101 protein-coding genes, 1 tRNA gene and 5 pseudogenes (1 of these 107 cut by a window edge) are annotated in these 115,343 nt (G+C 62.6%); 39 read left to right on the top strand and 68 right to left on the bottom strand.

What is annotated here, in order from left to right; genetic code table 11:
- Positions 1-13: 13 nt before the first annotated feature.
- The 8 genes and pseudogenes from CIT37_RS36795 to CIT37_RS36830 form a co-directional block, all read right to left on the bottom strand.
- Entirely contained in the window at positions 14-1,066 is a 1,053-nt protein-coding gene (locus tag CIT37_RS36795; protein ID WP_038952045.1) for a 2,5-dihydroxypyridine 5,6-dioxygenase NicX family protein, read from the bottom strand.
- Positions 1,047-1,937 (bottom strand): annotated as a pseudogene (locus CIT37_RS36800) (alpha/beta fold hydrolase). The gene CIT37_RS36795 and the pseudogene CIT37_RS36800 overlap by 20 nt, the downstream one beginning before the upstream one ends.
- On the bottom strand, positions 1,934-2,620 hold the full coding sequence (locus CIT37_RS36805; RefSeq protein ID WP_244429188.1) for an isochorismatase family protein: 687 nt from the start codon (positions 2,618-2,620) through the stop codon (positions 1,934-1,936). The pseudogene CIT37_RS36800 and the gene CIT37_RS36805 overlap by 4 nt, the downstream one beginning before the upstream one ends.
- 63 nt (positions 2,621-2,683) lie before the next feature.
- The gene (locus tag CIT37_RS36810; protein WP_038950123.1) at positions 2,684-3,895 is read right to left on the bottom strand and encodes an FAD-dependent monooxygenase; all 1,212 of its coding nucleotides are present in this window, start codon (positions 3,893-3,895) and stop codon (positions 2,684-2,686) included.
- 37 nt (positions 3,896-3,932) lie between these two features.
- Positions 3,933-4,421 carry a (2Fe-2S)-binding protein gene (locus CIT37_RS36815; protein WP_038950124.1) on the bottom strand — a complete coding sequence of 163 codons (489 nt, stop codon included), beginning with the start codon at positions 4,419-4,421 and terminating at the stop codon, positions 3,933-3,935.
- A 1-nt stretch (position 4,422) separates the two neighbouring features.
- Positions 4,423-5,292 (bottom strand): FAD binding domain-containing protein, encoded by an 870-nt coding sequence (locus CIT37_RS36820; protein ID WP_038944659.1) that lies wholly within the window; start codon positions 5,290-5,292, stop codon positions 4,423-4,425.
- Positions 5,293-5,294: 2 nt separating this feature from the next.
- On the bottom strand, positions 5,295-5,747 hold the full coding sequence (locus CIT37_RS36825) for an SRPBCC family protein (protein WP_334262658.1): 453 nt from the start codon (positions 5,745-5,747) through the stop codon (positions 5,295-5,297).
- Positions 5,748-8,006 (bottom strand): xanthine dehydrogenase family protein molybdopterin-binding subunit, encoded by a 2,259-nt coding sequence (locus CIT37_RS36830; RefSeq protein ID WP_095424643.1) that lies wholly within the window; start codon positions 8,004-8,006, stop codon positions 5,748-5,750. It lies immediately after the preceding gene.
- Between the two features lie 422 nt (positions 8,007-8,428).
- On the opposite strand from CIT37_RS36830, the gene CIT37_RS36835 reads away from it, so the two are divergent.
- A complete protein-coding gene (locus CIT37_RS36835; protein WP_038944656.1) occupies positions 8,429-8,899 on the top strand; it encodes a MarR family winged helix-turn-helix transcriptional regulator in 471 nt (156 codons plus the stop codon).
- A gap of 879 nt (positions 8,900-9,778) precedes the next feature.
- On the opposite strand, the gene CIT37_RS36840 is transcribed toward CIT37_RS36835, so the two are convergent.
- The 8 genes from CIT37_RS36840 to mdeB form a co-directional block, all read right to left on the bottom strand.
- On the bottom strand, positions 9,779-10,318 hold the full coding sequence (locus CIT37_RS36840) for an oxidoreductase dimerization domain-containing protein (RefSeq protein WP_028148929.1): 540 nt from the start codon (positions 10,316-10,318) through the stop codon (positions 9,779-9,781).
- A 158-nt stretch (positions 10,319-10,476) separates the two neighbouring features.
- Entirely contained in the window at positions 10,477-12,651 is a 2,175-nt protein-coding gene (gene scpA / locus CIT37_RS36845) for a methylmalonyl-CoA mutase (protein WP_109866619.1), read from the bottom strand.
- A 34-nt stretch (positions 12,652-12,685) separates the two neighbouring features.
- Positions 12,686-14,563 carry a methylmalonyl-CoA mutase family protein gene (locus CIT37_RS36850; RefSeq protein ID WP_095426899.1) on the bottom strand — a complete coding sequence of 626 codons (1,878 nt, stop codon included), beginning with the start codon at positions 14,561-14,563 and terminating at the stop codon, positions 12,686-12,688.
- Positions 14,564-14,673: 110 nt separating this feature from the next.
- Positions 14,674-16,689 carry an acetyl-CoA carboxylase biotin carboxylase subunit gene (locus CIT37_RS36855; RefSeq protein WP_095426886.1) on the bottom strand — a complete coding sequence of 672 codons (2,016 nt, stop codon included), beginning with the start codon at positions 16,687-16,689 and terminating at the stop codon, positions 14,674-14,676.
- An 8-nt stretch (positions 16,690-16,697) separates the two neighbouring features.
- On the bottom strand, positions 16,698-18,227 hold the full coding sequence (locus tag CIT37_RS36860) for an acyl-CoA carboxylase subunit beta (RefSeq protein WP_028140588.1): 1,530 nt from the start codon (positions 18,225-18,227) through the stop codon (positions 16,698-16,700).
- Positions 18,228-18,244: 17 nt separating this feature from the next.
- Positions 18,245-19,957, bottom strand: a complete 1,713-nt coding sequence (gene lpdA, locus CIT37_RS36865) for a dihydrolipoyl dehydrogenase (protein ID WP_028140589.1) — start codon at positions 19,955-19,957, stop codon at positions 18,245-18,247.
- Positions 19,958-19,965: 8 nt separating this feature from the next.
- Positions 19,966-21,246 carry a 2-oxo acid dehydrogenase subunit E2 gene (locus tag CIT37_RS36870; RefSeq protein ID WP_028140590.1) on the bottom strand — a complete coding sequence of 427 codons (1,281 nt, stop codon included), beginning with the start codon at positions 21,244-21,246 and terminating at the stop codon, positions 19,966-19,968.
- Positions 21,247-21,263: 17 nt separating this feature from the next.
- Positions 21,264-23,942, bottom strand: coding sequence for an alpha-ketoglutarate dehydrogenase (mdeB, locus tag CIT37_RS36875; protein ID WP_038974831.1), 2,679 nt, complete (start codon positions 23,940-23,942; stop codon positions 21,264-21,266).
- A 371-nt stretch (positions 23,943-24,313) separates the two neighbouring features.
- Here mdeB and CIT37_RS36880 point away from each other — a divergent pair, with 371 nt between their 5' ends.
- Positions 24,314-25,174, top strand: a complete 861-nt coding sequence (locus CIT37_RS36880) for an AraC family transcriptional regulator (RefSeq protein ID WP_173015766.1) — start codon at positions 24,314-24,316, stop codon at positions 25,172-25,174.
- Between the two features lie 72 nt (positions 25,175-25,246).
- Here CIT37_RS36880 and CIT37_RS36885 read toward each other — a convergent pair whose 3' ends face one another.
- The 10 genes from CIT37_RS36885 to CIT37_RS36930 form a co-directional block, all read right to left on the bottom strand.
- A complete protein-coding gene (locus CIT37_RS36885; RefSeq protein WP_244611331.1) occupies positions 25,247-26,350 on the bottom strand; it encodes an ABC transporter substrate-binding protein in 1,104 nt (367 codons plus the stop codon).
- Positions 26,351-26,547: 197 nt separating this feature from the next.
- Positions 26,548-28,413, bottom strand: a complete 1,866-nt coding sequence (locus CIT37_RS36890) for an AMP-dependent synthetase/ligase (protein WP_028149222.1) — start codon at positions 28,411-28,413, stop codon at positions 26,548-26,550.
- Between the two features lies 1 nt (position 28,414).
- Entirely contained in the window at positions 28,415-29,194 is a 780-nt protein-coding gene (locus tag CIT37_RS36895) for an enoyl-CoA hydratase/isomerase family protein (RefSeq protein ID WP_095426884.1), read from the bottom strand.
- A gap of 16 nt (positions 29,195-29,210) precedes the next feature.
- A complete protein-coding gene (locus tag CIT37_RS36900) occupies positions 29,211-30,344 on the bottom strand; it encodes an LLM class flavin-dependent oxidoreductase (protein ID WP_007594451.1) in 1,134 nt (377 codons plus the stop codon).
- Positions 30,345-30,511: 167 nt separating this feature from the next.
- Positions 30,512-31,303: a creatininase family protein gene (locus tag CIT37_RS36905; RefSeq protein WP_028140596.1), complete on the bottom strand. Its 792-nt coding sequence runs from the start codon at positions 31,301-31,303 to the stop codon at positions 30,512-30,514.
- Positions 31,304-31,307: 4 nt separating this feature from the next.
- The gene (locus CIT37_RS36910; RefSeq protein WP_028140597.1) at positions 31,308-32,072 is read right to left on the bottom strand and encodes an enoyl-CoA hydratase/isomerase family protein; all 765 of its coding nucleotides are present in this window, start codon (positions 32,070-32,072) and stop codon (positions 31,308-31,310) included.
- Between the two features lie 105 nt (positions 32,073-32,177).
- Positions 32,178-32,897: an ABC transporter ATP-binding protein gene (locus tag CIT37_RS36915; RefSeq protein ID WP_028140598.1), complete on the bottom strand. Its 720-nt coding sequence runs from the start codon at positions 32,895-32,897 to the stop codon at positions 32,178-32,180.
- Entirely contained in the window at positions 32,890-33,546 is a 657-nt protein-coding gene (locus tag CIT37_RS36920) for an ABC transporter ATP-binding protein (RefSeq protein WP_244611384.1), read from the bottom strand. Before CIT37_RS36920 ends, CIT37_RS36915 begins: the two co-directional genes overlap by 8 nt.
- A gap of 57 nt (positions 33,547-33,603) precedes the next feature.
- The gene (locus tag CIT37_RS36925) at positions 33,604-34,635 is read right to left on the bottom strand and encodes a branched-chain amino acid ABC transporter permease (protein WP_240536500.1); all 1,032 of its coding nucleotides are present in this window, start codon (positions 34,633-34,635) and stop codon (positions 33,604-33,606) included.
- Positions 34,619-35,452 (bottom strand): branched-chain amino acid ABC transporter permease, encoded by an 834-nt coding sequence (locus CIT37_RS36930; RefSeq protein WP_244611385.1) that lies wholly within the window; start codon positions 35,450-35,452, stop codon positions 34,619-34,621. Before CIT37_RS36930 ends, CIT37_RS36925 begins: the two co-directional genes overlap by 17 nt.
- Here CIT37_RS36930 and CIT37_RS36935 point away from each other — a divergent pair.
- Complete coding sequence (locus CIT37_RS36935) at positions 35,369-35,578, top strand: hypothetical protein (RefSeq protein WP_240536504.1); 210 nt, start codon at positions 35,369-35,371, stop codon at positions 35,576-35,578. The genes CIT37_RS36930 and CIT37_RS36935 overlap by 84 nt on opposite strands.
- Before the next feature lie 24 nt (positions 35,579-35,602).
- On the opposite strand, the gene CIT37_RS36940 is transcribed toward CIT37_RS36935, so the two are convergent.
- Together CIT37_RS36940 and CIT37_RS36945 are read right to left on the bottom strand one after the other, a co-directional pair.
- The gene (locus CIT37_RS36940; RefSeq protein WP_018316668.1) at positions 35,603-36,127 is read right to left on the bottom strand and encodes a flavin reductase family protein; all 525 of its coding nucleotides are present in this window, start codon (positions 36,125-36,127) and stop codon (positions 35,603-35,605) included.
- Between the two features lie 90 nt (positions 36,128-36,217).
- The gene (locus tag CIT37_RS36945) at positions 36,218-36,571 is read right to left on the bottom strand and encodes a VOC family protein (protein WP_028140602.1); all 354 of its coding nucleotides are present in this window, start codon (positions 36,569-36,571) and stop codon (positions 36,218-36,220) included.
- A gap of 675 nt (positions 36,572-37,246) precedes the next feature.
- On the opposite strand from CIT37_RS36945, the gene CIT37_RS36950 reads away from it, so the two are divergent.
- Positions 37,247-37,804: an Lrp/AsnC family transcriptional regulator gene (locus CIT37_RS36950; protein WP_240536499.1), complete on the top strand. Its 558-nt coding sequence runs from the start codon at positions 37,247-37,249 to the stop codon at positions 37,802-37,804.
- A gap of 142 nt (positions 37,805-37,946) precedes the next feature.
- On the top strand, positions 37,947-39,023 hold the full coding sequence (ribB, locus tag CIT37_RS36955; RefSeq protein ID WP_028140605.1) for a 3,4-dihydroxy-2-butanone-4-phosphate synthase: 1,077 nt from the start codon (positions 37,947-37,949) through the stop codon (positions 39,021-39,023).
- Here the strand turns inward: ribB and CIT37_RS36960 are convergent.
- Complete coding sequence (locus tag CIT37_RS36960; RefSeq protein WP_028140606.1) at positions 38,982-39,920, bottom strand: AraC family transcriptional regulator; 939 nt, start codon at positions 39,918-39,920, stop codon at positions 38,982-38,984. The genes ribB and CIT37_RS36960 overlap by 42 nt on opposite strands.
- A gap of 189 nt (positions 39,921-40,109) precedes the next feature.
- Here CIT37_RS36960 and CIT37_RS36965 point away from each other — a divergent pair.
- A pseudogene (locus CIT37_RS36965) lies at positions 40,110-40,568 on the top strand (FUSC family protein); the annotation flags it as partial.
- Between the two features lie 69 nt (positions 40,569-40,637).
- Here CIT37_RS36965 and CIT37_RS36970 read toward each other — a convergent pair.
- Positions 40,638-41,621: pseudogene (locus tag CIT37_RS36970) on the bottom strand (DUF3363 domain-containing protein); the annotation flags it as partial.
- A gap of 357 nt (positions 41,622-41,978) precedes the next feature.
- Here CIT37_RS36970 and CIT37_RS36975 point away from each other — a divergent pair.
- Positions 41,979-42,518 (top strand): annotated as a pseudogene (locus CIT37_RS36975) (transposase); the annotation flags it as partial.
- Between the two features lie 231 nt (positions 42,519-42,749).
- Here the strand turns inward: CIT37_RS36975 and CIT37_RS36980 are convergent.
- The 4 genes and pseudogenes from CIT37_RS36980 to CIT37_RS36990 all read right to left on the bottom strand — a co-directional run.
- Positions 42,750-43,252, bottom strand: a pseudogene (locus CIT37_RS36980) (IS110 family transposase); the annotation flags it as partial.
- A 481-nt stretch (positions 43,253-43,733) separates the two neighbouring features.
- Positions 43,734-44,042: a transposase gene (locus tag CIT37_RS40255; RefSeq protein ID WP_212481214.1), complete on the bottom strand. Its 309-nt coding sequence runs from the start codon at positions 44,040-44,042 to the stop codon at positions 43,734-43,736.
- A gap of 131 nt (positions 44,043-44,173) precedes the next feature.
- Positions 44,174-44,479: a hypothetical protein gene (locus tag CIT37_RS36985; protein ID WP_244611332.1), complete on the bottom strand. Its 306-nt coding sequence runs from the start codon at positions 44,477-44,479 to the stop codon at positions 44,174-44,176.
- A 1,623-nt stretch (positions 44,480-46,102) separates the two neighbouring features.
- A complete protein-coding gene (locus CIT37_RS36990) occupies positions 46,103-46,447 on the bottom strand; it encodes a DUF1488 family protein (RefSeq protein WP_049801955.1) in 345 nt (114 codons plus the stop codon).
- Between the two features lie 496 nt (positions 46,448-46,943).
- Here CIT37_RS36990 and CIT37_RS36995 point away from each other — a divergent pair, with 496 nt between their 5' ends.
- The 3 genes from CIT37_RS36995 to CIT37_RS37005 all read left to right on the top strand — a co-directional run bounded on the left by CIT37_RS36995 (position 46,944) and on the right by CIT37_RS37005 (position 49,232).
- Positions 46,944-47,327, top strand: a complete 384-nt coding sequence (locus CIT37_RS36995) for a response regulator (protein WP_095426880.1) — start codon at positions 46,944-46,946, stop codon at positions 47,325-47,327.
- A gap of 77 nt (positions 47,328-47,404) precedes the next feature.
- A complete protein-coding gene (locus tag CIT37_RS37000) occupies positions 47,405-48,289 on the top strand; it encodes a transglutaminase family protein (protein ID WP_028140610.1) in 885 nt (294 codons plus the stop codon).
- A gap of 130 nt (positions 48,290-48,419) precedes the next feature.
- Positions 48,420-49,232 (top strand): transglutaminase-like domain-containing protein, encoded by an 813-nt coding sequence (locus CIT37_RS37005; RefSeq protein ID WP_028140611.1) that lies wholly within the window; start codon positions 48,420-48,422, stop codon positions 49,230-49,232.
- Between the two features lie 222 nt (positions 49,233-49,454).
- Here the strand turns inward: CIT37_RS37005 and CIT37_RS37010 are convergent, their stop codons facing one another.
- On the bottom strand, positions 49,455-50,132 hold the full coding sequence (locus CIT37_RS37010; protein ID WP_028149228.1) for a Crp/Fnr family transcriptional regulator: 678 nt from the start codon (positions 50,130-50,132) through the stop codon (positions 49,455-49,457).
- 502 nt (positions 50,133-50,634) lie between these two features.
- Between CIT37_RS37010 and CIT37_RS37015 the strand changes: the two genes are divergently transcribed.
- The 3 genes from CIT37_RS37015 to CIT37_RS37025 all read left to right on the top strand — a co-directional run bounded on the left by CIT37_RS37015 (position 50,635) and on the right by CIT37_RS37025 (position 53,482).
- Positions 50,635-51,006: a hypothetical protein gene (locus tag CIT37_RS37015; protein ID WP_028149229.1), complete on the top strand. Its 372-nt coding sequence runs from the start codon at positions 50,635-50,637 to the stop codon at positions 51,004-51,006.
- 563 nt (positions 51,007-51,569) lie between these two features.
- Positions 51,570-52,364 (top strand): alpha/beta fold hydrolase, encoded by a 795-nt coding sequence (locus CIT37_RS37020; RefSeq protein ID WP_028140614.1) that lies wholly within the window; start codon positions 51,570-51,572, stop codon positions 52,362-52,364.
- Positions 52,361-53,482, top strand: a complete 1,122-nt coding sequence (locus tag CIT37_RS37025) for a PAS domain-containing sensor histidine kinase (RefSeq protein WP_028140615.1) — start codon at positions 52,361-52,363, stop codon at positions 53,480-53,482. The genes CIT37_RS37020 and CIT37_RS37025 overlap by 4 nt, the downstream gene beginning before the upstream one ends.
- 67 nt (positions 53,483-53,549) lie before the next feature.
- Here the strand turns inward: CIT37_RS37025 and CIT37_RS37030 are convergent, their stop codons facing one another.
- Together CIT37_RS37030 and CIT37_RS37035 are read right to left on the bottom strand one after the other, a co-directional pair.
- Positions 53,550-54,722 (bottom strand): AI-2E family transporter, encoded by a 1,173-nt coding sequence (locus tag CIT37_RS37030; protein WP_038944704.1) that lies wholly within the window; start codon positions 54,720-54,722, stop codon positions 53,550-53,552.
- 178 nt (positions 54,723-54,900) lie between these two features.
- Positions 54,901-55,938, bottom strand: coding sequence for an alpha/beta fold hydrolase (locus tag CIT37_RS37035; RefSeq protein ID WP_095426879.1), 1,038 nt, complete (start codon positions 55,936-55,938; stop codon positions 54,901-54,903).
- A gap of 174 nt (positions 55,939-56,112) precedes the next feature.
- Here CIT37_RS37035 and CIT37_RS37040 point away from each other — a divergent pair, with 174 nt between their 5' ends.
- Both CIT37_RS37040 and CIT37_RS37045 read left to right on the top strand, forming a co-directional pair.
- Positions 56,113-56,349: a hypothetical protein gene (locus CIT37_RS37040; protein ID WP_049810602.1), complete on the top strand. Its 237-nt coding sequence runs from the start codon at positions 56,113-56,115 to the stop codon at positions 56,347-56,349.
- A gap of 351 nt (positions 56,350-56,700) precedes the next feature.
- Positions 56,701-56,925 carry a hypothetical protein gene (locus tag CIT37_RS37045; RefSeq protein ID WP_028149231.1) on the top strand — a complete coding sequence of 75 codons (225 nt, stop codon included), beginning with the start codon at positions 56,701-56,703 and terminating at the stop codon, positions 56,923-56,925.
- A 660-nt stretch (positions 56,926-57,585) separates the two neighbouring features.
- On the opposite strand, the gene CIT37_RS37050 is transcribed toward CIT37_RS37045, so the two are convergent.
- Complete coding sequence (locus CIT37_RS37050) at positions 57,586-57,795, bottom strand: cold-shock protein (protein WP_014493181.1); 210 nt, start codon at positions 57,793-57,795, stop codon at positions 57,586-57,588.
- A gap of 1,038 nt (positions 57,796-58,833) precedes the next feature.
- Here CIT37_RS37050 and CIT37_RS37055 point away from each other — a divergent pair.
- Entirely contained in the window at positions 58,834-58,977 is a 144-nt protein-coding gene (locus tag CIT37_RS37055) for a hypothetical protein (protein WP_240536492.1), read from the top strand.
- 113 nt (positions 58,978-59,090) lie between these two features.
- Here the strand turns inward: CIT37_RS37055 and CIT37_RS37060 are convergent, their stop codons facing one another.
- The 4 genes from CIT37_RS37060 to CIT37_RS37075 all read right to left on the bottom strand — a co-directional run bounded on the left by CIT37_RS37060 (position 59,091) and on the right by CIT37_RS37075 (position 61,887).
- Complete coding sequence (locus tag CIT37_RS37060; RefSeq protein WP_080670088.1) at positions 59,091-59,288, bottom strand: hypothetical protein; 198 nt, start codon at positions 59,286-59,288, stop codon at positions 59,091-59,093.
- 188 nt (positions 59,289-59,476) lie between these two features.
- Entirely contained in the window at positions 59,477-59,794 is a 318-nt protein-coding gene (locus CIT37_RS37065) for a response regulator (RefSeq protein ID WP_240536497.1), read from the bottom strand.
- A gap of 352 nt (positions 59,795-60,146) precedes the next feature.
- Positions 60,147-61,307: a sensor histidine kinase gene (locus CIT37_RS37070; RefSeq protein ID WP_028140621.1), complete on the bottom strand. Its 1,161-nt coding sequence runs from the start codon at positions 61,305-61,307 to the stop codon at positions 60,147-60,149.
- A gap of 343 nt (positions 61,308-61,650) precedes the next feature.
- Positions 61,651-61,887 (bottom strand): DUF6894 family protein, encoded by a 237-nt coding sequence (locus CIT37_RS37075; protein ID WP_028140622.1) that lies wholly within the window; start codon positions 61,885-61,887, stop codon positions 61,651-61,653.
- A gap of 858 nt (positions 61,888-62,745) precedes the next feature.
- Here CIT37_RS37075 and CIT37_RS37080 point away from each other — a divergent pair.
- On the top strand, positions 62,746-62,937 hold the full coding sequence (locus CIT37_RS37080) for a hypothetical protein (protein WP_028140624.1): 192 nt from the start codon (positions 62,746-62,748) through the stop codon (positions 62,935-62,937).
- Between the two features lie 292 nt (positions 62,938-63,229).
- Positions 63,230-63,601, top strand: a complete 372-nt coding sequence (locus CIT37_RS37085) for a hypothetical protein (protein ID WP_049801952.1) — start codon at positions 63,230-63,232, stop codon at positions 63,599-63,601.
- A 435-nt stretch (positions 63,602-64,036) separates the two neighbouring features.
- On the opposite strand, the gene CIT37_RS37090 is transcribed toward CIT37_RS37085, so the two are convergent.
- Positions 64,037-64,267 (bottom strand): DUF6894 family protein, encoded by a 231-nt coding sequence (locus CIT37_RS37090; RefSeq protein WP_038973165.1) that lies wholly within the window; start codon positions 64,265-64,267, stop codon positions 64,037-64,039.
- Between the two features lie 977 nt (positions 64,268-65,244).
- Here CIT37_RS37090 and CIT37_RS37095 point away from each other — a divergent pair.
- A complete protein-coding gene (locus tag CIT37_RS37095) occupies positions 65,245-66,099 on the top strand; it encodes a recombinase family protein (RefSeq protein WP_244611333.1) in 855 nt (284 codons plus the stop codon).
- 38 nt (positions 66,100-66,137) lie between these two features.
- On the top strand, positions 66,138-66,944 hold the full coding sequence (locus CIT37_RS37100) for a recombinase zinc ribbon domain-containing protein (RefSeq protein ID WP_334262659.1): 807 nt from the start codon (positions 66,138-66,140) through the stop codon (positions 66,942-66,944).
- On the opposite strand, the gene CIT37_RS37105 is transcribed toward CIT37_RS37100, so the two are convergent.
- A tRNA-Met gene (locus CIT37_RS37105) sits at positions 66,901-66,977 on the bottom strand. The two genes, CIT37_RS37100 and CIT37_RS37105, sit on opposite strands and share 44 nt — an antisense overlap.
- A gap of 368 nt (positions 66,978-67,345) precedes the next feature.
- Here CIT37_RS37105 and CIT37_RS37110 point away from each other — a divergent pair.
- Both CIT37_RS37110 and CIT37_RS37115 read left to right on the top strand, forming a co-directional pair.
- Positions 67,346-68,722, top strand: a complete 1,377-nt coding sequence (locus CIT37_RS37110; RefSeq protein WP_414645292.1) for a coniferyl aldehyde dehydrogenase — start codon at positions 67,346-67,348, stop codon at positions 68,720-68,722.
- Between the two features lie 128 nt (positions 68,723-68,850).
- On the top strand, positions 68,851-70,449 hold the full coding sequence (locus CIT37_RS37115; protein WP_038973161.1) for a GMC family oxidoreductase: 1,599 nt from the start codon (positions 68,851-68,853) through the stop codon (positions 70,447-70,449).
- A 175-nt stretch (positions 70,450-70,624) separates the two neighbouring features.
- Here CIT37_RS37115 and CIT37_RS37120 read toward each other — a convergent pair whose 3' ends face one another.
- Positions 70,625-71,386, bottom strand: coding sequence for an SDR family oxidoreductase (locus CIT37_RS37120; protein ID WP_028140629.1), 762 nt, complete (start codon positions 71,384-71,386; stop codon positions 70,625-70,627).
- A gap of 111 nt (positions 71,387-71,497) precedes the next feature.
- Here CIT37_RS37120 and CIT37_RS37125 point away from each other — a divergent pair, with 111 nt between their 5' ends.
- Both CIT37_RS37125 and CIT37_RS37130 read left to right on the top strand, forming a co-directional pair.
- On the top strand, positions 71,498-72,010 hold the full coding sequence (locus CIT37_RS37125; RefSeq protein WP_095426898.1) for a CvpA family protein: 513 nt from the start codon (positions 71,498-71,500) through the stop codon (positions 72,008-72,010).
- Positions 72,011-72,139: 129 nt separating this feature from the next.
- Positions 72,140-72,922: an SDR family oxidoreductase gene (locus CIT37_RS37130; protein WP_095426877.1), complete on the top strand. Its 783-nt coding sequence runs from the start codon at positions 72,140-72,142 to the stop codon at positions 72,920-72,922.
- A gap of 177 nt (positions 72,923-73,099) precedes the next feature.
- Here the strand turns inward: CIT37_RS37130 and CIT37_RS37135 are convergent, their stop codons facing one another.
- Positions 73,100-73,576: a DUF3775 domain-containing protein gene (locus tag CIT37_RS37135; protein ID WP_038973160.1), complete on the bottom strand. Its 477-nt coding sequence runs from the start codon at positions 73,574-73,576 to the stop codon at positions 73,100-73,102.
- 127 nt (positions 73,577-73,703) lie between these two features.
- On the opposite strand from CIT37_RS37135, the gene CIT37_RS37140 reads away from it, so the two are divergent.
- The 9 genes from CIT37_RS37140 to CIT37_RS37180 all read left to right on the top strand — a co-directional run bounded on the left by CIT37_RS37140 (position 73,704) and on the right by CIT37_RS37180 (position 83,570).
- Positions 73,704-74,552, top strand: coding sequence for an MBL fold metallo-hydrolase (locus tag CIT37_RS37140; protein ID WP_038948816.1), 849 nt, complete (start codon positions 73,704-73,706; stop codon positions 74,550-74,552).
- A 240-nt stretch (positions 74,553-74,792) separates the two neighbouring features.
- Positions 74,793-75,635 carry a fumarylacetoacetate hydrolase family protein gene (locus CIT37_RS37145; protein ID WP_038973158.1) on the top strand — a complete coding sequence of 281 codons (843 nt, stop codon included), beginning with the start codon at positions 74,793-74,795 and terminating at the stop codon, positions 75,633-75,635.
- A gap of 183 nt (positions 75,636-75,818) precedes the next feature.
- Positions 75,819-76,430, top strand: coding sequence for a glutathione S-transferase family protein (locus tag CIT37_RS37150; RefSeq protein WP_028140635.1), 612 nt, complete (start codon positions 75,819-75,821; stop codon positions 76,428-76,430).
- A gap of 123 nt (positions 76,431-76,553) precedes the next feature.
- Complete coding sequence (locus CIT37_RS37155) at positions 76,554-77,420, top strand: MBL fold metallo-hydrolase (RefSeq protein WP_095426876.1); 867 nt, start codon at positions 76,554-76,556, stop codon at positions 77,418-77,420.
- Positions 77,421-77,548: 128 nt separating this feature from the next.
- The gene (locus tag CIT37_RS37160) at positions 77,549-78,697 is read left to right on the top strand and encodes an alpha/beta hydrolase (RefSeq protein WP_095426875.1); all 1,149 of its coding nucleotides are present in this window, start codon (positions 77,549-77,551) and stop codon (positions 78,695-78,697) included.
- A gap of 67 nt (positions 78,698-78,764) precedes the next feature.
- The gene (mbfA, locus tag CIT37_RS37165; RefSeq protein WP_028140637.1) at positions 78,765-79,736 is read left to right on the top strand and encodes an iron exporter MbfA; all 972 of its coding nucleotides are present in this window, start codon (positions 78,765-78,767) and stop codon (positions 79,734-79,736) included.
- Between the two features lie 183 nt (positions 79,737-79,919).
- On the top strand, positions 79,920-81,392 hold the full coding sequence (locus CIT37_RS37170) for an amidase (protein WP_095426874.1): 1,473 nt from the start codon (positions 79,920-79,922) through the stop codon (positions 81,390-81,392).
- Positions 81,393-81,581: 189 nt separating this feature from the next.
- Positions 81,582-81,935, top strand: a complete 354-nt coding sequence (locus tag CIT37_RS37175; RefSeq protein WP_038948820.1) for a nuclear transport factor 2 family protein — start codon at positions 81,582-81,584, stop codon at positions 81,933-81,935.
- A 384-nt stretch (positions 81,936-82,319) separates the two neighbouring features.
- Positions 82,320-83,570 (top strand): putative hexosyltransferase, encoded by a 1,251-nt coding sequence (locus CIT37_RS37180; RefSeq protein ID WP_244611334.1) that lies wholly within the window; start codon positions 82,320-82,322, stop codon positions 83,568-83,570.
- Between the two features lie 34 nt (positions 83,571-83,604).
- On the opposite strand, the gene CIT37_RS37185 is transcribed toward CIT37_RS37180, so the two are convergent.
- Both CIT37_RS37185 and CIT37_RS37190 read right to left on the bottom strand, forming a co-directional pair.
- Positions 83,605-84,693, bottom strand: a complete 1,089-nt coding sequence (locus CIT37_RS37185) for a Zn-dependent alcohol dehydrogenase (protein WP_028140641.1) — start codon at positions 84,691-84,693, stop codon at positions 83,605-83,607.
- Positions 84,694-84,738: 45 nt separating this feature from the next.
- The gene (locus tag CIT37_RS37190) at positions 84,739-86,523 is read right to left on the bottom strand and encodes an acyl-CoA dehydrogenase family protein (protein ID WP_038948822.1); all 1,785 of its coding nucleotides are present in this window, start codon (positions 86,521-86,523) and stop codon (positions 84,739-84,741) included.
- A 231-nt stretch (positions 86,524-86,754) separates the two neighbouring features.
- Here CIT37_RS37190 and CIT37_RS37195 point away from each other — a divergent pair, with 231 nt between their 5' ends.
- Positions 86,755-87,456 (top strand): SDR family oxidoreductase, encoded by a 702-nt coding sequence (locus tag CIT37_RS37195; protein ID WP_038948823.1) that lies wholly within the window; start codon positions 86,755-86,757, stop codon positions 87,454-87,456.
- 141 nt (positions 87,457-87,597) lie between these two features.
- The gene (locus tag CIT37_RS37200) at positions 87,598-88,428 is read left to right on the top strand and encodes an enoyl-CoA hydratase (protein ID WP_028140644.1); all 831 of its coding nucleotides are present in this window, start codon (positions 87,598-87,600) and stop codon (positions 88,426-88,428) included.
- 229 nt (positions 88,429-88,657) lie between these two features.
- Here the strand turns inward: CIT37_RS37200 and CIT37_RS37205 are convergent, their stop codons facing one another.
- Positions 88,658-89,281: a GNAT family N-acetyltransferase gene (locus CIT37_RS37205; protein WP_038948824.1), complete on the bottom strand. Its 624-nt coding sequence runs from the start codon at positions 89,279-89,281 to the stop codon at positions 88,658-88,660.
- A 68-nt stretch (positions 89,282-89,349) separates the two neighbouring features.
- Positions 89,350-89,553, bottom strand: coding sequence for a DUF1127 domain-containing protein (locus CIT37_RS37210; RefSeq protein WP_095426872.1), 204 nt, complete (start codon positions 89,551-89,553; stop codon positions 89,350-89,352).
- Positions 89,554-89,663: 110 nt separating this feature from the next.
- Between CIT37_RS37210 and CIT37_RS37215 the strand changes: the two genes are divergently transcribed.
- Positions 89,664-90,563: a transcriptional regulator GcvA gene (locus CIT37_RS37215; RefSeq protein ID WP_095426871.1), complete on the top strand. Its 900-nt coding sequence runs from the start codon at positions 89,664-89,666 to the stop codon at positions 90,561-90,563.
- A 142-nt stretch (positions 90,564-90,705) separates the two neighbouring features.
- Positions 90,706-92,037: an MFS transporter gene (locus tag CIT37_RS37220; RefSeq protein ID WP_095426870.1), complete on the top strand. Its 1,332-nt coding sequence runs from the start codon at positions 90,706-90,708 to the stop codon at positions 92,035-92,037.
- A gap of 112 nt (positions 92,038-92,149) precedes the next feature.
- Here the strand turns inward: CIT37_RS37220 and CIT37_RS37225 are convergent, their stop codons facing one another.
- Genes CIT37_RS37225 through CIT37_RS37235 form a run of 3 tightly spaced genes read right to left on the bottom strand, consistent with a single transcriptional unit; the run spans position 92,150 to position 94,756 of the window.
- The gene (locus tag CIT37_RS37225; RefSeq protein ID WP_028140649.1) at positions 92,150-92,563 is read right to left on the bottom strand and encodes a Rieske (2Fe-2S) protein; all 414 of its coding nucleotides are present in this window, start codon (positions 92,561-92,563) and stop codon (positions 92,150-92,152) included.
- Positions 92,563-93,672 carry an amidohydrolase family protein gene (locus CIT37_RS37230; RefSeq protein WP_028140650.1) on the bottom strand — a complete coding sequence of 370 codons (1,110 nt, stop codon included), beginning with the start codon at positions 93,670-93,672 and terminating at the stop codon, positions 92,563-92,565. The genes CIT37_RS37225 and CIT37_RS37230 overlap by 1 nt, the downstream gene beginning before the upstream one ends.
- Positions 93,673-93,697: 25 nt before the next feature.
- On the bottom strand, positions 93,698-94,756 hold the full coding sequence (locus CIT37_RS37235) for an amidohydrolase family protein (protein ID WP_038948826.1): 1,059 nt from the start codon (positions 94,754-94,756) through the stop codon (positions 93,698-93,700).
- Positions 94,757-94,900: 144 nt separating this feature from the next.
- Between CIT37_RS37235 and CIT37_RS37240 the strand changes: the two genes are divergently transcribed.
- A complete protein-coding gene (locus CIT37_RS37240; RefSeq protein WP_028140652.1) occupies positions 94,901-95,383 on the top strand; it encodes a CinA family protein in 483 nt (160 codons plus the stop codon).
- Between the two features lie 163 nt (positions 95,384-95,546).
- Here the strand turns inward: CIT37_RS37240 and CIT37_RS37245 are convergent, their stop codons facing one another.
- The 13 genes from CIT37_RS37245 to CIT37_RS37305 all read right to left on the bottom strand — a co-directional run bounded on the left by CIT37_RS37245 (position 95,547) and on the right by CIT37_RS37305 (position 109,800).
- Positions 95,547-95,822, bottom strand: a complete 276-nt coding sequence (locus CIT37_RS37245; RefSeq protein ID WP_020508771.1) for a DUF1488 family protein — start codon at positions 95,820-95,822, stop codon at positions 95,547-95,549.
- A 132-nt stretch (positions 95,823-95,954) separates the two neighbouring features.
- Positions 95,955-96,569, bottom strand: coding sequence for a tetratricopeptide repeat protein (locus CIT37_RS37250; protein WP_028140654.1), 615 nt, complete (start codon positions 96,567-96,569; stop codon positions 95,955-95,957).
- A gap of 120 nt (positions 96,570-96,689) precedes the next feature.
- Positions 96,690-98,159, bottom strand: a complete 1,470-nt coding sequence (locus CIT37_RS37255; RefSeq protein ID WP_095426869.1) for an AMP nucleosidase — start codon at positions 98,157-98,159, stop codon at positions 96,690-96,692.
- A 281-nt stretch (positions 98,160-98,440) separates the two neighbouring features.
- Positions 98,441-99,775, bottom strand: coding sequence for an HlyD family type I secretion periplasmic adaptor subunit (locus CIT37_RS37260; protein WP_028140656.1), 1,335 nt, complete (start codon positions 99,773-99,775; stop codon positions 98,441-98,443).
- A gap of 10 nt (positions 99,776-99,785) precedes the next feature.
- Complete coding sequence (locus CIT37_RS37265; RefSeq protein ID WP_095426868.1) at positions 99,786-101,534, bottom strand: type I secretion system permease/ATPase; 1,749 nt, start codon at positions 101,532-101,534, stop codon at positions 99,786-99,788.
- A gap of 261 nt (positions 101,535-101,795) precedes the next feature.
- Positions 101,796-102,065 (bottom strand): GlsB/YeaQ/YmgE family stress response membrane protein, encoded by a 270-nt coding sequence (locus CIT37_RS37270; protein ID WP_028140658.1) that lies wholly within the window; start codon positions 102,063-102,065, stop codon positions 101,796-101,798.
- A 218-nt stretch (positions 102,066-102,283) separates the two neighbouring features.
- On the bottom strand, positions 102,284-103,261 hold the full coding sequence (locus tag CIT37_RS37275) for an ABC transporter ATP-binding protein (protein WP_028140659.1): 978 nt from the start codon (positions 103,259-103,261) through the stop codon (positions 102,284-102,286).
- A complete protein-coding gene (locus tag CIT37_RS37280) occupies positions 103,258-104,673 on the bottom strand; it encodes an amidase (protein WP_095426867.1) in 1,416 nt (471 codons plus the stop codon). Before CIT37_RS37280 ends, CIT37_RS37275 begins: the two co-directional genes overlap by 4 nt.
- Positions 104,670-104,867: a hypothetical protein gene (locus CIT37_RS37285; protein ID WP_095426866.1), complete on the bottom strand. Its 198-nt coding sequence runs from the start codon at positions 104,865-104,867 to the stop codon at positions 104,670-104,672. Before CIT37_RS37285 ends, CIT37_RS37280 begins: the two co-directional genes overlap by 4 nt.
- Positions 104,864-105,925, bottom strand: coding sequence for an ABC transporter ATP-binding protein (locus tag CIT37_RS37290; RefSeq protein WP_161966272.1), 1,062 nt, complete (start codon positions 105,923-105,925; stop codon positions 104,864-104,866). The genes CIT37_RS37285 and CIT37_RS37290 overlap by 4 nt, the downstream gene beginning before the upstream one ends.
- Before the next feature lie 2 nt (positions 105,926-105,927).
- A complete protein-coding gene (locus CIT37_RS37295) occupies positions 105,928-106,833 on the bottom strand; it encodes an ABC transporter permease (protein ID WP_095426896.1) in 906 nt (301 codons plus the stop codon).
- A 162-nt stretch (positions 106,834-106,995) separates the two neighbouring features.
- Entirely contained in the window at positions 106,996-107,949 is a 954-nt protein-coding gene (locus CIT37_RS37300) for an ABC transporter permease (protein ID WP_028140664.1), read from the bottom strand.
- A 195-nt stretch (positions 107,950-108,144) separates the two neighbouring features.
- On the bottom strand, positions 108,145-109,800 hold the full coding sequence (locus tag CIT37_RS37305) for an ABC transporter substrate-binding protein (RefSeq protein ID WP_095426865.1): 1,656 nt from the start codon (positions 109,798-109,800) through the stop codon (positions 108,145-108,147).
- 199 nt (positions 109,801-109,999) lie between these two features.
- Between CIT37_RS37305 and CIT37_RS37310 the strand changes: the two genes are divergently transcribed.
- On the top strand, positions 110,000-111,595 hold the full coding sequence (locus CIT37_RS37310; protein WP_161966273.1) for an ABC transporter substrate-binding protein: 1,596 nt from the start codon (positions 110,000-110,002) through the stop codon (positions 111,593-111,595).
- 346 nt (positions 111,596-111,941) lie between these two features.
- On the opposite strand, the gene CIT37_RS37315 is transcribed toward CIT37_RS37310, so the two are convergent.
- Positions 111,942-114,173 (bottom strand): CHASE2 domain-containing protein, encoded by a 2,232-nt coding sequence (locus CIT37_RS37315; RefSeq protein WP_038973125.1) that lies wholly within the window; start codon positions 114,171-114,173, stop codon positions 111,942-111,944.
- Between the two features lie 74 nt (positions 114,174-114,247).
- Positions 114,248-115,343 carry the 3' end of a VCBS domain-containing protein gene (locus CIT37_RS37320; RefSeq protein ID WP_095426863.1) on the bottom strand. 4,289 nt of this gene lie beyond the right edge of the window, so only the last 1,096 of its 5,385 coding nucleotides appear in the window; the start codon falls outside the window, past its right edge; its stop codon occupies positions 114,248-114,250.

Genomic DNA, 115,343 nt, shown 5'->3' on the forward strand with positions numbered 1-115,343 from the left:
GATGCGCGGGGGCCTAGCGGCCCGGCGCTCTCAATTCCGGATAAGCAAAGTCGCCCTTGTCGAGGATGTGGATATCGTCGAGCCACAGGCTGCAGCCGCGAAGCGGGATGTCCAAATGACACGGCGTGTCATTCGTACCGCCGAGCTCCGTGTTCGGCCCCGTCGAGAACAGGACGTTCCCGTAGAAGGAAAGCGCATTCATGATGTGCTCCGACGCGAGCTCCTGGGAGACCGCGATGTGGTGCCAGGTGGCACGCTCGTTCGATCCCCAGCCGATATGCGAGATCGCCCAGCCGCGCGGATCGCCGAAACTGTCGATATAGTTTTTGATGAGGAGCGCGTCCGTGCCCTCGCCCTTGAGGTCGACGATATAACCGTCCTTTACAGTCAGCGTGACCGGCGACTGGATGTAACGCTTGAACGCGCAGAGGATGTCACCGGGCATCAGCACGACCGTGCCGTTGACCTCGCCATCGGTCGCCTGGGTGAAGGCAAAGCCTGACGGGAAATGATCCCAGCGCCCGGGCTCATCCGTGTATCCGTATTCGGAAATGACCGGGTATTGCTTCAGGCCATAAGTTACGTCCGTTCCGCCGGGCGACGTGATCCGCATTTTGCTGGCCGACTGGAGGAGGGTTCGAGAAAGCTCCGTTCGCCGGCGCAGATCTTCGGTCGGGAACATCTTCTTGAGGATGTGGAACGGCTCCATCACGCGCAGGATGCGCGTGCCCGCTTCCTGAATTTCGGCTTGCTCGCGAGAGAACAGCAACCCCAGGAGATCGATCACCATGTCCACGCGCTTGAGCGTATCAATCGCCGGCTGGTTGCCCGTGAGCGCATGCCGGCCCTGCAGGCCCGCGACCTTGCCCTGGCCGTATTTGGGCACGTTGAGATGAAATGTCGTTGCGCCGAGGCTCTGCGCGGCCAGCATGAAGGCCTGGGCGTATTCCTGCTGATCCTCGCCGCCGCTCAGGACCGCGACGACTTCGCCCTTCGTCACCTTGCAGAGTGTCAGCTCGGCCTTGAAGAGCTCGAGCATTTCAACATCAACGATTTGTCGGGACATCTTCACTGATCTCCTGTTTGCCGAACGTAGACACGCGGCCGTCGAACCGATCGCGTGGTCGCGCTAGAAGCTCTTCGACGATCAAAAGGAAGCCCTCGGTATCGTCGATCTGCATTTGGTGACCCGCGCTTTCCAGCGTCCTGATCGCGATCGACGGCAGCAATCCGCGAATTTCCGCTTCATCTTCGGGTCGAATGACCCCTCCCCGCCCGGCGACGATCAATGCGGTGGGAACGCCGAGATGGGCGAGGTCGCGGTGGATATCATCGTCATGAAAGCCGTTATGGCTCTCGATGAGAGCACGCTCGTCGCAGGTATGCATCCACTCGGCCCGAGTGCGGATGTGCAGCTCGGGCCACCGCGGAGCAGAGGGGCTTCGCAGCGCCGCGTCGGCTTCTCCGCGCTTCGCGCTTTGAAGCAATTTGAGAAGCGGTTCGACCGGAATCGGATAGGCGCGGCGTCCGGGACCGGAGACCGGCGGATCGACCAGTATCAGTTGGTCCATGAAAGATGGCCGCCAACGCGCGGCGCGGATTCCGATGCGGCCGCCCATCGAGTGGCCCAGCAGCGTATAAGGGCCCATTCCAAGCGCTTCAGCGAACCCGATGAGGTCGGATGCGTATGCGTCGAGCGAATAATTGAGATGCGGGCCGCTTTAGGAAAGGCCGCGACCGCGGACATCGAGCACGAAAACGTCGTGTCCGGAGCACAGGCGTTCTGCGATGAAGGCCCATTGCGCCGCAGTCGTCGAGATGCCAGGGACAATGATGATCGCCGGCCCGGCCCCGCCGAACCGCAAATAATGCTGCCGAATGCCGTTGGCGTGCACATTGGCGCCGTAAAGCAATCCGGATGCCGCGGCGCCGCTCACGTCTGCTGATCCTTTGTGTGGTCATCCGACAGCGCGCGAAGCCGCTCGATGGCGACCTGCGTCGGCATGACATCCGCGTATTTGCTGGCGATATCGAACAGGTTGACGGCGTGAGACGTGGGCGAGCGGTCGTAGACCGCATCGCTCGGCACAATTGATTTGAAGTTCAGCGCGCACGCATCCACAACCGAAGCCCGCACGCAGCCGCTGGTCGTGCAGCCGGTCACCACCAGCGAGTCGACGCCGGCACCAATCAGATAGGTCGCAAGCGGAGTGCCGAAGAACGCGCTTGCCTGAGTTTTCGGCAGCAGCAACTCGCCGGGCTCCGGAGCCACCTCTCGGACGAACTCGTAGCCCTCGGACGGGATCCGCATGATACCCGGGATCTTCGCGGAGAACGCGCCCTGGTCCTGGCCTACCTTCCGCGCGACATGCGGGAAAATCACCGGCCGTTCTTTCTCGCGAAACAGCCGCACCAACTCGGCGATGTGTGCGATCGCATGCCAACCGGCCTCGCCGCAGCTGGTGGGGTATTGCTTGATCGCGTCGCGGATCGGCATCGGCCGGTCGCCGACCGAACGATACTGCACGTCGATGACCAGCAACGCCGGTCGTCTGCCGAATCCCGCCGCACCACCCAGCCCTGCGAGGGCATAGGTCTCGCGCTCGTCCAGCGGTATCACGTCGTCCCAGGGTTGCCTGGTGCCAGTCACTGTTGCGCTCCAGAGGTCACAATCGTGAGCATGTCAGTGAAGCGGCGCGGTGGCCGCGTCGTACTGGTAGATCCAATCGTATCGCGCAGCCGTCGCGTCCGGTGCCCACTGGGTCTTGATGTAGTCACCCGCCGTCTCCGGCTTGCACAGCGCCTGGTTATGAAAGATCGGCAGCATGCCGGCCGCCGACTTTGCGACCTTGGTGGTGCGATCGAGCCGCAGGCCCTGATACGTCTTGAATACCGCCGCGATGTCATCGGGCTTCTCCTCGAAGCAACGGGCGAGGACGGATGCATCCTCCAGGGCCATGTTCACGCCCTGCCCGAGGTACGGCAGCATCGAATGGCAGGCGTCGCCGAGCAGGGTGACGCATCCCTTCGACCACGTACCCAGCGACGGCCGCACGAACAGTCCCCACTTGTTCAGGGTATCCACATTCTTGACCAGTTGGATGATGTCCGGATGCCAGCCCTCGAAGTCCTTCAGGCATTCCTCGACAGAACCCTTCTCCGACCAGGATTCGAGGAGCCAGTCGTCATGGTCGACCTGGCCCGAAAAGGTCATCATGACGGTGTTCTGCCAACGGACCGGATAGGCCGTGACATGAGCGGTGGGTCCGATCCAGGTTGCCACCTCGGGTTCGCGCTGATGCGGCGCAAGGCGGTCGACGGGCACGAGACCACGCCACGCGATGGCCTTCGTGTACTGGCTCTCGATGTTGCCGATGAGGCCAAGACGGACCTTCGAATGCGCACCGTCAGCGCCGATCAGCGCGCGCCCTTCGACTTCGGAGCCGTCAGCAAGCTTGGCCCGAACCCCTTCGTCGTCTTGACTGAACCCGACAACGTGGGCGCTCAGATGAATGGCGCCCGGCTTCAACTCGCGCACGCCGTCGACGAGAATCTTCAGCAGGTGAGCACGGAGCAGCAGATAGGGCTGATTGCGCGCCGCGTCGGAGCTGCGGTTGTAGAGGGGCCACCTATCACCGGTGTTCCAGAGCCGGATCGAGCGTCGCTCGGCCGCGATGCAGTTCTGCTCGACCTGTTCGGTGAGGCCGAGATCCCGAAGAACGCGCACGCCGTTCATGGAGATCCAAAGGCCGGCTCCGACCTCGCGCAACTCGGACGCTTGCTCAAATACGTCACAATCGATGCCGCGACGAAGCAGCGAAAGCGCCATCGCCAAGCCGCCGATGCCGGCGCCGGCAATGAGGACACTCGATTTACTGACCTGTTCAAGACTCATGATATCTCCAAACGACATTGCGCTATCTTGCGACGGGCTAGGCGGCGTCTTCGGAGACTTGCTCGGCGGCAAGGCTCCTTACGGCCTCGAAAATCTTGGTGTATCCGGTGCAGCGGCAGAGGTTGCCGTGCAGGTAGTGACGGATTTCTTCGTCAGTCGGGTGCGGCGTCGCCTTCAGCAACGCTGTGACAGCCATGATGAAGCCCGGAGTGCAAAAGCCGCACTGAAGGCCGCCGTGAAGCACGAACGCCTTCTGAATCCGCGACAGGCCCTCAGGCGGCGTTACGCCCTCGATCGTCGTGACCTCCCGCTGATCGACATCGACGGCGAGCGTGGTGCAACTCGAGATCGGCTCACCGTCGAGCAGAACGGTGCAGGCGCCGCACACCTCCATGTCACAGGAGCGCTTCGTCCCCTTGAGGCCAAGGCGATCCCGGATCAGGTCGATCAATAGCGTATGGGCAGGAACGTCGATCGCGATCGCCTGGCCGTTCAGCGAGAACGAAATGGGCAGCACATGTGTCATTTCACGCGCTCCCGGCTGCGGCGATCGCCTCGTCCGCGTTTCGCAGAAGCAAGACACCTGCAAGGTGCCGCTTATAGTCGGCGCCGCCATGCCGATCCTCGTTGACTTCAAGCTCATCCAGCGCCGTCGGGAGCGCCGCCTCGATAGCCGGGCGGACTTCCGCGACGGATATGCCCTGGAGGGTGTCTTCGACGGCCTTCAAAGGCTGAGGTCGCGAACCGAGCGCTCCGACCCGCACGCGGGCGCTTTTGATCGTCCTCTCGCCGACGCCTAGCGACCAGGCCATCGCGACATTCACCGAGGGCCTCTCACCATGCTTGAACCGCCGATAGGTCACCGGACCGGTAGGGCGCGAAAACGCAATGACTGTCAGAAGCTCATCCGGCTCCCGCACCGTTTCCAGCTCACTCCGGATGAAATCGTCAGCGTGAACGACACGCGTACCGCTGGGGCCAATAAGCACCAGCCGTGCGTCCAAGGCCGCGAGCATAGTCAGCGGATCGGCGTGGGGCTCTCCGAAGCACAGATTGCCTCCGATCGTTCCAACGCTGCGGACCCTGACGTTTGCGACGTTGGCGCAGAGCGAGGACAGCGCCGGCACGTACTCGCGAATAACAGGATCATTGGCGATCTTGTTGTGCGTGCAGCGCGCACCGATTTCGATGTTATTCGCATCGTTCAGAGCAATGCGGTCAAGTCCGGGGATTCCCTTGATGTCGATGAGCCGGTCCGTATGGATGACGCGCATCTTCATCGCCAGCAGCAGTTCGGTTCCGCCGGAGTAGAACATGCCATCACCGGACTGTCCGACCGCACGCACGGCGCCTGCGATCGTCGAAGGCCTCTCGAATTCGAAGGGTGATGGCAGCATGATCAGGTCGCGCCCAACATTTCTTTGAGCCGCTTCTCGAACTCATCGAAGTTCTGATCGACGCGACGCTTGATGACGCCGAACCCCATAGTCGCGAGGCGACCTTGCACGTCGACCTTCGCGTCTACGGCGAATGTGGACCCCGCCCCTTCCGGCGTCACGGTCACGTCGAGAACCACCGCCAGCCTCGTCCCGGTGATCTTGTCGCGGCCCGTGGCGCGCGTGCGGACGTGAAATGGCTCCGTTATCGATTCAACGATGATGTCGGCGGGGACCTCGACCTTGAACGGGCCGATCTTCTGTTTGACGGTCGCTTTGTAAGTTGCAAGCCGCTCGATTTCCTCGACGTTTTCGCAGCCGGGGATGCAACCTGATATGCGAGGGACGTCAAGCAGCGTGCTCCAAAGCTCGCCGGCGTCGCTGGCACCACCATCGACATATTGAATTCCATGAATTCAGTTCCTCTTCTGCAGGGCGCGCCATACCTTTTCGGGCGTCATTGGCAGCTCGGTGATCCGAATGCCGTAGGTGGAGAACAGCGCATTGGCGATCGCGGGCGCGACCGGAAGGATCGCTCCCTCGCCCATTCCCTTGGCGCCGCCTGGACCAGGACCGTCCCCGTTTTCGACAAGGATGGTGTCAAACACGGGGGGAACGTCAGAGATGCGCGGTATCGAATAATCGATCGGCGTCGCATTGATGGGCTGACCATCCTCGAACTCCAGCACTTCATAAAGCGCGTGTCCGAGGCCCATGATGGCAGCCCCCTCGTCCTGCCCTTCCGCCGCAACGCGATTGATCGCGCGGCCGACGTCAGCGGCGCTGGCATATCGGGGGACACGGATCTCGCCGGTGCCTTCATCGACAACGATTTCAGCAAGGCCCGCGGAAGTCTCCCAGAACAGAGGGGACTCGGCCAGGGCGCCCTTCTTCGAGCGCGGCGTAATCGCGCCGCGGCCGATGACCTCTCCCGAGTCGACACCCAGCGTGCGGTGAAAAATCTGATGGAAAGTGAGAACCTCTGATCCGGTAGAGACACCCCCCTCAACAAGCGACAGGTTCTCCCGGGGAAGCTCCCAAACATCAGCAACCATTTCGAGGATCTGATCGGCTGCGTCGATTGCGGCATTCTCGACGGAAAGGCCGACGACCACGGTCGATCGGCTTGCGCCTGTGCCCCAGTCGTAAGGGGCGACGGCCGTATCGGTGCGCAAGACGGTTACCGCGGAGGCCGGCTGCTTCAAGGCCTGCGATGCGATGCGCGCCATGGCCGCGTGCGCGCCCTGGCCGACTTCAATGCTGGAGACCGAAACTAGGATCGACCCGTCGATCTTGAGACGTACGATCGCGTTGCTGATCGGCGTATTGGCCGGATCGGTTGCGGCGACTGCCAGTCCGCACGCCTGCCGGTTGGAGGCCTTCACCTCCGATGCGAACGACTGGGTCACCCGGCCTATCAGCTCGCTCATATCCATATCGAGCGCCCGCAAATCGGGGCGGATGCGCTCACCGCGGGACGCCAAATTCAGCAACCGAAACTCGGACGGATCCATGCCGATTGCCGCCGCGACATTATCCATGTGCGATTCTTTGGCCCAAACAGCTTGCGGCCCTCCGATCGAGCGGAAGGCCGCACCTGGAACGGTGTTCGTGTAGACCGCGCACGCCTCAAGACGCAGATTGGGCACCACGTAGGGGCCCATGATGCGATTTGCCGATTTCGTGGCGACCGCTGAGCCTGTGTCGGAATATGCCCCGCCATCGAGCAGCAGTTTGGCGCTCTTGGCGAGGATCCGTCCCTTGGCGTCCAAAGCCGTTCGAATCGTGATGTCGGCGCCCAACCTTCGGCAGGTGAGCATTGATTCAGTCATGGATTGCGCAACGCGAACCGGGCGCTGCACCTTCCACGATGCAGCGGCAACCAAAGGTTCGATCTTCACCGAGGCCTTGCCGCCAAACCCTCCGCCGACAAACGGAACGATCACGCGGACCTTGGCCAACTGCAGTCCGTAGAGCCGTGAGAGCACCTTCTGAACAGCGGTCGGCGTTTGTGCACCTGCCCAAACCGTCAGAGAGTCCCCCTGGAAATCCGCAATGACCGCATGCGGCTCCATTGCGAAGTGAGAAATGGCCGGGAAGGTGAAGCGGTCTTCGTGGATGTAGGCCGCGGCCGCCTCTGCAGCATCAACGTCTCCGACGTTGTTCCGGTAAGTGTGGAAAATGTTGCTGTTCTGGGTCGGCCGGGCGCCGCCCTTGAAATAAAAGTCTTCCAGATTTTCATGGCGCTCGTGGATGAGCGGCGCTTCTTCCGCCAGGGCTTCCTGGATGGTCGTTGCGCGCGGAAGGTCGTCGTATTCCACATCGACTAGTTCTGCGGCGTTTTCTGCGATCTCTATTGTCTCCGCGATCACCACGGCGACGGGTTCGCCCACATATCTCACGCGGTCGGTCGCAATGATCGGCCGGTCTTTAAGCACAACGCCCCAGTTACCGAACGAGGCGACGTCTTCGCCGATTAGCACGTCCACAACGCCGTCCATGGCCCGCGCAACGCGCGAATCGATCGAAGCGATGCGGGCATGAACGGCTGGCGAGCGAACCACAAACCCATGCAGCATCCCCGGAACCGTCAGGTCGGTAACGTACTCGGCGCGTCCCGTAACCTTTTCGATCAGGTCGGACCGAACGGAACTCATGTTGTCAATCGCCGACATACGCAAATCCGATAGTACTTTGGCGCGCCGGTCCGTAAGGCGTGTAGCCAAGGCCCCGGGGAGCAATCTCAGGACACTACGACATTTATCACTTGAATGCAAGTGCTGCACTCGCTTGCAAGTTATGAGATGTCCTCTTCCCGTGATCGGAGGCAAGCCAGGAGCGAATCGGTCTAGCCCAGCGCGTGCGAGAATGGGTTTGCCTCTTAGGCGGAGCGGATTTCGATATGCGAACGACGGACGCATCGAAGCGAGCCACTGCCGGGGCTCTCAACGAAGCAAATCGCATTAAACAGAATGAAGTCGAACAAAGATGGATTTCCTAGGTCGGGAAATGTAGACAATCGGCCGGCACCGAAGACCTTCGGAGCTAGAAGCCTGTATTTCTTGAACTGAGGCAACCTACGGCAAGGAAGCAAAAAGTGGTGCAACCCAAGACAAAGCCGCGCGCGGCCGGGAAAGTGAAAGAAGCTATAGATTCGTACCGGCTGGATGACGCACCGGGCTTTTTGTTGCGAGTCGCGCTCCGTACTCACACGTCCATCTTTGCCGCTAAGATGATTGAAGAATTAACGGGGCCCCAATTCTCGACGCTAGCGAAATTGAAGGAGGTAGGTCCTTGCTCGCAAAACCACTTAGGACGGCTAATTCATTATGATTCGGCGACCATCACCGGCGTTATCAATCGCCTGAAATCTCGCGGCCTCATCAAGAGCTCCAAAGACCCTCTGGATCCGCGGCGACGCGAGATAGATTTGACCGAGAAGGGAAGACGGATAGCGGACGCAGCGATTGAAACTATTGGCGAGATTTCCGGCGAGACATTCGCTCCGCTGACCCAAGATGAATTTCGAGCGCTCACCGAAATCTTGAAGAAGATCATACGACGCTGATCAACCGGCTTCGAGCGGCACTAGATATCGTCAGCAGCCGAGAAAAAGGGCCCGGCGATCGCGCCGGGCCGAGTAGAGGGAGGAAAACGAAAGATCGCAAATCTTTCGCAGACGCCGAATGCGGAATTCGATCGCAGAAACCCAACGAACGACCTCCAGCAGCAATACTATCGTACATGTCAGACCGCATTTTGTGCTGAAGTCGGCACCTCTCCGCACCGTTTCCGGCATTTGACGGGTCGTACGATTTCGACAGCACGACAAAGAGCGCGCGCGAGACTTGGAAGGTCCCGATCACCAGGCTCCGCGCGTCCGGTAGTTCATTTCATCGCCCGGCTCCGATCTCGCAATGCCCGCACCGCCGTACCCGCCTCTGCAATTCAGAGATCCGAATCTCCTGCCAAGGGATGACTGCCGGTCCTCGTTGCGTCGATGAGTATCTATTCCTCTAATCTGCGCGTTGAATGAATCGTGCTAGTAACCCGAGGGGCTGTCCTCAATCGTCCCTACCTAGCGCGCGGAGTATCTTCCTTCTATAGCTCGCCAGGTCGAACAGGAGTCTTGGCACTCTTTTGAGCGCAATCGCCTTGCCCTCGATTGCGAGATGTAGAACTCGTACCAATCTGGCAAGACCAAGTTCTACAAACGCGAGCCGAACATGCGGATCGTTCACAATCCTGAGCTGGTTGTGTACAATGACGATGGATGCCGCGAGATCAGGTTTCCTCTCCAGAACGAAGTCTCGACATGCCGCGGCAAATTCCTCCTCTTGAACGCTCAAAGGTACCTTTACTTCCCTGCGAGAACTTCCCGCCATATTCGGGTCCCCTATGAACAATCGGCAGCGAGGCACCTGAGCCGGCTCAGGTTTTTGGATTTCTAGTGGCTCGCCCGCTTGGTCGATCTCTTCGGACCCGGCAACACATCCGTGCAAACACCTTCATACACTTCGCCAGCCAGGCCTATTGTCTCTCCGAACGTCGGATGCGGATGGATGGTCTTGCTGAGATCAATTGCATCGGCGCCCATCTCGATCGCCGGGCAGATTTCTCCAATCATGTCGCCAGCGTGCGGGCCAACGATCACACCGCCGATGATGCGGTGCGTCTCTTGGTCGATGATCAGCTTGGTCATGCCATAAGACGCGCCCGAGGCGATCGCTCTGCCCGAGGCAGCCCACGGAAACTTCGCGGATCTAACGTGCCTGCCTGAGGAGGCCGCTTCTTGTTCCATGATGCCAACCCAGGCCACCTCAGGATCAGTGTAGCCGACGTTCGGGACGATCTTCGCGTCAAATAAGCTCTTGAGCCCGGCAGCCGCTTCTGCCGCGACATGCCCCTCGTGAACCGCCTTATGGGCGAGCATCGGGTTACCCGCGACATCGCCGATCGCGAAAATATGAGGCAAATTCGTCCGCATTTGCCTATTGACTGCAACGAAACCTTTGCGTCGCATCTTACACCAATCTTCTCCAAGCCCAGATATGCGCTGTTCGGACTCTGCCTGCGGACTGCAGGATCAATTCGTAAGTTCGACGCCCCGGCTTTGAGCTTTCAATCTGGACCGATACGCCGTTACTATCTGCCGTGGCGCCTACTATTTGCCGCCTCACTGTGCCCGAGCCGAGCATTGAGCTTCTGGATCAGCTGATCCGCGGCATCGGCGATCACCGTCCCGGGCGGGAAGATCGCCTCGGCACCGGCCGCGTAGAGCGCATCGTAATCCTGCGGCGGCACCACGCCACCGACAATGATCATGATGTCGTCGCGGCCCTGCTTCTTCAGCGCGGCTTTCAGCTCCGGCACGGCGGTCAGATGCGCGGCGGCGAGCGAGGAGACGCCGAGAATGTGCACGTCGTTCTCGACGGCCTGCCGCGCCGCCTCGTCGGCGGTCGCAAACAGCGGCCCGATGTCGACGTCGAAGCCGATGTCTGCGAATGCCGACGCGATCACCTTCTGGCCGCGGTCGTGGCCGTCCTGGCCGATCTTGGCGACGAGGATGCGCGGACGGCGACCCTCGGCTTCCTCGAAGGCATCGATCAGCGCCTGAACCTTCTCGACCTGATTGCCCATGCTGGACGCCTCCCGCTTGTAGACGCCGGTGATGGATTTGATCTCGGCGCGGTGCCGGCCGAACACCTTCTCCATCGCGTCCGAAATCTCGCCGACGGTTGCTTTCGCTCGCGCCGCGTCGATCGCGAGCGCCAGCAGATTGCCGTTGCCTTCGCCGGCCGAGCGCGTGATCGCAGCGAGGGCGGCATCGACGTCGTTCTGGTTGCGCTCGGACTTCAGCCGCGTCAGCTTGTCGATCTGCAGCCGACGAACATTGGTGTTGTCGACCTTCAGAATTTCGATTTTGTCCTCGTCGGTGGGCTTGTACTTGTTGACGCCGATCACCGCCTGCTTGCCGGCGTCGATCCGGGCCTGCGTCTTGGCCGAGGCTTCCTCGATGCGCAGCTTCGGCAGGCCGGCCTCGATCGCCTTCGCCATGCCGCCGAGTTCCTCGACCTCCTGGATGTGGCCCCACGCTTTCGCCGCGAGGTCGCGCGTGAGACGCTCGACATAATAGGAGCCGCCCCAGGGGTCGATGATGCGGGTGGTGCCGCTCTCCTGCTGCAGGAACAGCTGGGTGTTGCGGGCGATGCGCGCCGAGAAATCGGTCGGCAGCGCCAGCGCTTCGTCGAGCGCGTTGGTGTGCAGCGACTGGGTGTGGCCTTGTGTCGCCGCCATCGCCTCCACCGTCGTGCGCATCACGTTGTTGAAGACGTCCTGCGCTGTCAGCGACCAGCCCGAGGTCTGGGAATGCGTGCGCAGCGACAGTGAGCGCGGGTCCTTCGGGTTGAACGGCTTCAGAAGCTTTGCCCAGAGCAGGCGCGCGGCGCGCAGCTTGGCGACTTCCATGAAGAAGTTCATGCCGATCGCCCAGAAGAACGACAGCCGCGGCGCGAAGCGGTCGACATCCAGGCCCGCGGCAAGGCCGGCGCGCAGATATTCGACGCCGTCGGCGAGCGTATAGGCGAGCTCGAGGTCCTGCGTCGCGCCGGCCTCCTGCATGTGATAGCCGGAGATCGAGATCGAATTGTATTTCGGCATCTTCTGCGAGGTGTAGGCGAAGATGTCCGAGATGATCCGCATCGAGGGCGCGGGCGGGTAGATGTAGGTGTTGCGCACCATGAACTCTTTCAGAATGTCGTTCTGAATGGTGCCTGAGAGCTTTTCCGGCGGCACGCCCTGTTCCTCGGCGGCCGCGACGTAGAGCGCGAGGATCGGCAGCACAGCGCCGTTCATAGTCATGGATACGCTCATCTGGTCGAGCGGGATCCCCGCGAACAGCGTGCGCATGTCGTAGATGGAATCGATCGCAACGCCGGCCATGCCGACATCGCCGCCGACCCGCGGATGATCTGAGTCATAGCCGCGATGGGTGGCGAGGTCGAAGGCGACCGAGAGACCCTTCTGCCCGGCGGCGAGGTTGCGGCGGTAGAACGCGTTGGAATCCTCCGCCGTGGAGAAGCCGGCATATTGCCTGACCGTCCAGGGCTGGTTGACATACATGGTCGGGTAGGGACCGCGCAGGAACGGCGCGATGCCTGGCCAGGTCTCAAGGAAATCGAGCCCGGCGATATTTGCTTCTCCGTATGCTGACTTGACCGGAATGCCCTCCGGAGTCACCCACGGATCGACGGAAACAGAAGAAGCGGCGACCGAGCACCTTTCGAAAGCAATACTTGCAAAATTCGGGATAACGCTGATGGATGACATCTGAGTGTTCGCGTTCGATTGTCGATTATCCGGAAACCTTCGGGTTTTGGATCCGGTTGTAAGCGGCATTTAGCGTTGCCAAGGCGTCGCAACTGACGTGAATAAAGCTGCAGATGCCAGCCCGCCGAAACGCGGCCTCGGATTGAGAGGGAAGTCCCGCCAAATAGATGTGCCTAGCTCCGACTTGCCGAAGCGCGTGGGCGGAGATTTCGGCGCGCTCCGCATAGATCTTATCGCTGGAGCAAAGGCAGGCAAGTTCGGCACCAGATCCCGTGAATGCGAGGGCAAGCTCGGCTGGGTCGGCGAAGCCGGCGCCGTCGATAGCCTCAATTCCTCCCGCTTCGAAGAAGCTCTTGGCGAATGTCGCGCGGGCCGTAAAGTCGGTCGGTGTGCCGAGATTAGCAAGAAACACTCGCGGCCGCGCGCCGAGTAGCTTCAATATCGCATCGGACTTATCGCGGAGCGATTCGAAGGGTTCCGCAAGCCGGATCGGCGGCAGCGCGTCGAATACGAATTTCTGATCAAAGCTAGGCGGAAGAGCCATCGGTCTTACGCTTAGTACCGCCGCTGCGCCTTCGCCAAGGTTTGCGAACTCGCTCACTCCGGTCAGCGGGTCGCTGCGTTTCGCGAGATTTGCACGGCGCGCTGTGCGTGTAGCTGTGATCTTCGCCTGAAGCGTTCCTTGCTGTAGAGCGGCAAAAATGCCGCCCGCATTTTCAGTCTCTTGAAAACTCCTCCAGGCCGCGTCGCAAAGCTCCGTTGTTAGCGCCTCAATGCCGCCAGCACCTGAGGCAGGATCGCTAACCTTGGCAAGATTGCTTTCCTCCAGCAGCAGAAGCTGCGTGTTGCGGGCCACGCGCCGGGCAAACGAGTCTGGAAGGCCGAGCGCCAACGTGTGCGGCAGAACTGTGATCGCATTGGCACCGGCGATTCCCGCAGAGAATGTCGCCAAGGTAGCGCGCAACATGTTTACGTAGGGATCGCGCCGGGTCAACATGCGCCAGGACGTGTCAGCCGCAATGAACAGCGGCCTCGGCGCCACACCGCACGCCGATTCGATGCGCGCCCAGAGGAGCCGCAACGCGCGGAATTTAGCCATAGTCAAAAACTGGTCGGCGTCAGCAGTGAGTCGCGCATAGATCATACTTCGCGCTTGATCCAGCGGAATGCGCGCCGCCTCCATAGCGTGCAGATATGCCACGCCGCAGGCGAGCACAAAGGCAAGCTCCTGCACTTCTGAGCCGCCGGCGTCATGAACGATACGCCCGTCGCTCGCGGCAAACGGCCCCTTGAACCCCAGCGTTACAAGCCCTTTGATCGTGCTGGCAACGTTCCGTGCGATTTCTTCCCAAGTGTATGGACTGCGTCCGCTTAGGGCGCACGCGCCCAGCGGATCGAGCCCAAATCGAATGTCGCAGACGGCAGGATCGAGACCGACCGACTTCACATATTCCGCAACATGGATCGCGGTCTTACGCCCGTCTGTACCAATTTGAAGTTCAATCCCGATGCCGGCATCAAGGTGGACGTCCTTTAAAGCTTTGGCGACGGCACCTGCCGTTTGATCGAGACCGAACCCGCGGCTGCAGTTGGCGCCGGCAAAGACGAGCGCCAGGCCCGTCGCCCCATTCTCCAGATCGTGAAGGGCCTGCCTATTGGCCGTCACCGCGTCTGGATGATCGATGCGCTGTATGATCTGCCAAGGCGCCGCGGGTGCCCGCCCGTCGACTAGTGCAATGTCTTTCGCGCGGAGATAAATCGGCTCGATTCTCAAGTCGTCGTACGTCCTACCAATCAGCTTTTCGAACGGCGCTCCCTTTAGCACGCCATCAACCAGCTTGTGCCAGTCCTGGCGTGAAGCAGGCGCAAAGCCCGATGCCAATGCCAACCGTTCGGTTTTCATCAAGTCCACCTAATCCCAAGTGACGCCGAGCTGACCAACATGACTTCTGCCTGGAAGTAACCGGAATTCCTGCAGACAGGCTGCCCATCTCAGGTCGCCTCTTGCGGTGTTCAGGAAAACTCCAAAATCAGCGCGTCGACCGCGAGCGTCGCACCGGCACTGGCGTGGATCTTCTTCACGGCGCCGTCTTGCTCGGCGCGCAGCACGTTCTGCATCTTCATGGCTTCGACGACCGCGAGCGTCTCGCCGGCCTTGACCTCCTGCCCCTCCGTTACCGCGATCGAGACGATCAGCCCGGGCATCGGACACAGCAGCTTCTTGCCGGTATCGGCGGCCGTCGTCACCGGCATCAGCCGCGCCGAGGTCGCTTCCGCTTCGCTCCAGACATAGACCGGGACTTCGACGCCCTGATGCGCGAGGCGGATGCCGTTGGCAATCGGCCGCACCTGCACCGCGGCGAGGTGGCCGTCGATGGTGCCCTGCCAAACCGGATCGCCCGGCTTCCACGACGAGACCAGCAGATGCGAATTGCCGGCCTTGCCCTCGGCGTCGACGAAGCGGATCGCGATGGCGGCTCCCTCGCGTGCGACCTCGAGCAAAATCTCCTGCCGATCGAGCCACACCGCGCGGCGGCGCTCGCGCTGCACGACGCGGCCGCCCATCTGGCCCGAGATCTGTCGCTTGCGCTCACCAAGCACGTGATCGATGGCGGCGCCGACTGCTGCGATGCGCCGGGCGACCTCGCCCTCCGGCACGCGCACCGCAAAGCCCTTGGGGAACTCCTCGGCGATGAAGCCGGTCGAGAGCCTTCCCTCGCGCCAGCGCGGATGATGCATCAAGGCCGACAGGAACGGAATGTTGTGGCGGATGCCGTCGACGTAGAACGAGTCCAGCGCAGTGGCCTGCGCCTCGATCGCAGCGGCGCGCGACGGGGCGTGAGTGACGAGCTTGGCGATCATCGGATCGTAATGGATCGAGATCTCGCCGCCCTCCTGCACGCCGGTGTCGTTGCGCACGCTGATGCCGCCCTCGCTCGCTTCCGCCGGCGGGCGATACTTCACCAGGCGCCCGATCGAAGGCAGGAAGTTGCGGAACGGATCTTCGGCGTACAGACGGGACTCCACCGCCCAGCCGGTCAGCGTGACGTCCTTCTGCGCCAGTGCCAGCTTCTCGCCGGCGGCCACGCGGATCATCTGCTCGACGAGGTCGATGCCGGTGACGAGCTCGGTGACGGGATGCTCAACCTGGAGGCGCGTGTTCATCTCCAGGAAGTAGAAGCTCTTGTCCTGCCCCGCGACGAACTCGACGGTGCCGGCGGAGTCGTAATTCACGGCCTTGGCCAGCGCGACGGCCTGCTCGCCCATCTTGCGGCGCGTGGCCTCGTCGAGCAGCGGCGACGGCGCCTCCTCGATGACCTTCTGGTTGCGGCGCTGGATCGAGCACTCCCGCTCGCCGAGATAGACGACATTGCCGTGCTTGTCGCCCAGCACCTGGATCTCGATGTGGCGGGGATCGACGATGAACTTTTCGACGAAGACGCGGTCATCGCCGAACGAGGCCTTGGCCTCGGCCTTGGCGAGGTTGAAACCTTCCGCAACCTCGGAGGTCGAATGCGCGATGCGCATGCCCTTGCCGCCGCCGCCGGCGGAAGCCTTGATCATCACGGGATAGCCGATCTCGTCGGCGATCGTGACCGCGTGCTTGTCGTCCTCGATGACGCCGAGATAGCCCGGCACGGTCGAAACCTTGGCCTTGGCGGCCGCCTTCTTGGATTCGATCTTGTCGCCCATCGCCGCGATCGCGCCCGGGTTCGGGCCGATGAAGACGATGCCGGCGGCTTCCAGCGCGCGCGGGAACGCCTCGCGCTCGGACAGGAAGCCGTAGCCGGGATGCACGGCCTGTGCGCCGGTCTTCTTGCAAGCTTCGACGAGCTTCTCGATCACCAGATAGCTCTCGGCCGCCGCCGGCGGGCCGATCAGCACCGCCTCGTCGGCCATCTCGACATGCAGGGCATCGCGGTCGGCCTCGGAATAGACGGAAACCGTCTCGATTCCCATCTTGCGGGCGGTCTTGATGACCCGGCAGACGATTTCGCCGCGATTGGCGATCAGAATCTTCTTGAACACAGCTCTTCCTACAACGGAATGTTGTCGTGCTTCTTGGCCGGCATCTCGACCTTCTTGTCCCTAAGCATCTCCAGCGCGCGGGCGATGCGCTTGCGGGTCGAGTGCGGCATGATGACGTCGTCGATGTAGCCGCGTTCCGCCGCGATGAACGGCGACAGGAAGCGGTCTTCGTATTCCTTGGTGCGCGCCGCGATCTTGTCGGGGTCGCCGATGTCGGAGCGGAAGATGATCTCGACCGCGCCCTTGGCGCCCATCACCGCGATCTGGGCGGTCGGCCAGGCGTAGTTGAGGTCGGCGCCGATCTCCTTGGAGGCCATGACGTCGAAGGCGCCGCCATAGGCCTTGCGGGTGATGATGGTGACGAGCGGCACGGTGCACTGCGAATAGGCGAACAGCAGTTTCGCGCCGTGCTTGATCAGGCCGCCATATTCCTGCGCGGTGCCCGGCAGGAAGCCCGGCACGTCGACGAAGGTGACGATCGGGATGTTGAAGGCGTCGCAGAAGCGGACGAAGCGCGCGGCCTTGCGCGAGGCGTCGCTGTCGAGCACGCCCGCCAGCACCATCGGCTGGTTGGCGACGAAACCGACAGTACGGCCCGCGATACGGCCGAAGCCGGTGACGATGTTCTTGGCAAAACCCTCGGCGATCTCGAAGAAGTCGCCCTCGTCCACGACTTTCAGGATCAGTTCCTTCATGTCGTAGGGCTTGTTCGGATTGTCGGGGATCAGCGTGTCCAGCGACATGTCGACCCGCTCGATGGAATCGAAGCTCGGCCAATCCGGCACGCCGTCGGTGTTGTTCGCCGGCAGGAAGTCGATGAGACGGCGCATCTGCAAAATCGTCTCGACATCGTTCTCGAAGGCGCCGTCGGCGATCGAGGAGCGCGTGGCGTGCACCGAGGCGCCGCCGAGCTCTTCGGCGGTGACGACCTCGTTGGTGACCGTCTTCACGACGTCGGGGCCGGTGACGAACATGTAGCTGGTGTTCTTCACCATGAAGATGAAGTCGGTCATGGCCGGCGAGTAGACGTCGCCACCGGCGCAGGGGCCCATGATGACCGAGATCTGCGGGATCACGCCGGAGGCAAGCACGTTGCGGCGGAACACGTAGGAATAGCCGGCGAGCGCGGCGACGCCCTCCTGGATGCGCGCGCCGCCGGCATCATAGAGGCCGATGATGGGCGCCCGCGCCTTCATCGCCAAGTCCTGGAGCTTTGTGATCTTCAGCGCGTGGGTCTCGGACAGCGAGCCGCCGAACACCGTAAAATCCTTGGCGAAGACAAACGTTTTGCGGCCGTTGACGGTACCCCAGCCGGTGACCACGCCGTCTCCTGGAATCTTGGTCTTCTCCATCCCGAATTCGGTCGAGCGGTGCTGGACGAACATGTCCATCTCCTCGAACGAATGCTTGTCGAGCAGCAGGTCGATCCGCTCCCGCGCGGTGAGGCGGCCGCGCGCATGCTGCGCGTCGATGCGCTTCTCGCCGCCGCCGAGTTTGGCACCGGCGCGACGTTGTTCAAGGGCTTCGATAACGGACATCGATTGGGCCAACTGATCTACCGCTTTCTGGCGATTGGAGGCAGGTCGGTGCAAATGCCCTCATGGACTTCGGCAGCCATGCCGATCGTCTCGCCGAGGGTCGGATGCGGGTGAATGGTCTTTCCGATATCGATCGCGTCAGCCCCCATTTCGATAGCGAGACAGATTTCCCCGATCATATCGCCGGCATGCGGTCCGACGATCACGCCCCCGACGATGCGACCGGTTTCGGCGTCGAACAGCAGCTTCGTCATGCCATAGGATGCGCCCGACGCGATGGCCCGGCCGGACGCGGCCCATGGGAATTTTGTCGAACGGATCTTCCGTCCGGATTCGGCGACATCACGCTCGGACTTGCCGACCCAGGCGATCTCAGGATCGGTGTAGGCGACATTGGGGACGATCTTCGCGGTAAAGGCCGCCGGCTTCCCGGCAGCTACTTCCGCGGCGACGTGCCCCTCGTGAACGGCCTTGTGCGCCAGCATCGAACCGCCGACGACGTCGCCGATGGCGAAGACGTTGCGCGCCGTCGTTCTCATCTGCTCGTCGACCTGAATGAAGCCGTTCGAATCGATGGCAACGTCGATCCGTTCGAGGCCGAGCTCGCTACTGTTGGGAACACGGCCGGCCGATTGCAACACCAAATCGTACGATCGTGTCCGTACCGATGCGCCTGTGGTACCGACCCTCACGCCGTCCGGCGTGATTTCGGCGGTTGATACGCTGCTTGCGACGTCGATATGCTCGAAGCGATGCGCGTTGCGCGAACGCCAGATCTTCACCGCGTCGGCATCCACGCCCGCCAGGATATCGGGAAGCCTTTCGACAAGATCGATCTTGGTGCCGAGCGAGTTGTAGACGGTCGCCATCTCCAGCCCGATGATCCCCGCTCCGATCACGAGCATGCGGCCCGGAATGCTTCGCAGCGCGAGCGCGCCGGTCGAGGTCACGACCCGCTCATCCTTGGGAAGCACCGCTAGCTGCACCGCGCGCGAGCCCGTGGCGATGATGCATTGACCAAATTCAATTTGCTGCGAGCCTGCCCCCTCACCGACAATCTCGAGCCGCGTGGCGGAGGCGAATTTCGCGATGCCGCGAATCACCGTGACGCGGCGCGCTGCTGCCATCTGGCTCAGCCCATCCGTCAGCTTCTTGACAGTGCCGTGCTTGAAGGCGCGCAGCTCCTGCAGATCGATCTGCGGCGCGGCGAAGCGAATGCCCTTGTCCGCGATCCGTTTGGCTTCCTCCTTGACGGCCGCAACATGAAGCAGCGCCTTCGACGGGATACATCCAACGTTCAGGCAAACTCCGCCCAAGGTGCCGTAGCGTTCGACGATCGCGGTGTTCAGTCCAAGGTCTGCGGCCCGAAACGCTGCTGAATAGCCGCCCGGCCCGCCTCCGATCACGACAAGATCGTAGCGCGTATAATCTGTTGCGCGCTGGCCAACATCCTGATCCGCTGAGATCGTCTCGCCTTGCGCGCCCGCTTCGTCCGACGCCGACGCCGTGCCAATCATGGAGCCTTGAGACACCTTGTCTCCAACACGCAGCGACATGCTCGTGATCACCCCTGCGATCGGCGACGGAATCTCCAGCGTGGCCTTGTCGGATTCCACTGTGATCAACGCCTGCTCTCGCACGACGACGTCGCCTGCCCTGACGTGGACCTCGACGACCTCGACGTCTCGAAAATCCCCGATGTCGGGGACCCGGATTTCCTCTGTCCGCATCTGCGTCCTCACAACGCGAAGCGCCGCAGATCGGAGAGCACCGACGCGACGAAGCCCAGGAACCGGGCCCCAGCCACGCCGTCGACGACCCGGTGATCCCACGACAGACTCATCGGAAGGATGAGGCGCGGTTCAAACTCGCGGCCGTTCCAGACCGCCTCGGTGGCGGCCCGCCCGGCGCCGAGGATCGCCACCTCGGGCGCGTTGATGATGGGCGTAAATCCCTGACCGCCGATGCCTCCGAGAGACGACACCGAGAAACAGCCGCCCTGCATGTCGCTCGACGCGAGCTGCCCCGCGCGCGCCTTGTCGGCGAGCGAGCGCATCTCCGCGGCAATTTGCCGAAAGCCCTTCTTATCGCAGTCCCGGATCACCGGCACGACCAGACCTCTCGGCGTGTCGACAGCGACGCCGATGTGGACATAGTGCTTGAGGATCAACTCATCGCCATCGAGCGACGAATTGAAGCGCGGGTATTTCTGCAGCGCCAAGGCCGCGGCCTTGATCAGCAGCGACACCATGGTGAGCTTCGCCGTGTCCTTCGCGGCCTCGGCATTGGCGAGTTGACGAAAGGCTTCGGCGTCGGTCACATCCGCTCTGTCGAAATTCGTTACATGGGGAATGACGCTCCAGTTGCGCGAGAGGTTCGTACCGGTCAGCTTCTGGATCCGTGTCAGCGGCAGGCGCTCGACCGCGCCGTACCTCTCGAAATCCACCTTGGGCCAATCGACCGGGGCGCCGGGCTCAGGCGCCGTCGCCGGTCTCGATCGCACCAGTCCGTTGACGAAGGCCGCCACATCCTCGCGCAAAGTCCGGCCCTTGGGGCCTGTGGGCACGACAGAGTCCAGCGTCACGCCGAGCTCACGCGCCAAAGCGCGGACCGACGGCGATGCATGCGCCGCCCCGCTAAGCTGCGGCTGCTGTGCACGTGCTCGCGAGTCATCGACTGGAGCCACGGGCGCCGGCCGTGACAGCGCCTCCTGCTGCGAGATCCGTTGCTCCACCTGCGGTGCCGACGCAGTCGCCGGCGGAGGCGCGGTGGATTCGCCGCGCCCTTCGAGGACCATCAGAACCGAACCTTGAGAAACCCGCACCCCGACGTCGATCATCAGTTTGGCCACCGTGCCTGCGGCCGGGGATGGCACCTCCATCGTCGCCTTGTCGGACTCGATCGACAGCAACGGCATGTCGATCGTGACCTCGTCGCCGACCGACACATTGATTTCGACTACCGGAACATCCTTGTAGTCCCCAATATCTGGCAGAACGACTTCAATTGAACGAGACATGCGCGCTCCGCCCTCTCTCAGCGCGACCAAGGCGATGCAACGCCGGTCGGCAATTCGTAGCTGGCGATGGCTTCGGCGACCTGCTCACGCGCCACTTGACCCAATTTTGCCAGCGCCGAGAGCGCCGCAACGACGATCTGCTTGCGATCGACCTCGAAGAACGATCTCAGCGCGGCGCGTGTATCGCTGCGCCCGAAGCCGTCGGTGCCCAGCACCGTATAGGGCGCCTCGATGTAAGAACCGATCAGTTGCGGATACGCCCGGACATAATCCGATGCCGCGACGATCGGCACCTTGCCGCCGAGGCATTGTACGACGTGGCTCTCGACCGGGGTCGACAGTGGCGAGAGCCGATTAGTTCGCTCCACATCGCGCGCCTCCCGCGCCAGCTCGGAAAAGCTCGTTGCCGACCAGACTTCACAGGCCACTTTCCATTCGCTTTGCAGCATCGCTGCGGCGGCGAGCGCCTCCGGGAGAATGGCGCCCGAGCCGACCAGCCTGATCTTCGCCGGCCCGTCAGCGCTCGGCAGAACCCGATAGAGACCCTTGATGATGCCGTCGCGTGCATCGTCGGGCATCGAGGGCTGCGCATAGTTCTCGTTCATCGCCGTGAGGTAATAGAACTCGTCGTTGCCCTGCTCGAGCATCGACCGCATGCCGTGATCGACGATGACGGCCACCTCGTAGGAGAATGCCGGATCGTAGGCCCGGCAGTTCGGAACGGTCGCCGCCATCAGATGGCTGGACCCGTCCTGATGCTGCAAGCCTTCGCCGCCGAGCGTCGTCCGGCCGGCCGTCGCCCCGATCAAAAAGCCACGCGCGCGCTGGTCCGCCGCCGCCCAGATCAGATCGCCGACCCGCTGAAAGCCGAACATCGAATAGTAGATATAGAACGGCAGCAACGGGAAGTTATGGATGCTATAGGAGGTCGCCGCCGCGGTCCATGACGAAATCGCCCCCGCCTCGGTGATCCCCTCCTCCAGCAATTGACCGTCGATCGCTTCCTTGTAGTACAGCATCGAACCGGCATCTTCCGGCTCGTAGAGCTGTCCCGCCGGCGAGTAGATGCCGACCTGTCTGAACAGGTTCGCCATTCCGAAGGTGCGGGCTTCGTCGGCGACGATCGGGACGATGCGCGGGCCGAGCGTTTTGTCCTTGAGCAAATTGGTGAACAGCCGCACGATCGCCATCGTGGTCGACGTCTCCTTGCCGTCGCCGCGCAGCGCGAACTCCGCGTAGGATTGCAGCGGCGGCACCGGCAGCGCCGCCGAAGCGCGTCGCCGCGCCGGCATGTAGCCACCGAGTGCCGCGCGACGGGCGCGCAGGTACTGAATTTCCGCGCTGTCTTCCGCAGGCCTGAAGAATTCCAGATCCTCGACTTGCTCGTTGCTGAGCGGCAGGGCGAACCGGTCGCGGAACGCATACAGCGCGTCGACATCGAGCTTCTTGGCCTGGTGCGACGTCATGCGCGACTCGCCGGCGCCGCCCATGCCGTAGCCCTTCTTGGTCTTCGCCAGAATGACGGTCGGCCGACCCTTAATGTCTTTCGCGGCGGCAAAGGCCGCGAACAGCTTCTTGAAGTCGTGGCCACCGCGCTTAAGGCCGTCGATATCCACGTCCGACATGTGCGCAACTAGCGCCCGGACCTCGGGATCCTCGCTGAAGAAGTGGGCGAGGTTGTAGGCCCCATCCTTGGCGCCGAGCGTCTGATATTTGCCATCGACGGTGTCGGCGAATTTGCGCAGCAGCGCATGCTTGCTATCGCGCGCGAAGATATCGTCCCAGTCCGATCCCCACAGCACCTTGATTACGTTCCAGCCGGCGCCCTGGAAAAGTGATTCGAGTTCCTGAATCACCTGCCCGTTGCCGCGGACCGGCCCATCCAGGCGCTGCAGGTTGCAATTGACGACGAAGGTGAGGTTGTCGAGATTTTCCCGCGCCGCCAGGGCGAGCCCGGCGATCGATTCCGGCTCGTCCATCTCGCCGTCGCCGAACACACCCCAGACGTGACGACCAGCCGTCTGCACCAGGCCGCGATGCTGCAGATACTTCATGAACCGCGCCTGGTAGATCGCGCTGATTGGCCCAAGGCCCATCGACGCCGACGGCACCTGCCAGAACTCCGGCATCAGCCAGGGATGCGGATAGGACGACAGACCGGGGCCGCTCAGTTCCTGGCGATACAGCTTCAGATTTTCGTCCGACAGTCGGCCTTCGAGATACGCTCGTGCATAGACTCCGGGGGACGAATGCGGCTGGAAATACACCAAGTCGCCCTCCGACTCGGAGCTTGACGCGCGAAAGAAATGATTGAAACCGACTTCGAAAATCTCCGCGGCCGAGGCGTAGCTGGCGACGTGCCCGCCGAGCTCCCCATAGGCCTTGTTGGCACGGACCACCATCGCGAGCGCGTTCCAGCGAATGATCGCCGTCAGGCGGGTCTCGATCGCGATGTCGCCGGGGTAGGGCTTCTGCTGCTCGAGCGGAATAGAATTGCGATAGGGCGAAAACGGCGGAGAGTCCGGCAGAACGCCGAGCTCCTTCGCGCGCCGATCGAGCGCAGCCAGGATGTAACGCACGCGCTCGGCACCGGCGCTGTGGTGGAGCGATCCAAGCGAGGCGAGCCAATCGGCGGTTTCGACCGCATCCTGATCGGCGTTGACGACCTTGCGTGGCGGATCGATGTGTGCAGTCATGCGTCGGGCTCCGAGAAAGCCCGCACTTGGTAGCATCGGGTGCTATGGCACGTGCTGCTGAATTCGGCCGCGTTCCGACGGATTGCCCGGCTCCGGCGGGACGCGGAGGCTCGCATCGCAGCATTCTCTGCTGTTGGTTTAATCGGGCGAGTGATCGAGCCGCCGGCCGCCTGACAGGTGCTCCCGCTTGGTCACGGCGCAGCATGCCGCATCGCTCAGCGCTCACGCCGCAGTAGCGGGCATCTTGTCGCAGATCAGCGAACTCGACGGCTCGCCGCGACTAGTGACCTGACCTTTCAAAACAGCTAACCTCGGCTAGCAGCAGGATCTGCATCAAGGCTTGACTGACTTGACGAATTGGCAGGATTGAAATGCCGCCCGAGACCGAGTTCGATCGCGATTTTGCGCGAATGGATCTGCCCGATCTTCGGATCAACTATGATCCTGTCGATCCGGATCAGTTCGATCGTCCCGTCACTTCATTCTGTCTCGAAACCAGCAAAGACAACGACGACCTGCCGCTGCACTCACACCGCAAAGGCCAATTGGTCGTCGCATCTCACGGCTCGGTGATGTGCCGGGCGCCCGGCGGCTTGTGGATCGTGCCTCCGCAAGGCGCGGTATGGATCCCGGCCGGCGTGCAGCACAGCAATTGCGTGGCCGATTTCGGCAAACTCTACACAGTGTTCATCGATCCGCAGGTCAGCATGCTGCCGCGGACCTGCTGCACGCTGATGATCACGTCGCTGGTGCGGGAATTGATCCACCGCCTCTCGGTGTTCCCACCGCTCTATCCGCTGGAAGGACCGACCAGCCGTCTCGGCCGGGTTTTGCTCGACGAACTCGTGCAGATGTCGACGACGGATGAAATGTATTTGCCGATCTCCCCCGACGCCCGTCTTCAACACCTCGCGACCTCCTTGTTGAATAATCCGGGCGACCGCAGCACGATGGACGAAGTCGCCTCGCGCTACGCGATGAGCGAGAGTACCTTCGCACGCTTCATAGCCAAGGAAACGGGGATGACCTTCGGGCGCTGGCGCCAGCGTCTCCACATTCTGATCGCCATGCAACGCCTCACGGCGGGCACTTCGGTCCAGGCCGTGTCGCTGGAACTGGGGTACGAAACCCCCAGCGCGTTCATCACGATGTTCAAGAAGACGATGGGAAAGAGCCCCCGCCGCTTCCTTGCCGAGCGGTCGCGCCTGATTAATTCGGACAGTTTGCCCTAGCTCGCACGTCCCTGCCTGGGCACTTGACGACCGCGACCCCGCGACGCTTTCGCGGGGCCGCCCGTAACGACGTCAGCGTTTGCTGTAAGGCGCAAGCGGATACTCGAGCGACGCTTCCGCAATGGCCTTTGGAGCCACCACCCGAGGCCTGCCTTTCAAACCCTGCAGCATCACCATCGAACAGTGGATGTTCTGGCCGGTCTCGTCGAACTTGGTGTTGTCGCCGTACATCAGGATCGGCTTCATGTCGGTCTTCTTGAGCGCGCCGTGAATCGCCGCGGACTCCGGCGAAGCCGCCCGCGTCACGGCGTCTGCGACGATCTGCACCGCCTCGAACGCGCAGCCCGCATTGGCATCGAACCAGTCGTTCGGGTAGTCGGCCGCGAACATCTTCATGATCTTGTCGGTCTCGGCGCCCTTGGGATTGAGCCACAACGCCGACAGAACCGGACCGTCACCATACTTTCCGAGCGCGTCGTGATACGCCTTGTCGGACACGCCGTTGGAGTTGGGCGAAAACACCATCTTCGGGTCCCAGCCCTGCTTGATGCATTCGCGCGCGATCATGATCGCGTCGTTGACGCGCGTGACCGAGATCAAAGCATCGGCACCCGACGCTTTCGCCTTGGCAACTTCCACCGACAGATCCTTGGCCTTCTCGTCATAGGCAACGTGCTGCGCGATCTTGAGCGGAACATCCACTTCCTTCCACGCCTGATCGATGCTGGCCGCCGTCGACTGCCCCATCGTGTTGTTGAGATGGAGAACGACGGCGCTGCTCGGCGGATCCTTCAGCGTGCCGAGCACGGACTTCAGCTCGGCCAACGATTGCCGCACGATGGTCAGCGACGTGGGGTAATAGCGGAACACCTGGGTGAAGCCCTGTGAAGTTACCTGGGTGGCGCTCGCGATGTGGACCACCATCGGCACCTTGGCGGCCTCGCAGGCCTGCAGCGCCGAAATGGTGGCACCGGAATCCCACGCGCCGATCAGCACGGTGCAGCCCTGCCGGATCAGGCTCTCGGCGGCAATCCGGCCGTTCTCCGGACGGCTTTGCGTATCGGCGTGAACGATCTCGATGCCGAGGCCGAACTTCTCACGCGCGAATTTGGCGCCGAGATCGATGCCGCGCACGCAGGCCTGACCGGGAAACGCCAGCACGCCGCTGCTGGGCATGATCGCTCCGACTTTCACTTTCGTGTTCGCCGCAAACGATGGCCTTGATACCAGGCCTACCGCAATTCCCAATCCGCTTCCGACAATCGTCCGCCGCGTGATTCCGCTTCGCTTGGTCATCTCGATGTCCTGTTGCTGAAGGAGTGAAATCTTATCTCGACTGTTAGCTTCGTACGTTTTGGGACCGACCGCCGACCTCAAAGGCCCATCTCGGCCTTGATCAATTCTTCCTCGGTTTCGTCGTAGAGCGACGCGATCAGCGACTGATAGCGCTCGTTGATCTGCTTGCGACGCTTCTTCCGCGTCGGCGTCATCACGCCGTTCTCGAGCGACAGCTCCTCTGGCAGAATGCGGAACGCCTTGATCTGCTCGGCTCGCGCCAGCCTTCCGTTGGCCTTGCCGATCTCCGCCTCGATCAGCCGGTTGACGATCTCGGAGCCTGCCAGGTCCGCGTAACTCGCGATCTTGTCGTCGCGCGACTTCGCCCAGTCCATTGTGGCGGTGGCATCCACTTCGATCAGGGCGGTGAGATATTTTCGCCCCTCGCCGATCACAGCCGCCTCGGAGATGAACGGGCTGTGCCTCAGCTCGTTTTCGATCTGAGTCGGGCTGATCGATTTGCCGTTCGACGTGTTGATGATCTCCTTCTTCCGGTCGACAAGCTTGAAGGTTCCTTCCGGCGACACTTCGACGATGTCGCCGGTGTAGAGCCAGCCGTCGCGAAGCGCCGCTTTCGTCTCGTCCGGCTTGTTCCAATAGCCCGCGAACAATCCCGGTCCACGGACGATCATCTCGCCGTCCTGGAGCACGGCGGTTTCCCAGGCCGGATCCGGCAGCGGGACCCCGACGTTGCCGGCCTTCGGCCACTCCGCCATCTGCACCAGATTGGCACCGACCAGTTCGGTCTGGCCGTAGCACTCCTTGAGCTGCAAGCCCCACAACTGCCACAGCGACATCAGCTCGGACGGCATCGCCGCCGACGAGGTGAACGCGACCTTCAGTTCGTCGAAACCGACCTCCGCGAGCAGCGGCAGGAACACTTGCTCGCGGCAGGCCGCGAACAGTTTCGAGACGAAGGCATCCTCGTGGCCGCGCTGACGGTCTTCGAGCGCCCTGCGCGCGATCGTCACGGCAAGCGTGTAGTTCTGATCTCCCGCTTCACCGGCGGGATGCACCTTGCTGAGGATCTGTGTCGCAAAGCGCTGGTAGAACCGCGGCGGCGCCATATAGTAGGTCGGCTTCACCTCTTTGATCGTCTGGGCGAAGTCCGCGGTCGTCTCGCCGAAATATGGAACTGCGTCGGCGATCAGCGGCAACGTGGTCGCCTGCCCGCGCGCCACAGTGTGCGACATCGGCAAATGCACGACCACCCGGTGTTCCTCTTCGCGCATACTGGGGCCGAACAGGGTGATGCAATGAACGCCGGCGAGAATGGAAAGGTGCGTCAGCATGGCGCCTTTGGGGTTTCCGGTCGTCCCGGACGTATAGCCGATGCTGACGACATCGGACGCCTTTGCTGTCGCGCTCTCCTTCTGCAGATAGTCATGCGCATCGACATCGTGTGCTCCAACAAAGTCGGCCAGCGACTTGATCAACGCCGAGGCCTCGCCGGTCCAATCCGGGTCGAGCACGATGATGCCGCGGAGCTGCTCGGCCCGACCGGAGGCGAGCACGATGCGAAGCTGCGGCTCCCCGCCGACGAACGCGAACTTCGCGCCTGAATCCGTGAAGCAGTAAGCCACTTCTTCGGGTGACGAGGTGAAGTAAACGCCCACCATGACGCCGCCGGCGCACATCGTGGCCATGTCGGCGATCAGCCATTCCTCGGACGAATCGCCCATGATCGCGACCCGATCGCCGCGCTCGAGACCAGCACGCCGCAGCGCGCTGGCCAGGTTCACGACACGCTGCGCATATGCGCCCCACGTCATGGCGGTCCAGGCGCCGTGACGCTTTTGTTGCAAGGCGATCTTGTCGGGCCGCTCCGCGAGTCGCGCGGCCAAAAGCTGCACGACGGTCGTATCCGCCAACTGGGCGCCGGATGTCATCTCAGCGACGTTCATCTCAGCGCTCCGCGAAACGCTTGCGCTTGGCCGCGAATGCGGCAACCGCCTCGGCCCGCTCGGGCGACTTGAACGTCAACATCTCCAGCGCCGCAGAGGTGTCGAGCAGCAGGTGGGCGTACTGCTTGATGATCTTGTTGACGCTGTACTTGGTCCACACGATCGATTCCTTCGGCCCGCTTGCCAGCAGTTCGGCGTATTCGATCGCGGCATCGAGAACGTTGCCGTCTGCGACCACCTCGTTGATCATACCGATAGCAGCCGCTTTCTCGGTGGAGATGAATTCGCCGGTCATCAGATAGTGCTTCGCGCGTACCGGCCCCATCAGCAGCGGCCAGATCACCGCGCCGCCATCGCCCGCGACGACGCCGGCATTGACATGCGTGTCGGCGAAACGGGCTGTCGAGCTCGCATAGATCACGTCGCAGAACAGCGCGAGCGTGGCACCCAGGCCGACCGCGACACCGTTGACGGCCGCGACGATCGGCACTTCGACTTCCAGCATGTTGCGGATGAGGTGGCGACCGCTGCGCGTCGGGGACGGCAGCGTTCCCTTATCCAGCGACTTCTGATCGCCACCAGAGCAAAATCCGCGGCCCGCACCGGTGAGAACGATCGCGTTGACAGAACTGTCGTGATCCAGCTTGACGAAGACGTCTTCGAGCTCCTCGTGCATCTCCCAGTTGATCGCGTTGAGGATCTCCGGGCGGTTCATCGTGACGATCGCGACGCCAGTGGCGCGCTGCTCGACGATCAGGTACTTGTAGCCGTATTGCGACATTGATTTCACCGTTCGATTACTGCTTCTGGGTCCGCATCAGCCGGATCTGCCCGAGAATCTCCTCGGTCGGCCGCACGACGTTGTTTCCGTCGTTGAAATGCGGGATGACGTAGCGACCGACCATGTCGATCGCCTCCATGATCTTTTCGTGCGGGACGGAGTCCATGTGCAGCAGCACCTCGTCGATACCCATGGCCTCGAACTTCTCGATCTGACGAATGACCGTATCGGGGCTGCCGCACACCGTCGTGGCCGACTCGTTGACCAGATAGTCCCAGTCGTTGGCGGCGCGCTCCATCGACGGCACGCTCTCCCCCATGTATTTGTAGTCGTCGGCAATCGCCGCGAGACGCGGATAGGCATCGGTCGAGATCTTGGCATAGTGCATTAGCGGGCCGGCATAATCCGCCTTGGCCTGCTCGTCCGTTTTCCCGATGCCGATGAACAGCGGAATGCCGATACGCGGACGCTGCAGCGGTCCCTCCGCGTCGCACTTCCAGTTTTTTTGATAGGCGTCGATCAGCTTCTGCTGAGCTTCCCAGCCCTGATAGATGTTGCTGCTCATCACGGCGAAGCCCTGCGAGGCCGCCCAGAGATGACTGCGCTCGCTGGTCGCCGCGATCCCGATCACCGGATGCGGCTTCTGCAGCGGCTTCGGAACCAGCTGGCGCGGAGGGATCTGGTAGTACTTGCCGTCAAACGTGAAAATGTCCTGGCGCATCGCCGTTTTCAGCAGCGCCAGCCCTTCTTCCATCTGCGCCAGCGTTTCGTTCGGATCGACGTTGAACGCCCGCATCGCGATGGTGGTGTTGGCGCGGCCGCCGTAGAATTCCATGCGGCCGTTGGACAGGATGTCGGTCACGGCAAGCCGCTCGGCCGAACGCAAGGCGTGGTTGATGCGCTGCGGCATCAGCGTCACCGCCGCGCGCAGCTTGACGCGCGACGTCACCGCGGCCAGATAGCCGAACACCACTTCGGGCGCCGAGCTCGAGATCCCGCCCAGTGCCACGTGCTGCTCGGAGAGCGCGACGCAGTCGAAGCCGACCTTCTCGGCCAGACGGACTTCGTCGACCAGTTCGTGAAGCCTGCGCGAGTAACTGTGGCCGACCTGGGTTTCCTGTTCAGACCAGAACCCAAACGTAAGTGCCATGTCTCAATCCTTTTAGCTTGCGAGATGGCACAGGGTTTCATAGGCGTGGCGATATTTTCGCCCGAAAGCCGCGTTGCGTAGTAACGCTTTCCGAATTTTATGCTGTCAGCATTCGCAACATGGCAGACGCCCCGGGAAGCTTCGCCACGCAGCGGACGGGCTGATCGTCAACGGCGGGCGATGGCGGCTCCGGCCTCGCTATCGAAGGTCTTGATCAGCAACTCGGCGACCGCCGCGAGGCACGCTTCGCCGATGGCGTAGCTCGAGCCGATCGGACTTCCGATCACGCCGTTCTGCGAAACCGATCGGATGCCGTTCTTCCACATCAGTTCGAGATCAGCCTCCGACAAGCCGCCAAGATGGCCCACCTCGAAGCGGTCCGGTCTGACGCTGTCGGGCCTAATGACCATCATCAGCGACGTCTCGGCGATGTCGGCGTGGCCGCCGACGGCCAACACGTCTCCTCCGGCTTCGCGCACCGCATCGCGCCACGTGTCGATCCATTTCGTCGAGTCGAAGAACGCCAGGATCTCGACATCCGAGGGGACGGCCTCGCGCAAGCGACCGAGCATGTCCTTCAGGACCGGAAAATTGCCGATGTGACCCGAGTGAATCAGGATACGCTTGAAGCCGTGCCGCGCCAGGCTTGTGCAATAATCGACACAAATCGCTTCCAGCGTCCCCGGCCGTAGCGAGATCGTACCCGCGAATGGCAGATGGTGAGACGAGCAGCCGACCGTGATGGTCGGCGCCACCAGCGTGTTGCCGCGGCTGCGCGCGATCCGCTCGGCCAGAGCATCGGCATGATCCGCATCCATGCCCAAAGACAAATGCGGCCCATGCTGCTCGACGGCCCCCAGCGGGATCACTACCGTCGTGCACCCATCGGCCAGCGCCGCGGCGACTTCCTCGTGGCTCATCTGCTCCAGATAGATCTGATCGGGATATCCGCGCGTCATCGGCTCAACCCTTACTGTTCTTTGATAGAAATCTTGCACGCGCTTTGGTTGAGCTCTCGGCTGTGACATAGGCGTCGAGGTCGGCCACGGTCATTTTTTCGAGCGCCTGATCGCTCATTTGCGCGGTGAGGTTGAGCGATCGCTTGATGGCATGGAACAGCTTGCGGTCTTTCTGCCGCAACACGCCGCACACGTCTCGCGCACGGGATGCGACCTCCTCGGTCGGGACGATCTCGTTCACGGCGCCGATCGCCACGGCGCGCTCCGCGCCGACGAGCTCGCCCCAGTACAGCAGCTCTTGCGCCGCCCGCACGCCGAGCTTCTCGACGGCCCGGCGCATGCCTTTGGTCACCGGCAGCAGGCCATGGTTGATTTCCGGAAATCCAATCTTGCACGCCGCATCGGCCACAACATAGTCCGCATGCAGCAGAAACTCCAGGGCGCCTCCGACCGCATAGCCGCGGACGGCGCAGACGATCGGGCCCGGATAGTTCTCCATCGCCACGAGGAGTTCGTGGAAGAACCGGATGCGCGGCCTAGCGACGTCGATCCCGACGACTTCCTTGATGTCGCCGCCTGCGCTGAAGAAGCGGTCGCCGCTTCCGGTGAGCACGATGCCGGGCGGATTCTCGTCGTCGGCAAGGCGCCGGATCGCCTCCAGCAACTCGACGATTAGTTGCGCATTCAGCGCATTGGCCGGCGGCCGGTTCATCGTGATCGTGACCAGGTCTTGATCACGCTCGATCAGGAGAGAAGTGGCAGTATTCATCAATGAGACCCAAGCGAGAGGCGGCTGCAACAGCCGGGGAGCGGTGGACCGAACGGCGGCGAGACGAGAGCCGCAACGCCCGACGCCTCGCCGAGACGGCGCGCCTCACAATCCCAGATAGGCGCGCTGGACATCGGGGTTCTCGAGCAGATCGCGGCTAGATCCATGCAACACCACGGAGCCGTTCTCGAGCACATAGCCGCGGCTGCTCAGAGCGAGCGACTTGGCGACATTCTGCTCGACGAGAAGGACCGTGATGCCCTGCTCGTTGAGGGATTTGACGACGCTGAACATCACATCGGTCAGCGCCGGCGACAGTCCGATCGACGGCTCGTCGAACATCACGATTTCTGGCTTCGACATGATCGCCCGACCGATCGCCAGCATCTGTTGCTCGCCGCCGGACAGCGTGCCGGCGAGTTGGTCGCGGCGCTCGCGAAGTCGCCCGAACAGCTGATAGACGGAATCAAGCGTATTTGCCAGGTCGTGCCTGGCCCGCTTCAGCGAGCCGCCGATCAGCAGATTGTCCTCGACGGAGAGCGCACTGAAAATCTGGCGGCCCTCGGCGACCTGAGCGATGCCCATTTCGCAGATGTCCCACGGCGGTAGCCGCGAGATTTCGACTCCGTTGATCCTGACGGAACCGCGCGACGACGGCACGATCCCCGCGATTGATCGGATCAGAGAGGTCTTGCCGGCGCCGTTGGCGCCGACCACGCAGATCAGTTCACCCTTGCCGATGCGGAGCGACACGCCGTTCAGCGCATTGGAGCCGTCATAGGCCACGCACAGGTCGTCGACTTCGAGAAGCGCGTCGTCAGGCATGGAAACCGGCTCCCAGATAACTTTCCAGCACCGCAGGATCCGCTACCACCTCTGACGGCTTGCCCTCGGCGATCTTGGCGCCGTGGTGTAGCACCACCACGGTCGACGCCACTTCCATCACGATCCGCATCACGTGCTCGACCAGTAGGATCGTCAGTCCACCCTCGGCGAGCCGGTGCAGCACGCCGACGACGCCTGCCGCTTCGGTCGGACGCAGCCCCGCCATCACTTCGTCGAGCAGCAGCAACTTGGGGCGAGTCGAGAGCGCCTTCGCCATCTCGAGCATCTTGCGATCGGGCAACGTCAACTGATCCGTCCGGGCATTCGCCTTGCCGGCGAGCCCGACATTTTCGAGCGACTCATACGCCTTGTCCCGCGCCTCCTTGACGTTCGTCGTCCAGCTGAAGGCGCCCACCATGGCATTCTCGAGCACTGACATATCTTTCATCGGTCGGACGATCTGGAAGGTGCGCGCAATGCCCATGCGGCACACCGCTTCGGGCGGCTCGCGCTCGAGCGAACGCCTCTCGAATAGCACCCGCCCGGCGGTCGGTCTCAGCGCCCCGGCGACGAGATTGAAGCAGGTGGTCTTGCCGGCGCCCGATAAGGGCGGTGATGCGGCCTGCCTGCAGTGAGAAGCTGACGTCATTGACCGCGACCAATCCAACGAACGCTTTGGTCAGGTTCTTCACTTCGAGCAGCGCGGTCATTCCTCGACCTTCCGCAATTGTGAGATCCGGCCGCGCGCCGGCAGCTGGATCGCCTCGTAGAGCCGGACGATTGCCGGCCAGATGCCGTCGGGCAGAAACCACACGACCAGGATCAGCACCGCCCCGTAGGCGACGCTGTTCAGTCCGGGGAGCCCCAGGCTGTCGCCGAGCGCCCCCATGGCGTGATGCAGCGGGATCGCGGCCATCGAGCCGACCAGCGGGCCGAACGCAGTGCCCAATCCGCCGACCACAGGGCCGATCAGTACGTCGACCGAGATCGCCATGCCCATGATCGAATCCGGAAAGATCGCACCCTGCACCAAGCCCAGCACGCCGCCGCCGACCGCGGCCGTCGCGGCCGATATCGAGACCACCAGCACCTTGTGGCGAAACGTCCGCACCCCCAGTGCGCGGGCGGCCTCTTCGTCGTCCCGCATCGCCCGCCAGACATAGCCCCAATAGGACCGCGAGATCAGCTCCGTTCCCGCGACGCCGATGGCCGCAAGCGCGAGCGCGACGAAGTAGTAGAACCGCGCGTCACCGCGCAGCATCCCGAGGTCCATCGTGCCGCTCGGCGCCTGATAGAACAGGCCCTGCATGCCGCCGACATAGTCCCACCCGCCGAACATGATCCGGGCGAATTCGGCGGCTGCGATCGTGAGCAGCGCGAAATAGATGCCACGGACCTCGAAGCGGAAGCTCAGCCACGCCAGCACCGCGCCGACGAAGCCCGCAATCACCGCGCCCAGCAGCAGACCGATCCACGGGGTGACGCCGTATTTGATGTTCAGGATCGCCACCGCATACGCACCGATTCCAACGAACAGCGCGTGACCGATGGATAGCTGCCCGCCGATCCCGAGCATCAGGTTCCACGATTGTCCCATGAAGGTGAACAACAGGACGATCGTCAGAAGTGAGATGACGTAGGCGTTGGACATGCCACCCACCACGGCCAGGGCGGCGAAGACCAGAGCGCCGGCACCCCAACGCTTGGTGTCGCTGGCTTGATCAGATGTCCTTTGCACCGAAAAACCCCCTCGGACGGAAAATCAGGATGATGATCAGGAGCGCGTAAGGGAGTGCTGTTTTCATCGACGGCGTGAACATCAAGGCCGCGACCGCTTCGGCGACCCCGATCGTCAGGCCGCCCAGAAGAGCGCCACCGAAGCTGCCGAGACCGCCGACGATCACCGTCACGAAGGCCAGCAGCGTGAAGTCGACGGCGAGATAGGGCTGCGCATCGAACAGCGGCGAGATCAATGCGCCGGCGACGCCAGCGCAGGCGGCTCCGATGCCGAAGGTCACCGCATAGACCCGAGGGATATTCAGCCCGACCACCAGTCCGCCCAGTCGATTATTGGCGGCGCCCCGCAGCGATCGGCCGAATGCGGAGTACTTCAGATAGGCTCCCAGTGCGGCGATCAGCAGTCCGGCCGTAGCGGCCGCCTGGATGCGGGCCCAATCCAAGGTGAGCGGACCCACGCTCACGGTCTGGAAGGACAACTGAGACGCCGTCGGCCGCGGATCCGGACCGAACGACATCAGCAATACGCCGCTGAAAAGCAGTGAGAGGCCGATGAAGACGATGAACTGATAATGATGCGGCCGATTGACGAACCGCTTCACGACGAGCGTCTCTAGCAGATAGCCGAACACGAACATGACGACCGCGGCGATCGCGGCGGCTAAAACGATCGGGATGTCACAGATTTGAACGGTCCAGTATCCGATGTAGATCCCGAACACGACCATCTCGCCATGAGCGAAATTGACCACGCGCATGACGCCGAAGATGATGGTGAGACCGAGCGCGACGAGCCCGTAAACCAGCCCGATGAGCACCCCGCCGGCGATGACATTGAGCCAGAGCGACAGCATCAGCGACCGACCGCCGATGGATGCGCGATAGAAAGTCTTCGTCTTCCTTGCATGCTGATCGGTTCCATCTTGGCTGTAGCGGAAACGTAGCGGCGCCTGACGTCGTCCTGCGTTTCAGACCGCCTTTGGCGCGGCGAAACATCCGTCGATGTAGACGAGCGACTCACATCCGGCCCTCGTGGTCTGAGCCACCACCTCTCCGGTGAAAATGGTGTGACTACTGTCGCTGTAAGCATTCACCACGCGGCAATCGAAGCTGCAGACCGCGCCGACCAGACTTGGTGCTCCGGTTTTGAGATCGCACCACAAACCGTCACCGAAGCGGATATCGCCCTTGCTGCCGTCCTGCCCGGAAAACTTGAGCGCCAGATCGCGATGCTCGACTCCTAGAATATTCCAGCAGAACGACCCACTGCTGAGAATGATGTCGTGCGCACCGGCAGATCGATTGACGCAAACCAGCACGCTGGGCGGAGCCGCCGACAGCGAGCAGCCCGCCGTCAGTGTCAGACCATGGCGGTTCGGCGCCCGACCTGTCGTGACGATCGACACGGTGCCCGGCACGCTGCGCATCGCAGCACGGAATGCTGCGGCATCGAGTGGGCTCGTTTCGGACAGCGGCGGTGTTGCGGACGGCATGGCTACGACCCTTGGATTCATGAGATGGATGCGCCCTCTTTGTCTGGTTGTGAGTCCGGGCATGCAGCGCTGCCCCGGTGAACGTCTGAGCTATCCGGCTGCTTGATAGAACTGGATGACGTTGCCGCCCGGATCCCGCACCTTCACCGCACGGCCGTGACTTTCCATGTCCCGGACCGCGCCGACTTGCGCCCCCATGGCTGCGGCACGCTCCATGGCGGCATCGAGGTCATCGACACCGAAGACAAGAACGGCATCTTGCAGCTGGTCCGAGACCGACTCCGTCGGTCCGGCGACGCAGAACGCAGCCGCATCGCTCACGAACTGTATCCACTTGCCGGGATCAGCGAAGCGCACCTTCAGACCCAGACCTTCGTAGAACTCGGCCAGGCGTCCAGGATCGTTCGCTGTCAAATAGACTTGCTTCAGTTTCACGCTCGACATCCAAACCGTCGCTACCCAAGTGCGATCGTGGGTGGATAGTCGCCCGAGCCTCTCAGCATTACTGCTTGAACAACGCCTGTCACAGAAGCTTCATCAGCATTTTATGCTGTAACGACTTGTCGAGTCGCTAGATCCAACTCTGCATCCGGCCGATCTTTGCCATTTTCTGGTTGACGAGGTGGGCGTCGTTGCTGCCGAACCTTTTGTCTCGCGCAACGCCCGCGGCGTGGTCAGCGACGTGGGACCGAAGCCACACGCGACGACAGGCGGTTGTACGAAACAGGGCAGTTCTCGACATCGAGCTCTGCTGCACGTCCCGTCAAGTGACACGGGGAGCCAATCGATGGAGCGGCGGGCATTACATCTTGACCGAATCCGTGGATCAACGTCGGCCTGCATATCGCATAGGCAAAAAATGTATCGGAAGTAGGCAACTAACCTTTTGATCGCAATGCACAATGCGAAGGTTGACGGTTTTTCGATACAAATCGACGATTTGTCGAAATCCCACAAGCGCAATTGCGGTTAGCTTTTACCACGCGATTGTCATCACCCCGCAAACGACGGTGATACGCGCCGCAGAAGACTGCCATACTTGGGAGATACGCGATGTCGACAACCTCTCTCGACAGAATAGATATCAAGATCCTCAACGAGCTCCAGCAGAATGCGAGCTTGACCAATGTCGAGCTCGCATCACGCGTCAATCTTTCGCCGTCGCCGTGTCTGGCACGCGTCAGAACACTCGAAAAACTCGGCGTGATCGATCGACGGATCGCCCTTCTCGATCCCGCCGTGCTCGGCATTGGTGTAACGGCTTTCATCCAGATCAAGCTGGAAAAGCAGGTCCAGACGTCCCTCGAGAATTTCACCCGATCCATCGACCGGCTGGCCCAGGTAATGGAATGCTATCTCATGACCGGTGAGAGCGACTACATGCTCCGCGTCATGGCGGCCGACATCGAAGATCTCGAAGACCTGATTGTCAACAAACTATCCCGCATTCCCGGCGTCAGCAGCATTCGATCAAATCTGGCCCTCAAGCGCATTTCGCACAAGACCGTGCTGCCGATCGACGCCAATCGGCCGGTCACCGTCAAGGCTTGCGCCACCCCCTCGCGCCCTCTGGAGCGCTCACCAAGACCCCGATACGACCCAACCGGTCCTTTGCTGTCCGATGCGCCGATCGGGCTCGACACCAATCGTCCCAGCTACAGCGTGGAAAGGCTATGAGGCGCCCCGCCATGGGCTCCGGCCAGTTGGCAATAATGGTGAAGTTAAGATCGGCAGAGTGCTCGAGCGGCGCTGCGAGCCTGACAATCCGCACACGACCCAACGCGAGCACCCGTCGGTTCCAGCGAGCAGAGCGACCGAGATGACGGGATCGATCGAAGCGGCCCTGCAGGCGCTCGCCGACGGCGAAATCGTCGTGGTCACCGACGACGACGATCGCGAGGGCGAAGGGGACCTCGTCGTTGCCGCCTCGCGGTGTACGGCTGCGAAGATGGCCTTCATCATTCGCCATACATCGGGAATCGTCTGCGCTCCGATTACCCTCGAAGACGCGAGACGCCTGCGGCTTGACCCGATGGTTGTCAACAACGACTCGGCTCACACCACGGCGTTCACCGTGTCAGTGGACTACCGGCCGGATAACGGTACGGGCATCTCGGCCGAAGAGCGGGCCTCGTGCTGCCGTGCACTCGCCAACCCCAACGTCGGCGCCGGCGATTTTTGCCGGCCGGGACACGTTTTCCCGCTGATCGCAAAAGAAGGTGGCGTACTCATGCGCTCGGGTCACACCGAGGCCGCCGTCGACCTGTGCAGACTGGCAGGTCTCGAGCCGGTCGGTGTCATCAGCGAACTGATGAACGACGATGGCTCGGTGATGAAGGGTCCGCAAGTCGCGGCGTTCGCCGACAAGCACAAGCTGAAACAGGTCACCATCGCAGACCTCATCAGCTTCCGGCAGGCCCGCGAGACGCTGATCGAGCGCGTCTCGAGCGTCACGGCGGAGAGCTCGATCGGCCCGCTCCAGGGCTATTCGTATCGCTCGCCGTTCGACCCCATTCATCACGTCGCCTATATCTACGGAGAACTGGGCGACGGCACCAACGTCCTCACGCGCTTCTATAAACCCAACATCCTGCGCGATTTGTTCTCGGGTCAGGAACAGGCCAAGATGAACGTCATTCTGCAACGCTTCAAGGATAATGGCAGCGGCGTGCTCGTCTATCTGCGCGACGGCGCGGCGGGCGTTCCGCCTGCGCCGCTAGGCCCGATCAGTTCGCGCGAAGACGACCGTAATCGGCAATGGCGCGAGATCGGTGTCGGCGCCCAGATCCTGCGGGATCTCAAGATCAGCTCCATCCGTCACCTCACGTCGTCGACGCATCACTTCAAGGGACTGTCAGGCTTCGGCATCGAGATCGTCCGAAACGAAGCGCTCTAACTCCAGCCATCCGCGTTTCGAAAGTCCATTGAGCGCGTCCCGCACCTCAGGCATCCGGCGAAGCTTGCAGTTCGTGTCGCGGCAGGTCTCCCCCGGGCCAGTCTGGCCGGCCTCGCGCTCGGAGAAGTAGCGCGCCGGCGATTTGCCAAGCGCCTTCTTGAACATGGTGATGAACGCGCTCACCGACTCGTAGCCGAGCGCCTCGGACACGGACTGAACCGTGTTGCCAGCAGACAATTTCTGGATGGCGACGATGATCTGAAGCTGCTGACGCCAGCGACTGAAGGTCATGCCGGTCTCGGCGAGCACAATGCGCATCAGCGTCCGCTCGCCGAGCGCGACGGCTTGCGCCCACTCCGCCACGGTCCTACGGTCGGCCGGATTGTCCATCAAGGCATCGGCGATCATACGCAGTTTCGAACTCCGCGTGATCGGAAGATGCAGCCGTTCGGTCGGCATGGCGATCAACTCGTTGAGGAGCACCGCGGCGATCTGCGCGGGCGGGCCGTCGGGATCGTAGAGCGGGGGCAGCGTCGCCATCCGATGGATCAGCTCGTGCAACAGCGGTGAGATCGACAGCGTGCAGCATTCCTGCGGCACGCTCGCCGCATCCATGTCCACATAGAGAAACAGCAGGCTGGCGTTGCCGCTGACGCGATTGCTGTGGGGCATACCGCCGGGAATCCAGACGCCGCAGCGCGGCGGGACCATCCACAGGCCGCTCGGCACTTCGCACGTCACACCGCCGCGCTGGGCGAGGACGAGCTGTCCCTTGCGATGGATGTGAACCGGCAGCTCGTCCTCCTGCTCCCGGGTATCCACCATGCCGGCCACGATCGGACGGTCCAAAATGTCAGGATCGAACCGCCGATAGTGCTGATAGAGCGTGCCGCGCATTGTCATCCTTTAGCAATTAATTGGCAGAATAACGAAATTCTCTCGACGCAGCAACGCCTATGGTCTCCGTGCTTCACGGACGATCACATCATGCCTTCACCATTTCTGTCTCGGCTTCTCGCAACAGCAGCGCCCGGCCGGCTCGATCCGAAATGGGCGCTGTTCTCTTCGAACTCCTTCATCGCGGCAATGCTCGCGATCTATTTTGCCTTCCGGCTCGGATTGGAGCGGCCGTATTGGGCGATGCTCACGGTCTATCTGACCGCACAGCCGTTCGCCGGCGCGGTTCGGTCACGCGCCGTCTACCGCTTTGTCGGGACATTGCTGGGCGCCTGCGTGGCGCTGGCGCTGGTCCCGATCCTGGTCGATCAACCCGCGTTATTGTCGGTTGCCGTTACCGCATGGGCCGGACTCTGCCTCTATATCTCCTTGCAGGATCGCACGCCGCGCAGCTATGCTTTCCTGCTGGCAGGCTACACCGCGACGACAATCGCGTTCTCGAGCGTCAACGTTCCGGCGATGGTATTTGTGACCGCGCTGTCGCGTGTCGAGGAGATCCTGCTCGGCATCGGCTGTGCGACCTTGGTGCACACCCTGCTGTTCCCGAGCGACGTCACTACTCCTGTGCTGAAATCCCTCTGCGCCGCATTGTCGGACGCCTTCGCCCGGACCACCGATGTGCTCTGCGCGCGCGTCGACAAGGCACCGAATACGGGTGTGCATGGTCTTGATGATGTCGCCGCGCATGCCGAGATCGCGCAAGCTGCGCTCGGCCTCGAGCCCAACCATCCATTCCCCCGATGCGGCGGATGCGGCGAGGCCCATCTTCTCCAAATGTTGAAGGCGACCGACCATCAGGCGCCGGATCTCGGGATCGGACTGGCCGGGGTTCTCTGGGCGAAGATCGATCGAGCCGGTCTCATCTGCCGCCAGGCGGATCTCCCGATCGAGCCGCGTCCATCGTTCCGCCGTGACCTCCCTCTCCAGCGAACTGCGGATCTCATGCTCTGGCTTTGGACCCAGTTCGATAGCGACCAGTTCCTCGGCGCGCGAGCGCAGGCCCCGGCTGATGTAGTCGCGGGAGATCACCAGATCCGCCCCTTCCTCATCTACACCCCGGACGAGAAGGTGGACGTGAGGGTTGTCGGTATTCCAATGATCGACAGCCACCCAATCGAGCCGCGTGCCGAGATCGGCCTCCATCTGCATTGCGAGATCGCGGGTGAAGGCCTTGAGATCGGTCATATCGCCCGCATCCTCCGGTGAGACGATGAACCTGAAATGATGCCTGTCGTCCCTGCACCGTTCTGCGAAAGCCGCGCTATCGGCGCGGTCGCTGCCGGCATCGAACATCTCGGCCCTCTCGCCGCTCCGGGTCACGCCGTCGCGCTTCAGATATGAGAGATGGGCGGTCAGTGGCGCTGAACGGAAAGCTCTTCCTCTGTGACGAACCACGCGGGCCTTCACCATGACGCGACGCGTTGGGCTGAACAATCGGGCACGGCTAAAGGACAGTCGGCCGCGGCCAAACGTCGAGCGCCCATAGGCCGCCGAGCGCCTGCTGGCCACGGTCTGATCCGAGGTGTGTCCAGCTTTCTTCGCGGCACGAAGCACCTGGTTGATGAAGCTCTTCGGCTTTGGCGCGCGGGTAGTGCGGATGCGCCCAGGCCGGATACGCAGATGGCTGTCGCCCACGCTCACGGGAGGGCCTCCCCACGATCAAAAGCACCTGCAGTGCCGAAAATGCCCTTGATCGCATTGCTCAAATTGCAGAGCGCGGCACGCGCCCCGACCGACCGGCACGCCAGAACGCAAGCCATGCCAATGGCTTGCAGTTCGACCGGCGAGCCCCTTTTATCTCGCCGTCTTAATCGGTCGTGTCGTCTCTCTGATCTTACCCATTCTCGCTTCCTTTCCCGTCTTCGACAAGCCGCTCTGATCCACGCCATGACACGATGCGCCGCGATGGCTGCGAGTCCTGACGCGCCGTGCAGTCTTCCGCGCTCGTCGGCGGCACAAACTCGCTGCAGCAAGGCAGCGCGGACGCCGTCGCGGCGCATCTTGAACGCGCGCGCGGCGTTGTGGAAGGAGTACTGCCGGCTGCACGATCTGGTGGTGCGGCTGGTCGCCGGGCACGAGCTGTGCCGGCGCTTCATGCAGATTCCCGGCGTCGGTCCGATCGCGGCGCTGAGCTTCATGACCGCGGTCGACGATCCCTTGCGCTTTAAGCGTTCGCGCGACGTGGTGACGTATTTTGGCCTGACCTCGCGACGCTGGCAGTCCGGCTCCTCGATCGACGTCAAGGGGCGGATCAGCAAGACGGGTGACGGCGACGTGCGGCGGGCGCTGTACGAGGCGGCGAGCGCCTTGCCGACGCGCTACAAGAAAAAGGACAAGGTCAAGGCGTGGGGGCTGGCGCTGGCCAGGCGCTCCTCGCACCACAAGGCGACGGTGGCAGTGGCGCGCAAGCTCGCCGTGATCATGCACGCGATGTAGACCGGCGGCACGTTCTATTGCGGCGATCCGGACACATCTGCGGCGGAGATGCGCGCCGAAACCACCGCCAAGCAGCGCAAATTGCTCGGGGCTTACGCATGAGCTGCGTGATCCTTCAACCTGGCAACGCCGCGACGATAGCCGCGACCTGAACACGGAGCTCCGCCGCTGGCGGATGAGGACTGATGCAGCACAGCGACGACGGAACGCACGTTATCTTGCCTGCGACGATGCATCTTCGGATCCGACCGATCGCGCCGGATTGCCTGTGATGTGGCTCCGTCACACCGATGGAAAGCATGGCGTCAATCAGCTCATGACCAGCGCATCGCCGCGCACGGCTTGCGCAAATCCGCCGCGCCCGACCCGGTTCAGGCGAATGCCGAACACCTTTAAAGAGTGCCGGGTCGCGTTCTCGAGGTCCAAGAACTTGCGCTTCAAATTGCGGCGGTGGGTCAGCAACAGCCGCAGCCGGTAGCAGGCCTCGCTCTTGATATGCGCCCTGCGGAACCAGCCGGTGCGCATGATGTGGGCAATCCCGAGCGCGTCCGCCCGGTCGGTCTTGTTGCGCTGCGCCTTCAGCGCCGCGCGAACCTGGAGGGTCTCCAGGCACACCGCCGGCAGACCAAGCTTGAGCAGTTCCGGATGCAGCCAGGGCGACAGCGAGCCTGCCTCGTGGCCGAGCCGCCGCAAGCGGCCAAGATACGGTCAAGCGCCGTCCTGATCGCATCGGGATCGGTCACCACCGCCGTCTCCAGCATCACCTTGCCGGTCGCGTCCACCACGCAGATCGCTGTCTCGGCCATGCCGACGTCCAGACCACAGAAGAATTCCATCGCACGCCTCCCGCGTTGCCGAAGCGGCGCAGTGTGCGGCTTATTCAGCGCGCAATCCACTTGATCTGCCGCCGCAACGCCCGGAGCAGGCCGATTACGAGCGGCCTTCCTAATCGGGCGGGCAAAGTCAACTCATTCCTACGCTTTTCTGCGACTCTTCGAACTTCAGCCATGACCGACTCCCTGCACCAACAACGCGCACTTCACCGCAGCCGCGTACGCGACGTGCACTCACCAGGCGGGGTCCATGCGTTCCTTCGCGTTCAGCACTTCGGCCGTCGCATGCTCTTCATCAGGTTCGTAAACAGGGCTGTCTCCGGCGCTCTCGTCCCCGAAGGGCGGCAGCAGGCAAGATAGCGGACATTCCCCGTTTCGCGGCCACGCCCGGGGACGCTCACCGCGCGCGCGGATCTCTAATTTCGCTCCTCCTCAACATGCCGGGCGTAAGCCCAGCGCTAATCTGTCGTCACCTGCACCGCGACTACTGCGCCGGTTTCAACCGCAGCCGCTGCGTGATCTTCGCCAAACCCGACGTGGAAGTCGGTCTCGCTAACCCACATCCGGTGCAGAATGCTTGCCAGCTTCCGTGCCACCGCGGTGATCGCGCACAGCATGCTCGACCGTTTGGCGATCCGCAGGCCCCATGCCCGCAGTGCCGATCATTCCTGACCCGCAGCAGCAGGCTTGCGGCCGCCTCGCAAAGCGCCTCGCGTACGGCGACGTCGCCTCGTTTGCTGATGCGTCCTTCGTAATCGATCGATGTGCCGGACTGGTGCCGCCTCGGCGCCAAGCCAAAATGCGCGCGCCGACCGTTTTCGATCTGGCAAAGCGATGAGGGTCATCAACGCCGACTTTGAACGACAGGGCCGCAACGGGACCGACGCCTGGAGCCGTCATCAAGCGCCGGCAGACAGCATCATGTTAGACCACCTGCAGCAGCGCACGATGGAGCCGATCGTATCCCTCGAGGATGGCGCGGCGCACATCTAACATTGCCTCGATGGTCATCACGAAGACGGGATCGCTGCGCTCGATCAGCTCGCGGACCCGGGCCTCAAAGGCACCGCGGGCGACGGCTCCAACGAGCGACCCATAGGCCCGCAGCGCGCCACGAATGTGGTTTTCGAGGTCGATCAGTTTGCGCCTAAGCAGCTTCCGGCTGATCAGCAGCGTGCGCATCTTCTGCATGTCGATATTCTGGACATGGACGGCGCGGTACCAGGCCAACCGCATCACCTGCGCAATGCCACGCGCATCATTCCGGTCGGTCTTGTTCCGCATCCTTCGGCGTGCAATCTGGTCATGGGCAGTTCACCAGCATCTTGTTCGCGAAGATCCTTCCATAGGTGCTGGAGGCATCGAGCGGACTGCCAGGTTTGCATGGCGCTTGTAAACCGGGAGTTGCCCAACGAGGCCAACTGAGCACCGGTAACGGCAGGCTACGATCTTGCCAAGCGCTTCCGGTCCGTCCGATTTGTACGCTACGGCGCGCAGCGGTTAGCGGCGGGATCAGAGCGCCTTTTGTTTGGCACCGTAGGCGATATGGATCAACGCATCCCGGACAGTTGAGCAACGCGCAGATGGCGTCGAAGCAACCTCGTCAGCTACCACAAATCCAGCGCCTTCCTAGGAGGCCCGCATCGACACCAAGGTCGCGCCATGGAAATGCCCATCTCGCTCAACGGCGCTCGATCCGATTCTGGCCGGGATCATCGGAGCACGTGCAGGAACCATGGTTGACAATGATAACAACGAGCGGCGCCGACTCGTCGAGTTCAAGGACGGTTGCCGCTATGGCAAATTCGGAAAGACTAAGGCCTACGAGCTGATCGCCCACGAGAGGATCAGGGCCTACAAGATGGGGGGGCAAGACCATGATCGACCTCGACAGCGTGGATGAATATCACGCTTCGCTGCCGAGGCTCGAAACGAGGGCGAGCTAGGCCGCCGTCTGCGTAGCGAAACGGCGGGCGCATCGTCGCTCAGGCTATCAAGGCGATCAACTTTATGTTGTATTAAACGCACCGTTCGGCCCGCTAGGCCGCACGGTTACAGATGCCTGGTTCTTATTGTCCCAAAGCTGGCGCCGTACCACCTCGTCGCGCAGTGGCGCTCTTTTTCTCCGTACTATGGGCGAGCTGGGCTTCCGACTACATCGTCGTCGAACGCGACCTACTCGCTCAGCAGGTCGACGCGGTCGAGCGGACGCGTGCGCGCGGTGGTCGCCGCCGGGGCATTATCGCAGTCCATGGTCCGCAGCGCCTTGTTCAGTGTTTTCGGACATTAGGACGCTCTCGTCATTGGACGCCCAGCAGATCGCGGATCAGCGTCGCGCGATCCCGCGTTATCGATACCGGTTTCGCGTGCACGCGACATAGGCCCGCCCTTAACCTCGCGTTACGTTAGGTCGAGTCCCCGCTGGGACTTCGAGTCAGAACCGGGTTCGATTCCGGTCGGGGGCGATTTTGGAGACCGGAACGCGATGAGCGGTGCCTGCTGCCGAGGCAGCCTGCAGTTTTATTTTTGCCAGTAAATACAGTGCATCATATTGTTGTATTCCTGTGTCGGCAGCCCTCGATCGCGTTGAAAACACACGCAAAAATTCACCGCCTCCGTCCGTTTGGTGGCATTTTGTTGGTATCGGGAGAACAAACAATCGCGGCGATTTTTCGCCATTCCGAACAAGGGAATTGAGCAGATGGCCCGCCAGAACGATGGCGCGTGGCCAAGCTGATCAGGACCAACGTCGATCGACGCGCCGCCTGACATCTTTTCAGATTGAAGGGCCGACGTTTCGGCAAGCGTTGAGCAGTTTCGGATGAGACGAAGCCCTCACAAAGCGCAATCGGTTCAAAAATTACCGGCGACCAAATCGTAAGAGCCCCTACTGCCGCGGACGTACACCTTGGCAGCGGCGGCGCATATCAAGTCGCGATTGCAATCGAACACGCGGAGAAAGCCCGTTTCATCGTAACCGGCATCTGGTTGAATTCGCTTCAGCGCATCTTCGTCGATGAAAAACGATGCCTCGATAGCGCTGTCGTGTCCCCAGAATCGTACGGCACGCCGCGTGCGGTCGTATGAACGGCTATGGTTTGGAAACTCGATCATATGGTCGGGGCCGATCAGTTGTCGGTGAAGGAGACTTCCTTGCCGACTTATCCGATTTTGCGCCGGTCGATGGCCAATCTGCATCGACGCTCGCAACGGCCAAGCATGGCGAGGGGGAAAGAGCGTTAAGGCGATTACGCCAACCCTTAAGTGGCTACGTTGAAAGCGAACTACAACTCTGCTCGCCCCTGTCACAGCAAATAGTTCTGCTTGACCTCGTTATTCCGCCGATGGGCATTATATCTCGAATATCACCGCGAGTTCACGGCTGTTATCGGTGACTGAGAGCATCGTGCTCCCGCCGCGACCAAGAGGCGGTCAATATGTCGAACATCTCCAAATTCGGACTCCGCGAGTGGCTGGTACCGCCGGTCCTGCTGCCGATCTTCTTCGCGCTTGTGATCGCTGGTGCGGTGCTCATTCAGTGGTAGTTAACTCGCCTGCGCGGGCCCGCGCCGCCAGCGCCAAAAGTCTCTGCATGATGGAACATTTCAGCAGCACGAGGGATACCCCAGCGAGGCAGCCATCGGGGGACGAGATACCTAGGATCAACTCGCACCCGCATTGCGGAGAGTTACCGATGACGTTCGGTCCGTCACGCAGTCCAGCCATCGTTCTCGTCGTAGAAGACGAGATGGTGCTCCGCATGCGCGCAATTGGCATGGTGGAAGACGCCGGCTACACGCCGTTGGAAGCGCGGGATACCGACGAAGCCCTCGCAATCCTGAGCTCCAGATCCGACATCGCGCTCGTTTGCGCCGACATCCAGCTGCCGGGCAGCATGGACGGCATGGGCCTCGCGCGTACCGTGCGTAAACGGTGGCCGGCGATCGATATCATCCTGATGTCCGAGCAATTGAACCCGCCCAGCATCGATCTTCCCCCCCGCAGCAGATTCTACGGTAAGCCGCTCCAAGCCTGGCAGATCATAGCCGGGATTCGCACGATGATTGGCCACGCCTGAGGCGCCCAACATCGCCCGACCATCCGCGTCAAGCGGCCATCCTAACTAGCCCTCACCTCTCGTCGATCGGCAACATTATGGCGATCTTCCTCGTCCGGCATGTCACAACATATCGGTACCGGCGTGCGGTCAGGCTGGGCCGACATCAACTGATGGCGCGCCCGCGCGACAGTTTCGACCAGCGACTGATTGATTTCTCGCTCGATGTGACGCCCGCGCCCTCGGAGGTGAGGTGGCTGCACGACGTCTTCGGGAATTGTGTTGCGCAGGTCGAATTTGCCTGTGACAGCGACTACTTGCGATTCGAGTGTATCATCAAGGTCGACCACACGCCGGAGAATGCGCCCGACTTCAGAATTGAGGCCCACGCGAAGGACCATCCATTTGCGTATCAGGATGATGAGGCGCCGGACCTGGCACCCTATGTTCAAAGATGGTTCTCGCACCCGGAAGATCATCTCGGCCGGTGGCTGGATACGTTTCTCGTGCGCGGGACCAGACGCCGTACGGGCCAGGTCCTGATGACCCTCAATGAAGCAATCTCGGATGGCTTTGCATATGACCGCCGCACGGCGCCAGGAACGCAAAGTCCCTCCACGACACTTGAACGCAGGAAGGGCAGCTGTCGGGACTTTGCCGTCTTGATGATTGAAGCCGCGCGAAGCCTAGGTTTCGCCGCACGCTTTATCACCGGCTATATCTACGTACCGGATCGCGATGGTCCAGCCTGGCTGGGCGGGGGAGCCACTCATGCCTGGTGTCAGATTTACGTCCCCGGCTCCGGCTGGGTCGAGTTCGATCCGACCAATGGGATCGTCGGAAACCGAGATCTGATCCGCGTGGCGGTGGCCAGGGTCCCGAGCCAAGCTGTTCCCCTGTTTGGCAGTTATTGGGGAACTCGCGAGGATGAGCTTGGAATGGACGTGGACGTGAACGTCAAAACGACGTCAGCTCTGTCATAGAGTTGCTCAATGAACGGACAGGAACACGGCAACTACTAACGCGTTGGCACTTTTGCAGTGCTGCGCTGTGTCGACGAGCCATGCTCACGATTAGCAGCCGCGGGAATTTGTCGACTTTGGAGGACGCCGCGTGAAGATCCGGGTCGGCTATGAGATGATCTACGACTTTCCGCAGCCCACGCCCATGATCATGGTCCTGGGCGTTCATTTTTCCCGGGCATCGGACGTTATCGTCCCCGATTATCTGACCACCACGCCCTCGGTTGCGATCGTCCCCTATCGTGACGGCTTCGGTAACTGGTGCAGCCGCATCGTTGCGCCAGCGGGTCGAATGCGCCTGGCGGCTGACGGGATCGTTCGCGACACGGGCCTGCCGGACGTCGTTGTGCCCTCGGCTACCCAACACGCGGTCGAGGACTTGCCGGCAGAGACGATCGTGTATCTGCTCGGCAGCCGCTATTGCGAAACCGACCAGCTGTCCGATGTCGCGTGGAAACTCTTCGAGAAGGTCTCGCCCGGATGGGCCCGTGTTCAGGCGATCTGTGATTTCGTTCACAATCACATTGAATTCGGCTATGAGCACGCGCATGCAACCAAGACGGCCCGGGACGTCTTCAACGAGCGCAAGGGCGTGTGCCGGGACTTCGCGCATCTGGCCGTCACGTTCTGTCGCTGCATGAACATTCCCGCCAGATACTGCACCGGCTATCTCGGCGACATTGGTATGCCTCCCCCTTATGCCCCAGGGGACTTCGCGGGATGGTTCGAAGCCTATATCGGCGGGCGTTGGTACACATTCGATCCACGCAACAACGTCCCCCGGATTGGACGTGTGCTGATTTCTCAAGGACGTGACGCTGCCGACGTGCCGATTACCCAGACGTTTGGCCCCAACACCTTGGTCAGCTTCAAAGTGTGGACCGACGAGATCCCTTCTTCCTGAGCACAGGATACAGCGAGTCTGGACCCTGAATCGCTTGGAGAAATGATCGCGGACTTGCGACGGGATTTGTCAGTACGAAACCGAGTTGGGCCTCTGCCGGAACGAATGTCGGTGGCGCAACTTGGTAAGCACGACCGGATGCAAACGCCCCCCAAAGCATCCGAGGAAATGACGGCCTCATTGCGCCCCCACGCTCTGGGGCCGTCGCTTGGGACGGTCCCTCTAGTCGCGCTCTCTCAGCACAGGCTTCTCGTGCAACACCGCACTCAACAACGAGTTGTGGACTTCGATGTGGCCGTTATAGCTGATGAGCCCCAATCTTCGAAACTTGTTCATGAAATAGCTGACCCGCGATCGTGTCGTTCCGATCATTTCAGCCAATGTCTCCTGATTGATGCTCGCGCTGATCGGCTGCGGACTGCCTTCCTTGCCGAAATTGGCGAGGAGCAACAGCAGACGAGCAAGCCGCCGTTCGCTGGAATTGAATAGCTGGTCGATCAGGTCCTCCTCGATCCGGCTATTTCGGGTCAAGAGATACGAAATGAACAGCTGGGAGAATTTCGGCTCGTCACGAATAGCCGACATCATCGATTCTCTGGTTATCGATGTGATGACGCAATCTTCCATCGCCGCTGTCGTCGACATCCGCAGAGGGTGACCATTCATGCACCCCTCGCCGAAGAACTGACCGGGCTCGAGAATGGCGACGACTGCTTCTTTGCCCTGCTCCGAAACGACCGTCAGCTTGACCTTGCCGCTTTGAATGTAGAACACTGAGTCAGCAGGGTCGCCTTGCTGAAACACAAGCTGGTTCTTGCGAAACGTCAGAATGGCTTTGCCGGTGCCCACCTTGGCGAGAAATTTCTGGGGGTCGAACATGTCCTTGGTCGACTTCGCCACGCGTGGACTCCCTTGGATCGACGAGACTTGCCCGCTTCGATCGATTGCCAAGCGAACGACTTTCTCGACCAAGCGACGAACAGCCGCTTCTTGCCGGCTGGAACTTGCGGGAGCGGACCCGTTGGGCAGACTTTACTCCTTGATTGTTCGCAATTCTAGGGAAGAGCCACTTTCCAAGCGGCGCGGCTCACTGTGCGCCCATCAGCGGGCGTTTTCGGTCATCTCAGACGAGGAGGCGCTGGCCCTGTGCGCGGCACGATCTTAAGGTGGAGCATAGAAGCCCGGCGGCGCGACGCGCTGGTCAATATAGCTCACCATGGAGAGGTTGACGGGATTATTGTAGAAGGCAGCAGCGACACGACTCTTTACTGAGTCTGCTTTGCATCCCTCGTTATTCGACCCTCCCATACCCATATCCTATCCTGTGTCTCTGATCGTGCCAGCCGGCAGGAGAGTGGCACCAGCTGCAGATATGAACAGTGGTCGACAATAGGAGGATGCCATGTCACTTGCGCAACTTCGGATCGATGACGGACCGCACACCATGGACGGGCTCCGGCTCATTGCGCGGGACGACAACAAACAGGTCGAGGCGTTCATGAGTCGGAAAGTGATGGACATCTGGGCGGAATCTGTCGAGCATCGCGGAGGACGCCAAAGTCTTTTCCGAGGTCAATACAACGCGCTCGGAAGACTGAACCTGCCCGCACTGCAACGGATTGTGCGCGCGAAATACGAGCGAGGTATCGCGTTCAACCGCCAACATCCCTTCGTCGAGGTTCTGTTCTCTGACATCGCCGAAAGTGGCGAGACTTTGAATCTAAGTGAACTGGTTCGAGAGACACTGCCGCCGGCATTTCACAGGCTGACCTAGGATCCTGAACGCTGTGACCGAAGCGTACGCTCCCGGCTGTCCTAGATGGGTTCAGGACAATTACTTGCAAGTTGAGCAATATTGACCAGCGGGGGGGGGCATCAAGCCAGGTTCCATTATGGCTTCCGTAGCTCTTCAGTGAAGGAGAGCCAGCACGCCGCCTATCCATGGTTGATGTCATGCGGTCACTTCTGCGCAAGCGAACAGACAAACAAATCGGCTACAGCATCTCGCAACTTGTTCAATTGCGCCATCAGATGCTCCGGTTTGCTCGGACGCTCCCGCCGGGACCTGACCGGAATCAGCGGCGGCAAATCGCGTCTTCCTTGCGAAGCCTTGCCAGACGCACGCGGTGAACCGGCTGTCTCCAGCCAGCAAAGTCAAACATTGCAAGGCAAGACACGTTCCTCATGCCCTTTCTGATCCCGGGAGCGCACCGGGGTATCCCGCTGAGAGCTCGAACGTCCAAACAGGTCCGTTTCCCCTCTAGGGCTCGCAAACCGGACTGCGCCCCGGCAACTGCGGAAAGCTTGCAAGAATGATGCATGATTCAAAGGGGTCGGATGGCAAATGTAATCGAACGGAATAACGTCCAGGTTCGTGGCGCGGGCGACAGGGCGATGGTCTTCGCCCACGGCTTCGGGTGCGATCAGAACATGTGGCGGTTCGTGGCTCCGGCGTTCGAAAAGGACTTCATGACCGTTGTGTTCGACCACGTCGGCGCTGGCGGATCCGATCTGTCGGCCTACGACAGGGCCAAGTATTCGACCTTGTCGGGTTACGCCGACGACGTGGTCGAAATCGGCACCGAACTTGGTTTGAAGGATTCCGTCTTCGTCGGACATTCCGTCAGCAGCATGATCGGCGTGCTGGCCGCGCGACAAGCGCCAGGCACGTTCGGCAAGCTCGTGCTCATCGGCCCTTCAGCCCGCTACATCGACGACGAAGGATATGTTGGCGGGTTCAGTGCCAAGCAGATCGATGAATTGCTCGAATTTCTCGAATCCAACCACATGGGTTGGTCGGCGCAGATGGCACCTATGATCATGGGCAATTCCGACCGGCCGGCTCTCGGTCAGGAGCTCACGAATAGCTTCTGCCGCACGGATCCCGATATTGCCAAAGCGTTCGCCCGAGTGACTTTCACCTCCGACAACCGTAAGGATCTCGCGGAGGTCTCCGTTCCGACCCTCGTCCTCCAATGCAGCGAAGACATCATCGCCTCCCAGGAGGTCGGCGATTTCGTTGCCCGTAGTATCCCCGGCGGTCGAATGATCGTCCTGAACGCGACCGGGCATTGCCCGAACCTCAGTGCGCCCGACGAGGTCATCGCGGCGATTCGAGCCTTCGTCTCGTGAGCGTCTCCGGTCCAGACTTCGAGGACATGGTCAACAACGCCCCGTGCGGGTACGTCACCCTGCACCCGAACGGCCGCATTGAGCATGTCAACCCGACCTTGCTGGCGTGGAGCGGGCACCCGGCAGACCAGATGGTCGGCAAGCGTTTCACCGATTTCCTGACCATGCCAGGCCGCATCTACTACGAAACTCATATCGCGCCGCTGCTGCGGATGCAGGGCTTCTTCAACGAATTCGCTATCGACATGGTGACCACTGCCGGTGAGCCGCTCCACATGATCGCCAACGCGAACGAGCGCCGCGATGCGGATGGAAAGCTGCTGCTGATCCGTCTTGCGTTGATCAAGGCGACCGACCGACGGCGCTACGAACAGGAGCTCCTCGCCGGCCGAGAATTGGCCATTGCTGCCGAAAGGGCGACGCAAGAAGTGCTGCTGCTCGAGCACGAAACCTCCGAACTGCGGGAACAGTTCATCGCCGTACTTGGTCACGATCTTCGCAATCCTCTCGCCTCCATCAGCGCCGGCGCGAGACTTCTCGGCCGTACCGTGCAGAATGAGAAGGAGCAGCAGATCGTCGCCATGATGCAGACGACGGTCATGCGCATGGCCTCGATGATCGACAACGTCCTCGACTTTGCACGCGGTCGTCTGGGCGGTGGCATTACCCTGGAATACGATGCGAAAGGACCGCTGGAGCCCGTCCTTGCCCAGGTGATCGACGAACTGAGGCTGGCTTCGCCCGGTCGCGTCATCGAATTCGAGTTTGCCGTCGACGGGCCGGTAAACTGCGATCGCATCCGCATCGGCCAGCTCCTTTCCAACTTGCTCGGCAACGCCGTGACGCATGGCACGGCCAACAAGCCCATCACCGTTCACGCCGAGACGCGAAATGGATTGTTCGAGCTCTGGGTCGCCAATGCGGGTGAGGCTATTCCGCAAACGGTGATGGACAAGCTGTTCGAACCGTTCTTCCGCGGCAAGGCCCGTGCGAGCAAGCAAGGGCTTGGACTTGGGCTGTACATCGCCTCTCAGATCGCAAAGGCGCATGGGGGCGCATTGACCGTCGCATCGACCCCCGCGGAGACCCGCTTTAGTTTCTCAATGCCGCTGGCGTAACCTGCATGCTGCAATGGCCGCCTTCCGACGGCGCGGTCCTCAATCTTCTCCCAAGAGCGACACCGGACTAGCCTTCGAGGACGTGCCCCAAAGCTCTTAGCGGACGCACGCGATCGCTGACGATCTTGAGGATGGCCAGCATCGGAACAGCCAGGATCGCGCCAGGCACGCCCCACATCCAGAACCAGAACACCAGCGACAGGATGACCAGCACCGGGTTCAGCGTGAAGCGTCGGGCAAGCAACATGGGTGTCAGGGTTTCGCCTTCGGCGAGGTGGATGCAGAAGTAGAGGGCCGGCGGCAGCAAGGCCCACCACAAGCTGTCGAAGCTCAACATTCCGGCCAGGAGGAAGATGACGGTGCCTAACAGTGGGCCCAGAATCGGAACGTAGTTGAGCAGGAAGGCCGCGGCTCCCCACAACAAGGGGTCTCCAAGCCCGCAGAAATACATCGCAACCGCCGTTGCAGCTCCCACCGCAGCGTTCATGGTAGTGATTGTGAGCAGATAGGCAGATATGTCCGCTTCGATCTGCTGGGAGATGTCCACCGCCTGCCTCTTGTCGCGAAAACTTGGGAGGACCTCGACGATACGTCGCAGAAAAACGTCGCCTGCGACCAGGAGAAAGTAGAGCACCAGAACCGTGGTGAACAGGCCGTCGATGACAGCCCGCGTTCCAGCGAAGAGCGCGCCGGTCAGGCCGAGATCGCTGCGGACCGAAACCGTGGCTCCCTTTTTCTCGGGAGCGTCAGCGACGTGCTCGGCCTGCTGGATGACTTTCTGCAGCGCTTCGATCGGGCGCTTTAGAACGACCAGATGAGTTTCGAGGCGAGGCAGGCCCTCCGGCAATTTCTCCGCCCAAGACGCTGCCGGTAGCGACAAGGCTGCCACGAAGCCCACGAGCGCTCCGACGACCACCAGGATCGCCAAGAGTGCTCCTATGGCACGCGGAAGACCTATACGCTCAAGCAGATGCACGACGGGGTGCAGAATGAGCTGCAGCACGAAGGCGAGCACCACGGGCAATATGATCGAGCTTGCCACATGGATGGCTGCGAGCACGGCCAGTGTTAGCAGACTACCGAGAAAGAACGTCTGCGGGCTGGACGGCAGCGGCATTTCGATATCGTCGGCCGCCTGCGGTGGCGAGGCAACCGGTTCCGGTACGCCGACATTCTGCCCTGGGGACCAGGGGGGCTCATGCGGCAACTTTGACAGTGAGACCACGACGCTTTTCTCCATCCCGATCCAGGGGCCTGCCCCAACCCGCTGAGTCAGCTTCGCACCGGTCGGAAGGGCGCGATGCGGCTGCAGGAGCCTCTAGCCGGATAAGCAGTCGGTCCGGCTGGACGGTTCGGCCGCGGCGGGCCTCTTCGCCAACTGAAGAATAAGGAGAACACGTGGCCCCGCCGGAGCGTTCCTAGGCGCTCGCGAACCGATGCGGCGCATTCCCGCCAATCTCGGTCTCGGCAGCGGCTTCATCGATGGCCGCCAGCAACCGAGCCGTGGCAGACTGTTGGATCATGTGCCCTGCCCCAGCGACGCGGTGCAGCTTGCTGTGAGTGACTTCGCCGTGAAGTCTGACCGATTGCTTGTTGATGTCGATGAGGCGATCATCATCGCCGGCGATGATGATGATGGGCATCCTAAGTTGGTCGTAGGTCTTGGACGAGGCAAATGCGGCGGGGATCATCAACGTTGCCTCCGCCGCGCTGGCACGCATCTGTGACGGTCGCAACGCCAATTCCTTGGGGAAGCCGACGAACTTGTCAGGGACTGGCCGCGGACCGAACATCTTGCGCAACATGGAAGGCCACAAGAGGCGGCTGACGATCGGCGAGATGGTGTGACTGATGGCATCGCCGATGCCGGGTATCGCTGACATCGAAGATGCCGCCGCGTCAGCACGAACGGTTGGAAAATAGTATCCCGACGCCAGCACCAAGGCTTCGACAAATGACGAATGTCTTGTCGCCAACGCAAGAGCGACCGCCGCACCCCATGAATGTCCAAGCACGATCGCCCGCTGAACGCTCAGACGATCAAGTGCCTTTCTGAACAGGTCTGCCTGTGCTTCCGGGGTCCAGATCACGTTTCGTGGCCGCGAGCTGTGTCCAAATCCGGGGCGGTCGAATACGATCACCCGAAACCTGTTGGCCGCGAGATCGATCAGGCCGCTTGATTCAAAATCCTGGATCATGCTGCCGTTGCCGTGCAGGAGCACAAGCGGACGCCCATTGCCACGTTCCACGTAGTGCAGTCGGACGCCATCGATCTCCAGGAACTGCCCACGAGGCGGGTTATCGCGTTCCGCTTTCTTGGCGACTCGCCCATTTACGATCGCTATGGCGCCGAGAAGGGAAGCCGCCCCAGCAAATGCCATAAGCGCGGGATGTCGCCCCAAGGCCGTGGTGTAGTCGGACCGGAGCGAGAGGGAGCGTGTTCGCGGGGATGCCATGTGCAGTACCTCAGGTGGCATGCACGATGACTCAGGCAAATTGAGAAATGTTGCAGGCTCATCCTCAACGGTCGCCGCCGAGTCTTCGTTCCAAACGCAACTTGGAGCGCCTCGTTGTCGCTCTCGCCGGTTCAAGATTACTCCGACTGATCAGCCCAGCGCTGAAGGCAATAAATGATGGCATGGAACATGTCGACGTTGGTCTTGTTCAACATTGTTACTCTTACCGAGAAAGCGACTGGATCGATGGCAAACAACAAAAACCCGGATGAGAAGCAGCCCGGTGAAAATCCGAAAGGTAAGTACCATTACAATCCGGGAAATATGGCGGGAAAAACGCCCGGTGACGCGGAGCAGACTGACGAAAATCGGGGCACTCCGTCTCGGCACAAAGAGAAGCCCGCCGAATAGGCCCGCGACTTTGCCCTCTTCGTAGCGGTCGCGGAATGAACCTGAAAGACCAACTCAGGCACCTTCCGAGAACCGGCTCATCGCAAGACGCGCGTCCGACGATGAGCCATCCCGGGTGGATGACGCAAGCTGAGGGGTCAGGTGTCGCGCCATAGACCAATATGACAATCCCACGATGGGAGAGTTGTTCCTGTCAGAACGTGGCGAGGGCAAGCTTGTCCCGCCTCTGCCTGCGCTCCGAGACACAACTTGGCTGCCAGCGCCTGATGCCGCGATTAGGTTCTTTTGCTGGCATGCTGTCGGTCTTTGAGGCGCCGCCTGCCATGCTTTCGCTGCACAATGGGAGTTCATATGAAAATGCCTGTTCACTCATCTGAAGAGCCCGAGCCGAGAGCACCACGCGCTGATAGACTGCCGATGGAAGGATTTGCGATCGTTGTCGACGGGCACTTCAAGTCAAGGTTTGATACCGCGGAAGCCGCCGAGTCGTCGGGTCGCGCACTTAAATCGACCTACCCGATGCTCCGGATCGAAATTTATGACGCCGTGACAACCGCCCGAACCTTATTGGGCTGAGAAATCAACTCTCCGAGGATGCTCATCAGGAGCGGAAAGGGCCTTGCTCGGCAAAGAGCCGCATCGTCGAGCAAACGGTGACGAGTTGTCTTCGCTACGGAGCGAAAGCCGGCGCACTCGGAGACATGCAGTGGGGGCGCAATCGAAGACGGCCGCTGGACACAGCGAACTATCTAACGCAGGCGCCACGCTGCCGCTCACCGCGAGCCGTTGCTCGGAATCACAATTCACGAAAAACAGTTGGCTGCGCCAACCGAAATTTAGAACCATCGGTCTACGATGACTATCCAAAGCCTAATCGGCGCAAGCCGCTGCCCATTGCCCTCACGTCTTACGACGGGCTTTGGTCGCAAGTCCGCTCCGGTATTACGAACCGCATCTGTCAGCATCTGACGGAGTTCAGCCTTCGTCGCCGCGTTGTCGATTTTTGCCAGTTTGTCATTCATTTTATATGAGAACGCCGGCGGAAAATGCCACTTTTTCGTTCAAGCTGGATTTCCGACGGCGACGAGCGCGGAAGGAAACCGGCATAGCGCGAAGGGCCATCTTCTTTGCGTTCTAAAAAACAACCCCGCGGCCGTTAAACCGGTCGCGGGTTTGCGAAGCCAGGGGCCCTGCCAGTACATCCGTGGTCAAAGCAGCATGGCATCCTATGCGCGCTTACGCGACGCGCAGATTCTCTGCTGCGGACTTGCCGGTCCGGCGGTCAGCAACGACGTCGAAGGACACCTTTTGTCCTTCATCGAGACCGCTCATGCCGGCGCGTTCAACCGCGCTGATATGAACGAAGACGTCTTGGCTTCCTTGGTCTGGTTGAATGAAGCCGAAGCCTTTTTGGCCGTTAAACCACTTCACAGTTCCCGTATTCATGGGTGATCTTCCTTTGGGATAGATGTTCGGAGCCGCGCTCGAGCGCGCAGCAAGCTAAGCGAGATCTGGAGGGAGGTCGTCAGTCAGGCGCGCTGAAAGCGGCGAGGCCAAGTCGTTCGGCCGAAACTCGATAATTACCATATGGCTATTGCTTGTTCGTTCCGCAAGTGGCCGTGGTGAGGGAGAGCCCGCGTTACTGCAACACAAGGGGAGCTGGCAGTGGCCCCTTACGGGTCAAGCACACGCGCCGTCCGCCGATCTGCTGACAGCCGCACTCTCGAAGGGAACAAAGGGTGAGAAGACGGTTTGAATCTGGCGGCAGAACCAGGAGACTGGGAGCCGCGAAGAAAAGCCGTTCGGTGTAACGCCCGGCGGCTTTTGTTTGATGGGGCATCTCTCGATGCCTGTGACGTGTCGTCCCCCGCCTCAAGCAAGGGCACCGAGTTGAGAGCACCTCACTGGGGTCTGCATGTCCAAGCGACCTCGCCGCCTTTTCCTCTGTGCGCAACCAGGACGGAGGAACACTCCGCCCCCAGTCGGTTTGGCTCCCCAAGCAGCATTTTTGTGATGCGGTGCTTTAACACTCGCGCGAATCGGAATTGGCATGGCTTCCGTCATAGTGGGGCTGAACAGATACTTCGCATTGATCGAGCGTCGAGTGCCCACGAAAGTGGGGACTTTCATTCGCTGGCTGCGAGAGCCATCCAAATTCTGGATCCGTGTCATTGTCGCGGGGATATTAATTCTCGGGGGCGTCTTCAGCTTCTTGCCCCTCTTCGGTCTCTGGATGCTACCCCTTGGGCTTCTTCTCATCGCGCAGGACATGCCGGTCCTGCAAAAGCCTCTCCTCGCCATGTTGCGATGGATTGAGCTGAAGTGGAAGTGGCTGAGGCGACGGTTCAGAGCGAGGTCGTCATAACGGCGACGGCCAATTGCGGAAGCAACCAGATGACGCGACCGTCCCACCCGCGGCGTCGGGGCAATCCCCCTATTTGGAACGTTGTGGCTAAGCTAGGCTTGGTCCAGCAGGAGGTCACCATGACCAAACCATCAGGCCACGGCATCATGCGCGTACGCGGAGAAGACCAGCCGGCGGACAAGGAGCGTGCCCAACTGGCTCAAAAAATTGAACTTGGCCACACGCCCCCTGAGATCAAGGAAGAGGCGAACGACCGGGACTGAACGGCAAATATCGTGCGCAAGCGCGAGGGCTCGCCAGCAGGATCCCGCCAAATATCAGGCTGCTTTCTGTGCTCGGTCATATGGCGGAACGTCCCGGATGCCCTCCCGTTCCTTCATTCCGGAGCCGGTAATCCGGGTGTGGACAGCCATTCGCTGATTTGAGCCCCGGTCTCCGCCTGCCGAGCTTTGCGGATTGTGTGTTCCCGCTCGATACCTGGCGGGAGCGACTTTGCCTTTTGACGAAGGACTCGCCCGTGTTCGGCAAGGCGTTCTTCAAAGGAGGTGGTCTGCTTGAGACGGCGTCGCTGCATAGCGTGCTCCTTTTCCCAGGGAAGGCGGGAGCGCGACAGCGTTCTCGTCACCGACAGATGCCGAGGGCCGCGCGGTGATGCAATGACAGTAGCAAGTTACGGTCCGACGCGCTGGTCAATACTGATCATAGCGGCGCCAAAGGCCCCTTCAGCAACCTGTTGCGCCGGACAAGCAACACTCTTCACGGTCAGGCAGCAAGCTCTCGGAGCGCCGAGATGATCGCCTCCGACGGGTACGGCTTGTGGAAGAACCTTGCCCCATCGGGCAGCTCAGAACCTTTGACGAGATGGCCCGAGACGATCAGGAGCCTGATCGGTGGCCATCTTTCGCGAACGGCTTCCGCGAGCCCAACGCCGTCCATCGAACCAGGCATCCTGACATCTGTGAAGACAACGCAGACATCCTGTCGGGCTTCGAGTATTCTGATGGCCTCATCGGCATTGCCGGCAAGCAGCGGATGCAGTCCCGCATCCTCGACGAGGTCGTTCGCCATCAAGAGGAGCATTGGTTCATCCTCGACGACCAAGACGCAACTGCCACGAGGAGAGCTTTGCTCTGGCATATTAGTCCTTTCTAATGCAGGAGACGTCACCGGCCGGGATATCCCGCAGTCACGCCTTTAAGCCATCGCAGCAGCCGGCGTTCCGAATGGCCGCTTCTTTTCTGATCAGTCTTTCTGGCGGACCCAATGCGGCTAACGGTTAGCGAGAGGTTTCGCCGTGCGCCGCCACGACTTCCGCCGAATGACCGCAGCACTCGCCTCGCTCGGCAATGTGCGTCCAGCGGCCTTGCCCGATCATCGCCGCAAGGTTAGCGCGTCGACGCCGCAAGCCCTTTCCATAAGGAAGCATGACTGGTCATTTGCGCGGCAGTCGGATTGAAAAGCGCGTGCCTGTTTGTTCGCTGGATACCACAGAGATCTCGCCGCCATGGGCTTCGACGATCAATTTCGCGATGTGGAGGCCAAGGCCAAGGTGGGTACTGTGCTCCGACGGGTCACCGACTTCCTGGCCTCGCGTCCAGGATTGGAAGATTGATTTTTGCGCATCAAGCGGGATCGAGGTTCCGAGATTGTGCACTTCGATGGTCATAGCATCGGGATCGTTACCTGCGACAGTCACCGTGATGGGCGACGCTGCGTCGCCATAATGGACTGCGTTGCCCATCAGGTTGGACAGCACCTGTCCAAGGCGGGCGGGGTCGCAGGAAACCAACGGATCGCCCTCCTTCGTGACCTCAAGTTTCCGATCTGGGTTGACGGCGCGAAACTCATCCGCGATTTCCTGACACAAAGCCGCAACGTCGTTGTTGGTCTTTGTGACGGGGATTTGAGTGCCGAAGGACGAGCGGGTGAGATCGAGCAGATCGTTCAGAATTTGTGTCGCCCGCCCGGCCGCCAGCCTGATCTCGGAAACTACCCTGGCCTGCTTTGCGTCGGTTGTCCCAGATCGCTCCATCCACTGAGCGCCCATTGAAACGGCACCGAGAGGATTGCGCAGGTCGTGGCCGAGGACGCCCAGAAACAGGTTGCGCGAGTCGTTTATCGTCTTCGTATAGTGGGCAACCGACTCGGTCACGGCCTGATCGATCGCTTCGTTGAACCGCGTCAAGTCCTCGATATCGGTGTCCGCAAGGCTCCGATGGTGGGCAACCCATTGCTTGACCACGCTTGCGCGAAGCGCCCTGTATTCCGACACCATCTGATCGATGTCAAAGCCGTCGGCCAGACGCAGAGCGGCATGGAGTTCAGCCGCGCTTTGAGAAAAGGCGCTATCATTCGTGCCGTCGCCTCGCGATTTATCAAATTGCTCCCGCGGGGTTTGTGCGGTTTCGAGGTCGTCCGCCACGAACCCGAGAAGATCGACGATATGATCTTCCAGAGCCAACTTCGTCATCCGGTCGCTGGCCGGTGATAGAGTTCGAGCGAACTCCGTCCATTCCTTCACGATCGGAGCCTGGTTCTGTCGAATGAAGTCAGCCAGGCGTTCGTACGTTGGCCGCTCAGTGGAATTGCTCAAGCCGGCCCCCCCAAGTAGATGACGCGAGCCCTCGATCGAGCAGGCACAAGCCCTCCGCTCGCGAATGCCGTGCCTGCACTCCGAAGCGCCGAGTCTAGAGTATAGTCACTGGCTTCGCGGCTGTCACAATTGACTTCGCCTGCGAGGAACCGCGCGACTTTCGGAGAATCGCTCGACTTTGGCCGAACCTTCGGGACAACGGTCGTTTTGCCCTTGCCGTGCCGGATGTGGGTGTGTCGGAAAGCGATCGCTACACTCACGCCGCGGCAAGACCGGCGCACCTATGCATCGATCGGTAGCGGATCCAAGCGAGCAGGACTCTATTGGCCTTTGGGAACCGGCTTCAATGCGTGGTGCTCGAGTTCCGATGGACTATCGAAACGCAGAACAGCTGTTCGGTGCTCGAGCGCACTTCCACTGCCAAATCCGGCCGCTTGCTTTGGAAGACGGATTCCTTGGCGATTCCAGTCAAGGTTTGCATTGCTTTGACTTCGGCGGCTTTCAGATTGGGAAGGGGTAGACCTTCCTCGTCTGCAAAGAAATCGCGACCACTTTGGATGTCAAAGAAATACCGATTCATGGAGCGCTCCAGAAAATTGGATCACATATAGTCCCACCAATCGGTGTGTCGCTTGCCTGACGACTCGGACATCGATACGGCTGTCGTCCTGTCACACGATCAGCCTCAACTGTTCGATCTGTCCCGCCGCACGTTGCGAAATTCTTCGGGGCCCTTCATTAGTTTCCCCTTCCGGCTTGCCCTGTCTTCAGATGTCGCATCCGCATCGCCCATCCCGTCGATTGCGTCAGAGGCCAGCTCCTTTGCCGGATCCGAGAGCTCTCACGCTTCGACTTCGGAGCTTGGCGCATAGACCGATCACGCAGGCCGTCCAGCGCCGTCTTCACCAGCAGCTGTATCGCTTCTGATCGGTTGGGCCTTCGCTTCTGGCTGAGTGCCCAAGCGTCAACCTGATCGAGAAGCTCAAGCGTTAGCCGAACTACCCGGCCTTGCTCACCTGTCGCCGCTGGTGACTTATGACGAACCGCTTTCGACCCAGACATATTGGACATCATTCAATTGGAGTGTGACAACCGCGCCGCCGCGACACTGAGAGGCGGAGACAGTCATGCCTGCGAGGTGGCGCATCAGGCCATTTCGTTCCGCTCTTGAGCTAATCAACCCGGCCGCTTAGGGTTCCAGTGAACGCTTGCCTTGAGCGCGGCGCCGATTTCACTGGCTATTCCCCACCGGGAAGCGCAGCGTGGTCCCGAGCAAGGAGCCCGGCCTTGAGCGGAAGCACGTTTAGCAGCGTGGGTGCTTACAGTGGCTCAAGGTACTCAGTCTCGATCGCGCGTCCGAACGCCCCGCGCCAACGACGCCGAACACGATCAGGTGTCCAGCGCAGGTCTTTCGGCGGGTTTGCAAAAAAGGCGCCGTATGACGGAGATCACCAAGGAGGCCATGGGAGGTGCCGCTGCGCGGCATCTCTCGGCTGGCTTCAACTTCCGTGCCTATACGCCGCACAAGATCGCTTACGATCTTATCCGTTGGGATGAGGAATTCAGACACGCCAATTACACTCGGCTCGTCGTAGCCGTGACGCTCTGGCAAAGCGGCTCGTCTGACTAGGGGAAGCGGCCGCGGCTCGTCGCGCGGCCTGGATCTGCAGTCGAGCCAGAGCGGATCGTCATTTACACGGTCACTCCATTTACACGGTCACTCCAGGGATATAGTGTTCGGCTAGAGGTTGGCGGATGCTCACCTTGAAGCTGCCCAGAAAGCAGCGACCTCCGAAGTCGCCGCGTATCGTCGTAGTAGCAGCTCACGTGCCATCGGAAGGCGCAATCATAAAATTGGGTTTACCAACGTGCGTCAGCAGCGCCGATGCACGTCCTCATGCGCTCACGAAAGGCCAACCATCATGAAACTTCCTGCAATATTACAAGGCGAGGCGCGGACCCGCTTCCTTCAAGGAATCGCTTTCGGCGCGGTGGCGACCATGGCGATTGGATTTGCCTGGGGCGGTTGGGTCACCGGGGAGAACGCTAGAATCATGCGCGCCTCGGCGGAGACCAGTGGCAGGATGTCGGTTCTGGTACCGCTGTGCGTCGCTCAGTTTACAGCCGCGGATGGAGCTATCGCCAAGTTCAAGGCGACCGGCCCTTACTCCAGGGAAAACGTCGTCAGCGAATTCGTGAAGAGTGTGGCGTCCACGAGCATGGATTACTCATTCGCCAAGGCTTGCGCGACCGGCGTCGAGACGGAGATTGCCAAGACGGCGACAAAGACCTGACGAGCCATCCGGAAGCACATGGTGAATTCTGGTGGCGCGGTGGGGTCGCTCGCGCCCAATGACGGGCTAGGACACCTGATGTCGCCGGACCTCTCTCAGCCGCATGTTGCGAGGACAGGACGTCTCGCGGTTTCGTGCGGTGTCGGTGAGGTTGACCCGCTTGTTAGGCGATCCTTGCGAGTCCCGTCCGAATTGACATGAAGAGGCCGCCAACGGAGGCGCCTTGCATGTCCTGGCGTCACGACTAGCTGCGGGCTTATCGCGGTCCTTCTTTACGGCGGTCGGGGTCGGGTTGAGCTTGCTCCAGTAGTGATTCAGAGTGGCGGTGATGGCCCGGGGCGACACGGAGACAGAGAAATCGGTTCAGGCAATAAGCATCCCGGAACCAGGCGACCGGAGCGGGGCATAGGCTGGCACCCGGTGTTGAGGTGGCCACTACTTCTTTCTCCTGGATCCAACATGGATAAAGAAGATCGGCTTCCTCGTTTCGTTCATGACCTCCAGAGACCACTCCTGGCCAGGGCGAAACCTTCCATCGATGTCCTTGAAAAGCGCGCCCGCGTAGCTCGTTGCCTCGCGCCACGCTGCCTCGTCGTCCGGCAATTCTTCGCCCTGGGTGTCGATACTGGGTTCAACGTTGTGGACGTGAAAGAAGTATCTCGGCATGGGGGACAAGCCTGCACAGCCCAACCGAGTTCCAGGCAACTGCCGAATTCAAACGGGGCGACTGAATACAGGCACAGGCCAGTGCCATGGGTCGTATCAGAATCCTGATCCAGGATCGCCAGGATTCGGATCAGAGCCGGGTTCGATTTCGGTCGGGGCGATGTGGAGAGACCAGAACGGCTTGCTGTATTATTTTTTTGCGAGCAGATACCCCGCGTCATCTTGTTGGTATTTGTGTTGGTATTGGCTGCAATCGGTAGCAAAAACTTTTATAAATTCAAATGGTTGTAATATTAGACGATTGTCGGCCAGGGGAGGCGCACAGCAGTCACCTATCATCCGGCTGATTACGTTGCCTAGTTCAATCCTTGGCAACCTCATGAGATCGGCTGCGCATGACCGCTGGCCTCCGGAGGCAATGGTCGCGGATTCGGCTTCGAAGCGGCCCACTTATACGAAGATGTATCCGGAGACCGCCTCGACGTCCTCGCGTACTTTCAAGTCCACGGAAGCTTTGTTTTGACTGTGCCCAGCGGAGGCACAGCGTTGAAAATCAAGAGCGTCGAAAATTCAAGGCTTCCGACCATAGCGGAAGCAGTCAATCAGGCGAAGCCTTCCGAGCACTCAATCCTTCGCCTCGCCCGGCTTATCGGACGACAAATGGCCCGTGACGATATCAAAGATCGTCGATCAGCTTGTGCCTCGCCCGAGAAAGAAACCAGCACAATCTAGGCGCGGCTTAGCCGACGCTCATCGCACATCGCCATTGTGTAGATGGAGCTCTCGAGTACCAGCAAATGGGATATGAGCAAAGACGCACACAGCGCAGCGTCTTTTAGTTCACTCCAGAGCGCCGCGATAGCCTTTCCTTGCATCACATATCCGGGTGTGCACGGCATATAAATGCCGCGTTCATTCGATATTTTTTGCTTCACGGCGCCATGTGCCGGCGCAAAGCGGAATGCAAGGACAAGTCAATGACGCGAGTTGCGCTCTATGCCCGATACTCGTCTGACAATCAACGTGACGCCTCGATCGAAGACCAATTTCGTATTTGCAGAGAACGCGCGATGCGTGAGAAGTGGACGATCGTCAATTCTTACAAGGATGCCGGAATTTCCGGTGCGAGCATGATCCTTCGTCCGGGCATCCAAGCCCTGTTGCAGGATGCTCAGAGCCGTGCGTTCGATATCGTGCTCGCTGAGGCGCTCGATCGCATCAGCCGCGACCAAGCGGACGTGGCGACCCTGTTCAAGCAACTGCGCTTTGCCGGGGTTCCGATCGTCACCTTGGCCGAAGGGGAAATCACCGAGCTTCACGTCGGTCTAAAAGGGACTATGAATGCTCTATTTCTGAAGGACCTCGCTGCGAAGACGCACCGTGGTTTGCGAGGTCGGGTAGAGGGTGGAAAGTCAGGTGGCGGGCTTTGCTACGGATACCGCGTTATCAAACGGCTCGACGAGCGCGGAGATCGTATCCGGGGAGACCGAGAGATCGATCCGGCCCAGGCCGGCGTAATCCGGCGCATCTTTCGGGACTTCGCCGCTGGCATCAGTCCGCGAGCGATCGCGGTGAAGCTCAACGCCGAAGGCATAGCCGGCCCTGAGACCCAGCTGTGGAATGACACGACGATCCGGGGCCATGTCAAGCGCGGCACCGGGATCATCAATAACGAGCTTTACGTGGGACGCCTCGTTTGGAATCGGCTGCATTACATTAAGAATCCTTCGACGGGGAAACGCATCTCGCGCGTCTCAATCCGGAGGCCGACTGGATCGTCACCAAAGTTCCAGAGCTTCGCATCATCGAGGATGAACTCTGGGATCGGGTGAAAGCCAAGCAAAGTGAGATCGCCGAAAAATTTATCAATGTGACAGTAGCTGTCCGCGAGCACCATTCGAACAAACGACTTAACAGTGCTCGTCGCCCAAAGTCGTTGTTCTCGGGACTTGTCCTCTGCGGCTTATGCGATGGCCCCTGTTCACTGCGCGGAGCCGATCGCTTCGTCTGCTCGGCACATGTCAGCAACGGGTCCTGTTCGAACGGCCGCACCTTGGCGCGGAGCGAACTCGAACATCGCGTATTGGGCGGGCTGAAGGACCGGTTGCTGGCGCCAAACGTCATCGCAGAAGCAATGCGCGCCTATGCTGAGGAGATGAACCGGCTGAACCGAGACCGGCGAGCCCGCGGCGATGCTTGGCGCGCTGAACTGGCGAAGGTAGAAAAGCAAATCCATGGAATGGTCGAAGCGATCAAGGAGGGCATGTTCCAGCAGTCGATGATCGCGGCGATGGATGCGCTGGAGGCTCGCAAAACCGAGCTCTCTGCCCTGCTCGCCGAAGCTCCTGCCGATACCCCGGACATTCTCCCGAGCGCCTCGCAAGTCTACGCCAAGAAGGTCGCCCACCTCACTGAGGCTTTGAACCGTCCTGAAGACCGGGCCGAGGCCGCCCAGGCTCTTCGTGGTCTGATCGAACGCATCGTTCTCCGGCCGGGTGCCAAGCGCGGCCAAATCGACGCCACCCTCCATGGTGATTTGGGCACAATCCTGAGCTGGACTGCTGCGCGTAACGCGGAAAAGGCGGCACAAACCAAAACTCCCGCAGCCTCGGCTACGGGAGTGTCGGTATCAGTGGTTGCGGGGATAGGATTTGAACCTATGACCTTCAGGTTATGAGCCTGACGAGCTACCGGGCTGCTCCACCCCGCGTTAAACACTTGCGTGCCTTCAGTTAGATCCCGGGGACGGTCGGTTGAGGCCGGCGCTGTTCGCGTGGCTTTTCTCGTCCGTCCCAAAGGCTTCCTTGGAAGGCAACCCCGGGCAAAGCCCTCGGGTGCGGGGCGTATGTACCAACCCGAGCTGCCTTTGGAAAGGGCCGCGGGAACGTTTTTTTCGACTTTATGACAGCGGAAGCGACCGATTTCGGCTGCGTTCCGCGCGCTCTTGCCAGAAGTTCCACAAAGGGCCAGCTTGCGGCAACAAGATTAAGGCTGACACGCGCCCTTGAGGGAGGAACGCCCGTGGACAAATCCCTGACGAGCGCCCCGGTCGGAGCACTGGAGGAGGCCTTCCACGCCATGGTCGCGCGGTCGCGGGACGAGCCGCCGGCCGGCCTTGCCGAGCGGCTCGACCGGCTGGCGCGGCTGCGTGCCGTGGTCGCCGACAACGAAGAGCGTTTCCGGCAGGCGATCTCGGCCGATTTCGGCCACCGCTCGGCGGTCGAGACCACCATCGCCGAGACTATGCTGCTGTTTTCCGAGATCCGGCATGCCACAAAGCACCTCAAGAGCTGGATGGCGCCGCAGCGGGTCGCGACCGCGCTGCAATTCCTGCCCGCGCGCAACCGGCTGATGCCGCAGCCGCTCGGCGTCGTCGGCATCATCGCGCCCTGGAATTATCCGCTCCAGCTCACGCTCGCGCCCGCGATCGGCGCGCTCGCCGCCGGCAACCGCGTCCTGATCAAGCCGAGCGAGCTCACGCCGCACTTCGCAGGCCTGCTGAAGGAGACGGTCGCCGCGCGATTCGATGCGACCGAGCTGCTCGTCACCGGCATCGAGGGCGAGATCGCAGAGGCGTTTGCGCGCCTGCCGTTCGATCACCTCGTATTCACCGGCTCGACCCGGGTCGGGCGGCTGGTCGCGGAGGCCGCGGGGCGTAACCTGACGCCGGTTACCCTCGAGCTCGGCGGCAAGTCGCCTGCGATCATCGATGCCTCGGCCGACCTCGATGAAGCGGCCGAGCGCATCGCCTACGGCAAGCTGCTCAATGCCGGGCAGACCTGCATCGCGCCGGACTATGTGCTGGTGCCGGAGCGCTCGTTGCAGGCCTTCGCCGAGAAGGTGCGCGCCCAGATGCGGCGGATGTTCGGCACCGATCCCTCAAACAAGGACTACACCTCGATCATCTCGGACCGGCATTATGCGCGGCTCGAAGGCCTTGTCGCGGACGCGGCGCAGCGCGGCGCAAAAATCCTGCAGCCGGCGAAGGCGGACGATCCGAACTGGAAGGCGCATCGCAAATTCCCGCCGACGCTGATCGTCGGTGCGACCGAAGCGATGGCGGCGATGCAGGAGGAGATTTTTGGGCCGGTGCTCCCCGTTCTCAGCTATTGCGATCCCACTGATGCCATCGCCTTCATCAACCATCGCGACCGGCCGCTGGCGCTGTACTGGTTCGGCAAGGACGGCACCGCGCGCGACGAGGTGCTGGCGCGCACCATCTCCGGCGGCGTCACAATCAACGACTGCCTGTTTCACTTCACGCAAATCAACCAGCCGATGGGCGGCGTGGGCGCATCCGGCACCGGCGCCTATCACGGCGAATGGGGCTTTCGCACGTTCAGCAAGCTGAAGCCGGTGTTCTATCGCTCCAAGTTCAACCGCCTCGCCGACCTCTATCCGCCCTATGGCGGCAAGATCGCGCGGCTGGAGAAATTGATGCGGTTCATGTCGTAGTTGCTCGTCATTCCGGGGCGACGCGAAGCGTCGAGCCCGGAATCCATATCCACCAGTCGGGGTTATGGATTCCGGGCTCGCGCCAAGGGGCGCGCCCCGGAATGACGAAGGAAATGGGGGAAGCATCAGTGACTGACACATTCGATTTCGTCGTCGCGGGCGCGGGCTCCGGCGGCTGCACGGTCGCAGGAAGGCTGTCGGAGGATGCGGCGACGTCCGTGGCGCTGCTCGATGCGGGCGGGACGAACGACAATTGGCGCATCACCACACCGTTTGGGCTTGCTCTGCCTTACAAAACGGCCAACTGGGCTTTCGATACCGTACCGCAAGTGGGATTGAACGGCCGCATCGGCTATCAGCCGCGCGGCAAGGGTCTTGGCGGCTCCTCGGCGATCAACGCCATGGTCTACATCCGCGGCCACAAATGGGACTACGACCACTGGGCTTCGCTCGGCAATGCCGGCTGGTCGTATGCGGACGTGCTGCCCTATTTCAAGGCTTCCGAGAACAATTCCGATTTCGACGGCGAGTATCACGGCAAGGGCGGCCCGCTGCATGTCAACCGGCTGCGCGCGGACAATCCGATCCATGATGTCTTCCATCAGGCCGCGCGCGAGGCGCAGTTCCGCATTCGCGAGGACTTCAATGGTGAGGATCACGAAGGGCTCGGCAGCTATCAGGTGACGCAGCACAATGGCGAACGCTGGAGCGCGGCGCGCGCCTATGTGCATCCCCACATCGGCAAGCGAGCCAATCTGCGCGTCGAGACGGGCGCACACGCCACGAAAATCCTGTTCGAGGGCGGGCGCGCCGTCGGCGTCGAATATGTGCAGGGCAAGCAGACGAAGCAGCTGCGCGCGCGCCGCGAGGTGATCCTTGCTGGCGGCGCCTTCCAGTCACCGCAGATGCTGATGTTGTCGGGCATCGGCGATGGAGATGCGCTTGGCAAGCACGGCATTGGCGTCGTGCACCATCTGCCCGGCGTCGGGCGCAATCTGCAGGACCACCCGGATTTCGTGTTCGTCTACGCCTCCGACTTTCCGCACTTCGTTCATGCCTCGCTCGGACGGTTGCCGTCCCTGCTCCGTGCCATCCAGCGCTATCGCAGCGAACGACGCGGCCTGATGACCACCAATTTCGCCGAGTGCGGCGGCTTTTTGAAAACCCGGCCCGATCTCGACGTGCCTGACATCCAGCTCCACTTCGTCATCGCGATGCTCGACGACCACGGCCGCAAGAAGCACAAGGAGGCGGGCTTCTCATGTCACGTCTGCCTGCTGCGGCCGAAGAGCCGCGGCAGCGTGTCCCTGAAGAGCGCCGATCCGCTCGCAGCGCCCTTGATCGATCCGAACTTTTTGGGCGAAGAGGAGGATCTCGAGAGGATGGTCGCGGGCTTCAAGACCACGCGCCGTCTGATGGAGACGCCGGCGCTGCGCGCGCTGCAAAAGAAGGACATGTTCACGTCCGACGTGCGAACCGACGACGACATCCGCAACATTTTGCGCGATCGCGTCGACACCGTCTATCACCCCGTTGGCACCTGCAAGATGGGGACGGATGCGCTTGCCGTGGTCGATCCGGCACTGAAGGTGCACGGCGTCGAGGCCTTGCGCGTCGTCGACGCCTCGATCATGCCGACGCTGATCGGCGGCAACACCAACGCGCCGACCATCATGATCGGAGAGAAGGCGGCGGATATGATCAGGGCGGAGATGCGAGCGAGTTAGTCGGCGCTGCCACGTCATTCTCGGTGTCGTCCCCGCGAACGCGGGGATCCATAACCACAGGGAGGAGTTGTGGCGCGAGATGATAACTCCGAGTCCTCGCCAAATTTCTCCCTGTGGCTATGGGTCCCGGATCTGCGCGCGCTTGAGGCGCGCTTGTCCGGGACGACAGTGGGGCTTAGTTCAACAGGAAGCCACCGTCGACGGTGATCACACTCCCCGTCATGTACCGCGACGCCTGTGACGCCAGCAGCAGAATTGCGCCGTCGAGATCGGATTCGGCGCCGACACGGCGCTGCGGGATGCGTTTGGCCAGGCGTTCGCCGGCCGGCGTCGACCAGAAGGCGTGGTTCATCTCGGTGTCGATATAGCCGGGCGCGAGCGCGTTGATGCGGATGTTCTGGCCGGCGAGCTCCAGCGCCATCGCCTTCGTCGCCTGGATGATGCCGGCCTTGGAGATCGCGTAAGGCGACACCGCCTTCAGGACGCCGGTGCCGAGCACGGAGGCGATGTTGACGATGTTGCCTGACTGCTTGCGGGCGATCATGCGCCGCGCGACTTCCGTCGCGAGGAAATAGGCGCCCTTGAGATTTGCGCCGATCACCGCGTCCCAATCCGCTTCGGTCTGCTCGGTGGCGAGTTTCTCGATGGCGATGCCGGCATTGTTGATCAGCACCGTGACGGGACCGAGCGCGGCCTCTGCTGCGTCGACGGCCCGGGCGATCGAGGCCGTGTCGGTGACGTCGAGCGCGACCGCGGCGGCGCGGCCGCCCTTGCCGCGGATCTCCTCCTCCAGGCTCTTCAGCTTGTCGGCCTGACGCGCCGCGAGCGCGACGGCTGCCCCGTGGGCGGCGAGCACCCGGGCAAATTGCCGCCCCAGCCCCTGGCTCGCGCCCGTGACGAGGATGGTTTCTTTACTGACGTCAAATAGGCCTGACATTGGCGATAGACCCTACGCTCTTGGAGCCATCAATACAGACGATTTTAGCGATCTGAAACCGGAATGATCGGTCCGGCGTTCATTCGTTCCGTCGAGGGCAGGGTTTTGCTGATGAACAATTTCGATCTCGCCGTCTACGCCGCGCTCGCCATCGCGGTCGGCTTCGGCTTCAGGACCGGCCTGCTCCGCAGCGCCATGACCATCCTCGCCTATCTCCTCGCTGCTCCGATCGCGGTCGCGCTGATGCCGTTGATCGTGCCGCAGATCGCCGGCAATCCGAATGCGCCGCTGCTGCAGAACTGGATCTGGCTGTTCGGAATCTTCGTGGTGGTCGGCATGCTGTTCGGCTATATCGGCCGCCTGGCCCTGAACGACACGATCCGCGACGCCGGCATCGGCGATCGGCTCGGCGGTGCCGCGCTCGGCGCCGTCAGGGTCGGTCTCGTCGCCACCACGCTGGTCCTGGTGTTTGACCAGATCGTGCCGGCCAACAGACAGCCGCCTTTTCTCACCGGCTCGCATCTGCGGCCGCTGTTCTCGACGGCGGGTCAGATGGGCTTCAAGTCGCTGCCCCCGGAAGCGACCTCCGCGATAGACCGCCTCAAGCAGGAACAGCGCATCTGATCTGTCGCATTTGCATCGCTAGCGGCGAGGTGCATGCATTTTGATGCGAGCCCGTGCCTTATCAGCGACGCCGATGTTGGCTAAAGTGGGCGCCATCCAAAACCTGCCTGACATTACGGGAGTGAAACAGTGGATCTTGGGATCAAAGGTCGCCGCGCCATCGTCTGCGCATCCAGCAAGGGCCTCGGTCGTGCCTGCGCCATCTCGCTGGCGGAGGCCGGCGTCGACGTCACGCTGACCGCGCGCGGCGCCGAGGCGCTGAAGAAGACGGCGGACGAGATCCGGAAAGCCTATCCTGATGTGAAGGTCACCGAGATCGTCGGCGACATCACGACGCCGGCGGGCCGCGAGGCCGTGCTGAAGGCCTGCCCCGAGCCCGACATCCTGATCAACAACGCCGGCGGCCCGCCGCCCGGCGATTTCCGCAACTGGACCCGTGACGACTGGATCAAGGCGATCGACGCCAACATGCTGACGCCGATCGAGCTGATCAAGGCGACCGTGGACGGCATGATGGCGCGCAAGTTCGGCCGCATCGTCAACATCACCTCGGCCGCGGTGAAGGCGCCGATCGACATCCTCGGCCTCTCCAACGGCGCGCGCGCCGGCCTCACCGGCTTCATCGCCGGCCTGTCGCGCAAGACCGTGATCAACAACGTCACCATCAACGGCCTGCTGCCCGGCCCGTTCGAGACCGACCGTCTCACCGGCACCGCAAAGGCTGAGGCTGACAAGCGCGGCGTCTCGGCCGAGCAGATCCTGACCGAGCGCGCCAAGCTCAATCCCGCCGGGCGCTTCGGCCGGCCCGACGAGTTCGGCTATGCCTGCGCCTTCCTGTGCGGCGCCAAGGCCGGCTTCATTACGGGCCAGAACATTCTGCTGGATGGCGGCGCGTTCCCGGGGACGTTGTGACCGGTCCTCTCCCTCTCCCCGTTCTTACGGGGCCGCGACGAGCTTCGCTCGCGCCGAAAGGGCTGGGGTGAGGGGCTGCTTCGGCAAACACGGTGAGAGTTGGACTCACGGAGAGTCCCCCTCACCCGATCGCTTTGCGATCGACCTCTCCCCGCAAGCGGGGCGAGGTCAGCAAGATCACCGCTGTTTCGTCGGCTCGTCTTCGTCCTGCCGACTGGGAGCGGACGAATCGGCCGTCGTGCGCTCGTCGGTCCAGTCGATGCCGAATTCGTCGAGCCCGCCTGCGAGCAGATCGCCCAGCATCGGCTCGCCGAGCAGGTAATGCACCGTTTCGCGGCGGGGGCTGCGATATTCGGTGCGCGCCTCCACCGCGCGGGCGCGCAAATCGTCCCAGTCATCGATGGTGCCGTCGCCGCGACCGAGCCACGTCAGCGCGACGAGATCAAGCTGCTCGTCCTCGTTCAAGGCGATCATGAAGCTGCCGAGCTCTTGGACGACAGGATCGGAGCCATCATCTTCAAGGACGTCGACCGCGTCGTCATCGGTCGGGTTCGAGCCGGAATCCGGATCGGAATCCCCCTCTTTGACGTCGAATTCACGCGCCTTCTCGATGATGAAGGCGACTTTCTCCGCGGAAATCGCAAGCTCTGGCATGGCTTCCTCTTCGGCTTTTTCCTGGGGTTCCCGCGATAACGCCGCACCGCGTCAGATGATCCATTGCGCTCGATGACGGAAACGGCGCATCTTTCGGCATCAAGGCAAAAACATGGGAAGGCGGCGGATGCAGTGGAAGGTCGGCCAGGTCAAAATCACCAAGATTGTGGAGCTGGAGACGGTCGGCTCGACCCGCTTCATCCTGCCGCTCGCGAGCAACGCAGAGATCCAGAAACTTCCCTGGCTGATCCCGCATTTCGCCACCGAAGAGGGCCGGCTGAAAATGTCGATCCATTCGCTGGTGCTGGAGACGCCGTCGCGCCGCATCGTTGTCGACACCGGCCTCGGCAACGACAAGCAGGGCCGCAATGTTCCGACCTGGAACAACCGCACCACGCCGTTCCTCGCGACGATGATGGCAGCCGGTTTTGCGCCGGACAGCATCGACACTGTGCTGTGCACGCATCTTCACGTCGATCATGTCGGCTGGAATACGCGGCTGGTCGACGGCCGATGGGTGCCGACCTTTGCCAAGGCACGCTATGTCTTCGGCAAGACCGAATACGAGCACTGGCTGGAACATTCGACCGAGCCGGACAAGCGAGCCGTGTTCGAGGATTCCGTGCAGCCGATCGTCGACGCCGGCCGGGCCGATCTGATCCCGAGCGACCACCAGCTCTGCGGGGAGATCAGCATGATCCCGACCCCCGGCCACAGTCCCGGCCATATGAGCATTCTCATCCGATCGGACGGTAAGCAGGGCCTGCTCACGGGTGACGTCGCCCATCACCCCTGCCAGATGGCGCATCTCGACTGGTCCTCGACCGCGGACTCCGACCAGAGCCAATCTGCAAAGACACGGCGCGAATTGTTCGGCCACTTTGCCGACACGCCGACCTTGGTGATCGGCGGCCATTTCTCGGCCGGGCATATCAGGCGGGATGGAGAGGCGTTCAGGTTTGTGGCGCTGGCCTAGGTCTCGTGCCCCGGATGCTGCGCAGCACGAAGTGATGCGCTGCTAAGCCGGGCCCATGTATCTGGATCCCGGCTCTGCGTCGCGTCATTTCATGCCGCGCCGCGTCCGGGACACGAGAGCGCCGTCCGCCCATCGAATCCAGAGGGCTGCAATGCGCCCCGCTCTGGGCGGTTGAATTTCCCCTCGCCCTGTTCCATGAAGCTGCTTAACCGATCGGTCCATTCCTAGGGAGAAACGAGAATGAAGCTTGTTCGTTATGGCGAGAAGGGTGCGGAAAAGCCCGGCCTGATCGACAAATCCGGCCAGTTGCGCGACCTGTCGGCGCATCTGAAGGACCTCACCGGCGAGGCCTATTCGCCCGAGAGCCTGAAGAAGCTGGCAGGCCTAGATCCCGCCTCGCTCCCGGCGGTCTCCGGCAAGCCGCGGTTCGGCGCCCCCGTCACCGGCATCTCGAAATTCGTCGCGATCGGCCTCAACTACTCCGACCATGCCAAGGAGACCGGCGCCGATATCCCGAGCGAGCCGATCATCTTCATGAAGGCCAACACGTCGCTGTCCGGCCCGAACGATGCGGTCGAAAAGCCGCGCGGCTCGACCAAGCTCGACTGGGAAGTCGAGATCGCCGCGATCATCGGCACCCGTGCGAAATATGTCTCGGAAGCCGACGCGCTGAACCACGTCGCCGGCTACTGCGTCTGCAACGACGTCTCCGAGCGCGCCTTCCAGATCGAGCGCCTGGGACAGTGGACCAAGGGCAAGTCGCACGACACGTTCGGCCCGCTCGGACCGTGGCTTGCAACCAAGGACGAGATCAAGGACGTGCAGAACCTGTCGATGTGGCTGGACGTCAACGGCCAGCGCCGCCAGACCGGTTCGACCAAGACCATGATCTTCTCCATGGCCAAGTGCATCTCCTATGTCTCGCAGTTCATGACGCTGCTGCCCGGCGACGTCATCACGACAGGCACCCCGCCCGGCGTCGGCCTTGGCATGAAGCCGCCGACCTTCCTCAATGTCGGCGACGTCGTGACGCTCGGCATCGAGGGTCTCGGCGAGCAGCGCCAGGAGATCGTGGCGGCGTAAGCCGTGCCTTCATCCTGAGGAGCGCGCAACGCGCGCGTCTCGAAGGATGCGCCACAAGCACAGTCGCCCGACGTTCGCGCCGGGTGAAGAGCGACCGTCCCTCGTTGTCCATCCTTCGAGACGCGCGCCAAGGGGCGCGCTCCTCAGGATGAGGACTGTGTGTCTGGATAGAGGTTATTTCCAATGAAGCTCACCTTCTCCCCCGCCTCGCCCTTCGCCCGCAAGGTGCGCATCGCCGCGATCGAGCTCGGGCTGATCGACAAGATCGAGCTCGTGCCCGCAAGCGTCGCGCCGGGCACGGCCAATGAGGACTATTCGAAGATCACGCCGCTGAAGAAGCTGCCGGTGCTGATCACCAATGACGGCGACGTCATTTTGGACTCCTACGTCATCGTTGAATATCTCAACGAGACCGCCGGCGGCGCCCTGATCCCCGGTTACGGTCCCGCGCGCTGGAAGGCCAAGACCAATCATTCCCTGATCAACGGCATGCTCGATTCCATGCTGCTGTGCCGCTACGAGAAGATGGTGCGGCCGCAGGGCCTGCAATGGCAGGCCTGGTCGGACGACCATTGGAACAGGGCGTGGACCGGCATGGCGCGGTTCGAGAACATGCCTGAGGTTCTGAACGGCCCGTTCGACATCTCGCAGATCGGCCTCGTCTGCGTGCTCGGCTATGCCGACTTCCGCTTCGCCGATTGCGGCTGGCGCAAGGCCTATCCGAAGCTCGACGCCTTCCATCAGAAGATGCTGGAGCGGCCCTCGGTCAAGATCTCGGTGCCGCCGGCCGCCTAAGCGCGATGAAGATCATCGCGCTTTAGGGTTGTTGTTTGAGCATGATCTTGTCGGAAAACCGCTGAACACTTTGCGCTATCGCGGCCCTCCGGGTCCGGATCATGCTGTAAACGCGGAGTTCTCATGAGCCTGAAGTTCTCGGTCGGCGATCTCACCATCCATCGAATCATCGAGCAGGAGACCTCGTTCGTCCCGGCGCTGGAGATGCTGCCGGGATTGACGGCCGAGGTACTGGCCGAGAACCGGGCATGGATGCGGCAAGCCAGGGCGCTGGATGACCAGGACGTGCTGCTCCTGTGCTTTCAGTCCTATGTGGTGAAGACGCCGCATCACACCATCCTGGTCGACAGCTGCATCGGCAACGACAAGCCGCGGCCTCGGCCGAAATGGAACATGAAGGCCGACGACACTTATCTGCGCGCGCTCAACGCCGCCGGATTTGCGGTCGAGGACATCGACTTCGTGATGTGCACGCATCTGCATGTCGATCACGTCGGCTGGAACACGCGGCTGGAGAACGGCCGCTGGGTGCCGACCTTCCCCAAGGCACGCTACGTCTTCGCCAGGCAGGAATTCGACCACTGGACCGAGCAGAACGCGAAGGCGCAGGTCGCCCCCTTCGCCGACAGCGTGCTGCCGGTGGTTGAGGCCGGACGCCACGAGCTCGTCGGCAATGATCATGAGATCGGCGATCACGTCCGCATCCTGCCGACGCCGGGCCACACGCCGGGGCATATCGCCGTCACGATGGGCCGCGGCAAGGACGATGCAGTGTTCTCCGGCGATCTCATGCACTCGCCGCTGCAGACGCTCTATCCGGAGCTGTCGATCAAGTTCGACGTCGATCCAGCCGCGGCAGCGAAAACGCGGCGCAGCTTCCTGGAGCGCTATTGCGACACCGACACGCTGTGCTGCACCGCGCATTTCCCGTCGCCCTCGGTGGGGAAGATCCGGCGCAAGGGCAATGCGTTCGTGTGTGAGTCCATCTAGCGAGATGCCGTAGGGTTGGCAAAGCAAAGCGTGCCCACCATGCCAGACGCGTCGCGGAAAGATGGTGGGCACGGCGCGCGATGCGCGCCTTTGCCCACCCTATGATTCCACCCGAGTGGAGAGACACGATGACCGCACTCCCTGACATCCCCCTGCCCGCCGGAATCCGCTCGCGTTATGTCGACGGCATCAACGGCTTGCGCATGCATGTGCTGGAGGCTGGCTTCGAGACCACGGGGCGGCCATGCCTCCTCTTGCTGCACGGCTTTCCCGAGCTCGCCTTCTCCTGGCGCAAGGTGATGCCGACGCTGGCTGCGGCCGGGTATCACGTGATTGCGCCGGACCAGCGTGGCTATGGCCGCACGACGGGATGGACTGCGGATTACGACGGCGACCTTGCGCCGTTCTCGCTCCTCAATCTCGTGCGCGACGCACTCGCCCTGGTGTCGGCGTTCGGCTATAGGCAAGTCGATCTGGCCGGGCATGATTTCGGCAGCCCGGTCGCGGCCTGGTGCGCGCTGATCCGGCCCGACGTGTTTCGTTCGGTGACGATGATGAGCGCGCCGTTCGGCGGACCGCCGGCGCTGCCGTTTGGTACGGTCGATGCTCCGGCAAAGCCTGCGGTGGAGGACCCCGTGCATCGCGGGCTCGCCGCGCTGCCGCGGCCGCGCAAACATTATCAATGGTATTATGCGACACGCCCGGCCAATGCCGACATGCAGCACGCGCCGCAGGGCGTGCATGATTTCCTGCGCGCCTATTATCATCACAAGAGCGCGGACTGGACCGACAACAAGCCTTATCCGCTGGCGTCGTGGTCGGCGGACGAGCTCGCAAAGCTGCCAACCTATTACGTGATGGATCTGAACGAGACCATGGCGGAGACGGTCGCCAAGGAGATGCCTTCGCCCGCCGCGATCGCCGCCAACCAATGGCTGCCGGACAGCGACCTCGCCTATTACAGCGGCGAATATGGCCGCACCGGATTCCAGGGCGGGCTGCAATGGTATCGCTACGGCACGACAGGCGCTCTCAACAGCGAGATGCAGCTGTTTGCGGGACGCAGCATCGACGTGCCCTCCTGCTTCATCTCGGGCAAGCAGGATTGGGGCACTTACCAGCGTCCGGGCGTGTTCGAGGCGATGCAGGGGCGCGGCTGCACAAGGATGCTCGGCTGCCATCTCGTCGACGGCGCCGGCCATTGGGTGCAGCAGGAGCAACCCGCCGAGGTGAGCCGGCTGCTGCTCGACTTCTTGGCCAAAGCCGGCACAGCCTGATTTGACCCGGGAACCCCGGCCCTCTATATAGTTTAGAATAGTTCTAAACTAGTGATATAGGGCCGCCGTGAAGAATTTTGCCGACCTGACCGAGCGCGAGGTGCTTGCGGTCGCGATCTCCTCCGAGGAGGAGGACAGCCGCATCTACATGACCTTCGCCGAGGACCTTCGCGAGCGTTACCCGGACACGGCAAAAATCTTCGAGGAGATGGCCGAGGAGGAGCGCGGCCACCGGCACATGTTGCTGGAATTGTACGAGCAGCGCTTCGGCAAGCATCTGCCGCCGATCCGGCGCGAGGACGTCAAGGGATTCCTGCGCCGCCGCCCGGTCTGGCTGACCAAGAACCTGTCGCTCGACGCCATCCGCAGGGAAGTCGAGACAATGGAGATGCAGGCGGAGCGCTTCTACGTGAAGGCCGCCGAACAGGCCCAGGACGTCGGCGTGCGCCGCCTGCTCGGCGATCTCGCCGAAGCCGAGAAAGGTCACGAGGAGACCGCCGCAAAGCTGACGGGCGAGATCCTGAATTCCGACGTCCGCGCCGAGGAGGATCGCACCAATCGCCGCATGTTCGTGCTGCAGTACGTGCAGCCGGGCCTTGCCGGATTGATGGACGGATCGGTCTCGACGCTGGCGCCGCTGTTTGCCGCGGCCTTCGCCACCCACCAGAACTGGCAGACGTTTCTTGTGGGCCTCGCCGCATCGATCGGCGCCGGCATCAGCATGGGTTTTGCGGAGGCGCTGTCCGACGACGGATCGCTCACGGGGCGGGGCTCGCCCTGGCTGCGCGGCGTCACCTGCGGCGCGATGACCACGCTCGGCGGCCTCGGCCACACCGCGCCCTATCTGGTGCCGGATCATTGGGCCAACGCGTTCTGGATCGCAACGGCGATCGCCTGCGTCGTCGTGTTCTTCGAATTGTGGGCGATCGCCTTCATTCGCTCCCGCTATATGGACACGCCGTTCCTCCAGGCCGTATTCCAGATCGTGCTTGGCGGCGCGATCGTGCTCGCGGTGGGCGTGTTGATCGGGGCGGCGTAGTGGCCTCACATTCGCTGTCATTGCCCGCCCCTGTGCGCAATTGCGGACTAGGCGGGCGATGACGGCGAACTCCTGAACTCCTTCCGTTCCGTCTCGCCGGCACATCAATCGCGATCAAACAGTCGTTGCAGCATTCGGGCAAACTGCGCATCATCCTCCGACAACAAGAGCAGGAGAAGCGCCGTGACCAGATCGGAATGGAGTTTCAAGAGCGCGGTCGAACTTTCGGCCGCATTGACCGCAAAGAAGGTCTCCGCGGTCGAGCTTACCCAGGATGCCATCGACCGCATCGAGCGTCACGACGGCAAGGTCAACGCGATCTGCGTGCGGGATTTTGATCGCGCCCGCAGTGCGGCACGCGAGGCGGATGTGGCGCTGGCGCGCGGCGAAAGAAAACCGCTGCTCGGAATTCCGGTGACGGTGAAAGAATCCTTCAACATCGCGGGCCTGCCCACAACTTGGGGCTGGACGCCGCAAAAGGATTTCAAGCCGACCGAGGACGCGCTATCGATCTCCCGGGTGAAGAACGCCGGCGGCGTCATTCTCGGCAAGACCAACGTTCCCGTGGGCTTGGGGGACTGGCAGAGCTACAACGACATCTACGGCACGACGAACAATCCATACGATCTCGGCCGCACGCCCGGCGGCTCATCAGGCGGCTCGTCGGCAGCGCTGGCGGCCGGCTACGGACCGCTCTCGCTCGGATCCGACATCGGCGGCTCGCTGCGCGTGCCGGCATTCCATTGCGGCGTCTATGCGCACAAGCCGACATACAATCTCTGTCCGACGCGCGGCCATACGCCGCCGCCATTTCCTGCGGTCCCGATGGAACGCGATATGGCGGTGATCGGCCCGATGGCCCGGAGTGCGGCCGATCTGACGCTGCTGCTGGACGTGATGGCCGGTCCCGATCCGGTCGACCTCGGCATCGGATACAAGCTGGCGCTGCCGGACGCACGCCACGACAGGCTGAAGGATTTCCGCCTGCTCGTGATCGACAGCCATCCGTTGCTGCCTGCGAATTCCGACATTCGCGGCGCGATCGAGACGCTGGCCGGGCGATTGACGGGCGCCGGCGCGAGCGTCGCGCGCGAAAGCCCGCTGTTTCCGGACTTCAAGGAAGCCTCGCGCCTCTACATGCGCATGCTGATGGGCTTTCTCGGCGCGTTCTTTCCGCCGGATATTCTCGCCGGCGCACGTGCCGGCGCGGCGCATCTCTCACCCGAGGACAAGAGCCTCGCGGCCGAGCGGCTGCGCGGCATGACCTCCAGCCATCAGGCCTGGGTGTTCGACGAAGGCGCGCGCGCCGGGCTGCGCGCGCAGTGGCGGCACTTGTTCAGGACATTCGATGCGGTGATCTGCCCGATCATGCCGACCCCCGCCTATCCGCATGATCATTCGCCGGAGCAGGAGAAGCGCCGGATCAATATCGACGGCAAGGACCATGTTTATCCGGACCAGCTTGCCTGGCCCGGCATCGCCACGCTGACGGGCTTGCCGGCCACGGCCGTTCCGCTCGGCCTGTCGAAGGACGGGCTGCCGGTCGGCGTCCAGATCATCGGCCCCTTCCTCGAAGACCGTACGCCGCTCAGGCTCGCTGAACTGATCGAGCGTGAGTTCGGCGGGTTCCAGCCGCCGCCATTATTCAATGATTAGTTCTTCCCGTCATCGCGAGCGAAGCGAAGCAATTCAGAATTTTTCGAAGTGACAGTCTGGATTGCTTCGTCGCCAGCGCAAAAATTGCTTCGCAATTTTGTCGCGGGCTCCTCGCAATGACGGAGGACGACAACGTCGCGATTCCGGGCTCGCGCGTCGCGCGCCCCGGAATGACGGAAAGGAAGCACCATGAGCCAGGACCTCGATCAACTGACCGCCCTCAACCGTGACTACGTTGCCTCCGTGCAGAACTGCGACGTCAAGCGTTTCGACGAAATCCTGGCGACGGAGTTTTATTGCTCCAATCCCGACAAGACGCTGGTCGACCGTGCCGCCTTCCTGGAGCAGGCCGCGCGGCCGATCACGATCCGGAACTTGAGAGAGCGCGACGTCATCATCCGCATCATGGGCGACTTCGCCGTCATCCACGCCGCGACGAGCTACACCACGGCGGATGGCCAGCAGGCGACGGGGCGCTACACCGATTGCTGGGCAAAGCAAAATGGCAAGTGGCTCGCGGTGTCGGCACACGTGTCGCGGTGAGGCCGCACGCTGCCTTTCCCCCTCGGGCCGCAGGGCATTCGACGACTGCCATAAAGAGATCGCTAACCAAACAATCTTTTCCCGAGCCATGGGCAAACCGCTGATCTGACATTTATCCAGCTGGCAATCGTTCGCCCGTCAAAATTGCAAGTGACGAGAGGTCCCCTCAGGGCATCGAACTCGAGCATGTCACGAGGACACGCTGCGAAGCTCGGAGTGCTTCCCCGGCGAGGGGTACCGCTCAAATCCGGCGAGAGTGATTGCGTGACAAACGACACAATCGAGATAGGCTCGCTCCGCGACCCCTATCATCGCGTCAATCCAGATGAGACGCTGCCCGAGAGATGGCGCATTCCGATTGCGGTAGCGGTCGGGTGCGGGCTCATGGGCATCGTGCTCCGTTACCTCGCGCGGGAACACGCGACCGCCGACGCCGCCGAATACATCACCTGGTATACCTTCGCGCGAGATCACGGCATTGCCGGGCTGGCCGAGGCTTTCACCAACTACACGCCGTTCTACAGCTACCTCCTGCTGATCACCGCCCGATTTGATGGGCTGGGCCAGCCGCTTTCCCTCGTGAAGATGATCTCGGCCATATTCGAGCTCGGCTGCGCGATCGTTGTGGCCCGGATGGTCTGGCGAGTTACAGGCGTGCCGTTGCGCGCATCCCTGGCCTTCTGCGCGGTGTGGCTTGCGCCGACGGTGCTCTTCAACGGCGCAATGTGGGGACAGGCCGATTCGATCTGGACCTTCTTCGCGCTGATTTCCGTGGCGATGTTCATGCGGGACCGAAACGGGGCTTTGCCATTCGCAGTGGCCTGCTCGGTGAAGGCCCAGGGCGTCTTCCTGGGGCCGTTCGTGCTGGGCATGATCCTGCGCCGCAAGATCCACGTGGAATGGCTTGCAGCCATTCCGGCAGTCTATGCGATCCTCGCCATTCCGGTTCTCGTCGCTGGCAGATCCCTGGTCTCCGTACTCGGGATCTATCTCGGCCAGGCCAACACATTTCATCACCTGACCATGAATGCAGCGAATATCTGGGTGTTCGCAGGAGGAACGCCGTACGCGGTCGGAGTCGCCGCCGGCCTCGTGCTCGCGGCGGCGAGCGGGCTCGCCCTATCGATCTTCATCGCACAGTCCAGGCGGACGGGGCCGGAGTTCATTCTACTGGTCGCGTGCGTATCGCTCATCCTCATGCCGTACCTGCTTCCGAAGATGCACGAGCGCTATTTCTACGGCTTCGAGCTTGCGGCGATCGCCCTGGCCTGCCTCAATCTGCGTTATCTGCCGTTCGCGGTGATTGCCCAAGTCGATGGCGTGTTATCCTACCTCGCATTCGAGAGCGAGATCGTCATGGGTCTGTTGCCGGCGGCGCTCTGCAACACCTTTCTGGTGTTCTACCTCGTGCTCGATCTCCGGCATGGCGAACGTGGATTTCGCTTTCCGAGGTTTGCCTGGCTTGGCTTCACCGCGTCGACTGCGGGATTGTTCTCCTATTTGCTGTTCGCGGGTCCCGGCCTGAACGTATCCGTCGCGTATATGCTCGTCGCCGGACTTGCCACGGCCATGACGCTGCTCCTCGTGAAGGAGCAGCGTTGCGCCTCGGCCAACAGTCCGGCCGCATCGCGTTGATTTTAATTTTCGGGCAGCGCCGGCGTCGGTTGTGCTAGCTGTCGAACACGATCACGCTGCGCAGCGTCTTGCCGGCTTTCATGTTGGCAAAGCCCTCGTTGATCTCGGACAGCTTCAATTTCGCCGAGATCCAGTCCTCCAGATGCAGCCGTCCGCGCAGGTAGAAGTCAACCAGGCGCGGCATGTCGACGCGAAAATGGTTCGAGCCCATCGAGGAGCCCTGGATCCGGCGCTCGCGCAGGAAATCGAAACCGTGCAGCTCGATCTTCTGGCCGAACGGGATCATGCCGACGATGGTGGCGGTGCCGCCGGAGGCGAGCATGCCGAATGCCTGCTCGGCGGTCTCCTTGCGGCCGAGCACCTCGAAGGAATGATGCACGCCGCCATTGGTGAGATCGCGCACCTGCTTCACGACGTCGCCGTCGGCGGGGTTGATGATGTCGGTCGCACCCAGCTTGGTCGCGAGCTGGAGTTTTGCCGGATTGGTGTCGATGGCGATGATGCGGCCGGCGCCCGCGATCTGCGCGCCGTTGATCGCGGCCATGCCGACACCGCCGCAGCCGATCACGGCCACGGTCTCGCCGGCCGTCACCTTCGCGGTATTCACCACCGCACCATAGCCGGTGATGACGCCGCAGCCGATCAGCGCGGCTAGATCGAGCGGCATTTCTTTCCGGATCTTGACGATCGCGTTCTCGTGCACCAGCATCTGTTCTGCAAAGGACGACAGATTGAGGAACTGGTGCAGCTTCTCAGGCTTGGACCACTGCATCCGGTTTGAGGCGCCCGGCAGCAACTTCACGGTGGTGTCGGTGCAGAGCACGGTGCGGCCCGTGGTGCAGTTGTCGCAGGTGCCGCAGAACACCGACAGGCAAGTGACGACGTGGTCACCCGGCTTGACGTAAGTGACATCGGAGCCGACCTGCTCGACCACGCCGGCGGACTCGTGGCCGAGCACCGCGGGCAGCGGATGCGGATAGAGCCCTTCCATGAAATGCAGGTCGGAGTGACAGAGCCCGGCGACCGTGGTGCGGATCAGGACTTCGCGCGGGCCCGGCTTCGGCAGGCTGACGTCCTCGATGACGAGCGGCTGGTTGACTTCATAGAGGACGGCGGCCTTCATCGAGCACTCCCTGTCGCGTTTCTTGGTTTGATCGTGGCGTGCAGCCTACGCTGCCAGAACCAGTTCGCCAACCTCGCTCATGCCGGCTGAGCTGTCGCCAAGCAGCAGCGCGGCGATCCTGGCCTGCGTGGCATTTTCCGTGAGCCGGAACGGATCGCTCGGTGCCACCCGATGGTCGATCACCAGCCGCGACAACAGCAGCCGGCGCGCATCGCCGCGCATCTCGTGGATGCGATGTGCCTCCCAGGCGAGAGCGACGGCGCTGGCGACATGATAGAGCAGGCTCGTCGCACGACGCGCATCGGCCTCGTTCTCGGATGTCGCCGCAACCTCGCGCGCGAAGCCGACGGCACGATCGACGAAGCCGCGCAGCTTGTCGCGCCAGGCCTGCGGCACGGAAGCGCTGTCGTCGAGCCGCGCATGCAGATCGGCCGCGAGCGCGGATTCCGCACCATGCCGGCCGACTGCGCGCCTGAGCGCATCGATCGCGACGATATTGCCGGTGCCTTCCCAGACCGAGCCGAGATGCGCATCGCGCAGCAGGCGCGGCGTCGCGAATTCCTCGATGTAGCCGATGCCGCCGCGCATCTCGAGCGCATCGCCGCAGACCTTTCGCGCATCGCGCGTGGCGCGGAATTTCAGGGTCGGCGTCAGGATCCGCAACAATGCCGCCGCATCCTGGCTGCCGGCCTCGGCGCGGTCGAGCGCGTCCGCAGTCAGGAAGCTCATCGACAGCGCCTGCTCGACCGGCAGCATGATCTTCAGCATCTGGCGCCGGCCGAGCGGCAGGTCGATGATGCGCTGGCCGAACACGACGCGGTTTGTCGCGACCGTCATCGCATCATGATAGGCGCGGCGCATCAGCGCGGTGGATTTGACGCCGTTGGAGAGCCGCGACGAATTCACCATCTCGGCCATCTGCACGAAGCCGCGGTCGAGCTTGCCGACCGCGTAGGCGATGGCGCCTTCGAGCTTGATCTCGCCGGAGGCCATCGAGCGGGTGCCGAGCTTGTCCTTGAGACGCACGATCCGGTAGTGGTTCTGCGCGCCGTCGTCGAGGAAGCGCGGCATCAGGAACAGGCCGACGCCGCGCGTGCCGGGGCCAGCGCCCTCGGGGCGCGCCAGCAGCATCACGACCTCAGCGTCGGCATTCGAGCAGAACCATTTTTCGCCAGTGAGGCGCCAATGGTCGCCCTCCTGCACGGCGCGCGTGGTCAGCGTGCCGACGTCGGAGCCGCCCTCCTTCTCGGTCATGAACTGGCCGCCTTGCGTCAACCTGCTCATGTCGGTCTGGGTCAGGCCGTCCAGATATTTCGCCTTCAGCGCCTCGCTGCCGAAATTTGCCAGCAGCTTGGCGCAGCCATCGGTGACGTTGATCGGGCACCCCATGCCGAATTCGGTCTGGTTGAAAAGAAACGTGAAGGCGTGCTTGGCGACGACAGGATATTTGTCCGGCCAGCCCATGATGCCCTTGCGGATCGAGAGCGCGTGGATGCCGAACTCGCCGAACGCCGCGTTCTCCAGTTCGCGATAAGCCGGGTGATATTCGATCCACTGCACGTCGCGGCCGAACTTGTCGCGCTGGTGCAGCACCGGCGTATGACGGTCGGCAAGCCGCGCGCAGTCGTCGAGGCGGCCTCCGGCGAGTTCGCCGAGGCGATCGAGATGCGGCTCGATATGGCGGAACAGATTTTCCGGCAGATGGATACGCAGCAGGTCGGTCAGCGCGGGATCGGCGCGGTAGAAGTTCATGCCTGTGGTGTCGGGCGCCAGCAGACCGGACTGCTCGGCCGCGACATTCCTTGGCTGCGCTGGGGCCGGCTTATGCATGATCGTCCTCTTCGTTTCCGCCTTGCGGACATTCCGCGCCACTTTAGCGCTTGCCGCTTGGGATGATGTCGATCATGCTCCAGTCGCGGGGTGCGATAAAGCCGCAAATCGTCAGGGAGGCATGATCACCGTGAAGGAGCAATTCGCTCTGCGGAATTGTGATCGCGACGGCTGGCTGTTCGCAAAAGCCATGCATAGATCAGGAGCTTCCTGCTTCCGAGAGACCACACCATGGAACATCCGAAATACAAGATCGCCCTTATCGTCGGCGCCGGCGAAGGCCTGAGCGCTTCGCTGGCGCGCTTGCTGGCTGCGCAAGGCGTTCGCGTCGCGCTCGCCGCGCGCAAGATCGAGAAGCTGGGCGCGCTCTGCAGCGAGACCGGCGCCAAGGCCTATGCCTGCAACGCGACCGAGCCCGACGAGGTGGAGCGCCTGTTCGGCCTCGTCGAGCGCGAGATCGGCACGCCCGACCTCGTCGTCTACAACGCCAGCGGCCGCACCCGCGGGCCGTTCGTCGATCTCGTTCCGGCCGATGTGGCGCAGGCGATCGCGATCAGCGCCTATGGCGGCTTCCTGGTGGCGCAGCAGGCGGCAAAACGCATGCTGCCGAACAAGCACGGCGCGATCCTGTTCACCGGCGCCTCGGCCAGCGTCAAGGGATATGCGCAGTCGGCCTCCTTCGCGATGGGCAAGTTCGCGCTGCGCGGCCTCGCGCAGAGCCTGGCGCGCGAATTGTCGCCGCAAGGCATTCATGTCGCGCATTTTGTGATCGACGGCGGCATCCGCAGCGCGGCGCGGACGGAAGCCGAAGACAAGCCGGATTCGATGCTCGATCCCGACGCGATCGCGCAGAGCTATTGGAACGTGTTGCAGCAGCCGCGCAGCGCCTGGAGCTGGGAGCTCGAGCTGCGGCCCTGGGTGGAGAAGTTTTGAGGACGAGATGCCGTAGGGTGGGTTAGCCGAAGGCGTAACCCACCAAGGTCCGTCGACGAGGAGAGTAAGTTGGTGGGTTACGCCGAGCAGATGCGCGTCGCGCATCTGCAGGGCTAACCCACCCTACAAAGGCAGGGAATCATGACCACCGAAACCGTCATCGACACCGGCACCAATGAACTCCTCTGCGTCATCCGCGACCGCGTCGCGGTGATCACGCTGAACCGGCCGGAGGCGCGCAATTCGCTGTCGGACACGCTGACGCCGGCGCTGCGCACGATGATCCGGACCTGCGGCGAGAATCCCGATGTCGGCGCGCTCTTGCTCACCGGCGCCGGCGAAGCGTTCTGCGCCGGCGGCAACGTCAAGGGCATGGGCGCGCATCGCGACCCGAGGAAGCTCGAAATGTCGTTCGACGACAAGGTCGCCGATCTGCAGGAGCGGCAGCGGCTGCTCACCGGCGCGCTGGTGTCGGTGCGCAAGCCGACCATCGCTGCCCTCCCCGGCCCCGCGGTCGGCGCCGGGCTTGCCATCGCGATGGCCTGCGACATCCGCATCGCCGCGCAATCGGCCTTCGTCGCCACCGGCTATGCCCGCATTGCGCTCTCCGGCGATTACGGCATCGCCTGGCTGCTCACCCGTCTCGTCGGCACCGCGCGGGCGCGCGAGCTGATGTTCACCGGCGATCGCGTCGATGCGGTGCGGGCCGAAGCGATCGGCCTCGTCAACCGCGTCGTGCCCGATGACAGGCTGCAAGCCGAAGCCTTCGCGCTGGCCAAGTCGCTCGCCGAAGGCCCGCGCCTGGCGCTGCGCTACATGAAGGACAATCTCGACGAAGCCGTGCTGTTCGACTTCGAAACCGCGCGCGACCACGAAGCCGAACGGCTGGTGCGCCTGACCACGACCGCGGATCACAAGGAGGCCGTGCAGGCCTTCATCGAGAAGCGTAAGGCAGTGTTCACGGGAAAATAGGCACTCGCTTTGCAACAGGCGGTCGAGGCGGGTAACCGGCTGTCATTCCGGGGCGATGCGCAGCATCGAGCCCGGAATCCATCTGGCCGCAAGACACGTCGTGAAATGGATTCCGGGTTCGCGCTACGCGCTCCCCGGAATGACGATGTGGAGAGAGTCTTCGCCCGGACCGCAACCGGGCAAAAAAAAGCCCGGCCCTGGTTCACCCAGAGCCGGGCTTGCAGTGGTGTCAAACCGAGGCTGAGGGGCTTTCGGCCTGACGGGAAAGGGCGGCGAGGCGCCAGCTTGCGCAGGGAATGTCTTTCGGCGCGACCGCGATCTCCTTGCCGAAGCGCACCAGCTTCCAGTCATCGGGATGATTGACGAAGGCGAAACCGGATTTGCGCGCGAGCGAGACCATGGTCTCGTTGGAGCGCAGCGTGTCGCCGAACATGTGCTCGGCGCCGAGCGCAGCCGCGCGGCATTCGAGATTCTTCATCAGCGCGGTGGCGATGCCGTGGCCCTGCCAGCGATCATGGACCGACAGGCCGAATTCGAGCGTCGCGGTTTCGGCGTGCAGCGCATAGCGCGCCTCGGCGACGATGGTCTCGAAGCCGTCGACCATCATGGTCGCAACCACGGAGAAACGTTCGCGCTCGCCGACCTGAAGGAAGTCATGCAGCAGCCCTTTCGGAAGCTCACTGATGGCGCCGAAGAAACGATTGTAGCGGGAGCGGGTCGAGAGCGAGCGGAAATAGTGCTGCAGCTCGTCGGTGTCGCGCGGCTCGACGAAACGGACGTTGAGCGCCGTGCCATCGCGAGTGCGCAGCGTGTCCGAATATTGCTTGAGGTCTTCGAGGCGGAGAGTGCTCATGATACGAGCCCTTCACAAAAGGGACCGCCGGCGCCCCCACAGTCAGGCGGCGCCGGCCTCGCGGCCAATCAGGCCCGCCAGAAGGGTTTGTCAGCCTCGTAGGCAATGTCGGTCCAGGACAGTCCGACGTCCTGAAGATCACGCGCGGTCCATTGGGTGAGCTCGCGCCTGTTGCGATAGCGCTCGTGCCAGACGTGAAGGGTCTCGCCGATCTGCTGGATCAAGCCGGACGCATGATGATTTGTCATCAAATTGTGGGTCAAGGTAGACATTTTAAGCTCCTGGAGCTAACCTCACCGCTAATATCGGCTTCCTAGTGCAGTGCGACAAACGACAATTTGTACCTTTTCGCATGAAATAGCGTCATGTATCCTGCTGCCAAATGACTGCCAGATTGCCGTCCCTGAACGGATTGCGGGCGTTCGAAGCCGCCGCGCGCCATCTCAGCTTCACGCTGGCGGCAAGCGAGCTGAACGTGACGCAGACCGCGATCAGCCATCAGATCCGCAGGCTCGAGGAGGATCTCGGCATCCGCCTGTTCATCCGGCAGAACCGTGCGCTGGCCCTGACGCCGGAGGCGCGGGACTACCTGCCGGGCGTCCGCGCTGCCTTCAACGACCTCCGGCTTGCGACCGACCGGTTGCTGCGCAAGGACGACGACAAGGTGCTGACGGTCTCGACGCTGGCCTCGCTCGCCGCAAAATGGCTGTTGCCGCGGCTAACGGATTTCCAGGAGCAGCATCCCGGCATCGACGTTCGTATCACCACCTCGACCAGCTTCGTCGACTTCCAGCGCGACAATGTCGATGCCGCCATCCGCTACGGCCGCGGCCAATGGCCGGGCCTGCGCGCCGACTGGCTGATGGCGGATGAGCTGTTTCCGGTGTGCAGTCCGTCGCTATTGCGTGGCGACAAGCCACTGCGCCGGCCCGAAGACCTGGGAAACCATCCGCTGCTGCACACCTCGAGCGCCAACAGCGACGATTGGCGGCTTTGGCTGACCGCGGCGGGCCTGCCGGCCGACATCGCGAGGCACCCCGGCATCACCTTCGACATGATCTTCATGACCATCCAGGCCGCGATCGATGGCATCGGCGTGGCGATGGGACGGACCTCCTACGTCCAGGACGACATCGCCAAGGGCCGCCTCGTGGTCCCCTTCAAGATCGCGCTGCCGGCCGACGCCGGCTTCTACCTGGTCGCGCCCGAGGGCCGCCGCGAAGCGCCGAAGCTGACCGCATTCCGTCAATGGATGCTCGCTGCGACGCAAAATAAAGCCTGAGAAATCATCAGCTTCCTCCCAAAAACGGATTGACTCGGCCCGCCTCGCGCGGGAAGAGGCGTGGCAGATTGTCGCAGTCTCTGTCGCCTTGCCGTGAAATGATTTCCCGGTCCGGCCAGACCTTTCCAAGGGGAGCAACGCCATGGCTGGACCAGCCGCATCGACCAATCCACCCGCGATCAAATCGCGCATCGGCGCCATCCTGCGCGCCACGTCAGGCAATTTTCTCGAACAGTTCGACTTCTTCCTGTTCGGCTTCTATGCGGCCGCGATCGGCAAGGCGTTCTTCCCGTCCTCTGATGAAACCGCATCGCTGCTCAACACCTTCGGCGTGTTCTGGCTCGGCGCCTTGATGCGGCCGGTCGGCGCGATCGTGCTCGGCGCTTACATCGACCGCATCGGCCGCCGCCAGGGCCTGATCGTCACCCTCGCCATCATGGCCTTCGGCACCGTCGTCATCGCATTCTGCCCGAGCTATGCGACCATCGGCATCGCCGCGCCCATCATCGTGCTGATCGGACGTTTGCTGCAGGGCTTCTCCGCCGGCGTCGAGCTCGGCGGCGTGTCGGTCTATCTCTCGGAGATCTCCACGCCGGGCAATCGCGGCTTCTACACCTCGTTCCAGTCGTCGAGCCAGCAGGTCGCGATCTTCGTTGCCTCGATCCTCGGTTACATCCTCTCGGAGGTGATGCCGGCCGACACCGTTGCCGCCTGGGGCTGGCGCATTCCCTTCTTCGTCGGCTGCTTGATCATTCCCCTGATCTTTGTCCTGCGGCGGACGCTGGAGGAGACGCCGGCCTTCCTCGCCATGAAGAAGCATCCGACGGCCAGCGAGGTGTTCGCCTCCGCGCTCGCCAACTGGCGCATCGTCATCCTCGGCATGATGATCGCGATCCTGACCACGACGACGTTCTACTTCGTCACCGTCTACACGCCGACCTTCGGCAAGACCGTGCTGAAGCTGTCGACGCAGGACGCGCTGCTGGTCACGCTGCTCGTCGCTGTCACCAACTTCTTCTGGAACCCGGTCGGCGGCGCGCTCTCCGACCGCATCGGCCGCAAGTCCGTGCTGCTCACCATCGCCGGCCTGTCGCTCGTCACGGCCTATCCTGCGCTGCACTGGCTGGTGGCGGCGCCGAGCTTCGGCAAGCTGCTCGCCGTCGAGATGATGTTCTCGTTCTATTTCGGCGTCTACAGCGGCACTATGCTCGGCGCGCTGGTCGAGATCGTGCCGGCGGATGTGCGCACCACCTGCTTCTCGCTCGCCTTCGCGCTCGCCGCCGCCCTGTTCGGCACCTTCACGCCGTTCGCCTCGACCTTGCTGATCGAGCATACCGGCGACAAGGCCTCGCCCGGCTTCTGGCTGATGCTCGCTGCGCTGCTTGGAATCATCGCGGCCTCGACGGTGTATCGCGGCGGCGGCAAGGCCGTGCCGACTTATGATGCGGTGCCGGAGCCGGTTGCGGGGCACTAACCGTCATTCCGGGGCGCCTCGAAGAGGCGAGCCCGGAATCCATTTCGCTCATTCCCGTCGCACGATGGATTCCGGGCTCAGCCCTTCGGGCTGCCCCGGAATGACCAACTGGCTACAACTCCACCACCACGTAATCGCTCTCGACCTTCACCGGGATCGTCTCCGCGACATACGGCCCCTTCACGACGCTCGCACCCGGCTCGACATGGGCCGGGTAGGCCTTCACGCGGAAGCGGCGGGGATCGCAATAGGACTGACCGGTGCGGATGTCGAACTCCCAGCCGTGCCAGGGGCAGCGGATGATCTCGCCGAGTTTTGTATACTCGATCTCGCCGGGCTCCTTCGACTGCGCGAGACCGATCAGCGGGCCCTCGCACAGCGCCGCGCCCTGATGCGGGCAACGGTTCATCAGACCGAAATATTCACCCTTGATGTTGAAGACCGCGATCGGCCGCCCGTCGATCTCCAGAAATTTTCGCGTCCCCGGCGGCAGTTCGTCGACCGGCGCGATCACATGCCGCGCCATCAACCAATCCCGTACAGCGCGCGCGCATTGCCGAGGTAGAACGCCTCGCGATTGGCCTCGCTGACACCCGCCGGCAACACGCGCGACGGCTCGTCGTAATCCCAATGCGGATAGTCGGTCGCAAACAACAGGCGATCCCAGCCGATCCAGTTGATGACGTCGAACAGATCCTCGCGGCTTTCAGGATCCTCCATCGGCTGCGTCGTCCACCACACCTGCTCGCGAATATACTCCGACGGCGGCCGCTTCACATGCGGCACCTCGCTGCGCAGGCGCTGCCAGGTCTTGTCGAGCCGCCAGGCCAGCGACGGCGCCCAGCCGAAGCCGGCCTCGATCATCACCATCTTCAGTTTCGGGAAGCGCTCGAACACGCCTTCCAAAACAAGACTCGCTAGCGCCGATTGCTGGCATTGCGAGTGACCCACCATCTCCTCGATGTAATAGGACGGCCAGCCCGACGGCGTGATCGGATTGCCGCCGAAGCCGAAGGCGTGGACGCCGACGGGAAGGCCGGCTTCCTCCGCGGCCTGGTAGATCGGCCAGTAACGGCGCTGGCCGAGCGGCTCGACATTGCGGCTGAGCAGCAGCACCTGCACGAAGTTCTTGTCGCCGGCGCGCTCGCGGATTTCGGCGGCGGCCGACAGCCCGTCCTCATTGCCGACGACGATCGAGGCTTTCAGCCGCTTGTCCTTGCTGGTCCATTTGTCGATCTGCCAGTCGTTGATCGCCGAACACAAAGCGGCCGAGAGTTCGTGATTGCGGATGCCCTGCCCGGTGTTGAGCGGATTGAGCACACCCAGCTGCACGTTGTTGGGATCGAGCAGTTGCTTCTGCATGAAGGACAGCGAGGAGCCCTGCGGGCCGCCTTCAGGCGGATAGGCATCGCGGCGCGAGGCGTTGGGCTGGGCCTTCGGATAGGGCGGGCCTTCCATCATGCCCTGATAGGCATGGACGCCGTAGACTTCGAGATGATGCTGCCAGCGTTTGGCGAGATAGGGATAAAGCTCGGTGCGGGTGGCGCGTGCCGGATGGATGTCGCAGTCCGCGATCGCGGTTTTGACGGTCAGTGGGGAAGCGGCTTCTTGGCTCTCGCGGAATTGGATATTCATCGCCTTGCCTCCTTTGGCAGCGGGCTCACGTCAGGCGGGGATAGGTCGCATGTGGATTTTCGATCATGATCTTGCGCACGAGATCGGGGGTGAGACCTTCGGGCAGCGCGTCCTGGCCCTCGAACTGCCAGTGCGGATAGTCCGTGGAGAATAGGACCAATTCGTCGGACTGCATATGATCAAACAGGCGAATTAATGTCGCCTCGTCTGGCGGCGCATCAAATGGCTGTAAGGAGAAGCGGATGTTGCTGCGCACAATATCCAGCGGCGCGCGATCAACCCACGGCGTCTCCATCCGCACCCCGCGCCAGAACTTGTGCAGGCGCCAGAGATAGGGAGAGATCCAGGAGACGCCGGATTCCAGCATCACCATTTTCAGGCGCGGATATTTGGCGAACACGCCCTCGACGATCAGGCTGGTGAGCTGGGTCTGGAACGCCTGGGCCTGCCCGACATAGTCCTCGATGTGATAGGAACCCCATCCCACTGCGGTCGGTGGATTGTGATAGGCGGAACCCGCGTGAATGCCGACCGGGAGTTCCAGCCGTTCCGCGGCTTCATAGATCGGCCACAGCGCGCGCTTGCCGAGCGGCGTGTCGCCCATCACAAGCATCAGGACCTGGACGAAGCGCTTATCGTGCGCGCAGCGCTCGATTTCTGCCACGGCCTTCTCGACGCTTTGCGTCGGGATCACGATCGAGCCGCGCAGCCTCTTGTCGCGATCGAGCCACTCCTTCGCCAGCCAGTCGTTCAGCGCGCGGCAGAAGGCGGCCTGCAAATCTTCCGAAAACACCATCTGCACGCCGTAGAGCGGATTGCAGATGGCGTAGCTGAGCTGAAACGGATCGAGCACATGGCGCTGCATGTCGTCGAGGCTCTCGCCCGGCTTGCCGCTCTCGGGGCGCCAGTCGGGCCGCGCCGTAATCGGCGAACTCGGCGGATAGGATTGCGAGATGAGGTCGACCATGCCGCGCGTCGTCACCTGATCGCGCCAATAGTCGTTCAGATGGGGCAGCAGGCTGGTCAGATGCGGCACGGCCGGATGCACGTCGCAATCCACCCCGCCGGCGATCAGGGACGCCATGACGTCTCCCTTCTCACGTTTCCTCGCATGTCTCTTCTTGTACCCGCCATTCAAGCAGGCCTGCCCGTCGCCCGCAACTCAGCCAAGCGTCCTGTCATATGCTAGGAAGGCTGAGCTCGGTTGCGAAGAGATAAGGGGTTAGGGATGAAAGAGCTCGTCAGCATTGCGGAACAGGTCGCAGCGAAGCTGATCGCGCGCAAACAGACCATCGCCGTGGCAGAATCCTCAACCGGCGGCCTGATCGCGGCCAGCCTGCTCGCGGTGCCCGGCGCGTCCGCCTATTTCCTCGGCGGCGCGGTGGTCTACACCCGCGATGCCAGGCGCGTGCTGATGGATATTTCGGACGAAGGAATGAAGGGCTTTCGTTCCTCGTCGCAGCCCTACGCGCAACTGCTGGCCGAGCAGATGCGAACGCGCTTCAACAGCGACTGGGGCCTGTCCGAGACCGGAGCAGCCGGCCCAACCGGCAACCGCTACGGCGACGCCGCCGGCCATAGCTGCATGGCGGTTGCGGGGCCTGTGTCAGAGGTGATGACGCTGGAGACCGGCAGCAACGACCGGTTCGGCAACATGCAGATGTTTGCTGCGACGGCGCTGAAGCTGTTGTTGAGGAAGCTGGAGGGGTGAGCTGCGCGAGTGAGTCGGGGCAGCCTCACCACCACATTGCTGTCATCGCCCGGCTCGACCGGGCGATCCAGTACTCCGAGACGGTTATGATTGAATCGATGGGCCGCGGCGTACTGGATGCCCCGCCTTCGCGGGGCATGACAGCGGAGAGTGAGGCGAGAGCTCACCGCCCCAAATGCCGCATGAAGATCCGGACCACATATCCCTGGAATCGCGGTGCTTCGTCGTAGAGATCTGACGCGATCCGCTCGATGGTCTCACGCAACGACAGGAACTGCGCCTGCCGTGCGCTGCTTTCGGTGCCCTGCATGCCCGCGAGCTCGTCCATGGCGGCGTCGCTGATCTGGCACTGCACGACCTCGTCGCCGCTCAGCATGGTGAAGCGAAAGGCCAGCCGTTCGAGGTCATGGCCAATGATCTTGTCGCGCGTCAGCGGCATCCAATTGTCCCGTCGCGCCCCCGAACGGGACAATGCTGAAAATCTGACGCCTTGTCACTATCCGCGCCGAAGGACGTGGCGGTCATCCGACGCCCATCAGCAGCGGCTCGACGAACCGGCTGCTCTCCAGCTTCAGTAGACGAGCGCCGTGCCGGTCGGCCTGTCGAGCGCCGCGGCCAGCGACCGATACTCCTCACAACCGGTCCCGCAGATGGAGGCAATCCGGCTCAAATGATAGAGCGCCTGCTCGCGATTACCCCGCTCGAGCTGCCACAGCCCGTAATATTGCCACGTCAGCACGTGGTTCGGATCCGCCTTCAATGCGCGCTCATACCAGACCTGCGACTGCTCGTAGTCGCCGAGCTTGCGATAGGAGTAGCCGATGAGGTTGGCGACGTTCGGATGGTCGTCATGGCCGAGCGACTTCAATTGCGCGATCGCGGCCGCATAGTCGTTGCGCTCGTAGATCGTGTCATAGGCCACGCGGTAGCCCGCCGCGAATGCGGGATCGCCGATGCCGGACTGATTGTTCGGCTTCTTGCCTTTCTGGGTTGCCTTGGCGCCCGGACGCTTCGGATAGGTCGGCTGCGGTTTCTGATCCGAATAGGCGCCCGCGTACGGATCCGTGGAGCTGGCGCTGCCCCCGCCTCCTCCACCCCCGCCTCCGCCCGCGGCAAAGGCCGGCGAGCACAATAGGGCTGCCGCGAACGTACCCAACACGAAGCGCCTGATCATCGCTGCGATCATGTCTGCCTCCTCAGTGTTTCAAGCGGCCCCGGACCAATTGATAACCCTGCCTCGGCGGCAATATTCCGGGACGCTGCGCTCACGGAGGCGTCAGCATGCGTACGACAGTTCCGGTGTCCTTTACTGGAAGGCCACCTCGGCAAAGCTGCGCAGCTTTCGCGAATGCAGCCGCTCCGATTCCTGTTGCTTGAGCCGCTCCAGCGCCTTCAGGCCGATCTCGAGATGCTGGCCGACGCGGCGGCGGTAGAATTCGCTGGCCATGCCGGCGAGCTTGATCTCGCCGTGCAGCGGCTTGTCGGAGACGCAGAGCAGCGTGCCGTAGGGAACGCGGAAGCGATAGCCGTTGGCGGCGATCGCGGCCGATTCCATGTCGAGCGCGACCGCGCGCGACTGCGACATACGCCGGATCACCTCAGGCCCGGAGATCTCCCAATTGCGGTTGTCGACGCTCGCGACGGTTCCAGTGCGCATCAGGCGCTTGAGCTCGAAACCTTCGAGCCCCGTGACGTCCTCGACCGCCTCCTCGAGCGCGACCTGCATCTCGGCCAGCGCGGGGATCGGCACCCACAACGGCAGCTCGCGATCGAGCACGTGGTCTTCGCGCACATAGCCGTGCGCGAGCACGTAATCGCCGAGGCGCTGCGTGTTGCGCAGGCCCGCGCAATGGCCGAGCATCAGCCAGGCATGCGGGCGCAGCACCGCGACATGGTCGGTGACGTTGCGCGCGTTGGAGGGACCGGTACCGATGTTGATCAGCGTGATGCCGCGATAGCCTGATGCGACCAGGTGGAAGGCCGGCATCTGTGGCATGCGCGCCGGCGCAACGCCGCTGATTGCGCCGGCGCTGCGCGTGATGACGTTGCCCGGCGCGACGAAGGCTTCAAGGCCAGCCTCACTCGACTGGAGCCGCTGCTGACAGAGCTGCGCGAAGGCGTCGACATAGAACTGGTAGTTGGTGAAAATGACAAAATTCTGGAAATGCTCGGGGTCGGTGCCGGTGTAGTGATAGAGCCGGCGCAGCGAGTAATCGACACGGGCGGCACGGAACAGCGACAGCGGCTCGGGTGCGCCCGGCTGAAGCTCGAAGGTGCCGTCGGCAATCGAATCGTCCATGGTGGCGAGATCGGGCACGTCGAACGCGTCGCGCAGCGATCGCGCGACAGAGGAGTTCTCGCTCGTCGTGATCGCAGCTTCGATGTTGATGTCGCGGCGATAGGCGAAGTGGATCGGGATCGGCTCGGCAGACTCGCCGATCTCGACGGGCACGCCGTGATTCTGGATCAAGAGGCCGATCTGCTCGATAAGGTAGCTCCGGAACAGATCCGGACGCGTCACGCTGGTTTCATGGACGCCGGGCCCGGCGACGAAGCCGTAGGCGAGACGGGAATCCAGCCGCGCATGCGTCGCGGTGGTGAGGCGGACGAAGGGATAATAGGCTCGCACCCGCGTCGTGATCGCTTCGCCGCCGACATAGGCCTCGAACCGGTCGCGCAGGAATTTTGTGTTGCGCTCGTAGATTTCTTCGAGCCGCGCGACCGCGAGTGTGGCGTCGGAGAAGGATTCGGTGGCGATGGAGGATGGGGATTGCATGGTCGACCGCCGAGTTGATGGGCTTGAGTCGAACTATAGCAAAGAAGTCAGTGCCGTAGGGTGGGCAAAGCGGAGCGTGCCCACCAATATGCCCGTCGTGTAAGAGACGGTGGGCACCGCGCATCGCGCCTTTGCCCACCCGACGAGACCGACAGCGAGAAACACGGTGCCGTAGGGTGGGTTAGCGCAGCGTAACCCGCCACTTCTGCTTCCGCGGATAGAGAAGCGGTGGGTTACGCTGCGCTAACCCACCCTACGAGATCACGACGCGCTTTCGCCCGTCACTTCTCCCGGAACGCCCGCATCAGCTGGTCGTGCAGCGGCTTCATCAGATAGGACAGCATGGTGCGGTCGCCGGTCTGGACGAAGGCTTCCACGGGCATGCCGGGAATCATCTTGACGTCGCCGAGACGGGCGATCTCTGCGGCCGGCATCGAGACGCGGATGGTGTAGTAGCTCTGGCCGGTGCGCTGGTCGGTGGTGACGTCGGGCGAGACGCGGCTGACGAGGCCGTTGAGCTCCGGCGTGGTGCGCTGATTGAAGGCGGAGAGGCGCAACAGCGTCTTCTGGCCGATCTGCAGCTTGTCGATGTCGACCGGATTGACCTTTGCCTCGACCTGGAGATCGTCGGCCTGCGGCACGATCAGCATGAGAGCGTCGCCGGCGGTGATGACGCCGCCGACCGTGTGCACCGTGGATTGCAGCACCATGCCGTCCTGCGGCGCGCGGATGTCGATGCGGCGAAGCTGGTCTTCGGCGGCAACCTTGCGCTCGATCAGCTCGCCGATCTTGTCGTTGGTCTCGCGCAGATCCTTGGAGACCTCGCTCACCACGTCCTTGTCGACCTGGATGATCTGGAGCTCGGTCTCCGTGATCTTGCCCTTGGCCTGGGCGCGCGAAGCGATGTACTGCGCGCGTTCGCCGTTGAGACGGGCCGAGTCGCGTTCGAGCTGGGTCAGACGCGAGATCTGCACCAGACGCTTGTCGTAAAGCTCGCGCACGCCGGTGAGCTCGTTCTGCACCAGCGCGATCTCCTGATCCTTGGCCTTCTCCTGGGCGCTGAGCCCCGCGATCTCCTCGTTGAGCTGCGTGATGCGCTCGCGCAGCTGAGCCTTCTGTCCGGTGCGGCCGTTGACGCGGACGTCGAACAGCTTGGTTTCGGCGGAGAGCAGCAGCTTGACGTCGGGATCCCCAGCGCGCTCGATCAGGGCCTGCGGAAATTCGATCCTGTCGACCCCGCGCTGCTCGGCCTGCAGGCGCGCCGCACGCGCCTGCGCGGCGTCGAGATTCTTGGTGACGATGGCAAGGTTGGCCTTGGTGACGGTATCGTCGAGCCGCACCACGATATCGCCGGCCTTGACCAGGTCGCCGTCGCGGGCGCGCACCTCGCCGACCACGCCGCCGGTCGGATGCTGCACCTTCTTGACGTTGGATTCGACCACGATCTGGCCCGGCGCGATCAGCGCGCCCGAGATCAGCACGGTCGAGGCCCAGCCGCCGAGACCGACGACAAGCACCAGCACGATCACGAAGCCGAGGATCAGGTGAAACTTGATGGATTCGCGTACGGTCTTGTTCGCGGCAGGCTTCGGGCCGCCGATGGCCATCGTGCTCATGGCTTTGTGCTCATGGTTTGGCCACTCCACCTTCGCTGACGATCTTGATCGGGGCCGGCGGCGTCACGCGCGGCTGCAGCACCTGGGCGAGCACCTGCTCCTTGGGGCCGAACGCCTGCATGCGGCCATCACGCAGCACCAGGACCTGGTCGACCGCCTCGACGCCGATCGGGCGGTGCGCCACTACGACCACGATGGCGCCGCGCTCGCGAGCGGCGCGGACGGCGCGGGTCAGCGCCTCGTCGCCTTCGGTGTCGAGATTGGAGTTGGGCTCGTCGAGCACGATCAGGAAGGGGTTGCCATAGAGCGCGCGCGCCAGCGCCACGCGCTGCGCCTGGCCGGCGGAAAGCGCCGTGCCCTGCTCGCCGACTTGCGTGTTGTAGCCCTCGCGCATCTTGATGATCATCTCGTGCACGCCGGCTTCTTTCGCAGCCGCGATGATGCCCTCGGACGTCGCCTCGGGATCGAACCGGCTGATGTTCTGGGCGATGGTGCCGCCGAACAATTCGACGTCCTGCGGCAGATAGCCGATGTGCCGGCCAAGCATGTCGGACGACCATTGGTCGAGCGCCGCGCCGTCGAGCCGCACCTTGCCGCGCACCGGCTGCCAGACCCCGACCAGCGCGCGGATGAGCGACGATTTGCCGGAACCGCTCGGGCCGATCACGCCGAGGCCGTTGCCCGCGGCGAGCGCGAAGGTGATGTCCTGCACGATGAGGCGCTGGTCGCCGGGCGGCACCATGGCGACGCCTTCGACCGAGAGCCGGCTCGTGGGCGCCTGCAACTGGGTCGGCATCGTCTGCGCCGGCATCTGCTCCAGCAGGCGCGTGAGGCGGTGCCAGCTCTGGCGTGCCGCGACGAAGGATTTCCAGTGCGCAATGGCGAGATCGACCGGCGCAAGCGCGCGGGCGGACAGGATCGAGCCGGCGATGATGATGCCGGCGGTCGCCTCCTGGTGGATGACGAGATAGGCGCCGACCGCCAGCACGGCCGATTGCAGCATCATGCGCAGCACCTTTGCGACCGCGCCGAGACCGCCGGCGACGTCGCTCGCATGTTGATTGCCGGCGAGATATTTTTCGTTGGTCTCGCTCCAGCGCTGGTTCATCCGGCCGGCCATGCCCATCGCCACCATGACTTCGGCGTTGCGGCGGCTGGCCTGGGCGAGATCGTTGCGCTGGGCGGCAAGCCCCATCGCCTCGCGCGCCGGCTGGCGGGACATGAACTCGGTGACCAGCGTCAGCCCGACCAGGATGATGGCGCCGACCAGCGCGGTGACGCCGATCATGACGTGGAAGGCGAAGCAGATGGCGAGATAGAGCGGCAGCCAGGGCAGGTCGAAGAATGCGCTCGGGCCCATTCCGCCGAGAAAGGAGCGGACATTGTCGAGGTCGCGTAGCGGCTGGAGGCCTTCGTTGCGGCTGCCGACCAGAAGCGGCAGGCGCACGATGGTGTCGAACACGCGCTTGTTGAGGGCTTCATCGAGCGCGGTGCCGATCCGCCCCAGGATCCGGTTGCGGATCATGTCGAGCACACCCTGCGCCATGTAGAGGAAGCTGGCGAGGATGATCAGGCCGACCAGGGTCGGGACGCTGCGGCTCGGCAGCACCCGGTCGTAAACCTCCAGCATGAATATCGACCCGGTCAGATAGAGCAGGTTGATCATGCAGCTCATCAAGCCGACGCCGATGAACGCCGTGCGACAAGCGCGTAAGGCGTCACCGAGCTCTGAACGGCGGACGCCAGGACCGGCTGCCATCAGTCTGATCTCTTTCAGGTGGGGGCCAAGGCCCCTGATTTCACGAGCAATTCAGGGTACTCGCCCCGGATTAACATCATGTTCGCCCTGCGTCCAACGCAGCCGGGTTCATCCAAAACCCTGATGGCCCACATCTACCCCTGATGGCCCCGCACGCAAGTCCGGTATTTCACAGTCTTTGCGGCTTTTTGGTGCAGTGGCCGCCGCCCCTCCCCGGTCCTGGAGAGGCGGCTAGTTCCGATCGACCGAACCGGGCGGCTGCTAGAACCGGCCGCCGCCCCGCACCAGCCGTACCACCAGCAGCAGGATGACCGCGCCGATGGCGGAATAGACGATCTCGGATACCAAGCCCGTGCCGAGGCGAATGCCGAGCTTCGGAAACAGGAAGCTCGCCACCAGCGCACCGGCGATGCCGACCACGATGTCGCCGATGATCCCGAACCCCGTTCCGCGCACCACCTTGCCGGCGAGCCAGCCGGCCACCAGCCCGACGAACAGGATGACGAGCAGGCCTTCGTTTGAAATGTGCATAAATCTGGTCCCTCTGCATGAACGGCCGCATGGAACGGGAACCGGGATGAATGGCGTCTGAATGCTAGTCGCTTCACCCGCCTTCGACAAAAATGTCGAAAACAACCCCATGCAAAGTAGAACGGCTTCTGCCTGCAGTCGCCGGTGAACTGTGACAACTCGGTGTTGCCGTAGAGGAATTTCAAAGGAAGGAGCGCTGCTGCAGCGCCGTTCAAATACTATGACAGCGCCGCCGTCTGCTCCGCCAGCACACATCGCGCCGCCCGGCCCGGCCCGACCGCCACATTGGCAGGCAATTGCGCCAGGCAACGGGGCTGCGCCACGGCGCAGCGCGGGGCGAAGGAGCAGTTGTGGGGTTTCTCGGTCAGCGAAGGCGGCGTGCCGGGAATGGTTTCGAGGCGGGCGCCACGCTTGGCGCCGTGAATAGTCGAGGCGAGCAGGCCCTTGGCATAGGGATGCACCGGGCTGCGGACGATGTCGCGAAGCGTGCCCTGCTCCACGATCTGGCCGGCATACATCACCGCGACACGGTCGCAGATCTCGATGGCGACGCCGATGTCGTGGGTGACGAAGATGACGGACATGCCGAACTCGCGCTGCAGCTCGCGCAGCAAGAGCAGGATCTGGATCTGCACGGTGGCATCGAGCGCGGTGGTCGGCTCATCCGCGAGCAGGATTTTTGGCCGGCACGCCAGCGCCAGCGCGATCATGGCGCGCTGACGCATGCCGCCGGACATCTCGTGCGGATAGGCGTCGAGCCGGCGTTTTGCGGAGGGAATGCGCACGACTTCGAGCATTTCGAGTGCGCGTGCCCTGCCCTCCGCGTAGCTTTTGCCCTCGTGGCGCACGACGCTTTCGGCGATCTGCGCCCCGATGGTGTAGACCGGATCCAGCGCCAATGCCGGCTCCTGGAAGATCATCGACACGGTCTGGCCGCGGAAGGACGACAGCTCCTCGTCGTTCATGGCGAGCACGTCGCGGCCCATGACGTTGACGGTGCCGGAAATCTGCGTGCGCTTCTTCGGCAACAGCCGCATCAGCGCACGCAGGGTCACGCTCTTTCCCGAACCGGACTCGCCGAGCAGGCCCAACACCTCACTGTTGCCCAGCGAGAGACTGAGATCGTTCACGGCGTAGACCGTGCGCTCCCCGGTGAAGCGGATGTTGAGGCCTGAGATGTCGACGAGGTTGGTCATGACGGCAGTTTCGGCAATCGATCGTGATAATCGGTGACGCGCTGGAAGGCCGCGCCGATGGTGAGCAGGGTCGCTTCGTCGAAGGAGCGGCCGATCAGCTGCATGCCGACCGGCAGGCCGCTTTTCGTGAAGCCCGAGGGCACGGTGAGCGACGGCAGGCCGAGGAAGTTCACCGGGCGGGTGAACAGCGTCAGCCGCTGCACCATGGCCGGTGCGTTCGGCCCGCCCCCGACATCGCTCTCCTCGATCGTCGGCGCCGGCACCGGCGAGGCCGGCGCGATCACGGCATCGACGTCCGAGGTCGCCGCGTTGTGCGCGGCCAGCGCCGGGCCGCGCCAGCGCATCGCTTCCAGATATGTGATGGCTGGAACGGCGAGACCGTTCTGCAGTCGCATCAGGACTTGCGGGCCATAGTCCTGCGGACGCTCGATCATCCAGCGCTTGTGGAAGGCGGCAGCTTCGGCGGCGAGCACGAGCTGGCTCGCCGAGGACAATTGCCGCTGGTCCGGCAGCTCGACCGTGACGATGTCCGCGCCCTCACGCTTGAGCACGGCGATGGTCTCGTCCAGCACGCGCGCGACCTCGCTGTCGAGATCGTCGACATAGAACGAGGCGGGTACGCCGATCTTGAGGCCTTTCAGCGAGCCCTTGGTCGCGCCGACATAGTCCGACAGCGGCTCGTGGCTGCAGGTCGAGTCCGCAGGGTCCGCCCCAGCCATCAGCGCCAGCAGCAGCGCGCAATCCTCGGCGGTGCGGGCAAGCGGGCCGACGGTGTCGAGCGACTGCGACAACGGCATCGCGCCGGCCCGGCTGACGCGACCGACGGTGGTCTTCAACCCCGTGACGCCGCAGAAATGCGCGGGCATCCGGATGGAGCCGCCGGTGTCCGAGCCCAGCGCCGCATAGGTCAGCCGCGCCGCGACCGCCGAGCCGGAGCCCGACGACGAGCCGCCGGTGATGTGCGCGACGTTCCAGGGATTGCGCACCGGGCCGTAATGGGCGTTGTGCCCGGTCGGGCCGTAGGCGAATTCGGCCAGATGCAGCGTGCCGAGCCTGATCTGGCCGGCGTCCTTCAACCGCTGCAACGCCGTGGAGGTCACGGTCGGCACGAAATCACGACGGATCAGCGAGCCGCAGGTCGCGACGTGGCCGGCATCGTAATACATGTCCTTGTGCGCGAGCGGCACGCCGTGCAGCGGACCACGGACATTGCCCTTGGCGAGATCGGAATCGGCGGCCTCCGCCGCATGCAATGCAGCCTCGGCCTCGATCGACATGAAGGCGTTGAGATGCGGCTGCCACTGCGCAATGCGGTGCAACAGCGCGCGCGTCACCTCATGCGAGGACACCTGCTTCATCGCGATCGCGCGCGCGACCTGGGTGAGCGTCATCAATGCAGGCTCAGTGCTCATTTCGACACCTTCTGCGTCTGCACGGTCGGATAGAGCGCGGGCTCGAGGTCGAACGGCAGCGTGCCGGCGATGGCCGCGAAGCCTTCGAAGGCAGGTCCGATGGAATTAGAGATGCGCGTCGCGATCTCGTCGTCCACGGGGACGCCGGCAACTAGCGAAATCGGCTTGATCTCTTTCGGTGTCGGTCTCGTCATGCGATCTTCTCCCTGGGCGCGCGGCTGTGGCCTGAACCCGGTATCGCCATGTAGCACGCGGCCTCGTGGCCCATATTATCCAGCGCGGTGAGCTTTGGTGTCGCATTTGCGCAGAGCGGCTCCGCAAACGGGCAACGGGTGTGGAAGCGGCAGCCCGGGGGCGGATCAATCGGGTTGGGCGGATCGCCGGTGATTGGCGGTTGCTCGGTGCGCCTGTCGGGGTCCGACGACGGCATCGCCGCCAGGAGTGCGCGCGTGTAGGGATGCGCAGGGTTGTCCCAGACCTGGTCGACCGGGCCGAGCTCGACGACCTCGCCGAGATACATCACCAGCACGCGGTCCGAGATGTAACGGACGACGTTGAGGTCATGGCTGATGAAGAGATAGGTCAGCCCGAACTCGCGCTTGAGATCGGCGAGCAGGTTGAGCACCTGCGCCTCGACGGATTTGTCGAGCGCGGAGACCGCTTCATCCAAAATCACCAACCGCGGCGACAGCGCCAGCGCGCGCGCGATGTTGACGCGCTGGCGCTGGCCGCCGGAGATCTCGTGCGGATAGCGGTTGGCGAAGTTTTCGGGGCGCAAGCCGACCTTGCCGAGCAGCTCGCGCGCCAACGCCCGTGACGCGCCATCGCCCATGCCGTGCACCTTCGGGCCAAAGGCGATCGATTCCTCGATCGTCAGGCGCGGATTGAGCGAAGCATAGGAGTCCTGGAACACCATCTGCATGCCGCGGCGCAATTCGCGCAAGCTCAGCGACTGGCCGACGGTCATGCCGTCATAGATGATGTCGCCAGTGTCGCGCGGCATCAGATGCATCAGCAGGCGCGCGGTGGTGGACTTGCCGCAGCCGGACTCGCCGACGATGCCGACGGTCTCGCCCTTGGCGACGGCGAAGGAGACGTTGTCGACGGCGCGCACGGTGCGCTTCGCGGCAAACAATCCACCGCGAACGGGAAAGTGCTTTGTCAGTCCGTTGACCTGAAGCAACGGCTGCGCGACGCCGCCGCGGTCTTCGACCGGCTCGAGCATTTCGACGGATGTGTTGCTCTCGCTCATGGCTAGTTCCTGATGTCCATGGCGCTCCGCAGGCCGTCCGAAAGCAGGTTGAAGCAGATCGAGACGGCGAAGATCATCGCGCCCGGCAATGCGGCGACCCAGGGATTGACGTAGATCGCGGTACGCAAGGTGTTGAGCATTAGCCCCCATTCCGGCTCCGGCGGCTTGGTGCCGAGACCGAGGAAAGAAAGGCCGGCCGCCAGGATCATCGAGACCGAAATCAGGCTCGTCGCATAGACGAAGATCGCGCCGAGCACGTTGCCGAGGATGTGCACGCGCATGATGGTGAAGGGCCCGGCGCCGGAGGCGCGCGCGGCCTCGACGAAGTCCATGTTGCGCACGCCGGTGGTGACGCTTTCGGCGACGCGGGTGATCTGCGGCACGAACACGACCGTCAACGACACGATGGAATTGAGGATGCCGGCGCCCAGCGCGCCGGAGATCGCGATCGCCAGCAGCACGGAGGGAAAGGCGTAGAACACGTCGATCGTGCGCATGATCGCGGTGTTGAGCTTGCCGCCGACATAGCCGGCGACGAGGCCCAGCGAGGTGCCGATGCAGAAGGCGAGGATCACGGGCAGAATGCCGATGACCAGCGACAGCCGCCCGCCGTAGATCAGCCGTGCCAGCATGTCGCGGCCGAGTTCGTCGGTGCCGAGCGGGTAGCCAACGGTGCCGATGTGGCGCAGGCGGCGGATCATGGAGCCCTTGTAGGGATCTTCCAGACCCAACCATGGCGCAAGGATCGCGGACAGGAAGATCAGCAGCAGCACCAGCGCGCAGGCCATGCTGACCTTGTCGCGCCGGATGCGGCGGCCGACGGTCGCCCAATAGCCGCGCGCCTTGGTGGCGGGGGCGGCCTGCAGCGCGGCATCGGCGGTGGCGGCGGACAACGGAAGCTCGCTCATCGCCGCAATTTCCATCGTCGTCCCGGCGAAAGCCGGGACCCATAGCCACGAAATGTAATTTGGCGAAGACTCGTAGTGGCCGTCTCGTCCCACAACCGCTTACCGGGGTTATGGGTCCCGGCCTTCGCCGGGACGACACTGAGTGTGTGGCACCTCATCCCACTAGCCCCGCTTGATGCGCGGATCGATCGCGGCTTGCGCGATGTCGACCATGAGATTGAGGAAGACGAAGAACAGCGCCAGGATCAGGATCGTGCCCTGCAGCAGCGGCAAATCACGCTGGAAGATCGCCGAGTTGAGCAGGAAGCCCGAGCCCGGCCAGGAGAACACGGTCTCGATCAGGATCGAGCCGCCGAGCATATAACCGAGTTGAAGCCCCATCACCGCGAGCGCGGTGGGCGCGGCGTTCTTGATGACGTGGCGGAACACGCCGCGCTCATGCAGCCCCTTGGCGCGCAGGGCCTCGACAAAATCCTGGCTCAGGATGTCGCCGGTCAGCGCGCGCACCGTGCGGGTGACGATACCCATGGGAATCACCGATGTCGTGATCGCGGGCAGCACGAGGTATTGCAGGTGCGCCCAGTCCCAGGCCCAGGTGGCGGAGCCGCCGGGCCCGGCGCCGACCGCGGGCAGCCAGTTCAGCTGCACCGAGAAGATGATGACGAGCACCATGCCGAGCCAGTAATGCGGCACGGATACGCCCGCGATGGCAAAGGACGTCGCGAGCTTGTCGATCCAGGTCTCGCGGAAATAGCCGGCGATCAGGCCGAGCAGGATGCCCATGGTGAAGCCGATGATCGCGGCGGCAATCGCCAGCGTGACGGTGTTGCTGACCGCGCGCATGACCTCGGCGAGCACGGGGCGCCCCGTCGCAATGGAATTGCCGAGATCGCCGTGCAGCGCGCGCATCAGCCACAAGCCGAACTGCACCGGCAGCGGGCGGTCAAAACCATAGGCGGTACGCAGCTGCGCGGCGAGCTCCTGCGAGGCATCGGCCGGCAGCACCGCGACCAGCGGATCGCCCGGCGTGATGTGCACGAGCAGGAAACACACCAGCGCGACGCTGATGACGATCGGGACGACGTAGACGATGCGTCTGGCGATATAGGCGAGCACTGGTCTTCTTTCTTCCTTCTCCCCTTGTGGGAGAAGGTGGCGCGAAGCGCCGGATGAGGGGTATCTATCCGCGGATACAGCATTATCGAATGAGCGAGAGGGTCACTCGCGGAGAGAGACCCCTCACCCGGCTTCGCTGTCGCGAAGCCACCCTCTCCCACAAGGGGAGAGGGTGCACTGTTCGTGTGGCGCGAACTACTTCATCGACACCAGCGAGAAGTCGATGAACCAGCTCTTCGGCTGCACCACGCCGGTCACCTTCGGGCTCATCGCGCGGGGGCCGACGTCGTGGGCGACGTAGAGGAATGCGGCATCGTCGACCGAGGCCGCGTGCAGCTCGGCGAGCGCGGCGTCGCGCGCGGCGGGATCGAAGGTCTGGCGGGCCTTCTTCACCAGCTCGTCGAACTTGGGATTGTTGATGAAACCCCAATTGTTCGAGACCGGCGGCGCCATGCCCGATTGCAGGAAGCGCACCAGGGCGAAGAACGGATCCATCGCCGCGTAGGTCACGTTGGTCGCGTGCGAACCGTTCGCCGACGGATCCTTGGCGCCCCGGCGCCAGTTCGTGAACAGCGTATTCCATTCGATGACGTCGAGCTGCACATCGAAGTAGCATTCGGCAAGGGCCTGCTGGAGATACTCGTTCATCGGCAAGGGCTGCATCTGGCCCGAACCCGAGGCGGAGGTCTGGGTCTTGACCGTCAGCTTCTTGTTGGGGCCGAAGCCCGCCTCCTGCATCAGCTTCTGCGCAGCCGCCTTGTCATACTTGATCTCGAAGCTCGGCTTGCCGCGCCAGGGATGACCGGGCTCGAAGGTGCCGGTGGCCGGCACCATCAGGCCGGCGAGCAGGCCGTCCTTGAGACCTTCGCGATCGACGCAGAGGTTGGCGGCCTTGCGCACGCGGATGTCGTTCCAGGGCGAGCCCTCGACGCGGGAGAACTGCCACGGCCAGACATGCGGCTGCTCGTTGGCGTAGAGCTTGAAGCCGCGCTGCTTGAGCTCGGGCAGTGCGTCCGGCGCCGGCGCCTCGACCCAGTCGACCTGACCGGAGAGCAGCGCCGCGGTGCGGGCGTTGGCTTCCGGCATCGGCAACAGCACCATCTTGTCGACCTTGGGCACGCGCGCCTTGTCCCAATAGCTCGCGTTCTTGACGAGCTCTAGCCGCTCGCGCGGCGTGAAGCTCGCCATCTTCCACGGGCCGGTGCCTGCAGCGTCCTTGGCAAACGCCGTCCATGCCGCCTGCGACTTGGCCTTGGCGTCGGCGCCTTCGGCCTTGTCATAGAAATGCTGCCACTTCGCCGGGCTCGCCATGAACAAATTGGTGAGGTTGATCGGCAGGAAGCTGTCGGGCTCCTTGGTGGTGAGCTCGACCGTCATGTCGTCGATCTTCTTGGCGGAGGCCAGCGTCGGCATGCGCGAGGCCGTGACGCCGACCTGGCTGGCGTCGAACTGCGGCGCGTCCTGCTTCAACACCTTCTCGACGTTCCACACCACGGCATCCGCGTTGAACGGGGAGCCATCGTGGAAGGTCACGCCAGGGCGCAGCTTGAAAACCCACTTGGTCTTGTCGGCATCGTCGACCTTCCACTCGGTGGCAAGGCCGGGAATCACCACGCTCGCCTTCTCGGCGGAGGACAGGTCCCAGCCGGTCAGCGCGTCGTACATGGTGAGGCCGGTGAAGCGGTTGCCTTCAAAACCCTGATCGGGCTGGCCAAGCGTGCGCGGAATATCGGCAGCGGTCATGCCGATGCGCAGCACGGTGTCGGCGCTGGCCTCACGCGGCCATGCAGCCGCCGTCGCTAGAGCGAGCACCGCGATCCATGCCGCGCGCGTGTTCTTCTTAGTAAGCATCGCCTCAATCCCTTTCCGGCTTCGATGACTATTTTTGATGCAATCGTATGCAATGGCTATGCCAAAGAGAAACTTATTCTGCGATTTGGCCCTGCGACGACAAGTCCTTGTAGGTCGCAGGCGGGTCCACGCGCCGCGCTGCCTATTCTGGCATCAAGATTGCAAGTTCGGTCTCGAAATCCCCTGGGAGCTCTGGGCCATGCGTGTTCGTCTATCGATTTGTCTCGCCGTGCTTGCACTGGCGTTGTCCGCAATCTCGGCGCGCGCCGAAACCGTGGTGCGCTACGGCATCTCGATGGCGGACATTCCGCTCACCACGGGTCAGCCCGATCGCGGCGCCGGCGCCTATCAGTTCACGGCCTACACGATCTACGATCCCTTGGTGGCCTGGGAGATGGACGTCGCCGACCGGCCCGGCAAGCTGGTGCCGGGGCTTGCGACCGATTGGAAGGTCGATGATGCCGACAAGACCAAATGGCGCTTCACGCTTCGCAAGGGCGTGAGGTTTCACGACGGCAGCGAGTTCAACGCCGACGCCGTGATCTGGAATCTGGACAAGGTGCTCAACGACAAGGCGCCGCAATTCGACAAGCGCCAGAGCGCGCAGGTGAAGACCCGCCTCCCCTCCGTTGCGAGCTACGCCAAGATCGACGATTTCACCGTGGAGATCACCACCAAGACGGTCGATTCCTTCTTTCCCTATCAGATGCTGTGGTTCCTGGTGTCGAGCCCGGCGCAGTACGACAAGCTCGGCAAGGATTGGGACAAGTTCGCGAGCCAGCCCTCCGGCACCGGCCCGTTCAAGCTGACGAAGCTGGTGCCGCGCGAGCTTGCAGAACTCAGCAAGAACCCAGACTACTGGAACAAGAAGCGCATTCCCAAGGCCGACAAGATCGTGCTGGTGCCGATGCCGGAAGCGCTGACCCGCACCAACGCGCTGCTGGCGGGGCAAGTCGATCTGATCGAGACGCCGGCGCCGGATGCCGTGCCGCAGCTGAAAGCCGCCGGCATGAAGCTCGTCGACAACGTCACACCGCATGTCTGGAATTATCATCTCAGCGTGCTGCCGGGCTCGCCCTGGACCGACATCCGCCTGCGCAAGGCGCTGAACCTTGCGATCGACCGCGACGCCGTGGTCGGGCTGATGAATGGCCTCGCCAAGCCCGCGAAGGGCCAGGTCGACCCGTCCAGCCCGTGGTTCGGCAAGCCGGGCTTCGAGCTGAAATATGATCTGGCTGCGGCGAAGACGCTGGTCGAGGAGGCCGGCTACTCCAAGGCGAAACCACTGAAGGCCACCTTCATCATCGCACAGGGCGGCACCGGCCAGATGCTGTCGCTGCCGATGAACGAATTCCTGCAGCAGAGTTTTAAGGAGATCGGCATCGACATCGACTTCAAAGTGGTCGAGCTCGAGACATTGTATACGCATTGGCGCAAGGGCGCGGCCGACGAGATCAACGCCGGCATCACCGCCAACAACATCGCCTATGTCACCTCAGACCCGCTCTACGCCATCGTCCGCTTCTTCCATTCGGGCCAGATCGCGCCTGTGGGGGTCAACTGGGGCGGCTACAAGAACCCGAAGGTGGATGCTCTGATCGACGAGGCCAAGCAGACATTCGATAGCGCCAAACAGGACGAGTTGCTGGCCCAGGCTCACGCGCTGATCGTGGACGACGCCACGCTGGTCTGGGTCGTGCACGATACCAACCCGCACGCACTGTCGCCGAAGATCAAGCGGTTCGTGCAGGCGCAGCATTGGTTTCAGGATCTGACGACGATCGGGATGGAGTGAGCGGCAAACACAGGTGTCGTAGTGTCGTAGGGTGGGCAAAGCGAAGCGTGCCCACCACCTCGGCATTGCGGAGCAGGATCGTGGGCACGGCGCTAGCGCGCCTTTGCCCACCCTACGAGAGTTGATGGACGTCGCTGGCGTTTGAGCCAAGCTGCCGTATCAACCACCACTGTCGTCCCGGGCAAGCGCCAGCGCAGACCCGGGATCCATAACCACAGGGAGTCGTTTGACGAAGACTCGTGGTTGCCAATCTCGCGCGGCAACCACCCCCTGGGGTTATGGGTCCCCGCGTTCGCGGGGACGACAGCGAATTTGAGGCGCTGGCAACGCAAACAACGCCTCCCCACTACTTCGTCAGCAGCGCATATGCCCCGGTCCAACCCTCCGGCGGCGGGTTGATCTGAAAATCCCTGATCCTCGCCTCGTAGAGCCTGAACAGCTTTTCCAGCGTGTCGGCATCCTCGCTGCGACGGCCGCGTTCGATCGCATCGAGTGCGCCCTGCCAGTCGCGGCCGCGGTAGCAGCCGAGCATTTCGATGGTGATGTTGCGCAGGCGCTGGAAGGCGCCTGAGTGCATCACGTCCTCGCGCCCGGCGATAGCGTAGATCACCTCCGGCTCGGTCTTGCCCTTGACCATGATGAAGTCGAGCTCGAGGATCGCGAACTTGTCCTTGGCGGCAAGCGCGGTCCTGGATCCGACGATGATCGGGAAGCCGTATTCCTTCGACTGGCCTTCCAGGCGTGAAGCCAGGTTCACGCTGTCGCCGAGCACCGAATAATTCTTTTTCAGGTCCGATCCCATATTGCCGACCACGCCGATGCCGGTGTTGAGGCCGATGCCGACATTGAGCGGAATGTAGACATGACCGCCGTCGGCGGATTCCTGCTCGCGCTCCTTGTTGACCGCGTCGATCTGCTCCAGCATCTGGATCGCGGCCTCGCAGGCGTTGACCTCGTGCTCGGCATCGTCGAGCGGCGCGTTCCAGAACGCCATGATGGCGTCGCCCATGTACTTGTCGATGTAGCCCTTCCGCTCGATGATCACGTCGGTGAGCGGCGTCAGGAAGCGGTTCATCAGCGCAATCAGGCCTTGCGGGTCCTGCTTGTAGCTTTCCGAGATCGTGGTGAAGCCGCGCACGTCCGAGAACATGATCGTCATCTCGCGCTCTTCGCCGCCGAGCACGAGCTTTTCCGGCGACTGCGCCAGCTGCTCGACCAGAACCGGCGACATGTATTGCGCGAACTGCCCGCGGATCTGCACGCGCTGGCGCTGCTCGCGCACGAAGCTCGCGAAGATCAGCGTCAGATAGACCGCAGTGGTCGAGAGCAGCGGATAGGTGAAATCGATGAGGTAGCGGTACTGTGCGTAGAAGAACCAGGACACGCCGACCAGGATGGCGGCGAAGGTCGCACCCGCGAGCACGAGGCGCACAGGGCCGAGATTCGGCGTGAAGATGATCACGAGCAGGCCGATGACGAGCGCGGCCAGCAATTCGACGCCGAGCGCATAATTCGGCTGTGAGATCACCGCGCCGCTCAGCACGCTCTCCAGCACCTGGGCGTGGATCTCGACCCCCGGCATGGCCCGTGACACCGGCGTCGTCTTGATGTCGTTCAATCCGCCCGCGGAGGTACCGACCAGCACCAGCTTGCCGGCGAACCTGGAAGGCGGCAGGCTGTTGTCGAGCACGTCGACCGCGGACACGTAGATCGAAGGATCCCGGCGGGCATAGTGCACCCAGAGCTGACCGTTCTTGTCGGTCGGAACTTCCAGGCCCTTGAGGCGGATCGACCTGATACCGGCCTTGTCCGTGCGGACCAGCAGGGTCGGCGTTCCCGTGACGACACGCAGGATCTCGAGGCTGAGCGAGGGCATGATGTTGCCCTGGGCGCGCATGATCATCGGCACGCGGCGGATCAATCCGTCACGCTCGGTCCGGATCGAGAACAGGCCGCGACCGGCCGCGATCTTCTCGATGATCGGCACGTTGCGGAGCAGGCCGGGGAATTCGAACAGGAAGCGCTCGGCGCCCTCCTCCCCGAGCGTGGCCACGCCCGTGAACGGAAGCGATTTATCGAGCTCGGACAGGACCTCTGGAAGCCCGGTCTCACCCAGCACCACCCGCGAGCGCTTGATCGCGTCGGCGAGGACCTGGTCGTTGCTCGGCAGTTCGCGCAGCTTGGCGCGGGTGGCGTCGTCCAGATAGCGCATCTGGCTCGCGACCAGCTCCGGGTTGAGCCGGTCGGGCTCCGAGAACACCACGTCGAAGCCGATCGCCACCGCGCCGCTATCGGTGAGGTTCTGGATCAGGTCGGCGATGCGCGTGCGCGGCCACGGCCATTGTCCGAGCCTGGCGAGGCTCTTGTCGTCGATGTCGACGATGACGACCGGCCGCGATGTCTTGTGGCGCGGGTCGATCAGCTGGAACATGTCGAAGGTGCGCAGCCGCAATTCCTGGATCGGCAGCGGATCCCACAGGCGCGCGCCGGCGAATATGACCAGCAGCGCAAGGCACATCAGCCGCGCAAAGCCCAGCTTCCGTGCAAACCACCGCCGCAGGATCTTGAGACGTTTCATGCTGGTGGAATATCATGCATTGACGATCAATGGCAGCGCCGATCGCAGATGCCGACGATCGACGCGCCCGAGCGTCAGGAATGAACGATGAAGTCGCTGGCGTGGAGATTGCCGACGACTGTGTTCTTCAGGAGAATCTTGTCGTTGCTGTCGAGCGTCAGCAAGGTATCGACGCCCTGCTGCGCCGCGTGCTGCGAAACCTGCGTCCAAGACGTGATGCTGGTGAACTGCCGCAGGTCGATCTTGTCGAGGCCGGTCTCGAAGTCATTCACGGTGTGCTGAACCGCGGTCTGCGACGACGTCGGCGCGAACACGAACTGGTCCTTGGCGCCGCCGCCGATCAGCGTATCGTTCGACTCGGTCGCGAAGATGACGTCCTTGCCGTCGGCGCCTGCCAGAATGATATCCTGGCTGCTCGCTCCCGCGACGAAGATGAAGTTGACCGTGTCGGAGTGGCCGGCTGAATCGGCGACGGTCAGGGTGACCCGGTCGGTCACGGGCGGCTGCGGGTAGTCATCGGCGCTGGCGCCTGTCGGATCGTAGACGACGCCAGTACCGCCGCTCGCGAGGCCCGCGTTGATTGCGTCGAGTGAACCCGTCATCGGAGCGAAATAGACGCTGCTGACGTCCGGATGCGCAGTCGACAGCGTGACGGTGAACGTATCCGCAGCTACGCCTGCATCGGTATCGACGACGACGAGATCAGTGATGATGTCGTTGCTGTTCTCGATGATGTGCTCGACCTGGAAGCTCCCGGTGCCGATGACCGGGCCGCCGGCCTCGTTCGCGCCCGTCACGTCGATCGTGAGCGTGGCCGTGCCGGTTGCACCGTGCACATCCGTGGTCTGGACCGTGAAGATATCCGCGTAGGAGCCGTCGGTCAGCGCGTTGATCGCGGCGGCGTTCGGAACGTAGCTGTAGCTGCCATCGGGATTGACCGTCAGCGTCCCGTAAAGTCCACTAGCTGTCGTGGCCGCGTGGTGATCCGCGTTGATGACGGCATAGGTCAGCGTCGCCGTCTCGCCGGTGTCGACATCGTTGCCCGCCAACGTCCCGGTCAGATCGCAGAAAGTGTCGGCAGCAGCCGTGTCCGAGAGCGGACCGATGTGGAGATCTGCGAGCGTCGGCGCGTCGTTGCTGCCGGCGATGTTGACGGTGACGACTGCACCG

The sequence above is a fragment of the Bradyrhizobium ottawaense genome (genome assembly GCF_002278135.3).
In the GTDB taxonomy this organism is placed as follows: Bacteria; Pseudomonadota; Alphaproteobacteria; order Rhizobiales; family Xanthobacteraceae; genus Bradyrhizobium; species Bradyrhizobium ottawaense.

Coding starts and splice junctions, on each gene's coding strand:
- CIT37_RS36795 (WP_038952045.1), bottom strand. CDS start 1,066: ATGTCCCGACAAATCGTTGATGTTGAAATGCTCGAGCTCTTCAAGGCC.
- CIT37_RS36810 (WP_038950123.1), bottom strand. CDS start 3,895: ATGAGTCTTGAACAGGTCAGTAAATCGAGTGTCCTCATTGCCGGCGCC.
- CIT37_RS36815 (WP_038950124.1), bottom strand. CDS start 4,421: ATGACACATGTGCTGCCCATTTCGTTCTCGCTGAACGGCCAGGCGATC.
- CIT37_RS36820 (WP_038944659.1), bottom strand. CDS start 5,292: ATGCTGCCATCACCCTTCGAATTCGAGAGGCCTTCGACGATCGCAGGC.
- CIT37_RS36830 (WP_095424643.1), bottom strand. CDS start 8,006: ATGTCGGCGATTGACAACATGAGTTCCGTTCGGTCCGACCTGATCGAA.
- CIT37_RS36840 (WP_028148929.1), bottom strand. CDS start 10,318: ATGCGGACGAATTTGCCTCATATTTTCGCGATCGGCGATGTCGCGGGT.
- CIT37_RS36850 (WP_095426899.1), bottom strand. CDS start 14,563: ATGAAAACCGAACGGTTGGCATTGGCATCGGGCTTTGCGCCTGCTTCA.
- CIT37_RS36860 (WP_028140588.1), bottom strand. CDS start 18,227: ATGTCCGTTATCGAAGCCCTTGAACAACGTCGCGCCGGTGCCAAACTC.
- lpdA (WP_028140589.1), bottom strand. CDS start 19,957: ATGCGGACAGAGGAAATCCGGGTCCCCGACATCGGGGATTTTCGAGAC.
- CIT37_RS36870 (WP_028140590.1), bottom strand. CDS start 21,246: ATGTCTCGTTCAATTGAAGTCGTTCTGCCAGATATTGGGGACTACAAG.
- mdeB (WP_038974831.1), bottom strand. CDS start 23,942: ATGACTGCACACATCGATCCGCCACGCAAGGTCGTCAACGCCGATCAG.
- CIT37_RS36880 (WP_173015766.1), top strand. CDS start 24,314: ATGCCGCCCGAGACCGAGTTCGATCGCGATTTTGCGCGAATGGATCTG.
- CIT37_RS36885 (WP_244611331.1), bottom strand. CDS start 26,350: ATGCCCAGCAGCGGCGTGCTGGCGTTTCCCGGTCAGGCCTGCGTGCGC.
- CIT37_RS36890 (WP_028149222.1), bottom strand. CDS start 28,413: ATGAACGTCGCTGAGATGACATCCGGCGCCCAGTTGGCGGATACGACC.
- CIT37_RS36895 (WP_095426884.1), bottom strand. CDS start 29,194: ATGTCGCAATACGGCTACAAGTACCTGATCGTCGAGCAGCGCGCCACT.
- CIT37_RS36900 (WP_007594451.1), bottom strand. CDS start 30,344: ATGGCACTTACGTTTGGGTTCTGGTCTGAACAGGAAACCCAGGTCGGC.
- CIT37_RS36905 (WP_028140596.1), bottom strand. CDS start 31,303: ATGACGCGCGGATATCCCGATCAGATCTATCTGGAGCAGATGAGCCAC.
- CIT37_RS36910 (WP_028140597.1), bottom strand. CDS start 32,072: ATGAATACTGCCACTTCTCTCCTGATCGAGCGTGATCAAGACCTGGTC.
- CIT37_RS36915 (WP_028140598.1), bottom strand. CDS start 32,897: ATGCCTGACGACGCGCTTCTCGAAGTCGACGACCTGTGCGTGGCCTAT.
- CIT37_RS36920 (WP_244611384.1), bottom strand. CDS start 33,546: ATGACGTCAGCTTCTCACTGCAGGCAGGCCGCATCACCGCCCTTATCG.
- CIT37_RS36935 (WP_240536504.1), top strand. CDS start 35,369: ATGAGCGAAATTGACCACGCGCATGACGCCGAAGATGATGGTGAGACC.
- CIT37_RS36940 (WP_018316668.1), bottom strand. CDS start 36,127: ATGCCGTCCGCAACACCGCCGCTGTCCGAAACGAGCCCACTCGATGCC.
- CIT37_RS36945 (WP_028140602.1), bottom strand. CDS start 36,571: ATGTCGAGCGTGAAACTGAAGCAAGTCTATTTGACAGCGAACGATCCT.
- ribB (WP_028140605.1), top strand. CDS start 37,947: ATGACGGGATCGATCGAAGCGGCCCTGCAGGCGCTCGCCGACGGCGAA.
- CIT37_RS36960 (WP_028140606.1), bottom strand. CDS start 39,920: ATGCGCGGCACGCTCTATCAGCACTATCGGCGGTTCGATCCTGACATT.
- CIT37_RS36990 (WP_049801955.1), bottom strand. CDS start 46,447: ATGCAGATTGGCCATCGACCGGCGCAAAATCGGATAAGTCGGCAAGGA.
- CIT37_RS36995 (WP_095426880.1), top strand. CDS start 46,944: ATGACGTTCGGTCCGTCACGCAGTCCAGCCATCGTTCTCGTCGTAGAA.
- CIT37_RS37000 (WP_028140610.1), top strand. CDS start 47,405: ATGGCGATCTTCCTCGTCCGGCATGTCACAACATATCGGTACCGGCGT.
- CIT37_RS37015 (WP_028149229.1), top strand. CDS start 50,635: ATGTCACTTGCGCAACTTCGGATCGATGACGGACCGCACACCATGGAC.
- CIT37_RS37020 (WP_028140614.1), top strand. CDS start 51,570: ATGGCAAATGTAATCGAACGGAATAACGTCCAGGTTCGTGGCGCGGGC.
- CIT37_RS37030 (WP_038944704.1), bottom strand. CDS start 54,722: ATGGAGAAAAGCGTCGTGGTCTCACTGTCAAAGTTGCCGCATGAGCCC.
- CIT37_RS37035 (WP_095426879.1), bottom strand. CDS start 55,938: ATGGCATCCCCGCGAACACGCTCCCTCTCGCTCCGGTCCGACTACACC.
- CIT37_RS37040 (WP_049810602.1), top strand. CDS start 56,113: ATGATGGCATGGAACATGTCGACGTTGGTCTTGTTCAACATTGTTACT.
- CIT37_RS37045 (WP_028149231.1), top strand. CDS start 56,701: ATGAAAATGCCTGTTCACTCATCTGAAGAGCCCGAGCCGAGAGCACCA.
- CIT37_RS37050 (WP_014493181.1), bottom strand. CDS start 57,795: ATGAATACGGGAACTGTGAAGTGGTTTAACGGCCAAAAAGGCTTCGGC.
- CIT37_RS37055 (WP_240536492.1), top strand. CDS start 58,834: ATGACCAAACCATCAGGCCACGGCATCATGCGCGTACGCGGAGAAGAC.
- CIT37_RS37060 (WP_080670088.1), bottom strand. CDS start 59,288: ATGCAGCGACGCCGTCTCAAGCAGACCACCTCCTTTGAAGAACGCCTT.
- CIT37_RS37065 (WP_240536497.1), bottom strand. CDS start 59,794: ATGCTCCTCTTGATGGCGAACGACCTCGTCGAGGATGCGGGACTGCAT.
- CIT37_RS37075 (WP_028140622.1), bottom strand. CDS start 61,887: ATGAATCGGTATTTCTTTGACATCCAAAGTGGTCGCGATTTCTTTGCA.
- CIT37_RS37080 (WP_028140624.1), top strand. CDS start 62,746: ATGACGGAGATCACCAAGGAGGCCATGGGAGGTGCCGCTGCGCGGCAT.
- CIT37_RS37085 (WP_049801952.1), top strand. CDS start 63,230: ATGAAACTTCCTGCAATATTACAAGGCGAGGCGCGGACCCGCTTCCTT.
- CIT37_RS37090 (WP_038973165.1), bottom strand. CDS start 64,267: ATGCCGAGATACTTCTTTCACGTCCACAACGTTGAACCCAGTATCGAC.
- CIT37_RS37095 (WP_244611333.1), top strand. CDS start 65,245: ATGACGCGAGTTGCGCTCTATGCCCGATACTCGTCTGACAATCAACGT.
- CIT37_RS37110 (WP_414645292.1), top strand. CDS start 67,346: ATGGTCGCGCGGTCGCGGGACGAGCCGCCGGCCGGCCTTGCCGAGCGG.
- CIT37_RS37120 (WP_028140629.1), bottom strand. CDS start 71,386: ATGTCAGGCCTATTTGACGTCAGTAAAGAAACCATCCTCGTCACGGGC.
- CIT37_RS37125 (WP_095426898.1), top strand. CDS start 71,498: ATGAACAATTTCGATCTCGCCGTCTACGCCGCGCTCGCCATCGCGGTC.
- CIT37_RS37135 (WP_038973160.1), bottom strand. CDS start 73,576: ATGCCAGAGCTTGCGATTTCCGCGGAGAAAGTCGCCTTCATCATCGAG.
- CIT37_RS37140 (WP_038948816.1), top strand. CDS start 73,704: ATGCAGTGGAAGGTCGGCCAGGTCAAAATCACCAAGATTGTGGAGCTG.
- CIT37_RS37145 (WP_038973158.1), top strand. CDS start 74,793: ATGAAGCTTGTTCGTTATGGCGAGAAGGGTGCGGAAAAGCCCGGCCTG.
- CIT37_RS37150 (WP_028140635.1), top strand. CDS start 75,819: ATGAAGCTCACCTTCTCCCCCGCCTCGCCCTTCGCCCGCAAGGTGCGC.
- CIT37_RS37155 (WP_095426876.1), top strand. CDS start 76,554: ATGAGCCTGAAGTTCTCGGTCGGCGATCTCACCATCCATCGAATCATC.
- CIT37_RS37160 (WP_095426875.1), top strand. CDS start 77,549: ATGACCGCACTCCCTGACATCCCCCTGCCCGCCGGAATCCGCTCGCGT.
- CIT37_RS37175 (WP_038948820.1), top strand. CDS start 81,582: ATGAGCCAGGACCTCGATCAACTGACCGCCCTCAACCGTGACTACGTT.
- CIT37_RS37180 (WP_244611334.1), top strand. CDS start 82,320: ATGGGCATCGTGCTCCGTTACCTCGCGCGGGAACACGCGACCGCCGAC.
- CIT37_RS37185 (WP_028140641.1), bottom strand. CDS start 84,693: ATGAAGGCCGCCGTCCTCTATGAAGTCAACCAGCCGCTCGTCATCGAG.
- CIT37_RS37190 (WP_038948822.1), bottom strand. CDS start 86,523: ATGCATAAGCCGGCCCCAGCGCAGCCAAGGAATGTCGCGGCCGAGCAG.
- CIT37_RS37195 (WP_038948823.1), top strand. CDS start 86,755: ATGGAACATCCGAAATACAAGATCGCCCTTATCGTCGGCGCCGGCGAA.
- CIT37_RS37200 (WP_028140644.1), top strand. CDS start 87,598: ATGACCACCGAAACCGTCATCGACACCGGCACCAATGAACTCCTCTGC.
- CIT37_RS37205 (WP_038948824.1), bottom strand. CDS start 89,281: ATGAGCACTCTCCGCCTCGAAGACCTCAAGCAATATTCGGACACGCTG.
- CIT37_RS37210 (WP_095426872.1), bottom strand. CDS start 89,553: ATGTCTACCTTGACCCACAATTTGATGACAAATCATCATGCGTCCGGC.
- CIT37_RS37215 (WP_095426871.1), top strand. CDS start 89,664: ATGACTGCCAGATTGCCGTCCCTGAACGGATTGCGGGCGTTCGAAGCC.
- CIT37_RS37220 (WP_095426870.1), top strand. CDS start 90,706: ATGGCTGGACCAGCCGCATCGACCAATCCACCCGCGATCAAATCGCGC.
- CIT37_RS37225 (WP_028140649.1), bottom strand. CDS start 92,563: ATGGCGCGGCATGTGATCGCGCCGGTCGACGAACTGCCGCCGGGGACG.
- CIT37_RS37230 (WP_028140650.1), bottom strand. CDS start 93,672: ATGAATATCCAATTCCGCGAGAGCCAAGAAGCCGCTTCCCCACTGACC.
- CIT37_RS37235 (WP_038948826.1), bottom strand. CDS start 94,756: ATGGCGTCCCTGATCGCCGGCGGGGTGGATTGCGACGTGCATCCGGCC.
- CIT37_RS37240 (WP_028140652.1), top strand. CDS start 94,901: ATGAAAGAGCTCGTCAGCATTGCGGAACAGGTCGCAGCGAAGCTGATC.
- CIT37_RS37245 (WP_020508771.1), bottom strand. CDS start 95,822: ATGCCGCTGACGCGCGACAAGATCATTGGCCATGACCTCGAACGGCTG.
- CIT37_RS37250 (WP_028140654.1), bottom strand. CDS start 96,569: ATGATCGCAGCGATGATCAGGCGCTTCGTGTTGGGTACGTTCGCGGCA.
- CIT37_RS37255 (WP_095426869.1), bottom strand. CDS start 98,159: ATGCAATCCCCATCCTCCATCGCCACCGAATCCTTCTCCGACGCCACA.
- CIT37_RS37260 (WP_028140656.1), bottom strand. CDS start 99,775: ATGAGCACGATGGCCATCGGCGGCCCGAAGCCTGCCGCGAACAAGACC.
- CIT37_RS37265 (WP_095426868.1), bottom strand. CDS start 101,534: ATGGCAGCCGGTCCTGGCGTCCGCCGTTCAGAGCTCGGTGACGCCTTA.
- CIT37_RS37270 (WP_028140658.1), bottom strand. CDS start 102,065: ATGCACATTTCAAACGAAGGCCTGCTCGTCATCCTGTTCGTCGGGCTG.
- CIT37_RS37275 (WP_028140659.1), bottom strand. CDS start 103,261: ATGACCAACCTCGTCGACATCTCAGGCCTCAACATCCGCTTCACCGGG.
- CIT37_RS37280 (WP_095426867.1), bottom strand. CDS start 104,673: ATGAGCACTGAGCCTGCATTGATGACGCTCACCCAGGTCGCGCGCGCG.
- CIT37_RS37285 (WP_095426866.1), bottom strand. CDS start 104,867: ATGACGAGACCGACACCGAAAGAGATCAAGCCGATTTCGCTAGTTGCC.
- CIT37_RS37290 (WP_161966272.1), bottom strand. CDS start 105,925: ATGAGCGAGAGCAACACATCCGTCGAAATGCTCGAGCCGGTCGAAGAC.
- CIT37_RS37295 (WP_095426896.1), bottom strand. CDS start 106,833: ATGAGCGAGCTTCCGTTGTCCGCCGCCACCGCCGATGCCGCGCTGCAG.
- CIT37_RS37305 (WP_095426865.1), bottom strand. CDS start 109,800: ATGCTTACTAAGAAGAACACGCGCGCGGCATGGATCGCGGTGCTCGCT.
- CIT37_RS37310 (WP_161966273.1), top strand. CDS start 110,000: ATGCGTGTTCGTCTATCGATTTGTCTCGCCGTGCTTGCACTGGCGTTG.
- CIT37_RS37315 (WP_038973125.1), bottom strand. CDS start 114,173: ATGAAACGTCTCAAGATCCTGCGGCGGTGGTTTGCACGGAAGCTGGGC.